The organism is Pseudomonas sp., from assembly GCF_033723075.1.
In the GTDB taxonomy this organism is placed as follows: domain Bacteria; phylum Pseudomonadota; class Gammaproteobacteria; order Pseudomonadales; family Pseudomonadaceae; genus Aquipseudomonas.
The window spans coordinates 395,807-508,933 of record NZ_JAWVXU010000001.1 but is presented as its reverse complement, the minus strand read 5'-3'; the positions used below and the strand labels follow the sequence as shown (position 1 = coordinate 508,933).

The window sequence follows — 113,127 nt, the reverse complement described above, 5'->3', positions numbered from 1 at the left end:
CCGTTGACCGGCTTGTCGAACAGCAGGTTGCTCGGCTGGCGGGCGCTGAACTGCTGGTAGGCGCGGGTCTGCTCGGCCAGCTCGCGCCGGATGCGCTTGAGGTTGGCGGCGTTGGGATTGACCTGCTGCTGGTTCTTGATGGTGATGCGCTGCTCGACATAGTGCTTACTGGCGACCTGGAAACTCAGGGTCTGACTGCCGTTGACCTGGATCTGCTGGCTGCCGGGTTTGCTGCTCAGGGGCAGGCCGACGATGGCGATCCAGCGCTGGCCGTCCTCGTGGATCACCAGCAGCGGTTTGCCCTGGTAGCTGGCGCTGGGTGCAGTGGTGCCGGCGCCGAGATCGACCACGGCGACGCCGCCGGGCACCGGTTTGTGCAGCAGGCGGCTGATAAAGCCTTCGGCGTGAGCGGGCAGGGCGAGGCAGAGGGCGACTAGCAAGACAATTAAACGCATGGGCTATCCAGGGGGGGCGTGGAACTGTTCCACCGGTTAACGGTGATACGGCATTCAGGTTAATCCAGCAACGACAGGGTCGTCGGTTGTATATGGTTGTCCTCGACCCGCACATCCAGCTCGCCCTCGGCCAGCCGCGCTTTCAGGCGCTGGCCGGTGTGGGTGTCGGCGGCGCGGCGCACGGCCCTGCCGTGCTCGTCGAGGAGGATGCTGTAGCCGCGGCCGAGGGTGGCCAGCGGGCTGACCGCCTGCAGGGTCTGCACCTGGCTTTGCAGCAGCAGGCGGCGTTGCTTCAGGCCTTCACGCATGGCTCGGGGCAGGCGTTCGGCGAGGCTGCCGAGGCGCTGGCGCAACAGCTGCAACATGCGTTCGGGATGCTGGCCGGTCAGGCGGGTTTGCAGGCGTGCCAGGCGCTCGCGGCGGGTGTTCAGTTGGCGTTCGAAGGCGCGCGCCAGACGCATTTCCAGATCATCCAGGCGCTGGGCGTGCTGGCGCAGGCGTTCGCCGGGGTGACGCAGGCGCCGGGTCAGGCCGTCCAGGCGCAGGCGTTCGCGCTCCAGGCGGTTGTGCATGCGCATGACCAGGCGGCGCTGCAGGCTGTGCAGGCGCTGCACCAGCTCGCTGGCGTCGGGGGCCAGCAGTTCGGCGGCGGCCGAGGGGGTTGGCGCGCGTACGTCGGCGACGAAATCGCAGATGGACACGTCGGTTTCGTGGCCCACGGCGCAGACGATCGGCGTGAGGCAGGCCGCCACCGCGCGGGCCACGGCTTCTTCGTTGAAGCACCAGAGGTCTTCCAGGGAGCCACCACCGCGGGCCAGGATCAGCGCATCGAAGCCCTGGCGATCGGCCAGTTGCAGGGCACGGATGATCTGGCCGCTGGCCTCGCGGCCTTGCACGGCGGTGGGGATCAGGGTCAGGGCGACTTGCGGGGCGCGGCGGCGGAACACGCTGATGATGTCGCGAATCACCGCGCCGGTCGGCGAACTGACGATGCCGATGCGCCTGGGGTGGGCCGGCAGAGCGACTTTGCGTTCGGTGGCGAACAGGCCCTCGGCGCCGAGTTTTTCCTTCAGGGCTTCGAAGGCCAGGCGCAGGGCGCCGTCGCCGGCCGGTTCGACGCTGTCGAGAATCAACTGGTAATCGCCGCGCCCTTCGAACAGCGAGACCTTGCCGCGCACCTTGACCGCCAGGCCGTCGCGCAGCGCCTGACGCACCCGCGCGGCGTTTTGTCGGAACAGTGCGCAGCGCACCTGGGCCTGACTATCTTTAAGGGTGAAGTAGATATGCCCGGAAGCCGGCTTGGCCAGGTTGGAAATTTCCCCCTCGACCCAGATGCTGGAAAATACATCCTCCAGCAGCAGGCGCGCGCGGTTGTTGAGCTGGCTGACGCTGAGCACTTCACGGTCGAGGTTCAGGCGTTGGAACGGGTCTTTGATCATGTGCGGCATGATAAAGGCTTTGCCGGGTCCACCATAGGGTGAGAGTCGCGTAGCGCGGATGAGGGCTATTTGCCTTGACCGCTGGGCAACGGTCATTAAGCTGCGCGGCTTTCAGTCAGTTCGAGGGGGCGCCATGCGCGAACAGCAAGCCATCATAGTGCCGAAAATCTCCAGCTTCCCCGGGCATGAAGCCAGGGCGCGGGCGATTGTGCGCTGGCTGGTGCAGCAGGATATTGTTGCCGAGCGGCAGACCACCTGCGGTCGCACGTTCAACAAGATGGCCTATGGCATTGCCCCGGGCGCCCGGCAGGTGGTCGAGCAGCCGCAGTTATTACCTTTCGGTCAGCCGGTCAATGGCCTGGAAATCGTCTACAAACGCTGCATCTTTACCCCGCTGCACGACTTCCTTGAGGAGGCCGGTTGTCCGCAATGCCGTAAGGAAGTTGGCGTGGAACTGTTCGATCGCCTGGAGGAATGGATGCCCGGCCATACCGACACCTTCGTCTGCCCGCTATGCGGACACGAAGACGACATCAATGGCTTTCTGTTTCTCCAGCCCTGCGGCTTTTCCAATCTGGGCTTCATCTTCAACAACTGGGCCGAGGCGGTTTTCAAGCAGAGCTTTCTCGATGAATTCGCCGAGCGTCTGGGCTATCCCGCTTCGTTGGTGCGCGTCGATCTTTGAGGGGACTCGTCCTTGAGCCAAGGTGGTGCTGGGGGCGGTTAGAAATCGACGCTGGCCGACAGGCGCAGTTCGCGTGGCTCGCCGACGGCAATGCGCAGGCTGCCGCCGCTGGATGGGTAGTACTGTTTGTCGAACAGGTTGTTGGCGTTGAGTTGCAGCCTGGTTTTCTCGCCGAGCAGTTGCGTGGTTTCCCAGGAGACGAAGGCGTCGGCCACGGTGTAGCTGTCCAGCCAGGCCTGGTTGCTGTTATCCACCGCACGTTTGCCCACGTAGCGGGCGCCGGCACCGGCACGCCAGGCGCCGAACCGGGCGGGGATGGCGAGGTCGTGGGTGAGGTAGAGGCTGCCGATATGGCGAGCGGCATTGACCAGCTGGTTGCCCCGGTTGTCCGGGTCGTCGAGGATTTCCGTGTCGGTGTAGGCATAGCTGGCGATCATGTTCCAGCGCTCGGCGATGCGCCCGCCGAAATCCACTTCGACACCGTGTGAACCAACCGTGCCGGCAGCCTGATCCTCACCGTTGAGGGTCACCACTACGTTGTTTTTCTCGATGTCGAAGAGCGCGATGTTGGCGCTGAGGTTCGGCGTGAAGTCGATCTTCGCGCCGATTTCGCGGCTGACGCCTTCCTCCGGCTTATAGGCTGCGGCGTCGGCCAGGCTGTCCGACTGGTTGGGCCTGAAGGACTTGCTGTAGTTGGCGTAGAGCGAGACGTGCTGGTTGAGGGCATAGACCAGGCCGGCAAAGGGCAGGAATTTCTCGCCATTGTCGTCCAGTCCCCGCGTGTAGTCGCTGTCGCGGCCTTGGTCGAGGAATTGCTCGTAGTGCTGATAGCGCCCGCCCAGTACCAGAATCCACTGCTGGTTCAGGTGCCAGTTGTCCTTGGCATAGAGCGAGGTGGAATGCACCTCGTCGCGGCGGTCGCTCTGGGTGGTGCTCAGTTGGCTGGGTTCGGCAAGGCTGCCATAGACCGGGTTGTAGATATTCAGGCTGTCGTTGTTGCTGGTGCCACGCAAGGTGTCGCCACGGAAGTTGTCGACGCGCTCGTTGTCGATGCCCACCAGCAGGTCGTGCCGCTGGCTGAACAGGCGGGTATTGCCGAGCCAGTCCCAGGCCAGGTACTGCACGTCGTTGTCGTATTCGGCGCCGTTGGCGCGGCGGCGCAGGGTGCCCGTGGTGGCGAGGTTGGGCTGGCCGGCGGTGGGTATGGCTTCGGCGAAGTCATATTTTTCCTGATTCCAGCTATAGCTCAAACGGGTTTTCCAGTCCGGGTTCAACTGGTATTCCATGCGCGCGTTGAATAGCTGGTCGATGCCGCTGCTCTTCGCCCAGGGTTCGCCGAACTGCTGGTGGTACCTGGTATCGGCTATGCGGTTGTCGATCAGCACGGTGCCGCGATCCACCGGGGCGGAAAATTCCTTGTACTGGTAGCTCAGGTCGATCCGCAGGTCGGCGCCGGTCCAGCTCAAGGACGGAGCGATCAGGCTATGTTCGTCGCTGCCGTAGTTGCGCCAGTAGTCTGCATGTTGGCGCTCGGCGATCAGTCGATAGGCGAAACCGTTGTCGCCCAGCGGGCCGGTGCTGTCGAACGAGAGGTTGCCGCCGCCGAAACTGGTGTGTTCGCCCGCCACTGTGGTGTGGCTCCTGTATTCGGGTTTCCTGCTGATCACATTGATCAGTCCGCCCGGTTCCAGGGCGCCGTAGAGCAGCGAGGCCGGGCCCTTGAGCACTTCGACGCGCTCGCTGGTGGCGTCGAAGTTGCGCGACATATTGCTGCGCACGCCATCGCGCAGAATCGAACCGTCGGTGTTATTGCCGAAGCCACGTTTGACGAACCCGTCCTGGGTGCCGGCCAGGGTGTTGCTCTGGGTCATACCGCTGACGAACTTCATGGCGTCGTCCAGCGAGCGAACCTGGTAGTCCTCGATCGTCTGGGGCGTTACCACTTGCACCGATTGGGCCTCCTCCCTGAGCGGCACCGAAGATTTACTGGCGGTGCTGGCGGTTCTCGCCTGGTAGCCCTGTTCGCTGGTGCGAGGCGCGACGATTTCCTGGCTGGGCAGTTGCAATTGCGCCGCGGCCTGTTCCGCCAGCGATTGGCCGGCGGGCAAGAGGCTGAGGACAAACAGGGCGGTTTTTCGGCCGAATAAGGCGGGGTTTTGGCGGGAGGAGGGCATTGGTGTCTCGAATGCGGATGTTTTTGAGAATCATTATTCTATGCGTATTGTTCCTCTTACGGATAGCGAGCTGAAATGCCTGTGCACGCAAGGCATTCTTTGCATTGAGTGGGATAGCTCTGCTGGGTATAATGGCGCGCTTCCAATTTCCCGTCCGGGAGCCCCCGCCATGCTGCGTATCAGTCAAGAAGCTCTTACCTTCGACGACGTTCTACTTATTCCAGGTTATTCCGAAGTTCTGCCGAAGGATGTCAGCCTCAAAACGCGCCTGACCCGTGGCATCGAACTGAATATTCCGTTGCTCTCTGCTGCCATGGATACCGTGACTGAAGCCCGTCTGGCGATTGCTATGGCTCAGGAAGGCGGCATCGGTATCATCCACAAGAACATGACCGTCGAGCAGCAGGCGCTCGAGGTGCGCAAGGTCAAGCGTTACGAATCCGGCGTGGTCAAGGACCCGATCACCATCGAGGCCGATGCCACTGTGGGTGACCTGTTCGACCTGACCCGGCAGAACAACATTTCCGGCGTGCCGGTGCTGCACCACGGTGATCTGGTCGGCATCGTCACCTCGCGTGACGTGCGTTTCGAGACCAACATGAGCGCCAAGGTGCGCGACGTGATGACGCCCAAAGAGCGTCTGGTCACGGTCAAGGAAGGCGAAGACACCCAGGTGGTGCGCAAGCTGCTGCACAAGCACCGCATCGAGCGCGTGCTGATCGTCGATGATCAGTTCCGCCTCAGGGGCATGATGACTGTCAACGACATCGAGAAAGCCAAGGCCTACCCGTTGGCCAGCAAGGACGACCAGGGTCGTCTGCGTGTCGGCGCTGCGGTCGGCACCGGTGCCGATACCGAAGACCGGGTTGCCGCGCTGGCGGCGGCAGGTGTCGATGTGATCATCGTCGACACCGCCCACGGTCACTCCAAAGGCGTGATCGACCGTGTGCGCTGGGTCAAGCAGAACTTCCCTGATGTGCAGGTGATCGGCGGCAACATCGCCACCGGCGATGCCGCCAGGGCCCTGGTCGAGGCTGGCGCCGATGCGGTCAAGGTCGGTATCGGCCCGGGTTCGATCTGCACCACCCGCATCGTCGCCGGGGTGGGTGTGCCGCAGATTTCCGCCGTGGCCAATGTCGCCGCCGCGCTGGAAGGCACCGGCGTTCCGCTGATCGCCGATGGTGGTATCCGCTTCTCCGGTGACCTGTCCAAGGCCGTCGTTGCGGGTGCCTCCTGCGTCATGATCGGTTCGATGCTGGCCGGTACCGAAGAGGCGCCGGGCGAGGTCGAGTTGTTCCAGGGGCGTTCCTACAAGGCATATCGTGGCATGGGTTCGCTGGGCGCCATGTCCCAGGCCCAGGGCTCCTCGGATCGTTACTTTCAGGACTCCTCCGCCGGTGCCGAGAAGCTGGTGCCCGAAGGCATCGAAGGTCGCGTGCCCTACAAGGGTTCCATGGGCGCCATCGTCCATCAGTTGATGGGTGGCCTGCGCGCCTCCATGGGCTACACGGGTTGCGCCAACATTGAGGAAATGCGCACCAAACCGCAGTTCGTGCGCATCACCGGTGCCGGCATGGCCGAGTCCCATGTGCACGATGTGCAGATCACCAAGGAGGCGCCGAACTACCGGGTCGGCTGAAAAATCGATTTGCCGCTGCTGCGCTTGTGCCAGCGTTGTTGGAGAGAAACTTGACACTGGCTTGCCAGTGAACGTCCGAAGGACGGCCCGAAAGGGCGAATGGAGTGAGTAAATGCTCATTTGCTACAGCAAACTCCGCTTTCTCGTCTCTCTCCGCCGAGCTGGCCCTGCGCTCGCGACGTGGCAAATCGATTTTTGAAAAATATCTAGTCACGGGGCTGTTCGATTCAGCCCCGTGTCATTTGTGAATTCCGCTACGAGAGACGGCCATGGCTCATCCTGACATTCACGCCCACCGCATCCTGATCCTGGATTTCGGTTCGCAGTACACCCAACTGATCGCCCGCCGTGTGCGCGAGATTGGCGTGTATTGCGAGTTGCACCCCTTCGACATGAGCGACGAAGACATCCGCGCCTTCGCCCCGCGCGGGATTATTCTCGCCGGCGGTCCGGAGTCGGTGCACGAGCTCGATAGCCCGCGCGCACCGCATGCGGTGTTCGACCTCGGCGTGCCGGTACTGGGTATCTGCTACGGCATGCAGACCATGGCCGAGCAGCTCGGCGGCAAGGTGCAGGGCTCGGATGTGCGCGAGTTCGGCTATGCCCGCGTCGACGTGGTCGGCAAGGCCCGTCTGCTCGACGGCATCGAAGACCATATCGATGACGACGGCGTGTTCGGCCTGGACGTGTGGATGAGCCACGGTGACAAGGTCACCGAGCTGCCGGAAGGTTTCCATATTCTCGCCAGCACCCCGAGTTGCCCGATCGCCGGCATGTGCGACGACAAGCGCGGCTACTACGGCGTGCAGTTCCACCCGGAAGTGACCCACACCAAGCAGGGCGGGCGCATCCTCTCGCGTTTCGTCCTGGACATCGCCGGCTGCGAAGCGTTATGGACTGCGTCCAATATCGTTGAAGACGCCATCGCCAGTGTGCGCGCCCAGGTTGGCAGCGCCAATGTCCTGCTGGGTTTGTCCGGCGGGGTCGACTCCTCGGTGGTCGCGGCTTTGCTGCACAAGGCCATCGGCGATCAGCTGACCTGCGTGTTCGTCGACAACGGCCTGTTGCGCTTGCATGAAGGCGAGCAGGTCATGGCCATGTTCGCCGAGAACATGGGGGTCAAGGTGATCCGCGCCAACGCCGAAGAGCAGTTCCTCGGTAATCTGGCCGGCGAAGCCGACCCGGAGAAGAAGCGCAAGATCATCGGTCGTACCTTTATCGATGTATTCGATGCGCAAGCCAGCAAGCTGGACAGCATCAAGTTCCTCGCCCAGGGCACCATCTACCCGGACGTGATCGAGTCGGCCGGTGCCAAGACCGGCAAGGCCCACGTGATCAAGTCGCACCACAACGTCGGCGGCCTGCCCGAGGAAATGAACCTCAAACTGGTCGAGCCATTGCGCGAACTGTTCAAGGACGAAGTGCGGCGTATCGGCCTGGAACTGGGCCTGCCCTACGACATGGTCTACCGCCACCCGTTCCCGGGCCCGGGCCTGGGCGTGCGCATCCTCGGCGAAGTGAAGAAGGAGTACGCGGATATCCTGCGCCGCGCCGACCACATCTTCATCGAAGAGCTGCGCAACTTCGACTGGTACCACAAGACCAGTCAGGCCTTCGTGGTGTTCCAGCCGGTCAAGTCGGTCGGCGTGGTCGGTGACGGCCGCCGTTACGCCTGGGTCGTGGCCCTGCGCGCAGTGGAAACCATCGACTTCATGACCGCGCGCTGGGCGCACCTGCCCTACGAGCTGCTTGAGAAGGTCAGCAACCGCATCATCAACGAGATCGAAGGCATCTCCCGCGTCACCTACGACGTGTCGAGCAAGCCGCCAGCGACTATCGAGTGGGAGTGATCCTGCAGGGTTGAATGAAAAAACCGGCTTCGGCCGGTTTTTTCATGCCTGCGCTAATGGCTTATTCACGTTGGTGAAAAAGCCGCATTGCGTTGGTGGCAGCTACCTGTAGGTAGCTGAAGATCGTCAAACACGGAAGACCTGAATGAAAGCCCTCACAGATGATGAGATTAATGCTGCATATGCTCAAGTCGAAGCTGTGGACGAGGGGCGTGTCGGGCCGGATAGGGCAAATTATCTTGCGCTAACAGATGCTGATTTTGAACTCCTTCTGCACAGCATCTACAAGGAGCGTAAGCCTCCGTCTGCTTGGTATATCAATGTTCGTTTGATGGTCACAGGAGCTGATCAAGGGCGGGATGTTTGGCTCACGAAGGATGAGCAGCCGGTAGGGCTTATTCAGTGCAAGAGGGTCAAGTCCGGTTTCACCTTGCCCGATACTGTTCGTGAGGTGATCAAGTTCCTCCTCAATGCTGTACTTGAGCCGGAGCTTCTGCCTGACGAGAACAACTTCTGTTTTACGCTTGCCCTCGCGTCGGATCCTGCCGGCACAACTACCTGCTTTTTTGAGGCACCGCAGTCCTGGTTTGATGCCAATGAAGCGGAGCTTCCCGGCTTAGTTGCTGATGTCATTAAGAGGTATGACGCATTCTCTGAACTACAGGTCGAGGCTGTCATGCCAGGCATCCGCACGGCCCTGAAGAGCCTGAAATATGAGCTTCTTAGGCCAGTCGACCTCGACGCGTTACTGGAGCGCATCCCTGCTGTCCGTCAGCGGTTTTTCAAAGTCCAACTTGTCGTTGCTGTGGAGGATGCGGGGGCCATGATTGAGGCTCAGTTCGCTGCAGTCGGCTTGGTTTCAAAGAGCATAAAGATATACACCAGAGCTGATATTGAGGACGACATTACCCGCGGGTCACGTGGCCTGGCTGACTGGCCCCAAATGATTTGGGGGCAGCATATAGAACGACCAGAGTTTGACGAACTGATCCAGCGGATCAATCGGCAGCCTGCAGGCTCCACACTGGTAATCGGAGGGGCAGGGACTGGAAAGTCAGCACTTCTCGCTGAAATCTACTGCGTACTCAAAGCTCGCGGCCAGACTGTGCTGGCGATAAAGGCCGACATGCTTAGCCCAGATATTGTGGATTTCGCCGATCTCGCTCGCGATCTTGGTATGTCAGGTGATATCGAGCAGGAGCTTCTCTCGCTGGCGGTTGAAGCCCCGGTTGTACTGATCATCGATCAGCTTGACGCTGTCAGTGAAGTGATGGATCAGAGTTCACAACGCATGCAGGTCTTATTGCGCCTTGCGTCTCGGCTGCAGGAGGCAAAGGGTCAAGAGGGCAATAATCCCCCCATTCATGTCATCGTTTCCTCGCGACCATTTGAGGCGAAGTTCGACGCTCGATTTAGGCTGCTTGATGCGGATGAGTTACTACTATCCCTGCCTCCGTTCGAGCGGATATCCGCACTGCTCGGTGAGCTCGGTATCGACGCAACGGTGGTGCCGGATAGTCTCAAAGAGACTCTTCGTACACCTTTTGCTCTCGGTATATACGTTTATCTTGCCAAATCCGGCTTGAATCCTGCTGATCTGACAGCAGCAAACCTACTTGATCGATGGCTCGACAAGAAACTACCCGCAGGGGTAGGGCGGGCTTCGTGTATGGCGTTTTTGCGCCAGCTTGCAGCTGACATGACACAGCATGAGAGCCTCTGGCGGCCGGCGGCTCACTATGACCCTGACTACAGTGAGATGCTGCGTTGGGCCGAGTCGATTGGCATCGTCATCCGCGAGGATGCCAGCATCGGCTTCAGCCATCAGTCGTGGCTCGATGATTTTCAGGCAAAGACGCTCCGAACCGGAGAAGGGCTGGCTGATTACGCCTGGAGTCGCCAGGAAGGGTTGTTTGCGCGGGGAACAATCTTGCGCGGTCTGGAGCACATGCGCCGGGTTGATGTGGCTTCTTATGAGGTGGCTATTCGCTTGTTGCTGCCAAACCCGAAGACACGCAGACATTTGCGTCATCTTGTGGCGGATTATTTGGCGAGTGCTGATGACCCGAGTGCAGGCGAAATTGCTTGGGTCGATTGGATGGCGCGTAACGATCATGCACTTGCGAATCGGGCATTTAGGCAGGTAGCGATAAGATGGCCGTGCTGGAGATTAGGGTTACTGCCGCTGTTACCTTTCCTTCTGCAGGACGAAAAGCATCGCTGGAATGCGACCATGCTTCTCGTTCGAGAAGTTGCTGAGGACTCGAGCCAAGTTATGGATTTGGTCGAGCGCTATTGGTCGGATGCTTCACATGACGGAGACGTGTTTAGTCTCTGTGAGCGTTCTGGTATTGCGACCGATCGTGCAATCGCCCATGTCCGTAAGATCTTTAGTCGAACGGCGTTGGCAGATTGGGCGATATCCCATTACGCCAAGACTTTGCATGAGAACGGTAATACCCACGTCGCTTTGGATCTCATCTCATTTTGGGCTGAGTCACAGACCGGGGATCGGCACAACGGCATCAAGGTTTATGGTGTTGAAAAGATTGCGGCAGCTGCACCGCTCTACTGTGCCGAACGGCTCCTACCTTGGTTTGTTGGGGTGGCGTCGCGAGAGGTTGGCGATGGGCGGCCAGGGCATCGATATCCGCAATCGATATCTATTCCCTACGATTGGAAATATGACTCTGGCGAGGGGCATTTGACGCTGCTTCTGCGGAGTGTGCTTGAAGAAGCAGCGGTTTCTGATCCGGTAGGAGTGCGCACCTTGCTTGCTACTGTTGTTTCTGTAGAAATTGACGAGGTTCAATCGCTGGTTGCGGATACCCTGGCGGCGAATCCGGTGCTTTTTACTGAGCGTGCGCTCGCGTTTCTCCTCGCCGATCAGCGGCACCTTCATCTAGGTAGTGACATGTTCGACGATGAAAGAGGTGTCGGCCAGATGATCTGTGGCTGGTCGTCAAGTAATCTGATCACCCAGATTATGCCCTACCTTTCTCTCGCTGACATTGAGCGGATTCGCGACTATATCGAGGTCTGGGAGCCTTGGAAGGAGGAGTTACAGGAAGAGCGGGATCCTGCCCTGCGGAGAAAGTTTCTGCGCTGGTCCGAGGAGCGGCGACTGCGTTTGCTCGCCGAGCTACCGGCGCAGAGTTTGACCGCACGTCGTCGTAGGCAGGTTGAGGAGTGGATGGTCAATCAGCCCAAGCTCCAAACAACGCGCAGAGGTCGGACGATGGCGCAGCTCGTTGGGTCACCCATGAGCCACGATCAGATGGCGAAAGCCAGTGACGATGCGATCTTTACCATGCTCGACGAGGTACACGATCATGCTGGCCACCACAGTCACCCGAAAGATTGGATGAAAGGCGGTGTCATTGAGTTGTCTCGGGCTTTTGCCTCGTTCGCAAAATCGTCCTCGGATCGTGCGCTTCGCATCATTCAGCGGTTCCAGCCCGGTCGACACGAACAGGCAGCGGGCGCAGCTATTCGGGAATTGTCAGTGATCGAAGCGGTCAACGCCCCGACGCTTAAGGCGTTGATTTGGGATCTTCATGTCCGCGGTTTCTCTTCGAGCGATTTCTGCCACGATGCTGCCAGTGCTATGGCGGAACTCGCAAAGCGCATGAAAGGGCTTGAAGACCGTGACATCGAACTGCTTCGGAATTGGCTACAGCGTGACCCAAATATGTTGGCCGGAGAGGCAGTACGCCATTCGGAGCTGAACAAATCCAATCGAGAACGAAATGAGAAGCCGGATCAGCGCCCCGAGGCCATATTGTTTGGCCGCGGTGGCGGTATGCACATCCTCCCTCAGCGCAATTTCACGCTGCTGTCAGCGATCGCGGCAGGATATGTCCAACGTGACGGCGTGGATTGTGATGGTTGGCTCGCGGAGTTGGAACTACACATTACTCATCCTGAGGATCCGGAAGTTTGGAGCGCGATCCTTATGTTTCGGTCGCATGAGCTTTGGTGGGCGGACGCTGTCAGAGTCAGCGAACTGATTGAAGCGATTTGGCGAAAATTCCCTGCAGCGTTTGAAGATGCTGCCGTAGTCCAGTCGTTGTGGCGCCTACGTGTTCGCATGCATTTGAGCCTTCAGCAGGAGATAGTTAATTTTTGGCTCGGCCATAACGACCAGAAGCTTAGACAGGTCGGCGGTGAGTTTGCTGCTGCGTGCCAGGTTGTTGACGATTCAGATGTCTGTAATGAGATGGGTGAGATCGTCAAGGCTGTGATGGCTGGGAGTGACATCTATGCCAGGGTTGGCGTTTTGTTCGCGGCTGCAGCGGGATGGCGCGAACCTGATCTCGATATCCGAAGCCGCTCGCACGCCTACCTCATTGCTGTCGCCAGCATTGTCAGTGGATTCGAGGCTCATGCTCTATCTACAGCTGTCGATCGTGGCGAGCGATTGCCTCCCGACGAGATGACGCGAGCCCTGCTGGCTTCTGTTGCAGTAAATATTGATCTGCTCAAAGAGTCGATGGGGCTGCTGTTTGTACGCTCGCTTCAGCACCTGCTGCTTTATCCAGGCTTTGAGATGCTGGTGCTTGAAATCGCAGAGGCTGCAACTGAACTTGCACGTACATCGCCAGAAAGGACCGTTGGAGGGTTGTACGACGGCGAATTTATAGGGCTTGTGATTGCACTTCAGCGCTCACCAATAGAGATAAAAACTCGTGCGATGACGATCTATGAGCGCCTGCTTGACGCTGAGGTTCACGGTGCTGAGGACGCTGCAGCATTTGCCTTACGCCGTTGAGCTGCCCTTGTCGTTTCCGCTGCGGCATCCTGTCCGCTTTTCGGGGTCGTCAGTCCCGTTGTTTAAATGAGAAGATATTGCAATTGGTAGTCCGGCTTAAGTCCGGATTGATATCTTCCCGGATTGCATCCGGGCTACGGGAATCCCTATGTCCTTTACCCGCAGACAAATGCTGGTCGGCCTGGCTGGTCTTGGCGTCGTTGGTCTTGGCGCTGGCGGCGTGCGCTACTGGCTGGGTCGCCCGGAAAACGTGACGACCCACGACTACGAGCTGATCGCCGCACCGCTGGATCTCGAGCTGGTGCCGGGCCATCTCACCCCGGCCTGGGCCTACGGCGGCCAGGCGCCGGGCCTGGAGATTCGCGCCAGGCAGGGCGAGCGTTTGCGCGTGCGCTTTATCAACCGGCTAGAGGTGCCGACCACCATCCACTGGCACGGCATCCGTCTGCCGCTGGCCATGGACGGCGTGCCCTATGTGTCGCAGCTGCCGGTGCTGCCGGGCGAATACTTCGACTACGACTTCATCACCCCCGATGCCGGCAGCTTCTGGTATCACCCGCATACCGCCAGCGGTGAGCAGTTGGGCCGCGGCCTGGTTGGGCCGCTGATTGTCGAGGAGCGTGAACCGAGCGGTTTCCGGTACGAGCGCACCTTGAGCCTGAAAAGCTGGCATATCGACGAGCAGGGCGCATTTACCGAATTCAGCGTGCCGCGCGAAGCGGCGCGTGGCGGCACGCCGGGGCGGCTGAGTACGGTCAATGGCGTGCACGCGCCAACCCTGGAGCTGCCCGCCGGGCAGGTGGTACGCCTGCGCTTGATCAATCTGGATAACACCCTTACCTATCGACTCAATTTGCCGGATAGCGATGCGCGGATTTATGCGCTGGATGGCAACCCGGTCGAGCCGCGGCCGCTGGGCAAGGAGTACTGGCTGGGGCCAGGCATGCGCATCGAGCTGGGACTGAAAGTGCCGAAGGCTGGCGCAGAGATGTCGCTGCGCAACGGCCCATTCCGCCTCGCCACCTTGCGCGCGCAGGCCAATGCCGAGGTTGCGGGTGAGTGGCCGCCGGCACTGCCGGCCAACCCGATTGCCGAGCCGGATCTGGCTTCTGCCGAAACCCTGAGCTTCAACTTCGAATGGGCCGGGGCCGTTTCCGTGGGACTGGCTCAGGGGGCGGCGCACAGCTTCTGGCAGATCAATGGCCAGGCCTGGGATATCAATGACAAGACCTGCGCCGATCGGCCGATTGCCCGCCTGCAGCTGGGCAAGAGCTATGTCTTCGAGCTGCGCAACCTCAGCCAGTATCAGCACCCGATCCACCTGCACGGCATGACCTTCAAGGTGCTGGCCTCGAACCGCAAGCAGATCATTCCCTACTTCACCGACACCTACCTGCTGGGCAAGAACGAGCGCGCGCGGGTGGCGCTGGTCGCCGATAATCCCGGGGTATGGATGTTCCACTGCCATGTGATCGACCATATGGAAACCGGCCTGATGGCCTCCATCGAGGTGGTGTGAATTTTCCGGTAGGCTGCGTCCTGCGCACCATGGCAAGGGTTGACTTGGCGAGACTATGAAAAGAGTACAAATCATCGACCGCAGCCGCGACGCGCATTTCATGCGCGAGGCCCTGGCCCTGGCCGCCGAAGGGGCGGCTCTGGGCGAGGTGCCGGTCGGCGCCGTGCTGGTGCAGGACGGCGCGGTCATCGGTCGCGGCTTCAATTGCCCGATCTCCAGCCACGACCCCAGCGCGCATGCCGAGATGGTGGCGATCCGTGCGGCGGCGCAGGCAGTCGACAACTACCGTCTGCCGGGCAGCACCCTGTATGTGACCCTGGAGCCGTGCAGCATGTGCGCCGGGCTGATTGTGCATGCGCGGATTCAGCGGGTGGTGTATGGCGCCACCGAACCCAAGGCCGGCGTGGCCCTGAGTCGTGGCGAGTTCTTCAATCAGGCGTTTCTCAATCATCGGGTGTCGATCGAGGGCGGGGTGTTGGCGGATGAGTGCAGTGCACTGCTCAGCGAGTTTTTCAGGGCGCGGCGCGCAACGCGGTAGAGGCTTTCTCCACCTTGGCTAGCCAGCCTGTAGCCCGAATTAGCCTAAGCGCAATCCGGGGATGGGGGGCAGCGCTCCCCGGATTGCATCCGGGCTACCAAGTCGATGCGATTCGCGGTGATGGATATCGCTGCGCTCAGCGCCATCTACCGGACTGGTAGAGCCTGCGGGCAGGTCCAGCGGGGAGAGTCTGCTCGCGCTACAACGGCGGCAGTTCTTCCGGTGGTGGCTTCTTGTTCACCCCTGGCGTGTGCAGGTTGCTGGCGGCCATCTGGCTGCCTTCCAGCTGCGGCTGGGTGACCCAGGTGAGGATGTCGTAATAGCGACGGATGTTGCGCACGAAGTGCACCGGCTCACCACCGCGGGCGTAACCGTAGCGGGTCTTGCTGTACCACTGTTTCTGCGCCAGACGCGGCAGTATCTTCTGCACATCCAGCCACTTGTTCGGGTTCAGTCCCTCGGCTTCGGTGAGCTTGCGCGCATCTTCCAGGTGCCCGCCGCCGACATTGTAGGCGGCCAGGGCGAACCAGGTGCGATCCGGCTCCTCGATGCTCTTGGGCAGCTGATTCTTGACGTGGACAATGTACTTGGCGCCGCCCTTGATGCTCTGTTTGGGGTCGAGGCGGTTGGATACGCCCATGGCCTGGGCAGTGCGCAGGGTCAGCATCATCAGGCCGCGTACCCCGGTTTTCGAGGTGGCGGTCGGTTGCCAGAGTGATTCCTGATAGCCCATGGCGGCCAGCAGGCGCCAGTCGACCTGATTGGTCTGCGCCGCCTGGCGGAAGTCCTTCTCGTAACGGGGCAGGCGTTGCTGCAGGTGCTTGGCGAAGGTGTAGGCACCGACGTAACCCAGTACGTCGACGTGGCCGTAGTAGCGTTCCTTCAAGCGTTGCAGACTGCCGTTCTGCTGGGCGCGCTCGAGAAAACGGTTGATCTCGTCGAGCAGGCTGCTGTCTTCGCCGGGGGCGACGGCCCAGGCCAGGCTTTGCGAGTCACCGAGGTCGAAAGCCACCCGCACATTGGGGAAGTACACCTGGTTCATCGCCAGTTCGTTGGAGTCGACCAGGGTCAGGTCGATTTGCCCCTCGTCGACCATGCGCAGCAGGTCGACCACTTCCACTTCTGCCGACTCTTCGTAGTTCAGCTCAGGCAGTTTGACCTTCAGCTCGGCCAGTTGCTCGGCATGGCTGCTGCCCTTGAGCACCAGGATGCGCTTGCCGAGCAGATCGTTCGGGCGAGTGGGGCGGCGCTGGCCATTGCGGTAGATGATTTGCGGGGTGACCTGCAGGTACGGCAGGGAGAAGCGGGCGACCTGCTGCCGTCCGTCGCTTTCTACCAGGCCGGCGGCAGCCAGCACCGGACCATTTTCCTTGCCGAGGCTGGCAAACAGTTCGTCGAGGTTGTCGGCGGTTTCGATTTGCAGTTCCAGGCCCAGGTCGTCGGCAAAGCGTTTGACCAGTTCGTACTCGAAGCCGGTTTCGCCGTTGCGATCCTGGAAATAGGTGGCCGGGCTGTTACGGGTGATCACCCGCAGTACACCCTCCGCCTTGACGCGCTCGAGGGCGCTGGGTTCTTCAGCGCAGCTGGCGAGCAGCAGGAGGATTCCGGTCGCCAGCAGCCAGTGGGCGCAGCGTGTGCGGAACGCAGATTGAGCAAACATTGGCGCAGTATACGCAAAGCTTGTTGCTCGCCATATCTTGACAGTGCAGATGATAGTTCTGACGCCGCCACGGGTGCCGCGGCGAGCGCTTTAGGCTAGAATGCACGGCCTCAAAGTACACCCCCTTCCCAGAGGCTGTCCCCGATGTTGATCCTGCGCGGCGCTCCCGCCCTTTCTGCTTTCCGCCACGGTAAATTGCTCGAGCAACTGACCAGCAAGGTACCCGCTGTGACTGGGCTGTATGCCGAGTTCGCGCATTTTGCCGATGTCACCGGGGTGCTCAGCGCCGATGAAGAGCAGGTGCTGGCCCGTCTGCTCAAGTACGGCCCGAGCGTGCCGGTGCAGGAGCCCAGCGGCCGCCTGCTGCTGACCATTCCGCGTTTCGGCACCATCTCGCCCTGGTCGAGCAAGGCCAGCGATATTGCGCGCAACTGCGGCCTGGCGAAGATCCAGCGCATCGAGCGCGGCATCGCCTACTACGTCGCCGGCGAGTTGAGCGAAGCCGAGCTGCAACTGGCCGCGGGCTTGCTGCATGACCGCATGACCCAGCTGGTGTTGACCGATGTGCAAGACGCCGCGGCGCTGTTCAGTCACGCCGAGCCCAAGCCGCTGACCGCCGTGGATGTGCTCGGCGGTGGTCGCGCCGCCCTGGAGCAGGCCAACGTCGAGCTGGGCCTGGCCCTGGCCGAAGACGAAATCGATTACCTGGTCAGCAGTTTCAATGATCTGGGGCGCAATCCCCACGACATCGAATTGATGATGTTCGCCCAGGCCAACTCCGAGCATTGCCGGCACAAGATCTTCAATGCCAGCTGGGACCTCGACGGCGAGAGCCAGGAAAAGTCGCTGTTCGGCATGATCAAGAACACCCACGAGCTGCACAGCGAAGGCGTGCTCTCGGCCTATAAAGACAATGCCGCGGTGATCGTCGGTCATACGGCCGGACGTTTCTACCCGAACGCCGAAACCCGTCAGTACGGCGCCCATCAGGAGCCGGTGCACATCCTGATGAAGGTGGAAACCCACAACCACCCGACCGCCATCGCACCCTTCCCCGGTGCGGCCACTGGCTCCGGCGGCGAGATTCGTGACGAAGGCGCAACCGGCCGTGGCGCCAAGCCCAAGGCCGGGCTGACCGGTTTCAGCGTATCCAACCTGCAGATCCCGGGCTTCGCACAGCCGTGGGAAGTGCCCTATGGCAAGCCGGAGCGCATCGTCACCGCACTGGACATCATGCTTGAAGGCCCGCTCGGCGGCGCGGCGTTCAACAATGAATTCGGTCGTCCGGCGCTGACCGGTTATTTCCGCACCTTCGAGCAGGCGGTCGAGACCCCCCGCGGCTTCGAGGTGCGTGGCTACCACAAGCCGATCATGCTCGCGGGCGGCATGGGCAACATCCGCGCCGATCACGTGCAGAAAGGTGAAATCACCATCGGCTCCAAGCTGATCGTGCTCGGTGGTCCGGCCATGTTGATCGGTCTGGGCGGCGGCGCCGCCTCGTCGATGGCCACGGGCACCAGCTCGGCCGACCTGGACTTCGCCTCGGTGCAGCGCGAAAACCCGGAAATGGAGCGACGCTGTCAGGAAGTGATCGACCGCTGCTGGCAGCTGGGCGAGCAGAACCCGATCAGCTTTATCCATGACGTCGGTGCCGGCGGCTTGTCCAATGCCTTCCCCGAACTGGTCAACGATGGCAATCGCGGTGGGCGTTTCGAGCTGCGCAATGTGCCCAATGACGAACCGGGCATGGCGCCCCATGAGATCTGGAGCAATGAATCCCAGGAACGCTACGTGCTGGCGGTCGATGCCGCCGACTTCGAGCGCTTCAAGGCGATCTGCGAGCGCGAGCGTTGCCCGTTCGCGGTGGTCGGCGAGGCTACCGAAGAGCCGCACCTGACCGTTGCCGACAGCCATTTCGGTAACAAGCCGGTGGACATGCCGCTCAATGTGCTGCTCGGCAAGGCGCCGCGCATGCACCGTTCGGCCAGTCACGAAGCCGAGTTGGGTGATGATTTCGATGCCAGCGGCCTGGCCATCGACGACGCCCTGACCCGTGTGCTGCATCACCCGGCGGTGGCCAGCAAGAGCTTCCTGATCACCATCGGCGACCGCACCATCACCGGCCTGGTCGCGCGTGATCAGATGGTCGGCCCGTGGCAGGTGCCGGTGGCCGATTGTGCGGTCACCGCCACCAGCTTCGACGTCTATACCGGCGAAGCCATGGCCATGGGCGAGCGCACTCCGCTGGCCTTGCTGGATGCGGCCGCCTCGGGGCGTATCGCCATTGGCGAGACCCTGACCAACCTGGCCGCGGCCCGGATCGAGAAACTTTCCGACATCAAACTGTCCGCCAACTGGATGGCCGCCGCTGGCCACCCGGGCGAAGACGCACGCCTGTACGACACGGTCAAAGCCGTCGGCATGCAGCTGTGTCCGGAACTGGGGATCACCATCCCGGTGGGCAAGGATTCGATGTCGATGAAAACCCGCTGGCAGGATGACTGCGCGGAGAAGAGTGTGACCTCGCCGCTGTCGCTGATCGTGACCGGCTTTGCCCCGGTCAGCGATATCCGCAAGACCCTGACGCCGCAACTGCGCATGGACAAGGGCGAAACCGACCTGATCCTGATCGACCTCGGACGCGGGCAGAACCGCATGGGTGCCTCGATTCTGGCCCAGGTGTACGGGCAGATCGGCAGGCAGGCTCCCGACGTCGACGACGCCGAGGACCTCAAGGCGTTCTTCGCGGTGATCCAGGGGCTGAATGCCGATGGTCACCTGCTGGCCTACCACGACCGCTCCGACGGCGGCCTGCTGGTCAGCGCGCTGGAAATGGCCTTCGCCGGCCATTGCGGTCTGGATCTGTCGCTCGACTCGCTGGCCGGTAGCCCAGACGAATTGGCTGCCGTGCTGTTCAACGAAGAGCTGGGTGCGCTGATCCAGGTGCACCAGGACGTTACGCCGCAGGTGCTGACCCAGTTCAGTGCGGCGGGGCTCGATTGCGTGGCCGTGATCGGCCAGCCGGTCAACAATGGCGAGGTGCGGATCAACTTCGCCGGCCAGCCGGTATTCGCCGGCCAGCGGCGCTTGTTGCAGCGCCAGTGGAGCGAGACCAGCTACCAGATCCAGCGCCTGCGCGACAACGCCCAGTGTGCCGAGCAGGAGTTCGATGCGCTGCTCGAGGAAGACAATCCGGGCCTGAGCGTCAAGCTGGCTTTCGACGTCAACCAGGACATTGCCGCGCCCTACATCAAGAAGGGCCTGCGTCCGCAGATCGCGGTGCTGCGCGAGCAGGGCGTCAACGGCCAGGTGGAAATGGCTGCGGCCTTCGACCGTGCCGGTTTCAGTGCGATCGACGTGCACATGAGCGACATTCTCGCCGGTCGTGTCAGCCTCGACGAGTTCAAGGGGCTGGTCGCCTGCGGCGGCTTCTCCTATGGCGACGTGCTCGGCGCCGGTGAGGGCTGGGCCAAATCGATCCTGTTCAACAGCCGTGCCCGTGATGGCTTCCAGGCGTTCTTCGAACGCAAGGACAGCTTCGCCCTGGGCGTGTGCAACGGTTGCCAGATGATGAGCAACCTGCACGAATTGATCCCCGGCAGCGAGTTCTGGCCGCACTTCGTGCGCAACCGTTCCGAGCAGTTCGAGGCGCGGGTGGCCATGGTCCAGGTGCAGGAGTCGGCCTCGATCTTCCTCCAGGGCATGGCCGGCTCGCGCATGCCGATCGCCATCGCCCATGGCGAGGGTCATGCCGAGTTCGAGAGCGAGGAAGCCCTGCTCGAAGCCGACCTGTCCGGTTGCGTGGCCATGCGCTTTATCGATAACCACGGCAAGGTCACCGAGACTTATCCGGCCAACCCCAACGGTTCGCCGCGCGGGATTACCGGCCTGACCAGCCGCGACGGTCGGGTGACCATCATGATGCCGCACCCGGAACGGGTATTCCGCGGCGTGCAGAACTCCTGGCAGCCGGACGAGTGGCAGGAAGATGCCGGTTGGCTGCGCATGTTCCGCAACGCCCGGGTCTGGGTGGATTGATGCCAGGGGCGCAGGCTTATGGCCCATGAGTCTGTGCCTGTTTTACCCGAGGTACGCCAGGTCAAGCCTGGCGATACCTTGTTGCTCTGTCGTTGCGGGCGTTCGTCCGCGCTTCCCGATTGTCCTTGCGCCTGCCCGGCGGGGCTGCGGCTTGAGCCTGTCCGCGCGCAACTATTGTTACTCTGCCGTTGTGGCCAGTCGCGGCGCTTGCCCTATTGTGATGGCAGCCACCAGCCACGGGTGCCTGGTTTGAAAGCCAAGTGGCGGCGTTTCTGGAGTGGTGCTTGCGACTGATCTGCTGGCGGCAAAAGGTGTATTGCCGCGATCGAACGCCAAGGCGGTTCGGCAGTCATACGCAAAGTGTGTGGTTGGCGCCACGTATCCGGTTAAGGCAAAATGCCATTATCTCGTGATGTCATTGTCCGGTCGTTCTCAATCTGCCCAGCCTGCGGAGCCTTTGATGTACAAGTTGTGTTTTTATGTCCCGGAAACCCACCTGGATGAGGTGAAAGAAGCAGTGTTTGCCGCGGGTGGCGGGCGCATTGGTCGCTACGACAGCTGCTGCTGGCAGGTGATGGGGCGTGGGCAGTTTCGCCCGCTGGAAGGCAGTCAGGCGTTTGTCGGCCAGGTCGGTCAGGTCGAGCTGGTGGTGGAGTGGAAAGTGGAGTTGGTGGTGGCCGACGAACTGATCCATGATGCGGTCAAGGCCCTGAAGCAGAGCCATCCCTATGAGACGCCGGCTTTCGATGTCTGGCGGTTGTCGGATATTCAGTTTTAAGCCATAAGCTGCAAGAGAAACGCTTGATGGTGGCGGGTGTGGTGCAGGCTTGCAGTCGTCAGGGTCTTATTTCGATCAGGGTACCGTCCTTGACCAGGTTCCAGATCTCGCGCATGTCGTCGTTCTTCAGGGCGATGCAGCCTTCGGTCCAGTCCAGGGTGTGGAAGAACCACTCCGGATATTCCTCATCCAGCGGCGTGCCGTGAATCATGATCATGCCACCGGGGGGAACGCCTTGCTCGCGGGCGCGGGCCTGGTCGCGGGCATTGGGGTAGGAGATGTGCAGGGACAGTTGGTATTTTTCGCTGGTTTTGCGCCAGTCGATCCAATAGATGCCTTCCGGTGTGCGCAGGTCGCCCTCGCGCCGTTTAGCGCCGTTGGCCTGTTTGCCGAGGGACACCCGGTAGGATTTGAGTGTTTCGCCGCGGCTGATCAGGTGCAGTTGGCGTTCCGATTTGACCAGCAGCACCTTGTCGACCGGTGGGGCCTCCGGCATGGGCGCGGTAGTAGCGTACGCATTAGCGGTAAGGGTCAAACAGAGCAGAATGAACAACCAGCGCATCGGAACGGTATCCCAGGGATCAATGGACTTTCTTGTGGTGCGCGCGCAAGGCTTCCAGCGGCTCGTTGCGTACCGGGTAAACGTGCTGCTGCCGGTCCGCGAAGTAGCATTCTAAGGTACGCCCGACAGTCGGGAAAGCCAGCTCTGACCATGGGATCTGGGATTCCTCGAATAGCTGCACTTCGAGGCTTTCTTCGCCGACGGCAAAGTTCAGGTCGACCAGTTCGGCGCGGAAGAACAGATAAACCTGATTGATATGCGGCAGGTCGAACAGGGTATAGAGGTTCAGGTCGCGTACTCGGGCGCAGGCTTCCTCATGGGTTTCGCGCGCAGCGGCCTGCTCCAGGGTTTCACCGTTTTCCATGAAACCGGCCGGCAGGGTCCAGTAACCGCGGCGCGGCTCGATGGCGCGTCGGCACAACAACACGCGCTGGCCCCACACCGGCAGGCAGCCGGCGACTATTCGCGGGTTCTGGTAATGAATGGTGTGGCAGTGCTCGCACACATGGCGCAAGCGGTTGTCACCCGCGGGAATCCTCAGGGTGACAGGGCTGCCGCACTGGCTGCAGAACTTCATGGCGAATCCTCTTTGCTGCCCATATCTTGGCGCGTGATGGTGTTGGGCGGCAAGCGCGATCAGGCACTACATCGACAGCCGGAATGATCGTTGTGAGCGTTGCAGGACTTGGGACGCGGGTGGCTTTCGTGCAATCATCGGCGCAAGAACAAAGACTGAGAATCTCCATGCTGGACGAACTGCTCCAACGCGTGCGTGACTATAACCCGCGTCTTCTGGAGACCGACCACAACTTCCCCGAGGCGGCGGTGCTGGTTCCGCTTACCCGCAGCGACCAGCCGGAAGTGGTGCTGACTTTGCGCGCCAGTGGCCTGTCCACTCATGGCGGCGAGGTGGCTTTCCCCGGTGGTCGACGGGATCCGGAAGATGCCGATCTGATTCGTACCGCGCTGCGTGAGGCCGAAGAGGAAATCGGCCTGGCACCGGGACTGGTCGAGGTGGTCGGGCCGCTCAGTACCCTGGTTTCGCGTCACGGTATTCAGGTCACGCCCTATGTCGGGCTGGTGCCGGATTACGTCGAATACCTGGCCAACGATGACGAGATTGCCTCGGTGTTCTCGGTGCCCCTGGCGTTCTTTCGCGGCGATCCGCGCGAGATGACCCACCGCATCGACTACCTCGGGCAGAGTTGGTACGTACCGAGTTACCGTTATGGCGAATACAAGATATGGGGGCTTACTGCGATCATGCTGGTGGAGCTGGTCAATCTGGTTTACGACGCCGGCATCGAACTGCACCAGGCGCCTGAGCATTTCATCACGCTGCGCTAATTGCGCGAAAGCGCAGATCAATCGCGAGACGAGGGTCAACCAATGAAATATCGCCTGGGGCAGTCCTGTGTCGACGCCCATCCCGATAGCTGGGTGGCGCCGAACGCCACGCTGGTCGGCAAGGTCAAGCTGGAGCAGGGTGCCAGCGTCTGGTTTGGCGCGGTGTTGCGTGGCGACAACGAGCTGATCCATATCGGCGAGCAGAGTAACGTGCAGGACGGCACCGTGATGCATACCGACATGGGCTCTCCGCTGACGATCGGCAAGGGCGTGACCATCGGCCATAACGCCATGCTGCATGGTTGCACGGTCGGCGATTACAGTCTGATCGGCATCAATGCGGTGGTACTCAACGGCGCGAAAATCGGCAAGTACTGCATCATCGGCGCCAATACCCTGATTGGTGAAGGCAAGGAAATTCCCGACGGTTCGCTGGTGGTCGGTTCGCCGGGCAAGGTGGTGCGCGAGCTGAGCGAGGCGCAGAAGAGCATGCTCGAAGCCAGCGCTGCGCACTATGTGCACAACGCCCAGCGTTACGCCCGCGACCTGGCCCCGCAGGACGACTGATGGAGCAAGAGCGCCCCGTTGCCTCGCCCTGTGTGCAGGTCTGTGCGCTGGACGATGACGACATCTGTATCGGTTGCCAGCGTAACGTTGCCGAAATCACCCGCTGGGGGCGCATGGACAATACCGAGCGTCGTCAGGTGCTGATGTTGTGCCATGAGCGCGCCAAAGCCCAAGGCGTGTTGCTGTAACGCTGCGCCGTATTTATCAGCCTGAGGAAACCCCATGCCCCGTATCGGAACCCCATTATCGCCGAGTGCGACCCGTGTCCTGCTTTGCGGCTCTGGTGAGTTGGGCAAGGAGGTGGTGATCGAGCTGCAACGCCTCGGCGTCGAGGTGATCGCCGTGGATCGCTACGCCAATGCCCCGGCGATGCAGGTGGCGCACCGCAGCCATGTGCTCGATATGCTCGATGGCGCGGCGTTGCGTGCGGTGATCGAATTGGAGCAACCGCATTACATCGTGCCCGAGATCGAGGCGATTGCCACGGCGACGCTGGTCGAGCTGGAGAACGAAGGTTTTACCGTGATCCCCAGCGCGCGTGCCGCGCAGTTGACCATGAACCGCGAGGGCATTCGCCGCCTGGCGGCCGAAGAGTTGGGTCTGCCGACTTCGCCTTACCAGTTCGCCGACTCGCTCGATGCGTGCCGGGCGGCGGTGCAGCAGATCGGCTTTCCCTGTCTGGTCAAGCCGATCATGAGCTCCTCCGGCAAGGGCCAGTCGCTGCTGAAAACCATCGATGACCTGCCGGCAGCCTGGGAGTATGCCCAGGCGGGTGGTCGTGCCGGCAAGGGGCGGGTCATTGTCGAGGGGTTTATCGATTTCGACTACGAAATTGCCCTGCTGACGGTGCGGCATGCCGGCGGGACCAGCTTCTGTGCGCCGGTCGGTCATCGTCAGGTCAAGGGCGACTATCAGGAGTCCTGGCAGCCCCAGCCGATGAGTGCGAAGGCCCAGGCCGAGGCCGAGCGCATTGCCCTGGCCGTCACGGACTCGCTGGGCGGTCGCGGTCTGTTTGGTGTCGAGTTGTTCGTCAAGGGCGACCAGGTCTGGTTCTGCGAAGTTTCGCCGCGGCCCCATGACACTGGCCTGGTCACTCTGATTTCCCAGGATCTGTCCGAGTTTGCCCTGCATGCGCGGGCCATTCTCGGCCTGCCGATTCCGCTTATTCGTCAGCTCGGCCCCTCCGCTTCGGCGGTAGTGCTGGTGCAGGGCGATTCACGGCAGGTCAGTTTCGCCAATCTCGGTGCGGCGCTGGCCGAACCGGACACGGCGCTGCGGTTGTTCGGCAAGCCCGAAGTCAGCGGTCAGCGGCGCATGGGGGTGGCCTTGGCGCGCGATGAGTCGCTGCAGACGGCGCGGGCCAAGGCCACGCGCGCGGCGCAGGCGGTCAGCGCCGAGTTGTGAGCCCTCTGCGCGCCTATGCCTGGTGGCTGACTGTGCTGGTGCTGTCGCCTGTGCTGGTGCCACTGGTCATGCGCACGCGCAGGCGGGCGCTCAGGCTGCCGCCCGCCGAGGGGCCGCGGCGCGGGCTGGCTGGTGCTGACCTCGCGGGTGAGCCATTGCGCTTGCTGGTGCTGGGTGAGTCCACGGTGGTGGGTGTTGGCGTGAGCTGTTTGCAGGCGGCGCTGGTGGGGCAGTTGGCCGAGGCGCTGGCCGCTCGGCAAGGCAGGCCGGTGGCCTGGCGTGCCTGTGGTGAGAATGGCATCACCGCCGCGCAGGCCTGTGAGCGGTTGTTGCCGCAGGTGCTGGACGAGTCGTTCGATCTGGCGCTGTTGGTCTTCGGCGTCAACGACACCACCCATCTCACTGCGCTACGGCGCTGGCGCGTCTCGCTCGGCAGCATGGCCGAAGTCCTGGTGGCGCGCGGTACCCGGGTGGCATTCAGCGCCGTGCCGCCGTTGCAGCATTTCGGCGCCTTGCCCTGGTTGTTGCGGCATCTGCTCGGCATGCGGGCTGCCTTGCTGGATGCCTGCTTGCGCCGGCTCGCCGAGCGCCTCGGGGTGGGGCATCATCCGCTGAGCCTGGCGTTTTCCGCAGATTACCTGGCGCTCGACGGCTACCACCCATCGAGCCTCGGTTATCGGGTCTGGGCCGAGGAGCTGGCAGATAGTGGCCTGTTTAGTCCGTTCGATTAGTCAATTCCGGCGGCTGAGACCCAGCTACTGCGTTGCTGCTCCTGGCCATGGCGGGCTAGGACTGGTCGCGGGAACCTCGGGAATCCGCACTTGAGTTAACCCGTTAAACGCACCGGTCACTGGTCTGCTGGTGTTTCGCTCGGCTCAGTGGTGCTGGTCTTCCATGCTCGTACGCTTTTCACCCGGCTCTCCGACGATTGCAGGATTTCCAGGCGGTAAGGGCCTATTTTCAGGCATACGGCGCTATCAGGGATGCTTTCCAGGGCTTCGGTGATCAGGCCGTTGAGGGTCTTGGGGCCGTCGCACGGCAGGTTCCAGCCAAGCGACTTGTTCACTTCGCGAATGTACGCGGCGCCATCGATGACCTGGGTGCCATCTTCTTGCGGATGAATGTCCGGGCTGCGCAGGGTGCTCTGGTTGCTGAAGTCGCCGACGATTTCTTCGAGGATGTCTTCCAGGGTCACGATACCGATCACATCGCCGTACTCGTCGACGACGATGCCTATCCGGTGTTTCTGTTTCTGGAAATTGATCAGCTGAGTCGAAAGCGGCGTGTTCTCCGGCACGAAATAGGGTTCGTTGCAGGCGGCGAGCAAGTCTTCCTTGGTCAGTTGATTGTGGCTCATCAGGCGCGCGATCTGACGCATGTGCACGATGCCCTCGATCTGGTTGATGTCGTGGCGAAACACCGGCAGTCGCGTGTGGGTGGTGGTGGTGAGCAGGTTGATGATGGTTTCGATGTCGTCTTCCAGGTTGATGCCGGTGACTTCGTTGCGCGGGATCATGATGTCGTCGACCGTGACATTCTCCAGGTCGAGGATGCCGAGCAGCATGTTCTGGCGGTTTTTCGGCAGTTCATGGCCGGACTCGCGCACCACGCTGCGTAGCTCCTCGGTGGTCAGGCTGTCGTTGCTTTTACTGGCCGGGTCGACTCCCAGCAGCCTGAGCAGGCCGTTGCTGATCCAGCCGAGCAGGATGACCAGCGGGTAGAACAGTTTGAGCAGTATCAGCAGCGGCAGGCTGAACGGGTAGGCGACTTTTTCCGGGTGCAGGGCGGCCAGGGTTTTCGGGGTGATTTCACCGAAAATCAGCAGCGCCAGGGTCAGGCCTATGGTGGCGATCGCAATCCCGGCTTCGCCCCAGAGCTGAATGGCCAGCACGGTGGCGATGGCCGAGGCGAGGATGTTGACGAAGTTGTTGCCGATCAGGATGGTGCCGAGCAGGCGGTCCGGACGACTGAGCAGGTCGCTGACCCGCTTGGCGCCGCGGTGTCCTTCTTTGGCGCGATGGCGCAGGCGGTAGCGATTGAGGCTGAGGATGCCGGTTTCCGAACTGGAGAAAAACGCCGAGCAGGCCAGCAGGAAGACCAGCAGACCAAACAGGAAGCCAGGGTGAGCGTTGTCCACGGAAATTGGCCTAGATATGCAGAATGAATTCGCGAACCAGCTTGCTGCCGAAGTAAGCCAGCATCAGCAGGCAGAAGCCGACCAGGGTCCAGCGGATCGCCTTGTGCCCGCGCCAGCCAAGCTGGTGCCGGCCCCAGAGCAGTACGGCGAAGACAATCCAGGCGAAGCTGGAGAGGATGGTCTTGTGTACGAGGTGCTGGGCCAGCAGGTCGTCGATGAAGAGTGCGCCCGACAGCAGTGACAGTGACAGCAGCACCCAGCCGGCCCAGAGGAAGCCGAACAGCAGGCTTTCCATGGTTTGCAGTGGCGGGAAGTTCTTGATCAGCCCGGACGGGTGCTTGTGTTTGAGCTGATGATCCTGCAGCAATAGCAGCAGCGCCTGGAACACGGCGATGGTCAGCATGCCGTAGGCCATGATCGACAGCAGGATGTGAGCGAGGATACCCGGTGCTTCATTGATTGACTGCAGGGTGCCGGACGGCATGAACTGCGCCAGCAATACTGTCAGGCCGCCCAGCGGAAATAGCAGCAGGAGGAGGTTTTCCACCGGGATACGCATGCAGGCGAGCAGGGTCAGTGCAATCACGGCATAGGCGATCAGGCTGGCGGCATTGAAGAAGTCGAGTGACAGGCCGGATGCCTGGCTCATCTGCAAAAACAGGCTGCCACCATGGAAGAGCAGGGCGAGCACGCCGAGTAGCGCCAGCAGGCGTTTGTCGGGTGCGCTGCGCTGACTGAGACGCAGGCCCTGGTAGAAGGTGGCGCCGGCATAAAGGCTGGCAGCAGCGAGGCTGGGAAGCAGAGGGTGCATAAATCCTTGTTAGGCAAGCCCGAAAGGCGCTGAGTGTGGCATACAACGAGTATTTCACGAAAGACCGCTGACAGTGTCGGTAGCTGGGAGTCTCCGATATAATCGCCGGTCTGTTGCAAGCCCACCCTCGGCTCTATCGGGCCCGAAAGGAACGTGCATGTTCGAAAATCTTACCGACCGTCTCTCGCAGACGCTGCGCAATGTCACTGGCAAGGCCAGGCTGACCGAAGACAATATCAAGGACACCTTGCGCGAAGTGCGCATGGCGTTGCTCGAAGCTGACGTCGCGTTGCCGGTGGTCAAGGACTTCGTCAATAAGGTCAAGGACCGTGCGGTCGGTACCGAGGTGTCGAAAAGTCTGACGCCGGGTCAGGCCTTCGTGAAGGTCGTGCGGGCCGAGCTGGAAGCGCTGATGGGGGCGGCCAACGAAGACCTGGTGCTGAATGTCACGCCGCCGGCCGTGGTGCTGATGGCGGGTCTGCAGGGTGCGGGTAAAACCACCACGGTCGGCAAGCTGGCGCGCTTCCTCACGGAACGCAAGAAGAAGACCGTGCTGGTGGTGTCGGCCGACGTTTACCGTCCGGCGGCGATCAAACAGCTGGAAACCCTGGCTGCCGATATCGGTGTGACCTTCTTCCCGTCCGATATCAGCCAGAAGCCGGTAGCGATTGCCGAGGCGGCGATCAAGGAAGCCAAGCTCAAATTCATCGATGTGGTGATCGTCGATACCGCCGGTCGTCTGGCCATCGATGCCGAAATGATGGCGGAAATCCAGGCGCTGCATGCCGCTATCAAGCCGGCCGAGACCCTGTTCGTGGTCGATGCGATGACCGGTCAGGATGCGGCCAACACCGCCAAGGCCTTCGGTGATGCATTGCCGCTGACCGGTGTGGTGTTGACCAAGGTCGATGGCGATGCGCGTGGCGGTGCGGCCTTGTCGGTGCGGCATATCACCGGCAAGCCGATCAAGTTCATCGGCATGGGCGAGAAGAGCGATGCACTGGAGCCGTTCCACCCCGAGCGGATCGCCTCGCGCATCCTCGGCATGGGCGATGTGCTCAGCCTGATCGAGCAGGCCGAGCAGACCCTCGATCGCGAGAAAGCCGACAAGCTGACCAAGAAGCTGAAGAAGGGCAAGGGCTTCGATCTCGAAGACTTCCGCGACCAGCTGCAGCAGATGAAGAACATGGGTGGCCTTGGCGGCCTGATGGACAAAATGCCGCAGATGGGCGGCGTCAACCTGGCGCAGATGGGCAATGCCCAGGGCGCGGCCGAGAAGCAGTTCAAGCAGATGGAGGCCATCATCAATTCGATGACCCCGGGCGAGCGCCGTGACCCCGAGATCATCAGCGGTTCGCGCAAGCGCCGCATCGCCATGGGCTCCGGGACTCAGGTGCAGGACATCGGTCGCCTGATCAAGCAGCACAAACAGATGCAGAAGATGATGAAGAAATTCACGGCCAAGGGCGGTATGGCCAAGATGATGCGTGGCATGGGCGGTATGATGCCGGGCGGTATGCCGAAGATGTAAGCGTGAGTAGCAAGGCTGCAAAACTCCCGCCTGCTGCGGTCGCCTCCAGGCGCCCACTGCTGGCGTAGCACGCCTGTCGCGAGCGCCTGGAGACAGCCTCGCGACGGCGCTTGATATTTTCACGGCCTCTGAGCGGTGAGTTTGCCGCTTGTTAGCTTGAGGCTTGCAGTTTGTCGCGCCTTTTCCGGTCTTCGGAAAAAGGCTTTGCAAAAGTAGTGATAATCCTTAGAATATGCGGCCTTTCGGGCCTAGTGCCCTATGCATGCATTTTCTAGTTTGCAGCACCGACTACAGGAAAGAAGTTCAATGGTAACCATCCGTCTTGCCCGTGGCGGCTCCAAAAAGCGCCCGTTCTACCACCTCACCGTGACCAACAGCCGCAACCCGCGCGATGGTCGTTTCGTTGAGCGTATCGGTTTCTTCAACCCGGTTGCTTCGGGTGCCGAAATCAAGCTGTCCATCGACCAGGAACGTGCCACTTACTGGCTTGGTCAGGGCGCGCAGCCGTCTGAGCGTGTTGCTCAGCTGCTCAAGGAAGCTGCCAAGGCTGCTGCCTAAGCAACCTTATGAGCATGATGCCAGCTCCCGCCGAGGACTTAGTGGTCCTTGGCAAGATAGTCTCGGTGCATGGCATAAAAGGCGAGGTAAAGGTGTTTTCCTTTACTGACCCTTTGACCAACGTGCTCGATTACCCTCGCTGGACGCTCAGGCGTGACAACGAGGTGAAGCAAGTCGAAGTGGCCAGTGGACGCCTGCAAGGCAAGGTCCTGGTGGCAAGGCTCAAGGGTCTCGATGATCGCGAGGTAGCGCGTACCTTTGCCGGTTTCGAGATTTGTGTGCCGCGCAGCCAGTTGCCTGATCTGAGCGAAGGCGAGTTCTACTGGTATCAGTTGGAAGGTCTCAAGGTTATCGATCAGGCGGGGCAGTTGCTCGGCAAGATCGACCATTTGTTCGAGACCGGCGCCAACGATGTGATTGTGGTCAAACCCTGCACCGACAGCCTGGATGATCGTGAACGCCTGTTGCCCTATACGGAACAATGCGTGTTGTCGATTGACCTTGGTGCTGGCGAAATGCGGGTCGACTGGGATGCGGACTTCTAAGCCTGATGCCAAATCTGCGCGTTGAAGTCATTACGCTGTTCCCGGAAATGTTTACCGCAATCAGCGATTACGGCATCACCAGCCGTGCGGTGAAACAGGGCTTGCTGCAATTGACCTGTTGGAACCCGCGGAGCTACACCGCAGACCGTCATCACACTGTCGATGATCGGCCTTTCGGTGGCGGTCCGGGCATGGTGATGAAGATCAAGCCGCTTGAGGATGCCTTGCAGAGTGCCAGGCAGGCCGCAGGTGTAAACGCGAAGGTGATCTACCTATCGCCGCAGGGTCGTCAGCTGACGCAGTCAGCCGTACGCGAACTGGCGAACGAGGAAGCGTTGATCCTCATTGCCGGGCGCTACGAAGGCGTCGATGAGCGTTTCATTGAAGCGCATGTCGATGAAGAATGGTCGATTGGGGATTACGTCCTGTCTGGCGGTGAGCTGCCGGCCATGGTGCTGATCGATGCGGTAACGCGCCTTTTGCCTGGTGCATTGGGTCATGCAAGTTCGGCCGAGGAGGATTCCTTTACGGATGGCCTGCTCGACTGCCCGCATTACACCCGTCCGGAGGTGTATGCGGATAAACGTGTTCCTGAGGTGCTGCTTGGCGGCAACCACGAACACATCCGGCGCTGGCGTTTGCAGCAGTCCCTCGGTCGGACCTGGGAACGCCGTGTCGATCTTCTGGATAGCCGCTCGCTTTCTGGAGAAGAGAAAAAGCTGCTGGAGGAATACATCCGCCAGCGGGACGATAGTTAATGTATCGATGACCGGCCAGACGGCTGGTCTTAGGAGCGCAGCATGACCAACAAGATCATTCAGCAAATCGAAGCTGAGCAGATGGGCAAAGTAGTCCCTCCCTTCGCCCCGGGCGACACCATCATCGTTCAGGTGCGCGTGAAGGAAGGCGACCGTCAGCGTCTGCAGGCATTCGAAGGCGTGGTAATCGCCAAGCGTAACCGTGGTCTGAACAGTGCGTTCACTGTTCGCAAGATCTCCAACGGCGTTGGTGTAGAGCGTACTTTCCAGACCTACAGCCCGCTGGTCGACAGCCTGGCCGTCAAGCGTCGCGGTGACGTACGCAAAGCCAAGCTGTACTACCTGCGTGACCTGTCCGGTAAGGCAGCACGTATCAAGGAAAAACTGGGCTAAGCCTCAGCTTCCTTACAAAAAGCAGCCTTCGGGCTGCTTTTTTGCGTTTATGGGGTAAGCGCAAACCCTGGTCGCAACTGGTCGTGCTGTGGAAAACTGGCACCGGCCACTCTGGTGCCACCAACCAATAGGTGCTGTCGATGCCTGCTATCGATCATCCGCTGATTGACCGTTTTCTCGATGCCCTATGGCTGGAGAAAGGTTTGTCCGTGCACACTCGGGCGGCTTATCGCAGCGATCTGGCGTTGTTCAATGGTTGGTTGCAGGCGCGCGATCTGGAGCTGGCCAGCGCCGGTCGCGAGCTGATTCTCGATCATCTGGCCTGGCGCTTGAATGAGGGTTACAAGGCCCGCTCGACGGCGCGGCTGATTTCGGGGTTGCGCGGTTTTTATCGGTTTTTGTTGCGTGAAGGGGTGATTGGCACCGATCCGACCCTGCAGGTCGATTTGCCGCAGCTCGGCAGATCGCTGCCCAAATCCCTCTCGGAAACGGATGTCGAAGCGCTGTTGGCGGCGCCGGAACTGGACGATCCGATCGGTCTGCGCGATCGCGCCATGCTCGAGGTGCTCTATGCCTGTGGGTTGCGGGTCAGCGAGTTGATCGGTCTGACCCTGGAGCAGGTCAATCTGCGTCAGGGCGTGTTGCGCGTGTTCGGCAAGGGCAGCAAGGAGCGTCTGGTGCCGCTGGGTGAGGAAGCGATCCTGTGGATCGAGCGCTACAGCAAGGAGGCGCGGCCGTTATTGCTGGGCGGCAAACCCAGTGACGTACTGTTTCCCAGCTTGCGTGGCGAGCAGATGACCCGGCAGACCTTCTGGTATCGGATCAAACTGCAGGCCAGGGTTGCCGGTATCGCCAAGAGCCTGTCGCCGCACACCTTGCGCCATGCGTTTGCCACCCATCTGCTCAATCATGGTGCCGATCTGCGGGTGGTGCAGATGCTGTTGGGGCACAGCGATCTGTCGACCACACAGATCTATACCCATATCGCTCGAGCTCGTCTGCAAGAGTTGCATGCCCAGCATCACCCGCGGGGCTGAGAACCTGTTCATGATCTGCAGCGCATCGGTCATGTGGCGTTAAAAATACCTGCCCCGCGCTTGCGAGAGTGTGAACAGGTTCTGCAATGGCGTCCGACCTGCTGTGGTCTGCCTTTGCAGGCATCTATGGTAGGCTGTGGCAACCTTTGTTTGTCCGACGCTCGTTAGGAGTATGCATGCGTGTGACCCGCATTTTCGCAGCCGTGGCTCTCGGCTTTGTCAGCAGCTTGAGCTTGGCCGCCGACCCCGATCAGGTGATCCGCAAAAGCTTGCAGTCGATCCAGCCAGACCTGCCTATCGAAGCGATTGCCGAGAGTCAGATGCCCGGTCTGTATCAGATTCAGCTCAAGGGCGGCCGCCAGCTGTATGCCAGTGGCGATGGCCAGTTCCTCATGCAGGGCTATCTGTTCCAAATCAAGGACGGCAAGGCGATCAACCTGACCGAAGAGCATGAAACCAAAGAGATTGCCAAAGAGATCAACGGCATTCCGCACAAGGAAATGGTGATCTTCGCGGCGGAGCAGGCCAAGACCCATATCACCGTGTTCACCGATACCGATTGCGGTTATTGCCAGAAACTGCACAGCGAAGTCCCGGAACTCAATCGCCTGGGGGTCGAGGTGCGCTACGTGGCTTTCCCGCGTCAGGGATTGCAGAGCCCGGCCTATAAGGAGCTGGTCAGTGTCTGGTGCGCCAAGGATCCGCAGGCAGCGATGACGCTGGCCAAATCACGCCAGCCCGTTGCAGAGGCTCAGTGCGACAACCCGGTGGCCAAGCAATACGCCCTGGGGCAGATGATCGGGGTCAGTGGCACGCCGGCGATCGTCTTGGCCAATGGCAAGCTGATACCCGGTTACCAGCCAGCGCCGCAACTGGCCAAGCTCGCGCTCGAAGCCAAGTGATTCAGGGCCTCGGGTCGATTGACTAATAAACAGCCGCTTCGTAAGGTGCGGCTCTTTTTTCTTTTTTGCGGCCGGAGCTAGCTCCGGCCGTTTTATGCAGTGCAGATGGGGAGTTCAGTGTGAAACCGGTCAAAGTAGGCATCTGTGGGCTGGGTACCGTCGGTGGCGGTACCTTCAACGTGCTCAAGCGCAACGCCGAGGAAATCTCGCGGCGTGCCGGGCGTGACATTGAGGTGGCGCAGATTGCGCTGCGCTCGCAGAACCCGCAGTGCGACATTACCGGTACCGCCATTACCAGCGATGTCTTCGCGCTGGTCGACAACCCCGAGATCGATATCGTCATCGAGCTGATCGGCGGCTACACCCTGGCGCGCGAGTTGGTGCTCAGGGCCATCGACAATGGCAAGCATGTGGTGACCGCGAACAAGGCGCTGATCGCCGTGCACGGCAATGAAATTTTCGCCAGGGCGCGTGAGAAGGGCGTGATAGTGGCGTTCGAGGCCGCAGTGGCGGGTGGCATTCCGGTGATCAAGGCGATTCGCGAGGGCCTGGCCGCCAACCGCATCAACTGGTTGGCCGGGATCATCAACGGCACCGGCAACTTCATTCTCAGCGAGATGCGCGAAAAGGGCCGTACCTTCGACGACGTGCTGGCCGAGGCGCAGGCGCTGGGTTATGCCGAAGCCGATCCGACCTTCGACGTCGAAGGCATCGACGCGGCGCACAAGCTGACCATCCTCGCCTCCATCGCCTTCGGCATTCCGCTGCAGTTCGACAAGGCCTACACCGAAGGCATCACCAAGCTGACCACGGCTGACGTGGGCTACGCCGAGGCCCTGGGCTACCGGATCAAGCACCTCGGCGTCGCACGCCGCACCGACGCCGGTATCGAGTTGCGTGTGCACCCGACCTTGATCCCGGCCGATCGCCTGATCGCCAACGTCAACGGTGTGATGAACGCGGTGATGGTCAATGGCGACGCGGCAGGGTCGAGCCTGTATTACGGTGCTGGTGCCGGCATGGAGCCGACCGCTTCGGCGGTCATCGCCGATCTGGTCGATGTGGTGCGCGCCTTGACCACCGACCCGACCAATCGTGTGCCGCACCTGGCCTTCCAGCCGGATTCGCTGTCCGATCACCCGATTCTGCCCATAGCCGCGTGCGAGAGTGCCTACTACCTGCGCATTCAGGCCAAGGATCACCCCGGCGTGCTGGCTCAGGTGGCGAGCATCCTGTCGCAGCGTGGCATCAATATCGAGTCGATCATGCAGAAGGAAGTCGAAGAACACGACGGCCTGGTGCCGATGATTCTGGTCACCCATCGGGTGGTCGAGGCGCGCATCGACGAGGCCCTGGCCGCCCTGGAAGCGCTGGACGATGTCGTCGGCAAAGTCATGCGTATCCGCGTCGAACAGTTGAACTAACCAGCAGCAGGCCGCACGCGCAGCAGGCGCGTGCGGCTTACCGCTTGAAGCTTGCAGCTCAAACCGAAGGTTTGCCAACCATGCGCTATATCAGTACCCGCGGCCAGGCACCGGCCCTGAATTTCGAAGACGTCCTGCTGGCTGGCCTGGCCAGTGATGGCGGTCTCTACGTGCCGGAAAACCTGCCACGCTTTACCCAGGAAGAAATCGCCTCCTGGGCCGGCTTGCCCTACCACGAGCTAGCCTTTCGGGTGATGCGCCCGTTCGTTAGCGGCAGCATTGCGGATGCCGATTTCAAGAAGATTCTCGAAGAGACCTACGCGGTGTTCGCCCACAGTGCGGTGGCGCCGTTGCGTCAGTTGAACGGCAACGAGTGGGTGCTCGAACTGTTCCACGGCCCGACCCTGGCGTTCAAGGATTTTGCCCTGCAGTTGCTCGGTCGTTTGCTCGACCATGTGCTGGCCAAGCGCAACGAGCGCGTGGTGATCATGGGGGCCACCTCGGGTGACACAGGTTCGGCCGCCATCGAAGGCTGCAAGGCTTGCGACAACGTCGACATCTTCATCCTCCATCCGCACAACCGGGTGTCCGAGGTGCAGCGCCGGCAGATGACCACCATTCTCGGCGAGAACATCCACAACATTGCCGTCGAAGGCAACTTCGACGACTGCCAGGAGATGGTCAAGGACAGTTTCGCCGACCAGAGTTTCCTCAAGGGTACGCGGCTGGTGGCGGTCAACTCGATCAACTGGGCGCGGATCATGGCCCAGATCGTCTACTACTTCCATGCGGCCCTGCAGCTTGGCGGCCCGGCGCGCTCCATCGCGTTCTCGGTGCCGACCGGCAACTTCGGCGACATCTTCGCCGGCTACCTGGCGCGCAACATGGGCCTGCCGATCAGCCAGCTGATAGTCGCGACCAATCGCAACGACATCCTCCATCGCTTCATGAGCGGCAATCGCTACGACAAGGGCGATCTGCACCCGACCCTGTCACCGTCCATGGACATCATGGTCTCGTCCAACTTCGAGCGCCTGCTGTTCGACCTGCATGGGCGCAACGGCGCGGCTGTCGCCGGCCTGATGGACAGCTTCAAGCAGGGTGGCGGTTTCAGCGTGGAAGAAGACCGCTGGACCGAGGCGCGCAAGTTGTTCGATTCGCTGGCGGTCGACGACCAGGCGACCTGCGAAACCATTGCCGAAGTGTTCGCCGAGTGCGGCGAGCTGCTCGATCCGCACACCGCCATCGGCGTGCGTGCTGCCCGTGAGTGCCGGCGCAGCCTGGCCACGCCCATGGTCATCCTGGGGACTGCACACCCGGTGAAGTTCCCCGAGGCAGTGGAGAAGGCCGGTGTTGGCCAGGCCCCGGCGTTGCCGCCGCACCTGGCTGATCTGTTCGAGCGTAAAGAACGCTGTACGGTATTGGCCAATGACCTGAAGACCGTTCAGGCTTTCGTCAGTCAGCACGGCAACCGCGGCAAGCCGTTGTAACGCTCAGCGCGGCTCCCTGCAACCCGGTGTCGCCTCTGGCGGCCCCGGGTTTTCTTTTGGCTATGGTCTGGGTTGCATCGGGGTCGCGCTGTTGTGGGCGCGCATGGTCTTTATCCGCGGATTTTGCAACTGGGCCGCCGCTGTCGCGTGCGAGCTTGATGCCTGTGTGCTCGCGTAGCCCCGGTGCAATCCGGGATCGTCCCCGGATCGCACCGCGTTGCGCCGTTGGTCCGGCTACAAAGCCGGCCCAGCCTACGAGGCCTGCTCTTCGCTCAGTGCCTTGCTGCGCCAGCCCTTGCCGCCCGGCAGCAACAGGTTGAGCGCGATGGCGATGATGCCGCACAGCGAGATGCCCTTGAGGCTGATGTCGCCGGCACCAATGACCATGCCGCCGATGCCAAACACCAGGGTCACCGCGACTATTACCAGATTGCGCGCCTCGGACAGATCGACCTGATGGCGGATCAGGGTATTCAGGCCGACCACCGCGATGGAGCCGAACAGCAGGCAGAGAATGCCGCCCATCACCGGCACCGGAATGCTCTGCAGCACGGCGCCGAATTTGCCGATGAAGGCCAGGATCATGGCGATCACCGCCGCCCAGAGCATTACCTTGGGGTTGAAGTTCTTGGTCAGCATCACCGCACCGGTGACTTCCGAGTAGGTGGTGTTGGGCGGGCCGCCGAGCAGGCCGGCGGCCGAGGTGGCCAGGCCGTCGCCGAGCAGGGTGCGGTGCAGGCCGGGCTCTTTCAGGTAGTTCTTGCCGGTCACGGTGCCGATCGCCAGCACGTCGCCGATATGCTCGATGGCCGGCGCTATGGCCACCGGCAGGATGAACAGGATCGCCCCCCAGTGCAGTTCCGGGGCGACGAAATTCGGCAGCGCCAGCCAGGGCGCGGCGGTCACCGCGGCGAAATCGACCACGCCAAACAGCCAGGCCAGCGTATAGCCCACGGCAATGCCGCAGAGAATCGGGATCAGGCGGAAGATCCCGCGGCCGACCACGGCGACGATCAGGGTGGTGAGCAGCGCCGGCAGGGAAATCATCAGGGCGATGTCATAGGGCACCAGTTGTGCGCTGGCGTCACCGGCCTTGCCCATCGCCATATTGGCCGCCACCGGGGCCAGGCCCAGGCCGATGGCCATGATCACCGGACCGATCACCACCGGCGGCAGCAGGCGGTCGATAAAACCGGTGCCCTTGAGCTTCACCGCGCCGGCCAGCAACATGTAGGCGACGCCGGCGGCAACCAGGCCGCCGAGGGTGGCCGGCAGGCCGAAATCGGCTTTGGCGGCGAGAATCGGCGCGATAAAGGCGAAGCTCGAAGCGAGAAACACCGGTACCTGGTTCTTGGTCACCAACTGGAAGATCAGGGTGCCGAGACCGGCGGTGAACAGTGCCACGTTGGGATCCATGCCGGTGATCAGCGGCATCAACACCAGGGCGCCGAAGGCCACGAAGAGCATCTGCGAGCCGGCCAGGGCCTGGCGCCAGAGAGCGTCCTGCATGTGGTCCTGCATGCTCAGGCGTCCTTCTGCTTGGTGCCGAAGATCTTGTCGCCGGCGTCGCCCAGGCCGGGAATGATGTAGCCGTGCTCGTTCAGGCGTTCGTCGATCGAGGCGGTGAAGATCATCACGTCGGGGTGGGCATCGGCCACCGCCTTGATCCCTTCAGGCGCAGCGACCAGCACCATGGCGCGGATTTCCTTGCAGCCAGCCTTCTTCAGCAGGTCGATGGTGGCGACCATGGAACCGCCGGTGGCGAGCATCGGGTCGATGATCATCGCCAGGCGCTCGTCGATTTCCGGCACCAGTTTTTCCAGGTAGGTGTGCGCCTGCAGGGTCTGCTCGTTGCGCGCCACGCCCACGGCGCTGACCTTGGCCCCGGGGATCAGGCTGAGCACGCCGTCGAGCATGCCGATGCCGGCGCGCAGGATCGGCACCACGGTGATCTTCTTGCCGGAGATTTTTTCCACCTGCACGGTGCCGGCCCAGCCCTGGATCTCGCAGTTCTCCAGGGGCAGATCCTTGGTCGCTTCGTAGGTCAGCAGGGCGCCGACTTCCTGGGCCAGTTCGCGGAAGTTCTTCGTGCTGATATCGGCGCGACGCATCAGGCCGAGTTTGTGGCGGATCAGCGGGTGGCGGATCTCGAGGACGGGCATGGCGGGGTCTCCGGCAGGACGGGTAGAAAACTGGCCTAGATTAAAGCATTGGCTTTGTCATGTGGTGGGCTGGCAAGCGAGCCTTGCTGGAGATTCGCGTTTAATATTGGCGATTCCACGCAGTTGTAGACTATTTGTCCGCAAGGGCTTGCTCAGCCGCGGGCAGGTGGGTACCTTGCCGGCTTTTATTTTGACGTGTCGATCAGCTTTCGTGCTTGTTCAGCGTTCGTTCACCCATAGAGGAAAGACCATGCCCGTCGATCTCGCGCACATCCGCCAAGTCATGCTGGATGCCGATTGCCTGTACACGGAAGCCGAAGTGGAAGCGGCCATCGACCGGGTCGCAGCAGCGATCAACGGCGAGTTGGCCGAGCGTAACCCGGTGGTGTTCTGTGTGATGAACGGTGGCCTGATCTTTTCCGGCAAGTTGCTGCCAAAACTCAACTTTCCCCTGGAGTTGTCCTACCTGCACGCTACCCGCTATCGCAACGAAACCAGCGGCGGCGAGCTGTTCTGGAAGGCCAAGCCGGAAATTTCCTTTATCGACCGCGACGTGCTGATCGTCGACGACATCCTCGACGAAGGGCACACCCTGGGCGCGATCATCGACTTCTGTCGCCACGCCGGTGCCAGCGCCGTACATACCGCGGTGCTGATCGACAAGGATCACCAGCGCAAGGCGCGGCCGGACCTGAAGGCCGATTATGTTGGCCTGCCTTGCATCGATCGCTACATCTTCGGCTACGGCATGGATTACAAGGGCTACTGGCGCAATGCCGCCGGGGTCTATGCGGTCAAGGGCATGTAGAGAGGCGCTAAGCGAACTGCGCGTTACGGGGTGGTCACCACCTCGCGCGATTCTTCCGCAGGCTGCAGCCAGCGCAGCGCCTTCGCCCGCGCCTGATCGAGGTCGCGCACATAGGCCAGTTGGCCCTCGACCCGCTGGATGCCGGCGCGGCGCAGTTGCAGGCGCACCTGCGGCGTCGGCCCGCTGAGCACCAGGCCCACGCCTTGCGCGCGGTAGTCGCGCAGTACATTGTCCAGCGCCGCCAGGGCGGTCATGTCGAGCAATGGCACGGCACTGATCTCGACGATCACCACCTTCACCCCGGGGGTGAAGCGGCGCAGTACGCTCAGGGCCTTTTCCGCCGCACCGAAGAACAGCGGACCGCGAATGGCATAGGCCAGGACGTGCTCGGGCAGGTCGCTCAACGCCTCGTGGAAGTGCCTGGGCAAGGCGGCGGTGTCGGTCAGGTCGCTCATGCGCTTGATGAACAACCCGGCGGCCAGCAGCAGGCCGACGCCGACCGCCAGCACCATGTCGAACAGTACCGTCAGCACCAGGCAGGTCAGCAGCACCAGCACATCGCTGCGCGGGGCGATGCGCAGGGTGTGCTGCACGTGACGCGCCTCGCTCATGTTCCAGGCGACCATCAGCAGCAGGGCGGCCATGGCGGCCATCGGCAGGTAGCTGAACAGCGGTGCGAGGAACAGGATGGCGATCAGCACCACGCCGGCATGGATGATCGCCGCCAGCGGTGAAAAGGCCCCGGCGCGCACATTGGCGGCGCTGCGGGCGATGGCCGCGGTGGCGGTGATGCCGCCGAACAGCGGCGCCACCAGGTTGCCGATGCCCTGGCCGAGCAACTCGCCATTGGGGTCGTGCTTGCTGCCGGTCATGCCGTCGGAGACCACCGCGCAGAGCAGCGATTCGATGGCGCCAAGCATGGCGATGGCGAAGGCCGGCGCGAGCAATTGGCGGATCAGTTCGAAGGAAATCGGCAGCGGCTGACCGTCCGCCCCGGGCAGTTGCCAGGGCCAGGCGAAACTCGGCAGGAACGGCGGGATGCCCGGGTGCTCGACGCCGTCCAGGTTGTAGCTGAAGCGCTCGCCGAGGGTCGCCAGCGGCAGGCCGTAGTGTTCCAGCAACAGCCCGAGCAGGGCACCGATGGCCAGGGCGGCCAGGTGCCCGGGGATCTTCGGTACCCAGCGCGGCCAGAGTATCAGCACGGCCAGGCAGACCAGGCCCACCAGGGTGTCGGCGAGTTGCAGGTCGGGCAGTGCCTGCAGCAGCAGGCTCAGCTGTTCCACGTAGTTGTTCGGCTGACCGAGCGGGCTCAAGCCGAACAGGTCCTTGAACTGCAGGGTGGCGATGACGATGCCGATGCCCGCGGTGAAGCCCAGGGTTACCGGATAGGGGATGAACTCGATCAGGCGGCCGGCGCGCAGCAGGCCCAGGGCGATCAGGATCAGCCCGGACATCAGGGTGCACAGCAGCAGGCCGCCGAGGCCGAATTGCTGGGTGATCGGCAGCAGGATCACCACGAAGGCCGCGGTGGGGCCGGAGACGTTGAAGCGCGAACCGCCGCACAGGGCGATCAGTGGTGCGGCGATCAGCACCGTATAGAGACCGTGCTGCGGCGCCACGCCCACCGCAATCGCCAGGGCCATGGCCAGCGGAATGGCGATGATGCCGACGGTGACGCCGGCGCTCAGGTCGCCGCGCAGGCTTTTCCAGCCATAGCCAGCCCGCAGACTCTGGCGCCAGGCGGCGAACAGCGGCGGTAAGGAAAACGACATGGGGCCTCCGGCATGGCTGCGCGGAGTATAGAGCCTGGCGCGCGGCCAGGCTGCCGACCTAAGTCGGCTGTTGGCGTAGCCGCGCCGCGTGCTACAACGTCCGGCTGTCTGGCATGTCCAGGCCGCCATCGCCATTGTCCACGCGGCTTGCGCGTTGAGCAGCGGCCTCCTGCAGAGGTACACTGCCGGCCCCGTGTGGCCTGCCGAGTTGGAGTGAACGATGCGTAAAGACAAGAAACAGGTGATTGGCGAAGAGATCGGTGACGAGCCGATCAAACTGTTCCTCGCCGTGGAGCCGGCTGACGCCACGCCGCCGTCGCTGCACAAGCTGATCAAGGCCTACCGCGGCCTGCGCATCGACGATTTCGCGCGTTTCGTCGGCTTCTTCGTCGAGGCCGGTTACGACCTCGACGCCAAGGATGCCCAGGGTCGCGACTTCATCGCCCTGATCCAGGATCAGCGCTTTGCCGAACCCTATATCGAGGTGATCAAGGCCGCCCGCGGCTGATCGAATCACGCCGTCCCGTAGGCCGGGTTAGCGGCGCCTGCCACTGAGCTGCGGACGTCGCCGTCTTCGGCCGCCACGTAACCCGGAGTGGCGCCAGGTTTGACACCGCAATGGGGGTTATGGCGCGCGGGGTTTTGTGGCCCGACCTCCGGGCCTGCATCCTGCGGCATTACAACACCCCGGCCTTCTTCCAGGCCAGGTAGCGGCTGACCAGTTGCGGGCCCAGTTCGCTGGGCCGGGCGTCGAGCACCGGCACGTTATGCGCGGCCAGGCGCTCGTGCAGACCGGCGCGGTCGTTGAGGTAATCGATCGTGCCGCAGTAGCTCAAGGCCGTGGCAAAATCCTCGACCGGCGTGTGGCGCAGGCTGTCGAGGACCTCTTCGCGCAGGCTGGCGATCAGCACGCGGTGCTGGCGGCCGATGCGTTTGACCGCGCTCAATAACTCCTCATCATCCTCGTCACGCAGATTGCTCACCAGCACCACCAGGGCGCGACGATGTTGGTGGGCGAGCAGGCTGTCGGCCGCGGCGGCGAAGTCGGCCGGTTGCAGGGTGCTGCGCAGGTCGTACACGGCGTTCAGCAGCACATTGAGCTGCGCCGGCCCTTTGACCGGTGCGAGGAAGCGCGGCTGCTCCCCGGCAAAGGTCGCCAGACCCACCGCATCGCCCTGGCGCAGGGCCACATAGCTGAGCAGCAGGCAGGCATTGAGGGCGTGGTCGAAGTGCGCCAGTTCGCCATCCTGGCTGCGCATGCGCCGGCCGCAGTCGAGCAGGAAGATGATCTGCTGGTCGCGCTCGTCCTGGTACTCCCGGGCAATCGGCGTGCGCTTGCGTGCGGTGGCCTTCCAGTCGATCTGGCGCAGGCTGTCGCCATCGCGGAATTCGCGCAGCTGATGAAACTCCAGGCCCAGGCCGCGGCGCGGGCGCTGGCGCACGCCAAGCTGGCTGAGCCAGTCGTCTACCGCCATCAGCTGCGCGCCATACAGACGGGCGAAGTCCGGGTAGACCCGGGTTTCCCCGGGCAAGGCCAGGTAGCGGCGCGCGCGCCACAGACGCAGCGGGCTGGGTAGGCTGATTTCACATTGAGCGAAGTGGAAGTGTCCGCGCACCAGCGGCCGTACCCGGTAGGTGAATAGGGTCTGCTCGCCCGGGTGCAGTTCGATGCATTGCGGCAGATGCTCGAACGCCATGCCGGCGGCTACGTGGTCGAACACCTCCAGTGCCAGGGGCTGGGCATAGGCGTGGTGCAGGCACAGGCGCACCTCGCTCCAGCGCCCCAGCGGCAGGTTGCCGGGCAGCTGGCGGTCGATCCGTGGCGACGGCCGGCGGCGCAGGCGCAGGGCATCGACCAGGGCCGCGCCGAGCAGCGCCAGCAGCGCTCCCCACCAGAGCGCGTGGAGGCTGCGTGGCACGCTCACCGCCAGGGCCTGCAAGGCGCCGAGCGCAATGGCCAGGCCGAGCAGGACGCCGAGCAGGATCAGCAGGGCGCGCGAGGGCTTCATGCGCCAGCCCCCTGGATCGACAGGTTCATAACCGCGGCGCCGGGACCTGATCGAGCAACTGCTGGAGCACCTGATCGACCGACAGGCCTTCGATATCCAGCTCCGGCGCCAGGCGCACGCGGTGGCGCAGCACGGCCAGGGCGCAGCCCTTGATGTCGTCCGGCAGGACGAAGTCGCCGCCGCGCAGCAGGGCGCGGGCGCGGCCGCCGCGGATCAGGGCGATCGAGGCCCGTGGCCCGGCGCCGAGAATCAGTCCCGGCCAGGTGCGGGTGGCGCGTGCCAGGCGCACGGCATAGTCGAGCACCTGTTCGTCGAGCGGCAGATCGCTGGCGATCTTCTGCAGGGCCAGCAGGTCCTTGGCTTGCAGCAGGGCGCGCAAGGGGCTGACGTCGAGCATGTCGGCGCGGGCCGAGCGGGTGACCTGGCGCACCATGCGCAGCTCCTCGGCCTGCTCGGGGTAGTCCATGCGCAGCTTGAGCATGAAACGGTCCAGCTCGGCTTCGGGCAGTGGATAGGTGCCCTCCTGCTCGATCGGGTTCTGCGTGGCCAGCACCATGAACGGCAACGGTACCGCCAGGGCGCGTCCTTCGAGGGTGACCTGGCGCTCCTGCATGACCTCCAGCAGCGCCGCCTGGGTCTTGGCCGGGGCGCGGTTGATCTCGTCGGCCAGCAGCAGGTTGGTGAATACCGGGCCCTTGCGCAGCTTGAACTGCTCGCTTTGCAAGTCGTACACGGCGTGGCCGGTGACGTCGCTGGGCATCAGGTCGGGGGTGAACTGGATGCGTGCGAACTCGCCACCGAAGCAGCGTGCCAGAGCGCGCACCAGCAGGGTCTTGCCGAGCCCGGGAACCCCCTCGATCAGCACGTGGCCGCCGGCGATCAGGGCGGTGAGCACATCGTCGACCACCGCGTTCTGGCCGATCAACGCCTTGTGCAGTTCCTGGCGCAGGGCCTGGGCTAGTTGGCTGGCGCGCTGGCGCTGCGACGTCGGGTTGCTCGGCGTCTGAGGCACGGCTGCGGCGGGTGGGCTCAGCGGTTCGGGCGTGTATTCGCTCATAGGGAATTCCTGAGTGTTTGCAGGTGGGCGACCTGACGGGTGAAGTCGACGGCAGACAGGCGCTGCCTGGGCAGCGGCCGCATGGCTTGGCTGATGGCGCGGCTGGGCAGGCGGGTCAGGCGTGCCAGCAGCTGCCATTGTTCGGCCACGCCGAGGCGTTCGAAACCGGGGTGACGGTGTTGCGCGCGACGCTGAATATCCTGTTGCAGGCCTTGTAGCAGACTGTGCTGGCCGCTGCGCCTGAGGAGGAAGTCGGCGCTGCCGCGCAGGTGCTCCTGCAATTGCCGGCGATTGGGGCCGGCCGGTGCTTGCAGCGGCCCCTGACGCATGCCAGCGCGCCACAGGCCGAGGCCGAGCAGCAGGGCCAGGGCCAGCAGGGCATGAGGGAAGTAGCGCAACAGCAGGCTGAACAGGCCGTCACGATCGGCATGGTAGAGCAGGGTCACGGCGCTGTCCTGACCGAGGTACCAGAGCAGCCAGGCATTGTCGTAATCGGCGATGGTCTCGTTCTGCCAGATCCAGCTGTCGCTCAGCACGCTGACCAGGCCGTCGCCATGATAGAGCTGCATCAGGTGGGTCGCCGCAGCGCTGTTGGCCCAGGCATGGGCGCGATTGTCGGCATCGTAGAGGTGAAAATCGGTATCGAAGCCGAAGTAGGCCGGGGCTTCTTCATTTTCCAGGTAGAGCCGGGTCAGTTCGGGGTAGGCGCTGGCTACGGCCCCGTCGTCGTCTTGCCGTGCGGGTTCCTCGGTCTCGCCGTCTGGCTCGTCGAGATCGTCGCTGCGGTACTGCTGAATGCCCAGGCTGTCGAGCAGCAGGTCGCCACTCTTGCCCTCATCTTCATTCCACAGGCGTTCGGCGACGAACACCAGGTGCCCGCCCGCAGCCGCCCAGGCCAGCAGGCGTTCGCTTTGCCGCGGACTCATGCGCTGGCGATCGCCGAGCAGCAACAGGGTCTGCCCGGCGCCGGGCAGGGTCGGCAGTACCTGCAGGTCAGTGGCGCGCTGCACCTGCAGGCCCTGCCGGCGCAGAAAGTGTTCGGCGGCCAGGTACGGGTTGGCCTGTACCTCGGGTGCCGGGCCGTGCTCGACAATTTCTGCATAGGGCTGGGCGCGGCTCAGCAGGTAGAGGCCGAGCAGGCCAAGGCCAAGCACAAACGCGGCGCCGAGGAGTAACTGGCGACGTCTGCTCATGGGTGCGCGCCGCCGTCGAACAGGCGCCGCCAGCCTTGGCACAGGGCCTGGCGCAGATCATCCGGTGGCAGGCGATGGCCGTAGGCGAGGTTCTGCCAGTGCAGGGTCAGGGCCTGGCTGAAGCTGCTCAGTTCGCTTTGCTCCAGACCCTGGACCAGGTTCAGCACTTCGCTCTCGGTGTGGGCGCTGTTCAGGGGCAGTCGATAGTCGTGTAGCAGGCGGCTGAGCAAGGCGCGATAGAGCAGGCCGAGGGCCGCACGCGGTTGTTCGGCCCAGAGCTGCTCGGCTGCGCCGGCGACATCCGCGGGCAGGCTTTGTGGTGCCACTTCCAGGCCGAACAGCTGGCTGCCGGGCGGCGTTGTGGCGCGCTGCGGCAGGCCCAGGCGGCCGGCGAAGGCGCCAAGCCATTGTCGATAGCGCCAGATCAGCAGGGCCACCAGTCCGAGCATGGCCGCCCAGAGCAGCGCCTCGAAAAACAGCGCAACGCCCTCGATGCTGTTCCAGAACTCGGCCAGCTTGAAGAGTTTCTCGATCAGTTCCAGCAGGCCCGTGAGTTGCTCTTCACTCAGCTCTGCGGCTTGTTCTTGTTCACCGAAGCGCCAGCGGGTAACAGTTTCGCGGTGTTCAAAGGGCGGTTGATCCAGCAGTTGTTCGATGCTGTGCTGAGCCGCCTGGCTGCTCAGTGGTTGTTTGAGCAACCGCGCGGCCTCGGGACCAATGGCATCCTCCACCGGCAGCGAGCGGCCGCCGATCTCGGCGGCCATGACGGCTGTCGGTGCCTGCAGCAGTAACAGGCCGCAACCGAGCAGCAAGGCGTAGGCCACGCCGGTCAGGCGTTGGCGCAGTTGGCGGAACACCAGTTCGATATCCCAGCCCTCCAGGGCGGTGCGCCGATTCAGGTAGAGGGTAAAGCCGCAGGCGACGTAGACCGGTTCCCAGACGATCAGCACCAGCACGTAGAGCAGATTGGACAGATGTTCCAGCCACAGCCATTCGCCAGCTGCCGCATTGACCAGGCTCTGCCAGTTCCAGTTCAGCTCGATCTGCGTCGGCAGCAACAGGTAGAACAGGCTGGCCAGACCCAGCCACAGGGCTATCTCCAGGTGCATGCCGACCACCGTCAACCAGCTCGCGGCGCCCGCTTCACGTTGACTCAGGACCACCAGGCGCTGGCTGCGCGCCTGGCCTGATAGGCCTTCCAGTTGCAGCACCGGCAGGTCGAAGCTGCGTGTGGGGCTGAGGCGGCGCCAGGTCAGGCTGGCCAGCAGTTGCGGTCTGAGCAGGCCGGGCAGGGCTTTGATGGCTTGCCTGAGGCTGGGTGTGTCGCCGAACAGGGCGCGGGCGAGGATATGCAGCGGCAGACGTTCATAGGCCGGCTTCAACCACCAGAAGGCGAATATCGCCCAGCCCGGGTAGTCCCACAGCAACAGGCAGAGCAGGGCGAACAGTGGCAGGGTAACCACGGCCCAGCTGGCCATCAGCAGGCCGGCGTGCTGGCGGGCCAGGAGCACGCCGAGATCCAGCGCTTCCCAGGGGCTGCGCGGGCGGATCGCTACGCTGGCGTCAGTCAGGCGCATGGGCACCTCGTCCGGCCAGCAGCAGATAGCCCAGCACCAGCAGCCAGAGTGTGGCGCCGACTGCATATTTGACGGTCGGCTCGGCGAAGGTCATCGACGACCAGTAGGCTTCGACGAATGCCGCCAGCAACAGCAGCACGATGACTCCGCCAACCAGACGCACGCTGCACCCGGCGGCCAGGCGCAGGGCGTCGCCGCGCGACCGGCGACCGGGCGCGAGCAGTGCCCAGCCGAGTTTGAGGCCGGCGCCGCCAGCCAGGGCGATGGCGGTCAATTCGAAGGCGCCGTGGCCGATGACGAACGACCAGAAGGTCTCGCCGTAGCCTATCTGGGTCAGGTGCCCGGCCACGGCGCCGATCATCAGGCCGTTGAACAGCAGGAAGAACAGGCTGCCCAGGCCCACTAGCAGGCCGCTGGCGAAGGTCTGAAAGGCGATGCCGATGTTGTTCATGATGTAGAAGCCGAACATCAGCCAGTCGTCGCCCGAGTGGCGTTCGCCGAAGCGCCCGAGGCGCCGGGCATCGGGGTCGTACATCTGCTCCATGCTCGCCACCTGGTCGGCATCGACCAGGCTGTAAATCAGTTCGGGGAACAGATAGACCAGCGCGCCCATGACCAGCAGGCTGCCGAAAAACACCAGGCTGGCGACCAGCACGCAGCGCCATTCGGCGCGCACCAGGCGGGGGAAGCCGGCCAGCAGGAAACCGAGCAACTGCGCGCCCAGCGGGCTGCGATGCCGATAGAACTGCTGGTGGCCGCGCAGTGCCAGTTGCTGCAACTGCTCGATCAGGTGGTTGCTGTAACCGCGGGCCTGGGCCAGGGCCAGTTGCTGGCACAGGCGCCGGTAAGCGGCGGCGAAGCCCTTGCATTGCTGGCTGTCGGCCTTGCCGCGTTCGAGCGCGTCGAGTTGTCCGGCGAAGGCTTGCCAGTCGGCCTGGTGGCGGTTTTCGAACAGGCTCTGTTTCATGTCGGCCCCAGCAGGCCGCGGGCGATGCCGTTGATCCGCTGTTCCGCCTGCTCGGCCGGGACTTGCAGCGGCTCGGCGAGAATCGCCGCCAGCTCGGCGCGGCGCTCACTGGACAGGCTGGCGCCACGCTCGGCAAAGCCGAACAGGGCGCGCTGCTCGAGCAGATCGAGGGCGAAGGGCGCAGGCAGCGGTTCGGCCTGCGGCAGGCTCGGCCGCGCGGGCAGGGTGTCGCGGTAGACCACCAGGGTGCCGGCGGCGATATCGCCGAGGCGCTTGAACGCCGGGTGATTGAGGCAGCTGAGAATGCCCAGGGTGTAGCCGAACGGCAGGATATCGACGAAGCGCAGCAGGTTGCGGGTCAGCGAGGCGGCCCAGCCGACCGGGGTGCCGTCATCGTGCACCACGCGCAGGCCGAGAATCTGCTTGCCGGGTGAGCGGCCCTGGTTGAATACCTCGAACAGCACCATGTACCACCAGGTCACCAGGAACAGCAGGATGGTCGCCAGGCCCATGCCGAACTTGCCGAGCAGACCGAGGAGGACGTACATCGCCAGCAACAGCAGGCCGCGAATCAGCAGATCGATGGTGAAGGCCAGGGCGCGCGGCACCAGGCCCGCCGGGCGCAGGAGCAGATCGATGCCTTCCGGGGTTTCCACCCGATAGCGGGTGTCCAGCAGCGCAGCTGGCGGCTGAACGGGCGGTCGAGGCGAGCGCGGAGATGGCGAGGTGGCGGAAGGCGGCATCGGCGGTCTGCGCTGGATAAACCCTGATGCTAGCCAGCGGCTGGCGGCGAAGCAACCGCTGTGCATGCAAACTGTGTTTGAGGGGGCAATCCGTGCCTGCCTCACCTCGGACTTCCCCTCGCTACGGACGGTCAAGTCCTACAGGCTGCTAGACTGGAGCCGCCCACTGCCTATAGGAAGCCGCCGTGACCTCCAGCCTGTTCTGGTACGACTACGAAACCACCGGTATCGATCCGCGCCGCGACCGGCCGCTGCAAGTCGCGGGGATTCGTACCGACGAAGACCTCAATGAAATCGGCGAACCGCTGAATATCTACTGTCAGCCCAGCGACGACATCCTGCCGCATCCGGCTGCCTGCCTGGTCACGGGCATCACGCCCAGCCAGTTGGCAGACAAAGGCTTGGGCGAGGCCGAGTTCATGGCCCGTGTGCATGCCGAAATGATCCAGCCGGGTACTTGCAGCGTGGGGTACAACAGCCTGCGTTTCGACGATGAAATCACCCGCTACAGCCTGTACCGCAATTTTTTCGACCCCTATGCCCGCGAGTGGCAAGGCGGTAACAGCCGCTGGGACCTGATCGACCTGGTGCGTGCGGCCTATGCCCTGCGTCCTGATGGCATCGTCTGGCCGGAAGAAGAGGGCCGCGTCAGCCTCAAGCTGGAGCGCCTGACCGCGGCCAACGGCATCGAGCACGGCCAGGCCCATGACGCGCTGGCCGATGTGCGTGCGACCATTGCGCTGGCGCGCCTGATTCGCAGTAAACAGCCGAAGCTGTACAACTATCTCTACCAATTGCGCAGTAAACAGCGGGTGCTCGATCAGGTTCGTTTGTTACAACCGTTGGTGCATGTTTCCGGGCGTTTCGCCGGGGCGCGGCATTACCTGGCACTGGTATTGCCGCTGGCCTGGCATCCGCGTAATCGCAATGCGCTTATTGTCTGCGACTTGCATGCCGATCCGGCACCATTGCTTGATGAAGATGGCGAGTCCCTGCGCCGCCGCCTGTATACCCGGCGCGAGCAACTGGGCGAGGGCGAGTTGCCGGTACCCTTGAAGCTGTTGCACATCAACCGTTGTCCGGTGGTGGCGCCGTTGAATGTACTGCGGGGCGAAGATATTCAGCGTTTGCAGTTGGACATGAGCGATCCCTTGTTGCAGGCCGATCGACTGGTGGCCACTCAAGCGCAATGGCGGGACAAACTCGCCCTGATATATGGCGAAGAAGGTTTTGCGCCCAGCGAGGACCCAGAGCAACAGCTATATGATGGTTTTATCGGTGACCGCGACCGGCGTTTGTGCGAGCAAGTGCGTAGCGCCGAACCCTTGCAGTTGGCTCAAGGTGTCTGGCCGTTCGATGACGCACGCTTGCCTGAGTTATTATTTCGTTACCGTGCGCGCAACTTTTCCTCGAGCCTGGACGCAGCAGAGCAGCAGCGCTGGATGATATTTTGTCAGCAGCGGTTAACTCGGCCCGAGTGCGGCGCACCTAATACCTTGGCAAATTTCGAGGCGGCAGTCGGCGAAATATTCAGTCAGTCAACGCCCAGGCAACAGGCGGTACTGACTGAATGGCGTGACTATGCTCAGCAGGTGCGCCTGCGCTATGCCCTTTAAATGAGCGTCTTGGCCATCCGGCGTTTCGCCATCAAGGCATAACGGTTACGGAACATAAAAAAACGCCAGCAAAGCTGGCGTTTTTTTTTATGCGCTGAACTCGCTGACTCAAGCGTAGAGCTTAGTCCAGCAGGGTTGCCCAGCTTTCAACAACATCGCCGCCCCACTTGGCTTTCCACTCTTTCAGGGTCTTGTGGTTGCCGCCTTTGGTTTCGATCACTTCGCCGGTGTTCGGGTTCTTGTATTGCTTAACTTTGCGAGCCCGCTTGGTCCCGGTGGTCTTGGTGCCAGCGCGCGGTGTCTTGCTGACTTTGGCGTCCGGATCGAGCATGGCAATGATGTCACGCAGGGACTTCTGGTATTCGCCCATCAGGGTGCGCAATTTGCCTTCGAATTCGAGTTCTTTTTTAAGCTTGTCGTCTTGCGACAGGTTTTTCAGGCGCTCTTGCAGCTCTTTGATGGCTTCTTCGGTGGCGCGGTATTCGTTGATCAGCGACATGTGACTTACCTTAATCTGTAGATGAGGTGATGGCGAAGTGTTAGTAATAATAGTCAGGCACTTTTGACAAGTAAACCGCTTTGCAAGAATTTGCCACGGTTTATCAAACAAAGTTTTAAATTTGCTGGCGCAATAACTCCATGAGTCAGTCTGGCGGTGTTTGTCAATTGTGCCTGGAGGTGCTCGCAAGGCCACTGTTTCCAACAAAGTCGTATAGCCATCGCCGCCGAATCGGGGGGCGGTTGGATGGCGTGGCTTGGCCGGGCCGGATGTCAGGAATACTGCAGTTTTCTCGCGCTGTGGCTAGAATGGCCGACTTTGCGATTTCTCTGGAGTGTTCCATGCGTACTTTTCGGCTGGTCATCGCCTGTCCGGACCGCGTTGGTATCGTGGCCAAGGTCAGTAACTTTCTGGCTACCTACAACGGCTGGATCACCGAGGCGAGTCATCACTCGGACAATCACAGCGGTTGGTTCTTCATGCGCCATGAGATTCGTGCCGATTCCTTGCCGTTCGATTTGCCGGGGTTTCATCAAGCCTTTGCGCCCATTGCCCGTGAGTTTTCCATGGAATGGCGGGTCACTGATTCGGCAGAGAAAAAACGCGTGGTGTTGATGGCCAGTCGCGAGTCGCATTGCCTGGTGGACTTGCTGCACCGTTGGCGCAGTGATGAATTGGACTGCGAAATTGCATGTGTGATTTCCAACCATGACGATTTGCGCAGCATGGTCGAATGGCACGGCATTCCTTATTTCCATGTGCCGGTCGAGCCACAGAACAAGCAGGTGGCCTTCGATGAAGTAGAGCGGCTGGTCAACGCGCATGCCACCGACGTCATAGTGCTGGCGCGTTATATGCAGATTCTGCCTGCGCAACTGTGTCGCGACTTCGCCCAGCGCGTGATCAACATCCACCACAGTTTCCTGCCGTCGTTCGTCGGTGCCAAGCCTTATCACCAGGCGTCCTTGCGCGGGGTCAAGCTGATCGGCGCGACCTCGCATTATGTTACCGAGGAGTTGGATGCCGGCCCGATCATCGATCAGGACGTAGTGCGCGTCAGTCATCGCGACAGCATCGAGGAAATGGTGCGTCTGGGTAAAGATGTGGAAAAAATGGTGCTCTCCCGTGGGCTACGCTATCACTTGGAGGATCGCGTATTGGTTCACGATAACAAGACGGTAGTGTTCGATTGATGGCCTGGTCGTACATTATTCAAGTGCAGGCTTAAGGAGTCCGCTGATGCTCAAATCAATCAAGGTTCGCGATTACATGACTCGCCACTTGGTGACCTTTCGCTCCGACACCGATCTGTTCACCGCCATCAATCGGCTGTTGGAACATCGGATTTCCGGCGCCCCTGTGGTCGACTCCCAAGGGCACCTGATCGGCCTGCTATCCGAGGGCGATTGCCTGCGCGGTATTCTGTCCGGGGCCTATTACGAGGCGATTGGCGGTGTGGTCAGCTCGTATATGAATACCGAGATCGAAACCATATCGCCGGAGACCGACGTGATCGAGGTGTCGGAACGCTTTTTGCGGGGACGTCTGGGGCGCCTTCCGGTGGTGGAGGGCGGGCGCCTGATCGGCCAGATCAGTCGCAGCGATGTGCTGCGTGCGGTCAAGGAGTTTGCCCAGCATGAACAGGGTAAAGTCCTTTCGCAATAAGGGCGCCAGGGAAGCTGACGGGCTTGGCCGGTTCAAGCCCGACATGCCGAACGCTTGGCCTGCCGGAAGCCGCAGGCTGTCCTGCTAGCATGACCTGCAGGCCGCCTGCGCGTTGCTCACGTTGGTCAGGTCGCGTTGATAAAGAGGCGCGGCGGAGAACATTTGGTTCTTCGCATTTTTGTGGGGAAAGTGGGCTAGACACCAGGCTGGCAAGTTTGTGTTTCGGATCACAGCGCTCTCTGCTTCTGGAGCAGGTTCATTAGCGTGTCGATCCAGGGTTCTGGTTTTGCCCCTCACGGGCGAGTCCGGTGTCAATCGGCACTGCCCCTAAATTCCGTGAAGAACCTAGCATTTGCCCCCAGCCGAGGACCACAGCATGCAGGACCCCCGCGATCGTGCCGCTTCGACGCCGCCGGCGACCCAGGGCGAAGGCTGTGTCAGGCGCTATGACCTGGATACCCTGAGCCCGGAGAGTGGCAGCGAATTTGCCGATGCCGCCGAACTCTGGCGGCAATTGCAGCAGGAAACTGGTGAGCAGCCGGCAACAGACCCCAGTACAAAACAGCTGAAATAAACAGGGCGCCGAATAGGCGCCCTGTTACTGCCGCAGGTTTCAGATGCGGAAACTGTCGACCAGTAGTTTCAGGCGCGAAGCCTGTTGTTCCAGGTCGCCGCAAGCCCGTAAGGTGGCCTGCAGGTTTTCCACGCCATCCTGGTTGAGGGTGTTGATCTCGGTGATGTCCATGTTCAGCGACTCGATCACCGAGGTCTGCTCTTCGGTGGCGGTGGCCACCGACTGGTTCATGCCGTCGATCTCGCCGATGCGCAGGGTCACGCTGCTCAGGCGCTCGCCGGCCTGGTTGGCAATCTGCACGCTTTCTTCGCTGTAGCGCTGACTCTCGGTCATGGTGGTGACCGACTCGCGCGAGCCGACCTGCAGTTCCTCGATCATCTTCTCGATTTCCTGTGCCGACTCCTGGGTGCGGTGTGCCAGGTTGCGTACCTCGTCGGCGACCACGGCAAACCCGCGACCCGCTTCACCGGCCCGGGCCGCTTCGATGGCGGCGTTGAGCGCGAGCAGGTTGGTTTGCTGGGAGATGCTCTTGATCACCTCGAGAATCTGGCCGATGTTCACCGTCTTGCCGTTCAGGGTTTCAATGTGGCCGCAGGAGGTGCGGATCTTGCTGGACAGGTCGTTCATCGCATGGATGGTTTTTTCCACCACCTGGCGGCCATCCTCGGCCTGTTCCCGGGCATCGGAGGCCTGGGTCGAGGCGTCCGCGGCGTTGCGCGCGATTTCCTGGGCGGCGGCGCCCAGTTGGTTGATCGCGGCGGCCACGCTATTGGTGCGGCTGGCCTGTTCGTCGGAGTTGATCATTGAGGAATTGGAGGCGTTGACCACCAGCTTGGCTACTTCGTTGACCAGGTGGGTGGCCGAAGACACTTCGCGGATCGAGCCGTGAATCCGTTCGACGAACTGGTTGAAGGCTTTGCCCAAAGCGCCGAATTCGTCATTGGACTGGATCGCCAGGCGTTGGGTCAGATCGCCGTCGCCCTGGGCGATGTCTTGCATGGTTTTGCTCATCAAGGTCAGCGGTTGTAGCAGCAGGCTGATCAGCATGCTCAGCAGGAGGATGATCAGCACCACCGCGATCAGCGTGGCGACCAAGGCCGAGGCACGGAAGTCACGCAGTGCTGCATAGGCCTTGGCCTTGTCGATGGACAGGCCGATGTACCAGTTGACCGAGGGCAGACCCTTGACCGGGGCGAAAGTGAGGATGCGGGTCTGGCCGTTGGCATCGGCCTCGCTGAGCTCGCTGCCAATGCGCGGGGTGTTTTCGGGGAAGACGTCGCCAAGGCTTTTCATCACCAGGCTTTGATCCGGGTGCACCAGGATTTTTCCATCGGCGCTGACCAGAAAGGCATAGCCGATGCCGTCGAAGTCCAGCGAGTTGATGATGTCGACCAGGGTCTTCAGGCTCAGGTCGCCGCCCACTACGCCCGCGGGTTTGGCCGGGGTGGCGATGGTGATGATCAGCGCGCCGGTAGCCGCATCCACGTAGGGTTCGGTGAGGGTGGTGGCGCCGGCAGCCATGGCGTCCTTGTACCAGGGCCGTACGCGCGGGTCATAGTCGTCCGGCATCTTCTCGTCCGGGCGCATGGTGAAGGCGCCGTCTGCGCTGCCCAGGTAGCTGAAGGCGAAGGTCGAGGTCAGGGCTTTCTGTTCCAGCAGGCTGACGACCTGCTCCGGGTCGCTGTTTCTGGCAATCGACTGGGCGGCGCTTTCCACCAGCAGGATGCGTCCCGACAGCCAGTTCTGGATATTGCTGGCGGTGACGTCGCCCATTTCCTGCAGGTAGTTTTCCAGGTTTGCACGGATCGCATTGCGTTGCAGGTAGTCGTTGTACAGGGTGAACAAGGAGAAGGCGGCGATCACCACCAGCGAGGCGGCCAGGAGAATCTTGTGACTGAATTTCAAATTATTATTCATGACTTCTTGCGTCCGGTAATGTCTGGAACCAGTCTTGGGCTGGTGCGCGGCACTGGTAGCGCCGGTAAATCGGCGTCAGCAATTATGTCGGCATGGTGCGAGCAAAGCTTTAACTCAGGAGACATATAAATGCCTGCAGCAAACCAGTTGGTTCTTGGCGCCGACCTCGGCGGTCAACCCGTCGGCCAGTTGTTGCGCCTGGCCAATCGTCATGGCCTGGTGGCCGGGGCGACCGGCACCGGCAAGACGGTGACTCTGCAGCGCCTGGTGGAAGAGTTCAGTGATGCCGGTGTGGCGGTGTTCGCCGCGGATGTGAAGGGCGATCTGTGCGGACTCGGCGCCGTCGGGGCGCCGCAAGGCAAGGTGGCCGAGCGCATCGCCAGCATGCCCTGGCTCGAGCACCGGCCGACGGCCTACCCGGTTACGCTATGGGATATCCACGGCCAGAGCGGTCATCCGCTACGGACCACCCTCAGCGAGATGGGGCCGCTGTTACTCGGGGCCTTGCTGGAGTTGACCGACAGTCAGCAGGCCGCCCTCTATGCGGCGTTCAAGGTGGCGGATCGCGAAGGCTTGCTGCTGCTCGACCTGAAGGATCTGAAAGCCCTGCTGGCCTACCTGAAGAGCAATCCGGCGGTGCTCGGCGAGGACAGTGCACTGTTCACCACTACTTCTGCCCAGGCCCTGCTGCGTCGCCTGTCGAGCCTCGAGCAACAGGGCGCCGAAGCCCTGTTCGGCGAGCCTGCGCTGCAGCTGGAGGACATTCTGCAGCCGGATCGCGACGGTCGCGGGCGCATTCATCTGCTCGATGCCAGCCGTCTGGTGCATGAGGCGCCGAAGGTCTACGCGACCTTCCTGCTGTGGCTGCTGGCCGAGTTGTTCGAGCAGTTGCCGGAGCGCGGCGATGCCGACAAACCGTTGCTGGCGCTGTTCTTCGATGAGGCGCACCTGCTGTTCGCCGACACCCCGAAAGCCCTGCAGGAGCGCCTGGAACAGGTGGTGCGGTTGATTCGTTCGAAAGGCGTCGGCGTCTACTTCGTCACCCAATCGCCCAGTGACCTGCCCGATGACGTGCTGGCCCAGCTTGGTCTGCGCATTCAGCACGGCCTGCGCGCCTTCACCACCCGGGAGCAGAAATCCCTGCGCGCAGTGGCCGACGGTTTTCGCCCCAATCCCTCGATCGATACCCTGGCAACCCTGACCGAACTGGGTATCGGCGAGGCCCTGGTCGGCACCCTGGAGGAGAAGGGGACGCCGGCGATGGTCCAGCGCGTGGCCATTGCGCCGCCACAGTCGCGCATCGGCCCGTTGAGCGAGAGCGAGCGGGCCGCACTGATTCGCCAGTCGCCGCTGGCCGGGCGCTACGACAAACCGGTCGACCGCGAGTCGGCCTACGAACTGCTCAGCGCCCGTGCCGCACAAGCCAGTGCCGAGGCGGCGGCGCAGCAGCAAACCAAAGCGAGTCCCGCAGGCGGCATCGGCGACATGCTGGGCGGCCTGGCCGGTCAGGTGATGAAAAGCGCCGTACGCCAAGCAGCCAACCAGCTTGGTCGGCAGTTGGTGCGCGGTCTGCTGGGCTCGTTGCTGGGCGGCAAGGGGCGATAACGCCACAAGCCTCGATTATCGACCGTTACGCCTGCAGAGCCGTTCTGCAGGATCGGTCAGCCGCTGTGCTCGTCGGGTTTGGCTTGCAGGTCTTTCTCGATCTTCTCGATTTCTTTTTCAAATGCTTGGTCAAGAAGGTTGGCCTTCTTGCGCCAGGGCTTGCGCTCGGGATCCGGTTGAGCGGCGTAAGTAATGATTTCTCCGCCTTGTACATCCATGTAACGCTGCGCCTGGCGCTCGAGCTCGGCGCGCAGTTCGTCTTTCGTCACGTGATTACCCATGGTTATGAAGAGTAGTGCGATGACAACGTAAGGCATTGGCCTTACTGCTACGGTCATCGATTTATTGGCTGTGGCAATGGCTGATACAGCTATCGAACACTCCTCAATGCATCATTTTGAGGAGTAATATTCGTTGAAAACAAAAGCTTGGAATAATTAAGCGAAGGCTTTCAACTGTGCCGTTGCATACAGCTGAATACAATTATGGTCAACGCCGTTTAAAAGTCTAGAGAGGGGTTGGATCGCCTTGGCTAGACGGGCGGCCACTATGAGTTTTGTCTGACACTGAATAAGACCGTTATGTTCAACTCAACACTCGATAGTGCCTCAGGCAGGCATTCAACTGTGGCCCAGTGGCCGGTACTGCAAGCCGAAGTTCAGGCTGGTGGATTGTCCGTGGCGCAGTAAACGCAGGCCAGGGCGGCCAGGCAGGTGATGGGCGTTGACCGGATGGCTGACCGGCTCGAAACAGAAGAAGTTCTGTTTGGTTGGGCTTTGCTCGGTTGGACAATAGAGCAAGTAATACGGGCTATCGCTGCAACAGTCGAGTTGGTAACCGGCATCTTCCTGAATGATCTGGAATTTACCATTCCAGCCGGCAAAGGCGTTATCGACCTGCTGCATGGGTAAGTGGCGAGCCTGCTCGAAGTTCCAGGCGGCTGGCAGGGTAGCGAGTTCCGTGGACAGGCGACTCTGGTCACACTGCCAGACTTGTTGTGCCGCGGCGCGCAGGCGGGTGTGTGCGGTGCGCGGGAAGTAGGGGTGCCAGCCCAGACCATGCCAGGCGGCGCGTTCGTCCAGATGGGTGACCTTTAGCTCAATGTCGAGCCGCCCGCCGTGCAGGCGAAAGCGCTGCACCGCGCGATAGGCAAAGGGCAGTTGGCTGTCCAGTTGCAGGACGATTTCAGTCGCGCTCTGTGCGCTCACCTGCCAGGGCTGTTGCCAGGCGCTGCCGTGGATCGGCAAGGGGTCGCTGGGGCTGTTGGCGGTCAGATCGAACCAGCCATCGGGGCCGGCAAAGCCACCGTCGGCGATGCGATTGGACCAGGGCACCAGCGGGTAGCAGGCCAGCCGCCGTGGCGTGGCGGCGTCGAGCGCCCGCTGGTCGCTGGGGCGCAACAGTGCCTGACCAGTGGTCGTGACCGACCAGTTGGCGATACTGCCGCCCAGCTCGGGGGCCAGGCTCAGACGGGTGATGCCGTCGTCGAGGCTGAGGAGTGTCGCTGTCATCGGGTTCCGCCTTGGCCAGTAGCGGCCTTGAAAGTGGGTGATGTCGTTGCCGCACACGGCCGATGCGTGACCGGGGGTGTCATCGTACAACTGCTGGGATATGATGGCAGCCTAGCCGTCAGCCGAGAAAGATCTCCGATATGGACACTCAGAACAGCCCACCGCGCGTACGCAGAAAGCATCGCAGCCTGGCCCAGGAACTGGTGACCGAGCTGTCCCAGCGGATTCGCGACGGTGTGATCAAGCGCGGCGACAAGTTGCCGACCGAGTCGGCGATCATGGAAGAGCAGGGCGTCAGCCGTACCGTGGTGCGCGAGGCGCTGTCGCGCTTGCAGGCGGCTGGCCTGGTGGAAACCCGCCACGGCATCGGCACCTTCGTGCTGGACACGCCGAGCCCCAGTGGTTTTCGCATCGACCCGGCGACCATCGTCACCCTGCGTGATGTGTTGGCGATTCTCGAGTTGCGCATCAGTCTCGAGGTCGAGTCGGCGGGGCTGGCCGCGCAACGGCGCAGTGCCGAGCAGCTGACGGCCATGCGCGAGGCCCTGGATGCCTTGAGCCAGAACGTCACCCACTCCGGCGATGCGGTGGCTTCCGACTTCCAGTTCCATCTGCTGATCGCCGAGGCCACCGGCAATCGCTACTTCACCGACATCATGAGCCACCTGGGCACCAGCATCATCCCGCGCACCCGCCTGAATTCGGCGCGCATTGCCCAGGACGATCAGGAACATTACATGGCGCGCCTGAGCCGCGAGCACGAACAGATCTTCGAAGCCATCGCCCGCCAGGATTCCGATGCGGCCCGCGCGGCCATGCGCCTGCACCTGACCAACAGCCGCGAACGCCTGCGTCAGGCCCATGAGGCGGCAGAGGCGCAGGCGCTGCAGGGTTGATGGCGGCCGATAGTTCAAGTGGGCCCTGCTAGGCCTGGCGCTTATAAGCCAGGAGGACGATACCGCTGACCACCAGCAGGCCGCCGAACATCTGCAGGCCATTGAGCAGTTGATCGAGAATCAGCCAGCCGAACAGCAGGCCGGCCACCGGTTCGATATTCATCACCGGGGCATTGCGCGCGATATCCAGGCGGGTGACCAGGATAAACAGCGCGGAAAACGCCACGCCATACAGCAGCACCAGGCAGCCCAGGGCGATCCAGCCGGCAGTGGCGTTGGGCAGGTTCATCCCGCCCGGTAGCAGGCCACCGGCCCCGGCCAGGGCCGATGCGGCGAACACCACCAGCATGGTCAGCATGCTGCGCACCGCGCCCGGCATGCCGCTGAGCCGGTTTCCGGTGATCCACAGGGCGCAGGCAAATGCCGCCGCTCCGGTCAGACCGAACAGCACCCCTTCGATCCAGCGCCGGTCGATTGCGGCCGGTCCGGACAGCTGCTGCGGCAGGTCGAGCACGAACACCAGCCCCAGCAGGATCAGCCCCATCAGCCAGGCCGCGCGGCGGGTCGGCCGCGGTCCGCCCAGGGCCCAGGTCAACAGCGCCAGCAGAATGGGCGCCAGGTTGACCACCAGCAGCGCCAGGGCCACCGGAATCCGCGCCACCGCCGAGTAGATGCAGAAACTCTGCACCGCGATCAGCAGGCCCAGCATCAACTGCCAGCCCCAGGTTTGGCGGCGCATCCTCAGCGATTCGCCGCGCCACAGCACCAGGGCGGCGAGCGCCAGCAGGGTCACCCCGGAACGGCAGAGCATCGCCAGCAGCAGGCCGGTGTCATGGTCGAAGGCGATCCGCGCGGAAATATGGTTGCCAGCGAAGGAGCAGGCCAGGGTGGCCAGGATCAGTGCGGCGATATGCCGGGGGAAGGGTGTGGCGGCAGGCATGGCGGAGGTTATGTCCTTATAAAGCAAGGAGCCGCCAGGTCGGCGGCTCCAGGTGATCGTGACGCATTGATACGGCCTAGAGCACTACACTCGGCAGCCACAACGAGATAGCCGGGATATAGGTCACGGCGATCAGCACCAGGAACAGCGCGGCATAGAAGGGCAGCAGCGCCTTGATGGTGCTTTCGATGCTGACCTTGCCGATGGCCGCGCCGACGAACAGCACCGCCCCCACCGGCGGGGTGATCAGGCCGATGCCCAGGTTGACCAGCATGATCATGCCGAAGTGTACCGGGTCGACGCCGATGGAGGTGATCACCGGCAGCAGGATCGGCGTCATGATCAGGATCAGCGGGGCCATGTCCATCAGGGTGCCCAGGCCCAGCAGCATGAAGTTAATGCACATCAGGATCACGTAGCGGTTATCCGACAGGGTCAGGAACAGCGTGGTGATCTTCGAGGGGATCTGCATCAGCGTCATGATGTAGCCGAAGCTGGCGGCGAAGGCGATCAGGATCATCACGATCGACAGGGTGCGCACGGTGCGGTGCAGCAGCTTGGGCAGTTCGCTCCACTGGTAGTCGCGGTAGATGAACATGGTGACGAAGAAGGCCCAGAGCACCGCGATGGCCGCCGACTCGGTGGCGGTGAAGATGCCCGAGAGGATGCCGCCGAGGATGATCACCATGGTCATCAGGCCCCAGATCGCGTCGGCGCAGATCTTCAGCGCCTGGCGCAGTGGAATCACTTCGCCCTTGGGGTAGTTGCGCTTTCTGGCGAAGATCAGGCACAGGCTCATCAGGCAGGCGCTCATCAACAGCCCGGGCATGATGCCGGCAATAAACAGCGAGGCGATCGACACCGTGCCGCCCGCCGCCAGCGAGTAGAGTACCGAGTTATGGCTGGGCGGGGTCAGCAGCGCCTGCACCGAGCCGCTGACGGTGACCGCGGTGGAGAATTCGCGCGGGTAGCCCCTCCTTTCCATTTCCGGGATCAGCACCGAACCGACCGAGGCGGTATCGGCCAGGGAGGAACCGGAAATCGCGCCGAAGAAGGTCGAGGCCATGATATTGACCAGCGACAGGCCGCCGCGCACGAAGCCCACCAGCACCCCGGCAAAGGCCACCAGGCGGCGGGACATGCCGCCTTCGGCCATGATCGCGCCGGCCAGGACGAAGAACGGAATGGCCAGCAGGGAAAACTTGTTCACCCCGCCGGCGATCTGGATCATCACGGCGTGGAAGGGGATGTCGATGTACCAGGCCCCGATCAGCGCCGAGAGGCCCAGGGAATAGGCCACCGGTACGCGCATCAGGATCAGCAGGATAAAGCTGCCGAGCAGTAGTAGTGCGTCCATTTACACGGCCTCCTTGCTGTCTTCGAGCAGCTCGAAGTTCACTGCCCGTCGATGGCTCTGGTCGCCGAAAAGCAGGCGTTCGAGGATAAAGATCAGGCTGAGGAAACCGCCGATCGGAATGGGCGCGTAGGTGACGCCCACACGCAGGGTCGGCAAGGTGCTCATGAACTGATTCCAGGTGGCGATGCACAGCTTGATGCCCCAGATGGTCATGAACAGGCAGATGACCGCCATGAGCAGCTGGACCAGCACGCTGATGGCAGGCTGCCAGTGGTGCGGCAGGCGGTCGGTGAAGGTGGTCACCGCCATGTGCGCGCCGGCGCGATAGCTGGCCGCGGCCCCAACGAAGGTGAACAGCACCATCAGCATGATGGAAACGGGCTCCGGCCAGCCGGCCCCGCTGCCCAGCACGTAGCGAGCGAAGATGCCCCAGGGGATGATCAGGGCCATGACCGTGATGGCCAGGCCGGCGACCCAGATGCAGGTCAGGTAGATCGCGTCGTTGACGCGCAGCAGCGTGTTTTTCATGAGACTTCACCACGTCCGCGGCGACGGACCAGCGTCCGTCGCCGCGACGTTCTTCAGAGAGACCGGATTACTGGACCGCTTCGATACGCTTGATCAGGGCGGCATAGGGCGCGCCGTACTTTTCACGTACCGGGGCGGTGGCGTCATAGAACGGCTTCTTGTCGATCTCGATGAATTCCACACCGGCTTCCTTGAGCTTGGCTTCGCTGCTGGCGGATTTCTCATCCCACAGCTGGCGCTCTTCCAGTTGCGCTTCCTTGGCGTACTTCTTCACCAGTTGCTGTTGCTCCGGGGTGAGCTTGTTCCAAGTGGTCTTGGACATCATCAGCGGTTCCGGCAGGATCAGGTGGCCGGTCAGGCTGTAGTACTTGGCGGACTTATAGTGGTTGTGCTCGAGCATGGTCGGCGGGTTGTTTTCCGCACCATCGACCACGCCGGTCTGCAGGGCGCTGAAGATTTCGCCGGTACCCATGGCGATGCCGTTGGCCCCCATGGCGTTGAGGGTGTCGATAAACAGCGGGTTGCCCATCACGCGGATCTTCATGCCCTTGAGGTCTTCGATCTTGCGCACCGGCTTCTTGGTGTAAAGGTTGCGCACGCCGCCATCCATCCAGGCCAGGCCGACCATGTTGAATTCCGAGTCGGTGATCTTGTCGAGGATCTCCTGGCCGATCTCGCCGTCGATGATCGCGCGCATGTGCGCGGTGTCGCGGAAGATAAACGGCATGTTGAACACGTTGACGTCCGGCACCACCGGGCCGACCGTGCCGAGGCTGACGCGGGTCATCTGCACCGCCCCGATCTGCACCTGCTCGACCACTTCCTTCTCGGAGCCGAGCACGCCACCGGCAAACATGGTGAACTTGAGTTCGCCATTGCTGGCGGCCTCGATTTTCTTGCCCATGTTTTCCTGGGCGACCACGGTCGGGTAGCCGGCGGGGTGGATCTCGGCGATCTTCAGGGTCATCCCGGCCTGGGCCAGGCCGGACAGGCAGAAGGCCAGGGGCAGGGCGGCGATAAGCAACTTGCGTTTGAAGTTCATGGTGAAGCTCCAGTCTTGTTGTTGTTGGATGTGCAGCGTTGCGAAAACCGAGCGCGCGACCAATCGCCAGGCGCCTCTCAGTCGTTGAAGAAGGTTTCCTCCAGGCCCTTGACGCCGGGTTGCAGGGCGAACACGCCACCGGCCAATGGCTGGTCGCCGAGGTCGCCGGCCGGGCGGATCGAGGTGACGAACAGGGTGTCCAGATCGCGCCCGCCGAAGGCGCACATGCTCGGCTTCTGCACCGGTACGGCGAGGGAGCGATCCAGACGGCCGTCGGGGCTGAAGCGGTGGATCAGCCCGGCGTCGTTGGCGCAGATCCAGTAGCCGCCTTCGCTGTCCACCGCCGCGCCATCGGGGCGACCGGGGTGCTGGCGCATGTCGACGAACAGCCGGCGGTTATGCGGCGTGCCGCTGTCGATGTCGTAATCGAAGGCCCAGATGGCCTGCACCGAAGGGTGCGAGTCGGACAGGTACATCGTCCGGCCGTCCGGGCTGAAGGCCAGGCCGTTGGGCACGATAAGGTCGCTGATTTGCGCGGCGAGCGGCTCGCTTTGCCCGCCGTTGTAGCGGTACATGGCACCGGCCGCGATGCCCGCGGCCATATCGAGCAGCATGCTGCCGGCCCAGAAACGGCCCTGGCGGTCGCAGCGGCCATCGTTAAAGCGCATAGCCGGGCGGGCATGCGTCACGGCGCTGAGTGGGCGGCTGAGCAGGCTGCCGTCCGCGCCGGGCTGCAGGTGAAACAGGCCGCTTTGCATGCCCGCGATCCAGCCGCCGTCGCGGCAGCGAGCAATGCAGGCGAGCATTTGCGGGGCAGTCCAATGCTGGGTGCGATTGTCCGCGGGGCTCCAGCGGTGCAGCTGGCCGGCCGGGATATCGACCCAGTACAGGGCCTGCTCCTCGGTGCTCCACACCGGGCTTTCGCCGGTGGCATTGCGGGCGTCGACAATCAGTTCGGCGTGCATGGCAGCTGGTTTCCCTTGGTGGTTCTGCAGCGCAGGGGCGTTTCAGGCGTCGCCGAATGGGCCGGCGGCGACGAAGGCACCGCCCTGGTAGACCATCGCCGGATCATCGGCGGCGGGCATGGGTTGGGCTTCGACCTGGCCGCGGAACTGCTCCGAGCTGTCCTTGGGCTGGTAGCCCAGGTGCGTGGCCAGGTGGTTGTCCCACCAGACGTTGTGGTTATCGGACATGCCGTAGACCACGGTGTGGCCGACGTTGGGGGTGTACAGGGCGCGTTCGAGCAGCTGGGTCAGGTCGCTGTAGCTCAACCAGGTGCTGAGCATTCGGCGGTTGTGCGGCTCGGGGAAGGAGGAGCCGATGCGGATGCTCACGGTCTCGATGCCGTAGCGGTCGAAGTAGAAGCTGGCCATGTCTTCGCCGTAGGACTTGGACAGGCCGTAGTAGCTGTCCGGGCGGCGCGGCGCGTTGGCGTCGATGAATTCGTTCTGCTTGTAAAAGCCGATCACATGGTTAGAGCTGGCAAAGATCACTCGCTTGACGCCATGCCGGCGCGCCGCTTCATAGATGTGGAACACGCCGCAGATATTGGCCCCGAGGATTTCCTCGAACGAGCGCTCGACCGACACCCCGCCGAAGTGCAGGATCGCGTCCACGCCCTCGACCAGCTGATGCACCGCGGCCTTGTCGGCCAGGTCGCAGACCCGGACTTCTTCATAGGTGCCAGCGGCGGGAGCCATCTCGGCGATATCGGAGACCCGCAGGATGGCGGCGTAAGGCCGCAGGCGTTCCCGCAGTACCTTACCCAGACCGCCAGCGGCACCGGTGAGCAGCAGGCGATTGAAGGGAGCTGGGGCGTTGGCTGTTGGGGTCATGGCAGGGCTCTGCTTTGTTGTTATTGGGTATGTCATCTGTTGTCGTATGACTTGCGTCGATTATCATCAGGCCAGTGGGTGGATGTCAACGCGCACGAGGGGGCAGTTATGATTATTCGCCTGTTCGCTGGCGGGATTTGTCAGGTGCTAAACCCCTGCTAGTGTGTGGTTTTATTCTGGCGTAAGGCCTCTATAACGCCATTTTCAGGGCGGCTTGGCAAGCGCCTGAGCGGCTCTCGCCAGGCTCAGGTCGGTTGTCCGGCAAATGTGCGTTCCGCCACTATCGACTAAAGTTGTATGACAACGTATCTCGCATGATTCGAGCGGAGACGCTGGCTAAGGTGTGTGGACTTTCGAGGGGCATGGCATGAGCAGAAAATCTCCCGACTTGCGCGCCGCTGCCGCGCCGACCCTGATCGACGTGGCCAAGGTGGCCGGCGTTTCCCCCATCACCGTATCCCGCGCCCTGGGCCGCCCCGAGGTGGTCAGCGCCGCCACGCGCAAGCGGGTGCAGGAGGCGGTACGCGCCACCGGTTACGTGCCCAACCTCGCCGCCGGTGCCCTGGCCTCCAGCCGCAGCCGCCTGGTGGCGATCTTCCTGCCGACCATCGCCAACTCGATCTTCGCCGATACCGTGCAGGCGCTCACCGACCGCCTGGCCGCCGCCGGTTACCAGACCCTGCTGGGCCTGACCGGCTACGACCCGCAGCAGGAAGAGGCGTTGCTCGAGGCGGTGCTGGGACGGCGGCCGGATGGCATCGTGCTGACCGGCACCGAACACACCCGGGCCAGCCGCCAGCGCCTGGCGCGCGTCGGCATCCCGCTGGTGGAGGCCTGGGACCTGTGCGAGCGCCCGCTGGACATGCTGGTGGGCTTCTCCCATGAGGCGGTTGGCCAGGCGCTGGCGAACTACCTACTGGGTAAGGGCTATCGACGTGTGTCGGTGCTCAGCCTCGACGACCCGCGTGGGCTACGGCGTTACCGTAGCCTGGCCCAGACCCTGGCACAGCAGGGTGTCGAGCCACTGGCAGCGCAGATCCTGCCAGCTCCGGCGACCCTGGCAGTAGGGCGCGAAGGTCTCGGCCGACTCTTGCAGGCGGGCCGCGCCGGCGAGGTGGTGGTGTGCAGCTCCGACACCCTCGCCCAGGGCGTGCTGGCCGAGGCCGCCAGTCGCGGCCTACGGGTTCCGCAGGACCTGGCGGTGATCGGCTTCGGCGACCTGTCCTGCGCGGCACATACCCATCCGCCGCTCTCTACCGTAAGGATCGACGGTCCACGCATCGGCCGCGCCATCGCCGAAGCACTGCTGGCGCGTATCGCCGAACCGGCGCTGGCGCGTGAGCCGTTGCGGTTAGATGTTGGGTTTGAAGTGATCGAGCGGGGGAGTGGGTGATTGTCGGGTCTATTGGCCGCTCCCTCCCCATCACCACTCGAAAACATCCTGCTCAACCCCTCCCGAAGATTTGCTGTGATCGCCCTTGAATGATTGCGCAATCATCGTAGCCTGACTCGGGCTGTCCCTTTTCCGGCGGCCTTTGGCCGAGCCTGGTTGCGTGATCAGGGCTGGGCCTTGTGGGCCGTCGGCTGTCTATCCCGAGGAGGTTCCATGAACGACCAACCTGCTATCACCTGCGCCGACGACGACCGCATCGCCTGGCTGCGCCTGCGCTCGGTGGCATTGCCGCTGGCCAATCCGATCAGCGATGCCAAGGTGCTCACCGGCCGGCAGAAGCCGATGACCGAGATCGCCATCCTGATCGCCGAGATCGAAACCCGCGACGGCCACCAGGGCCTGGGGTTCAGCTATTCCAAGCGCGCCGGCGGCGCCGGGCAGTTCGCCCATGCCCTGGAGGTGGCGCCCAACCTGATCGGCGAGAACCCCAGCGATATCGCCAAGCTGTGGGACAAACTGTGCTGGGCCGGCGCCTCGGTGGGGCGCAGCGGCCTGGCGACCCAGGCCATCGGCGCCTTCGACGTCGCCCTGTGGGACCTCAAGGCGCGCCGCGCCGGCCTGTCGCTGGCACGCCTGCTCGGCGCCCAGCGCGATTCGGTGCGTTGCTACAACACCTCCGGCGGCTTCTTGCACACGCCGCTCGATCAGTTGCTGAAGAACACCGAAAGCTCCCGCGAGAAGGGCATCGGCGGCATCAAACTCAAGGTCGGCCAGCCGGACTGGGCGCTGGATCTGCATCGGGTCAGTTCGGTGCGTAAGCATCTGGGCGATGCCTTTCCGCTGATGGTCGATGCCAACCAGCAGTGGGATCGGCCCACCGCGCGGCGCATGTGCCGGCGCCTGGAACCCTTCGACCTGATCTGGATCGAGGAGCCGCTGGACTGTCACGACGCCGAGGGCCACGCCGAGCTGGTGCGCCAGTTCGACACGCCGATCGCCACCGGCGAGATGCTTACCAGCGTCGCCGAGCACTGGGAATTCATTCGCCAGGGTGCCGCCGATTTCCTCATGCCGGATGCGCCGCGGGTCGGCGGCATCACGCCTTATCTGCGTATCCAGACGTTGGCTGAGCAGGCCGGCATGACCCTGGCGCCGCACTTCGCCATGGAGCTGCATGTGCATCTGGCGGCCACCCACACGCGCGAGCCCTGGGTCGAGCATTTCGAATGGCTTGAACCGCTGTTCGAGGAGCGCCTGGAGATTCGCGACGGGCGCATGCTGGTACCGAATCGCCCCGGCCTGGGCCTCAGCCTGAGCGAGCGGGTGGCCGGCTGGACGGTGCAGCAGGCCGAGGTCGGCCAGCGCGCCTAGCAGGTCGCAACCCTTAGGGAGGAAGCAAGCCACGCCGCAGGAATTGGTAGGGTGACGCGGGGCCGTCTAGGTCGTGCGCACCCGTTCTGGCGGCCGATGGCTGGTGCGCGCGGCGCACCCGGGGATGAGCGGCCAGGCGGCGAGCACTCGCAGCCTCAACCATGGTATTCGCGGATAAATCCGCTCCTACAAAAAGCATGTCCAGCAGCCTGTCCATCGATCTGTAGGAATGGCGGAGCGGCGAACCGCTGTGCGCATCAACGCCGGTGCCAATGGCTGGTGCCAATGGCTGGTGCCCACGGCGACCCTACGAGCCAGGCGTTAGCCAGGTTGTAGGGTGGACATGCCGAAGGCTGGTCCACCGCTGTGGTCTGTCCGGCGGCATGACGGCATGGCGTAGGGTTTTGCGGGGAGGGGCAGGAGGGAGACCCTCACCCCAGCCCTCTTCCGGAGGGAGAGGGGGAGGAGGGGCGAGCGGTCAGGTACGCAGGATTTCGTTGATCGCGCTCCTCTTCGGCCGCAGGGCGCTGTACACCTGCCACAGCACGAAGGCCAGGGCCAGGCCGAGGAAGGTGGCGGCGATGGGGTTGCCGAGGAAGGCGATGAAGTTGCCGTCCGACAGCATCAGGCCGCGGCGCAGGTTGGTTTCCGCCATGGGTCCGAGGATGAAGCCGATGATAAAGGGCGCTGCCGGCATGCCCGCTTTGACGAAGACGTAACCGAGCAGGCCGAACATCAGGATCGACCAGACGTCGAACAGGCGGCTGGACAGGCCGAAGGCACCGACCACGCAGAGCACCAGGATGATAGGCAGGAGGATGTGCTTGGGCACGTCGAGCAGCTTGATGAACATGCGCAGGCCGTAGAACTCCATAAACAGCATCAGCACGGTGGCCACGATCAGCGCAGCGAAGATGGTGTACACCAGCGGTCCCTGGCTGATGAACAGCAGCGGGCCGGGCTGGATGCCGTGGATCAGGAAGCCGCCGAGCAGGATCGCGGTGACGGTGTCGCCGGGAATGCCCAGGGTCATCAGCGGCAGCATGGCGCCGCCGATGCCGGCGTTGTTGGCCGTCTCGCTGGCGACGATGCCGCCGATATTGCCCTTGCCGTAGGTCTCCGGATTCTTCGCGCGCTTCTTCGAGATGATGTAGGCGACCAGGTTGGAGGTACCTGCGCCGATGCCCGGGAGGATGCCGATACCCAGACCGATCAGGCCGGAACGCCCGGCGTTGGGCAGCTGCTCGCGGAACTCCCTGAGCGAGAAACCGAAGCCCTTGATGTTCTTCATGCTCACCGACTTGGCCTTGCCTTGGTGGGCGTGGCGGCCGCTCTCGGCCACCTTGATGATCTCGGCGACGGCGAACATGCCGATCATCACGGTGAGCATGGCGAAGCCGCCGTTGAGCTCGGCGACGTCGAAGGTGAAGCGGCGGATCGCCTCCACCGGGGCGATGCCCACGGTGGATACGGCAAAGCCCAGGGCGCCGGCGAACAGGCCCTTGACCATGGAACCGGCAGACAGGGTGGCGATCAGGGTCAGGGAGAACACCGCGATGGCGAAGTACTCATGGGGGCCGAAACGCAGGGCGACCTTGGCCAGCTGCGGGGCGATAAACATCAGGGCCACGATGCTGAAAATGGTGCCGAGAAAGGAAAACACGATACCGACGCCGAGGGCCTTGACCCCATGGCCCTGCTCCATCAGCGGGCCGCCGTCGAAGACCGTGGCGATGGAGGAGGGCGTGCCGGGGATCTTCAGCAGGATGGCCGAGATCAGTCCGCCCGAGGTGGCCCCGATAAACAGCGCCACCAGCAGCGACAGGCCGGCTTGCGGGCCCATGGTAAAGGTCAGCGGCAGGCACAGGGCCACCGCCATGGTCGCCGACAGGCCGGGCACCGCGCCGAAGACGATGCCGACGGCGACGCCGATCACCATCAGTAGCATGATATGGAGCGAGAAGACGGCACCGAAGCCTTGCTGCAATAATTCGAGCATGGTCGATCCTCCTTAGAACGGCAGCAGCCCGGAAGGCAGCATCAGATCGAAGGCCTCGCGGAACAGTAGATAGGTGATGGCCGACGTGACTACGGCGATCAGGGCATAGACGAGGTGGTTGACCCGATGATCGAGCGGGGTCAGCACGATGAACTGCAGGTACAGGTAGATCGCGGTCATGATCGGAAACCCGATAGGGTTGAGCAGGGCGATATAGCCGACGATCAACGCCAGGGTCTTGACCACCGTCTTGATATCGCTGCCGCCCGTCAGCTCGGCTTCGCCATCGGGGTGGTACTCCGTCACGGCTTGAGTACGGTTGCGCACGCTCAGCAGTTGCAGCACGCCGAGCAGGCAGAGCATGGCCGACAGCAGGCTGGGCACGAAGGCCGCGTCGATGCCGTCGTGACGCGGTAACTGGATGGTCATTAACAGGTAGGCGAGACCGGCGCCGAGCATGGCGATGCCGATCAGCAGCTCCTTTTTCTTGGTGGTAGCCATCGGGGAACCTCAGGGGATGGGGCCGGGCACCGGCCAGCAGTCAAGCCGGCCGGCGCACAGAACCTTACTTGTTGCGCAGGACATCCTTGTACTGCATGAAATCGTCGCGGGTCTTGCTCAGTACGGCAATGGCTTCTTCGGTGCCATGGTAGGCCACCGGCTGCTTGAAGGACTTCTTCAGCTCCTCGGCGTACTCGGGCATCTCGGTGATCTGCTGCATGATGCCGGCCATCTTGGCCACGATGGCCGGATCGGTGCCTTTCGGGAATGCGACCACATAGGGTTTGTCGATGGTGAAGTCGACGCCCTGCTCCTTGAAGGTCGGTACGTCGCCGAGCAGTGCGTTGCGCTCGCTGTTGGGCTGACCGAGGGCGAACATCTGGCCGCCGGTGACGTAGTCCTGCACCGAACCGTAGCTGATCGCGCCCAGACCGATACGACCGCCCAGCAGGGCGACGACCTTCTCCGAGACGGTACCGGCGTCGACCATCTTCAGTTTCACCCCGGCCAGCTGTTCGAACATCAGCCCCTGGATATGCGAGAAGCTGCCCATTTCGGTGCCATAGCTGACGCTGTTGGGGTTGGCCTTGGCCTTGTCGATCAGCTCCTGCAGGGTCTTGATCCCGGCGTCCTGGCTGGCGACGAAGATGGCGCCCTTGTCCACGCCGGCGATGCAGGCAATGTCGAAGGCCTCGAAGCTGTCCTCGGACAGGCCGGCCACCTCGTTGACGATCAACTGGCCGGTGTGGGTGAAGAGGATGGTGTTGCCATCCGGAGCGGCGCCTTTGACCTGCTCGGCGGCCAGGGTGCCGCCGCCGCCGGCGACGTTGGTGACCACCATGTTCTTGCCGGTGATCTGGTTGAAGTACTTGGCCATCATGCGCGCGTTGAAGTCGGTGTCGCCACCGGGGTTGGCGATCACCACCACCTGCACCGGGCGGGTCGGCCAGTTGACGTCGGCGGCGACGGCGGCCGACAGGGCGCTGAGGGCGCCCATGCCGACCAGGGCAGAGAGCAGGGAGGCACGGATTGTTTTTTTCATTGGAGTTCTCCGGGGTTGAGGGCTGGGTGCTTCAGTTGTCGCGGTCGAGGCTGGGGCGTTTCGGGTGGTACTGCCAGCCTGGCATCAGGTATTGCATGGCCATGGCGTCGTCGCGCGCGCCGCCGGCCACCTTCTTGTACAGCTCGTGGGCGGCCATGATTCGCGGCATGTCGGGCTCGATGCCGAGGCCGGGTTTGTCCGGCACCTCGACCTGGCCGCCGACGATCTGCAGCGGCTCGCGGGTCAGGCGTTCCTCGCCTTCCTGCCAGATCCAGTGGGTGTCGATGGCGGTGATGCGGCCCGGCACGGCGGCGGCGGCGTGGGTGAACATGGCCAGGGAAATGTCGAAGTGGTTGTTCGAATGCGAGCCCCAGGTCAGGCCGAATTCCTCGCACACCTGACCGAGGCGCACGGCGCCCTGCATGGTCCAGAAGTGCGGGTCGGCCAGCGGGATGTCCACCGCCTCCAGGCGCAGCGAGTGGCCCATCTGCCGCCAGTCGGTGGCGACCATGTTGGTGGCGGTGGGGATGCCGGTGGCGCGCTTGAATTCGGCCATGATCTCGCGACCGGAATAGCCGTGCTCCGGGCCACAAGGATCTTCGGCGTAGGCCAGTACCTGGCTCTGGCCCTGGCACAGGGCGATGGCCTGGTCGAGCGACCAGGCGCCGTTGGGGTCGAGGGTGACGCGGGCGTCGGGGAAGCGGGCCTTGATCGCGCGGATCGCGTCCATCTCCTCTTCGCCGCGCATCACCCCGCCTTTCAGTTTGAAGTCGGCGAAGCCGTAGCGCGCGTGCGCCGCCTCGGCCAGGCGGGCGATGGCTGCGGGCGTCAGCGCGGCCTGGTGGCGCAGGTGGTACCAGTCGTCGGCCGAGCCCTGGCCGGCCAGGTAGGGCAGGTCGGTGCGTTGACGCTCGCCTATATAGAAGAGGTAGGCGAGCATCGGCACGCGCTCGCGCTGCTGGCCGCTGCCGAGCAGCTCGGCCACCGGCACCTCGAGGTGCTGGCCGAGCAGGTCGAGCAGGGCGGCTTCCACCGCGGTGATCACATTGTCCAGGCGCAGGTTGATCTCGTGCGGCTGCTTGAGCACCCGCGCCTCGGCTTCCGAGGTGACCTGGTGCTGGCTGGTCTGCGGCCCCTTGGCCGGCCCGGCAATGGCCTGGCGCAGGCTGTTGAGCACGCGGTTGTAGCGGCCGACCGGCTGGCCGATAACCAGGTCGCGGCAGCGCTCCAGGGCCTGGCGGATGCCTTCGCCGCCCGGCACTTCGCCGCAGCCGGTGCGTCCGGCGCTGTCCTTGAGGATGACCAGGTTGCGGGTGAAGTAGGGCGCATGGGCACCGCACAGGTTGAGCAGCATGCTGTCGTGGCCGGCGACCGGGATGACCTGCATGTCCAGCACAACCGGGGTTGTCGTAAGCCCTCGCTCAATCATTGCCATGATGCTCCTGTGACTGGGCGCTATGGCGTCGAGTTGCAGAGCTGATTGCGCTCAGGGGGCTGACGCAGGAGCGGTCGAAGGTCTGCGCGTTTGCAGGTCGCCGTGAGTGTGCCGGGGTGGCAGGATGACAGGCCCGTACCTTTGCTCGAGCGTGCAAGGCAGAAGGTTGCTGCGTTTCAGCAATACGCAGGGACAGCAGCGAATGCCGCAAGTGCGCGTACTGGCCACCGGTGATGGTGGCGGATAAACAGTGGGAAGGCATGCAAGCCTTGGTATTCGTAATCATGGCGGGGCCTGATTTTTTGTTTTTAGAGATGTCATACGTTGTCGTATGACTTGGGTGGATTATCAGCAGCGTCTGACAGGCTTGTCAACGAGACTTTTGCAGAAAATTGTTGGGAGCGACCGTCGGCATTGCGGTTAAAGCAGGCCGCAGCACTTTGCCCTGAGGCCGTCTTGTCGGTGCTGAAACCCTTATAGCGGTGCGCTTGTGCCTGGGTGGATAGGAGTGCGCGTGTTCGTGCCCTAATCTTCTGGCGTGGATGGCGGCAGAAGGTCAGGCGATAACCGGTCAAGGAAAAGTATGGCATTGCTTAGTGTTGTACGATAACGTAACTCTACAGTCTCGACTGATGCTCCTCTCCACCATTCGCTCTACAGGGTGTTCGCACAATGAATCCACAAGAACTGAAGTCCATCCTCTCTTCCGGTCTGCTGTCTTTCCCCGTGACCGATTTCGATGCTGCCGGCGATTTCCGCGCCGACACCTATGCGCGCCGCCTGGAATGGCTGGCGCCTTACGGTGCTTCAGCGCTGTTCGCCGCTGGCGGCACCGGTGAATTTTTCTCCCTGACCGGCAAAGAGTATTCCTCGGTGATCAAGACCGCGGTCGACACCTGCGCCGGCAGTGTGCCGATCCTCGCCGGTGTCGGTGGCCCGACCCGTCAGGCCATCGAGATGGCCCAGGAAGCCGAACGCCTGGGGGCCAAAGGTCTGCTGCTGCTGCCGCACTACCTGACCGAAGCCAGCCAGGAAGGCGTTGCGCTGCACGTCGAAGCGGTGTGCAAATCGGTAAAAATCGGCGTGGTGGTCTATAACCGCAACGTCTGCCGCCTGACTGCAGCGCTGCTCGAACAGTTGACCGAGCGCTGCCCGAACCTGATCGGCTACAAAGACGGCATTGGCGATATCGAGCTGATGGTGTCCATCCGTCGTCGTCTGGGTGATCGGCTCAGCTACCTGGGCGGCCTGCAAACGGCAGAAATATATGCCGCTGCCTACAAGGCCCTGGGCGTACCGGTGTACTCCTCGGCGGTGTTCAACTTCATCCCGAAAACCGCCATGTCCTTCTATAACGCCATGGCCCGCGACGATCACGCCAGCGTCGGCAAGATCATCGATGAGTTCTTCCTGCCGTACCTGGACATCCGCAATCGCTGCGCCGGTTATGGCGTCAGCATCATCAAGGCTGGTGCCAGGATTGTCGGCCATGACGCCGGCCCTGTGCGCACCCCGCTGACCGATCTGCAGCCGGAAGAGTACGCAATGCTCGCCGCATTGATCGAAGCCCAGGGCGCGCAGTAAACGCCGCTTGACCGATAGCGGCGCGATCACGCGCCGCGCACAGACAGGAGGCTATTCGTGGCCAATCCACAGCGTTACGACAACTACATCGGCGGCCAATGGCTCGCCGCTGCCAGCTATTCGAGCAATATCAACCCGTCCGATCTCTCCGATGTGGTCGGCGAATACGCCCAGGCCGATGCCGCTCAGGTTGACCAGGCCATTGCCGCCGCCTGCGCCGCTTTTCCGGCCTGGTCGACTTCCGGTATCCAGGCCCGCAGCGATGCGCTGGACAAGGTCGGCAGCGAAATCCTCGCCCGCCGCGAAGAACTCGGTGCGCTGCTGGCCCGGGAAGAGGGCAAGACCCTGCCCGAAGCCATTGGCGAAGCGACCCGTGCCGGCAATATCTTCAAGTTCTACGCTGGCGAATGCTTGCGTCAGGCCGGTGAAATGCTGGCCTCGGTGCGTCCCGGTGTGTCGGTGGAAGTCACCCGCGAACCGCTGGGGGTGATCGGCCTGATCACTCCGTGGAACTTTCCCATCGCCATCCCGGCCTGGAAAGTCGCTCCGGCCCTGGCCTACGGCAACTGCGTGGTGTTGAAACCGGCCGATCTGGTGCCGGGTTGCGCCTGGGCGATTGCCGAAATCATCTCCCGCGCCGGTTTCCCGGCCGGGGTGTTCAACCTGGTGATGGGCAGCGGCCGGGTGGTCGGTGAAACCATCGTCCAGCACCAGCAGGTCGACGGCATCAGTTTTACCGGTTCGGTCGGCGTCGGCCGTAGCATTGCCGCCAGTTGTGTGGCGCGCCAGGCCAAGGTGCAGCTGGAGATGGGCGGCAAGAACCCGCAGATCATCCTCGACGATGCCGATCTGAAAACCGCCGTCGAGTTGTCGGTGCAGAGTTGCTTCTACTCCACCGGCCAGCGTTGCACCGCCTCCAGCCGGCTGATCGTCACCGCCGGCATCTACGACCGGTTCGTCGCGGCCATGGCCGCGCGGATGCAGTCGATCACCGTCGGCCATGCCCTGGAGAAAGGCACCGATATCGGTCCCGTGGTATCCCAGGCCCAGCTGGAGCAGGACCTGCGTTATATCGAGATCGGCAAGGCCGAGGGCGCACGCCTGGTCTGCGGCGGCGAGCGCGTTTCCTGTGAGCAGGATGGCTACTACCTGGCCCCGACTCTGTTTGCCGACTGCACGGCGGACATGCGCATCAGCCGCGAAGAGATCTTCGGTCCGGTGGCCAATATCATCCGCGTGGCCGATTACGACGAGGCGCTGGCCATGGCCAACGACACCGAGTTCGGTCTGTCCGCCGGTATCTGCACCACCTCGTTGAAGCACGCCAACCACTTCAAGCGTCATGCCCAGGCCGGTATGGTCATGGTCAACCTGCCCACTGCCGGGGTGGATTACCACGTGCCGTTCGGTGGCCGCAAAGGTTCGTCTTACGGCAGCCGCGAGCAGGGTAAATACGCCCAGGAGTTCTATACCACGGTGAAGACCACTTACATCGGTTGAGACCGGCACCGGTCTCAACCGCGTAGGGTGGATCACGTTTCACCGATCCACCACAGCGTCGTTGTGGTGGATGAAAAAGCGTCATCCACCCTACGACCGCCACAAGAGCTTTATTCCGCCCAACAATAAAAAGGGAACGGTCATGAGTACAGCTAACACTGCCGGCACCTTCTCCGGTGCCCCGATCATTACCGAGCTGCAGGTCGTGCCGGTTGCCGGCCACGACAGCATGCTGCTCAATCTGAGTGGTGCCCACGGCCCATTCTTTACCCGCAATATCCTCATACTCAAGGACAACGCCGGGCGCATTGGCGTCGGCGAGGTTCCCGGTGGCGAAGCCATCCGTCAGACCCTGGAAGATGCCCGGCCCTTGCTGGTGGGCCAGTCCATCGGCAACTACAACGGCCTGCTCAACCAGGTGCGCAAGGCCTTCGCCGACCGCGACTCGGGCGGGCGTGGCCTGCAGACCTTCGACCTGCGCATCACCATCCATGCGGTCACCGCCCTGGAGGCGGCGCTGCTCGACCTGCTCGGTCAGCACCTCGGTGTGCCGGTAGCGGCGCTGCTCGGCGAGGGCCAGCAGCGTGACGCAGTGGAGATGCTTGGTTACCTGTTCTTTATCGGCGACCGCGAGAAGACCGATCTGGGCTACCGCAACGAAACCGAGGCCGATGACGCCTGGTTCCGCGTGCGCAACCAGGAGGCGCTGAGCCCCGAGACCATCGTCCGTCAGGCCGAAGCGGCCCATGCGCGCTATGGCTTCAACGATTTCAAACTCAAGGGCGGCGTGCTGCGTGGCGGCGAAGAGGTCGAGGCAATCCGCGCCCTGGCCGAGCGCTTCCCGGATGCGCGGGTGACCCTCGACCCCAATGGCGGCTGGTCCCTGGCCGAAGCCATCGAGCTGTGCCGCGACCTGCACGGTGTGCTGGCCTATGCCGAAGACCCCTGCGGTGCGGAAAACGGTTACTCCGGCCGCGAGGTGATGGCCGAATTCCGCCGCGCCACCGGCCTGCCGACCGCGACCAATATGATCGCCACCGACTGGCGGCAGATGGGTCACTGCATCCAGTTGCAGTCGGTGGACATTCCGTTGGCCGATCCGCACTTCTGGACCATGCAGGGTTCGGTGCGCGTGGCGCAGATGTGCAACGAGTGGGGCCTGACCTGGGGCTCGCATTCCAACAACCACTTCGACATCTCCCTGGCGATGTTCACCCATGTCGCGGCGGCCGCGCCGGGCAAGGTCACCGCCATCGACACCCACTGGATCTGGCAGGACGGCCAGCACCTGACCCGCAATCCGCTGCAGATCGAAGGCGGTCTGGTGCAGGTGCCCAAGACCCCTGGCCTGGGCGTGGAGCTGGATTGGGATGCTCTGGCCAAGGCCCACGAGCTGTACCAGGGCATGGGCCTGGGCGCGCGCAACGATGCCGTGGCCATGCAGTACCTGATCTCCGGCTGGCAGTTCGACAACAAGCGCCCCTGCCTGGTGCGCTAAAGCGCGGTCCGGCGGCCCGGTGTCCAACGACACCGGGGCCGCTTTACGCGAATTTCTCGATGAGTTGGCCAGATGCAAGCAGTCAAACCAGGCCGGGTGCGTTATTCCATCCTGCTGATGCTGTTCCTCGTCACCACGGTCACCTTTGCCGACCGCTCCAGCCTGTCGATTGCCGGTGCCGCGCTGCAGGCGGACCTGGGCATCGATGCGGTGATGCTCGGCTATATCTTTTCGGCGTTCGGCTGGGCCTATGTGATCGGGCAGATTCCCGGTGGCTGGCTGTTCGATCGTTTCGGGGCCAAGCGCGTGTATTTCATCACGCTGTTGTGCTGGTCGCTGTTTACCCTGTTGCAGGGTTTTGTCGACATGCTGTCGCTGGCCTGGGCCATCGTTACCCTGTTTGTGCTGCGCCTGACGGTAGGTTTTGCCGGGGCACCGTGTTTTCCCGGCAATGCACGGATCATCGCCGCCTGGTTCCCGACCCGCGAGCGGGCCACCGCCACCGCCATGTCCACGTCGGCGCAGTATGCCGCCACCGCGGTATTCGCCCCGCTGATGGGCTGGGTGGTGCAGGACCTGGGCTGGCAGTATGTGTTTTTCGTACTGGGCGGCCTGGGCCTGCTGCTCTGTGGCGTGTGGCTCAAACTGATGCACGGCCCGCGTGAACATCCACGTCTGGGCTCGGCCGAGTTCGCCCATATCGAAGACGGCGGCGCGCTGATCGATATGGCCCCGCGCCCTGCCGGTGCGGACGGCTCACAGTGGCGCTCTCTCAAACTGCTGCTGACCCAGCGCACGCTGATCGGCCTGTACCTGGGCCAGTACTGCAACAACGCCATCACCTATTTCTTCCTCACCTGGTTTCCCGTGTACCTGGTGCAGGCGCGCGGCATGAGCATTCTTACCGCCGGCTTTATGGCGGCGCTGCCGGCCATCAGCGGCTTCATCGGCGGCGTGCTCGGCGGCCTGGTGTCGGATGGCCTGCTGCGCAGCGGCTATTCCCTGACTCTGGCGCGCAAGCTGCCCATCGTCGTCGGCATGCTGCTGGCGAGCAGCATTGTGCTGTGTGTATATGCCGAGAGTGATACGGCGGTGATCGGCCTGATGGCCCTGGCGTTTTTCGGCAAGGGCTTCGGTTCCCTGGGTTGGACGCTGGTGGCCGACACCTCGCCCCGGCAGATCGTCGGCCTGTCCGGTGGGCTGTTCAATACCTTCGGCAACCTCGCGGCCATCACCACACCTATCGTGGTCGGTTACCTGGTCAGCCATACCGGTTCGTTCGATGCGGCGCTGATCTATGTCGGTGCCAACGCTGTGCTGGCGGTAATCAGTTATCTGTTTATCGTCGGTCGTATTCATCGGATCGAGCTGGACGAGCCGCCAAGCCGTGCGGCTGAAAGCGCCGTGGCGGCGTCCAACTTGAAATAGAGGAGAGCATGTCCATGCAGTTGATTTCCCATCAGGATTCGCCGCGCTATATCCGCTTGCACCCGGCCGACAACGTCGGTGTGGTGGTCAATGAGCAGGGCGTGGCCAAGGGCGGCCGCTTTGCCGATGGTTTGGAGGCTGTCGAGGGCATTCCACAGAGCCACAAGGTGGCGTTGCAGGACATCGCCTTGGACGGCGAAGTAGTGCGTTACGGCGAGGTCATCGGTTACGCCCTGGAACCCATCGCCGCCGGGCGCTGGGTGACCGAGGCGCAACTGCGTATGCCGGAGCCGCCCGCCCTGGACAACCTGCCCAAGGCGACCTTGCCGGCCGTGCCGGTCGAGCCGCTTACGGGTTATACCTTCGAGGGTTTCCGCAACCCGGACGGCAGCGTCGGCACGCGCAATATCCTCGGCGTGACCACCACCGTGCAGTGCGTGGTCGGGGTGCTCGGCTACTGCGTGGACCGGGTGCGCAAGGAGCTGCTGCCCAAGTATCCCAACGTCGACGACGTGGTGGCCCTGTCGCACAGCTATGGCTGCGGCGTGGCGATCAACGCACCGGATGCGGTGGTGCCGATCCGCACCCTCTATAACATCAGCCGTAACCCCAACCTCGGCGGTCAGGCGCTGGTGATCAGCCTCGGCTGCGAGAAGTTGCAGGCCAGCCAGTTGATGGATGGCGATCAGCTCACCAACGGCATGGACGAGGAGGAATGGCTGTTCCGCCTGCAGGACTCCAGCAAGGGCTTCGCCGGCATGGTCGAGCAGATCATGGCGATGATCGAGGCGCGCCTGCAGGTGCTTGATCGGCGTCGCCGTGAAAGCGTGCCGGCCAGCGAGCTGGTAGTCGGTATGCAGTGTGGTGGCAGCGATGCCTTCTCCGGTATTACCGCCAACCCGGCCCTCGGTGTGGCCGCCGATCTGCTGGTGCGCGCCGGTGCCACGGTGATGTTCTCCGAGAACACCGAGGTGCGCGACGGCATCCACCTGCTCACCCCGCGTGCGGCCACGGTGGAAGTGGCCGATGCGCTGATCCGCGAGATGGATTGGTACGACCGCTACCTGCAGCGCGGCATGGCCGACCGCAGCGCCAACACCACGCCGGGCAACAAGAAGGGCGGGCTGAACAATATCGTCGAAAAGGCCATGGGCTCGATTGCCAAGTCCGGCTCCAGCCCCATCGCCGGGGTGGTGTCACCGGGTGAGCGGGTGCGTGGCAAGGGTCTGTGGTTCTGCGCCACGCCGGCCAGCGACTTTATCTGCGGCACCCTGCAGATCGCCGCCGGGATGAACCTGCATATCTTCACCACCGGCCGCGGCACGCCCTATGGCCTGGCCATGGTGCCGGTGATCAAGGTCGCCACCCGTACCCAGCTGGCCGAGCGCTGGCCGGACCTGATCGACGTCGACGCCGGGCAGATCACCAGCGGGCGCAAGACCCTGGATGAGATGGGCTGGCATATCTTCCAGCTGTATCTGGACGTCGCCAGCGGCAAGCAGCAGACCTGGGCCGAGAAGCACAGGCTGCACAACGACCTGACCCTGTTCAACCCGGCTCCGGTGACCTGAGATGAGCGGAGTATCCGCAGCGCTGCTGCAGGCCCTGCACTCTGTGGTGGGCGACGCCGGGCTGATCACCGATGCCGAGCGCATGCACAGCTACCTGAGTGACTGGCGCAACGCCTACCGCGGGCAGGCCGCGCTGGTGCTGCGCCCGGCCAGCACCGAGCAGGTGGCCGAAGTGGTGCGCCTGTGTGCCGAGGCAGGTGTCGCCCTGGTACCGCAGGGTGGCAATACCGGCCTGTGTGGCGGCTCGATTCCCGATGACTCGGGCACCCAGGTAGTGCTGTCACTGACCCGCATGGCACGTATCCGTGCCGTCGATATTGGCAACGAAACCATTACCGTCGAGGCCGGAGTGATTCTCCAGCGCCTGCAGGAGGCGGCCGCCGAGGTGGGCCGGCTGTTTCCGCTATCGCTTGGCGCCGAGGGCAGTTGCACGGTCGGCGGTAACCTGGCGACCAACGCCGGCGGTACCGCCGTGCTGCGTTACGGCAATATGCGCGACCTGGTGCTGGGCCTTGAGGTGGTATTGCCCGACGGGCGCATCTGGAACGGCCTGCGTGGCCTGCGCAAGGACAACACCGGCTACGACCTCAAACAGCTGTTCATTGGTGCCGAGGGCACCCTGGGGATCATCACCGCTGCCGTGCTCAAGCTGTTTCCCGCCGTGCGTAGCCTGACCACTGCCTGGGTGGCGCTGCCCAGCCCGCAGGCCGCCGTTGAGCTGATCGGACGGATGCGCGGCCTGTGCGGCGACCGCTTGACCGGCTTCGAGCTGATGTCGCGGCAGAGCCTGGCGTTCGTCCTGCGGCATGTGGCCGGTTGCAGCGATCCTTGCGCCGAGGAGCATCCCTGGTACGTGCTGATCGAGCTGAGCGATACCCAGCTCGACGCGACCTTGAACGAGTTGCTGGAGCAGGGGCTTGGCGATGCCCTCGAACATGGGCTGATCCTCGATGCCGTGATTGCCGGCAGCGAGGCGCAAGTCGCCGCGCTCTGGGCTCTGCGTGAAGGTATCTCGGAGGCGCAGAACCATGAAGGGCCGAGCCTCAAGCACGATATCAGCGTGCCGGTCAGCAGCATTCCGGCCTTTATCGAGGCCACTGACCGGCGTTTGCTGGACGGTTTCCCCGGTGTGCGCATCGTCGCCTATGGCCATGTCGGTGACGGCAACCTGCATTACAACATCAGCAAACCGGTGGCCGCCGAAGATGCGCCATTCAAGGCGCAGCACGAGGCGATCATGCGGCTTATCTACGATTCGACCGTCGCCTTCGACGGCAGCATCAGCGCCGAGCATGGCCTGGGCCAGGCCAAGCGCGAGGGGGCCAGGCGCTACAAGGACCCGCTGGAACTGGAACTGATGCGCAGCATCAAGCAGACCCTAGACCCGAGCGGATTGATGAACCCCGGCAAGCTGCTGTGAACCAGGCAATCGAGGCAAGAGTCCCCATGGTTAATTCCAGAGTGTTACAGATCGGCCCGCTGAGCGAACGCTTCAACCGCACGTTGGCTGATCACTATCAGGTTACCGCGCTATGGCAGCAGGCCGATCCACTGCGCTTTCTCGAGGAGCAGGGCGGGCAGTTCGAACTGCTGGTCTCTTCGGCCCGCTTCGGCTGCAGCGCCGAGCAGCTGCAGTGCCTGCCGAACCTGCGCGCCATCTGCAGCTTTGGCGTGGGTTACGACCCCTATCCGCTGGAGCTGCTGCGTGATCGCGGCATCGTCCTCAGCACCACCCCGGATGTGCTCAACGACTGCGTGGCCGACCTGGCCATGGGCCTGATTATCGACACGGCACGGCAACTGGCCGCGGCCGACCGCTTCGTGCGGCAAGGACAGTGGCTCACGGGCAACTACCCGCTGACGCGTAAGGTCAGCGGCAAGAAGCTCGGCATTGTCGGCCTCGGCCGCATCGGCCAGGCCATCGCCCGCCGCGCCGAAGGCTTTGCCATGCCGGTGCGCTATCACAAGCGCTGTCAGGACTTGAGCAGCCCCTATGGCTTCGAGGCGGATTTGTTGGCGCTGGCGCGCTGGGCGGACTTCCTCGTGCTGGCCTGCCCAGGTGGCGCGGCTACTCATCACTTGATCGACGCCGACGTGCTGGCGGCGCTGGGGCCGCAGGGCGTTCTGGTGAACATCTCCCGCGGCAGCGTGGTCGATCAGACCGCGCTGGTTGCGGCGCTGCTCGATGGCAGCCTGGGCGGCGCGGGGTTGGATGTGTTCGAAAGTGAACCCGCCGTGCCAGCAGAGCTGTTCGTCCTGCCCAATGTGGTGTTGCTGCCTCACGTCGGCAGTGGCACCCACGAAACCCGCTTGCAGATGGAAGAGCTGGTGCTGGCCAATCTGCAGGCATTTTTCGACAAGGGGGAGCTGCTGACGCCGCTCTGAACCCACCTGAATATGAGGGTTCGCCGCACGGTGCACCGTCATATCCGGGTCGTTGCCACAAGCGCCGACCCGGTCTCTTACGTCTGTTTAACTGACACCTTTGCTGTAGCGGCGCACCACAAGTGCGCCTTTTAAAAATCACCCTACAACAACTATGCAATCACTCTCTGTAAAGAGGGGTAAGCCAACGGGGGCACCGAGGTTTTCATGCTGCTACGTAACTGGAATATCGCCCGCAGGGCCGCGTGTCTATTCGCCCTTCTTGCCCTGGTCGTGGCGTTACTCGGTATGTTTTCCTTGGGCGAAATGACCAGCATCCGCGAGCGCGCTGCCACCATTGAGAAGGACTGGGTGCCGAGCATCCGCATCGTCAACAGCATTCGCGAAAATATGCTGCGAATCCGCACCATTTCCCTGCACATGGCCCTGGATACCGAGATCGGTAGCCTGGACACTTATATCGACCAGTACGAAGTCCGCAACAAAGTGCTGAGCGATCACCTCAAGGACTTTGAAGCCTTTATCAACTCCCCGCACGAAGAGCGCCTGTACGGCCAATTCAAGCAAGGCCTCGCCAGTTACCAGCGCGGCATGGCCGACTCGTTTGTGTTGGCCCGTAGCGGTGATAGAGCCGCGCTGAACAAGCTGTTGTTGGTGGACATGAAACCAGTGGTGGATGGCACCGGCGCGCAGCTGGCATTGCTGGGTGAAATTTACGCCAAGGGCATCGAGCAGGAAGGCAAAGTCTCCGCCGAGCACTACGGGTATTCCCGCTACATCGTTATCGTCTTTATCGTGGTTGCAGCCTTCGCCACAGTGTTGCTGGCCTGGCTGCTGACCCAGAGTATCGTGCGTCCGCTGCGTGGCGCGGTGCAGGTGGCGCAATTTATCGCTGACGGCGATCTGACCAAACTGATTCAAGTGGATGGCAATGACGAGATCAGCCAGTTGCAGAGTGCCCTGGGCCGTATGCAACAAAAACTGCGGGAAATCCTGGCAGATATCTCTGGCTCCTCTACCCAATTGGCCGCCGCCGCCGAAGAGCTTAATGCGTTCACCGAAGATGCCAGCCGTAGCCTTCTGCAACAAAACAATGAGATCGAACAGGCCGCCACTGCGGTGAATGAAATGAGCGCGGCTGTGGATGAAGTGGCGCGTAATGCAGTGTCTACCTCCGATGCTGCAAAGGCGTCGAATCAAGCGGCGCAAGTGGGCAATAGTCGTGTTAGCGAGACCATCAGCGCTATCGGTGGTTTGTCTGCAGAAGTGGAGGCTACTGCCGGCCTGGTGCGTCAACTGGCGGGGCAGTCCCAGGATATTGGCAAGGTGCTGGACGTGATTCGCGCCATTGCCGAACAGACCAATTTGCTCGCCTTGAACGCTGCCATCGAAGCGGCCCGTGCTGGCGAGTCCGGGCGCGGTTTTGCGGTGGTGGCGGACGAAGTCAGAGCCCTGGCTCACCGCACGCAGAACTCCACCCAAGAAATCGAGCAGATGGTGTCCACCATGCGCACCGGTGCCACCCAGGCCCTGACCTCCATGCAATGCAGCAGCGCCTTGGCGCAATCCACGCGCAATCTGGCCGAGAGTGCAGGCGTGGCATTAGGGGAAATCACCAGCGCAATCGGTGAGATGTATGAGCGTAACCTGGTGATTGCCAGCGCGGCAGAAGAACAGGCGCAAGTGGCGCGCGAAGTGGACCGTAACCTGGTGAATATTCGCGACCTGTCTGTGCAGTCAGCTACCGGTGCCCAGCAAACCAGCGTCTCCAGCCATGAGCTGTCGCGCTTAGCGGTGGATCTGAATCGGCTGGTTAATCGGTTCAGTCTTTAAACGTGAAGATAGTCGAGGTGCAGAGTCGATTTACTTGTTTTCTGACGAGCCCATTTTGCTCAAGCAACTTCTGCTGTCCCTTATGGGCAGGTGGCTCCGGCAGTACTGTGGTTGCCTATGCCGAGCAGCATTAGCAGGCCGTTGAAAAAAGCCAGAGTCCGCTTGGCTCTGGCAAAATGGCGGCCATCCTTTTCTGCCGAAGCCAGCCCAAGCCGATGCGTGGACTCGACCTCAACCAAAACGAGCTGTTCAGCTACACGACGCTGGAACAGCGTATCCCGAACGATTACCCGCTGCGTCTATTGCGCGAGCTAGTCGATGCTGTCCTTACGTCGATGGACCAGGACTTCGACGGGCTGTATTCCACTCTGGGGCGCGCCTCGATTGCGCCGGAACGGTTGCTACGCGCCTCGTTGCTGCAGGTGATCTACACCATTCGCTCCGAGCGGCAGTTGGTCGAGCAGATTGATTTCAACCTGCTGTTTCGCTGGTTCGTCGGCTTGTCGATGGACGAGCGCATGTGGGATCACTCGACCTTCAGCCAGAACCGCGACCGGCTGTTCAATCAGGATGTCGCGCGCCTGTTCTTTCAGCGCATCAAGTCGCTGGATGAATGGTCCGAGTACGCCAGCGACGAGCATTTCAGCGTCGATGGCACGCTGATCGACGCCTGGGCCTCGCACAAGTCCTTCATCAAGAAGGACCGCGGCGAACCACCGGAGGATGGCACGCGCAACCCCGATGCCGACTTCAAGGGGGAGAAGCGCAGCAACGCGACCCACCAATCGACCACCGACCCCGAGGCCCGGCTGGCGCGCAAGAGCAATGGCGATGCCAGTCGCCTGGCGCATATGGCACATACGATGATGGAGCACCGCAACGGCCTGATCGTGGATGTGGAATGCACCTAGTTCAATGGACGTGCCGAAGTGGAGGCGGTCCTGGAGATGCTGGAGCGCACGGCCAAGCCGGGCAGCACGGTGGGTGCGGACAAGAATTACGACCAGAAGCGTTTTGTGCAGGGGGCGCGCGAGCTGAAGGTGACGCCGCATGTGGCGCAGAAGCGCAAGGGCAGCGCCATCGACGGGCGGACTACACGGCATCCGGGATATGCCACCAGCCAGAAGATCCGCAAGCGGATCGAAGATGGCTTTGGTTGGCTGAAGACGGTTGGCGGCCTGCGCAAGACCAAGCTGATCGGTCGCGCCAAGCTGAGTGCTCAGTTATTGCTGGGTTTCTCGGTCTACAACCTGATCCGCCTGGGCAGCCTGTCGGGCTGGTGGCGAGGCTCGCATGTATAGGGCGAGTTGCGCCCAAAAAACGCCGAAAGGCGTGAAACTGGTGCTGAAACCGGTCAAAAAGGCCTGAGGCCAGGCCTGTTGTGGACTCCGTTAGGCCCAATCGCTTGAAAAAGCGTCAATCCAAACGGGTTGGGGCAGTTAAAGCCGAATTTTTCAACGGCCTGCTAGTAAACACAAGACTGCAGGCTAGCCTGCAGTCGGGTCTGGGATATTCAAGCAAAGGTGGCGTCACGTGTATTGACGTAGAGGGCATAAAGCGAGTGGCTGCTAGCCATAAATAGGCGGTTGCCTTTATTGCCACCAAAGCACAGATTTCCACATCGTTCAGGCAGCTTGATGTGGCCGATTGCCTTGCCCTGGGTATTGAATATCATGACGCCATCAAGGCTCTCCAGCTTGGCGCCTTGTGCGCCGCTGCTGCCCCAGCCACACCAGAGATTGCCGTCCTCGTCACACTTGATGCCATCCAGCGCACCGTGCTCCTGAGCTTCGATATGCTTGTGGCGCTCTCCCAGGGAACCATCATCATTGACCTTGTAGGCCCAGATCAGCCGATTTGGCTTGGCCCGGCCTTCGACGACATACAGGACTTTTTCGTCAGGTGAAAAGCACAGGCCATTGGGGCCGGAAATGCTGTCGATGACACGGGTGACTTTGCCGCTGTTGCCATCGATGCGATATACCGCGTCGGGTAGGACGGGAGCAATTTTGTGGCCCTCATAGTAATTCCCGGTCTGGAAGGGCGGGTCGGTAAACCAGACCGAACCGTCGCGCTTGACCACGACGTCGTTGGGGGAATTGAAGCGCTTGCCGTCATAGCTATCGGCGAGGACTGTGATGCTGCCGTCGTATTCAGTGCGGGTGACCCGGCGGCCTTGATCGTTTGTGGTCGAGCCTTCGCAGGTAATCAATCTGCCCTGGCGATCACGGGTCAAGCCATTTGAATGGTTCGAGGCGTCCCGGAAGATGCTGAATGACTCGCTGATTTCGTCCCAGCGCATAATCCGGTTGTTGGGAATGTCGCTGACCAGGAGATAGCGGCCATCGCCAACCCACACCGGACCTTCGGCCCAGCGCATGCCGGTGGCAAGCTTCTCCACGCTGGCGTTGAACAGGCGGTATTTTGTGAAGCTCTCGTCAAGAATCTCGACGAGTGCATCCGGGTAGCGTTGCGTCAGCGGTTGCGCATCAACCAGTCGGGGCAGACCCAGGCTGCCAAGGGAGGCAACGCCGGCCGAGAGTACCAGTGATTTCCTGAGAAACTTCCGGCGGGAAGTTTCTGCGCTGCTGTCTTTTGAACATTCATTTTTTATTGTGCTCATTGAATTTCTCCAGTTTCCAGATGATTTTCAGGGGCTTGCAATGCTCGATCAGGTTTTTCTGTTGTAAAAAAGCCCGTCGCGAGGACGGGCCGAAGGTGCCGTAACACATGGAGTAATCAGACGCAGGTAAAGCCGTGAATCAGAGAATCGACAGTGGGTAGTTGAAGATCAGGCGGTTCTCGTCGAACTCGTTGCTGCTGAAATCGCGGCGGATGCTCGCGTTGCGCCATTTCATCGACAGGTTCTTCAAGGTGCCGCTCTGGATGACATAGGTCAGTTCGCTGTCGCGGCCCCACTCTTTACCGTCGGTAGTGGCGCCAACATGAATGTTGTCGCCACTGGTGTAGCGGTTCATCAGGGTCAAACCGGGAATGCCAATGCCGGCGAAGTTGTAGTCATGGCGCACTTGCCAGGAACGTTCCTGGGCGTTGTCGAAGCTGGAGTTGAAGCCATCGTTGGCCAGCATGCCGCCACTGGTGCCGTTAACGCGGATCCACTTGTCGTCGCCGCTGAGCTTTTGCAGGCCGACATAAAGAGCATGGGCGCCAGTCTTGGCGGAGAACAGGCCCGAGTAGGTCTTGTTGTCCAGTTTGCCGGCCAGTTCGCTGCCGTCTTCACTGCCGACGAAGTAACCGAGGTTTGCCCCCAGGGTCCAGTCGCCAACTGGCTGGTTATGCGTCAGTTGCAGGTATTGTTGGTTGTAGATGTCTTTCAGCTCGGCGTTCCACAGGCCGATCAGGGTACGATCCTGGTTGAATCGGTATTCGCCGCCGGCAAAGTTGAAGCGGTCGCTGGTAATGCCGGTGCGGCCGTTCATCGCCATGTCCTCCATGCTGGCGTCATTGCGCAGGCTGGTGGCGCGCATTTGTCCGCCATAGAGGGTTAGACCGTGGATTTCCTTGGAGGTGATTAGCCCTCCCTGGAAGGTCTGCGGCAGCGAGCGGCCGTCGTCGCTGCGCAAGATGGGTAGCACTGGCGCGTGCTCACCGACTTTCAGTTCGGTCTTGGACACTTTGGCTTTGGCGGCAATAGCCAGACGTCCGTAGTTGTCTGCTGCTTGGCCGTCATCATGAATCGGCAACAGCTGAGTACCGTTGGTGCCGCGACCACTATCCAGTTTGAACGCGCTCATGCCCAACACATCCAGGCCGAAGCCAACGCTGCCTTCGGTGAACCCCGAGCGGGCGTCGAGGATAAAGCTCTGGGTCCATTCCTCGGCCTTGCCCTGCGGATAGGCTGGGTCGACGAAATTGCGGTTGATATAGAAATTGCGCAGGCCGAGGGTGACCTTGGCGTCTTCGCTGAAGCCGGCGGCCTGGCTGCTGAGTGGCAAGGCGAGGGCCATGCTGCCTGCGGTGAGCAGGGCGAGCGAAAGGGCATTGCGTGCAGTCATTGTTGTTGTGCTCCCATTTTTGAACAAGCCGTCCCCTGCCTGCCTCGAGTAGCCAGCGGCGAGCGAAAGGAACGGGTGAGTTGCCCCATGCCAGGGCGACAGGCGTGTCCGAGGTCGGAACGCGCCCCTGCTTCGGGCTTAGCCGTCGGCGAATGCGGTGGGTATGTGCGGGTGTAGCCGGGGGCGTCCTGCTGGCGCGCGCGAAGCGGGGCCGGCCGGGAGGGGCGAGAAGCGAGCCGATGCGGCGGGGGCAACAGTCGTCATGGTAGGGCCTTGGGTTTTGTTTTTATAATTAGTTATATGTTGTCGTACAACGTTGGCTGGATTATCGGCAGCCTTAGCCGGCTTTGTCAACGCGTCCCTAGGCGAAAGTTCAATACGGAAAAGGCGCTAGCAGGCGACCAGCACTCATCGTTGAGTGCGCGTATTTTCAGGCTTTAAGGGGTTTCATGTGGATTTTTCGGTTGCCGCAGGCCTTACCAGGTACGCCCCACGGTGCCGACGGCTGGCCGCCTGCAGTGCATAGTGGGCTGCTATTGTTGGGTGTGTTGTGTGATAACGTATGACATGATTTGGCAGCTTGTTTCCGGCCGCACTATCGGAGACGCTGATGCCGCACCGCCTTATCGAGGGCTCGCAAAGCCTGACGCAACTGATTGCGCCAGCCGAGTTGCTGCGCCTGGTCGAGGCGGCAGCCGCTGCCACAAACGTGTTTCAGTCGGGCGAAGTGAGGCTGCACCTGAGTCTGTATGAGCACTTCAGCTTGGCGGTACACAGGAGGACTTCGTCCATCTGATTTTTTACATCCTGGCGGGGCGCACGGATGAGCAGAGGCGCTTGTTGTCCCGGCAGATCGTCCGCGCGGGACGTTGGCCGGTAGCGACCTTCCCGCTGGCGCGCAAGGTCAGCGGCAAGCGCCTGGGTATTGTCGGCCTCGGGCGCATCGGCGAGGCCGTGGTGCGGCGCGCGCCATGACCGGCCGGTGGGCTGTTAGGGGGATGACGAGCGACTCGTAGGGTGCACCATGCGCACCAAGTGCTCACCACGTATAACGCGCATAACCGCCGGTGCGCGCCGCACAACCTACGCCGGTCGGTCGATTGTTCCATCCCGTTGTCCTCGCCGACCAGGCGGCCTACGCTCACAGGCTCATCAGTCGAAGGGAGGGAAACCATGGACGCCGCCGACGAGCTGCACGAACTGCTGGCCGCTCTCTACCGTGACGAGTCGCGGCGGGTGCTGGCGACCCTGATCCGCCTGCTGGGCGATTTCGACTTGGCCGAAGAGGCGCTGCACGAGGCGTTTCGGGTGGCGATGGAGCAGTGGCCGCGCGATGGTGTACCGGCCAATCCGCGGGCCTGGCTAGTGTCGGCGGGGCGCTTCAAGGCCATCGATGGCCTGCGTCGTCAGGCGCGTTTCGAACCGCTGGATGCGCAGCTTGCCGATAGCATTGCCGCGCGCGATCAGCCGCCGTGGGACGGCGACAGCGTCGAGGACGACCGCCTGCGCCTGATCTTCACCTGCTGCCACCCGGCGCTCGCCGCCGATGCCCAGGTGGCGCTGACCCTGCGCGAGATCTGCGACCTCAGCACCGAGGACATCGCCCGCGCCTTTCTCACCAGCCCGAGCACCGTGGCCCAGCGCATCGTGCGGGCCAAGGCCAAGATTCGCGATGCGCGCATCCCCTACGAGGTGCCGGGGCGCGGCGAACTGGCCGAGCGTCTGGAGTCGGTGCTGCAGGTGATCTACCTGGTGTTCAACGAGGGCTACTTCGCCAGTTCCGGCGATGCGCTGACCCGCAGTCACCTGTCCAGCGAGGCCATTCGGCTGGGGCGGCTGCTCCTCGACCTGTTGCCCGAGCCGGAAGTCATGGGCCTGCTGGCCTTGATGCTGCTGCACGAGGCGCGTCGCCCGGCGCGGACCTCGGCGAACGGTGAGCCGGTGCTGCTGGACGAGCAGGATCGCTCGCTCTGGTCTGCCGAGCTGATCGCCGAAGGCGACATCCTGGTGCTGCAGGCGCTGCGCTCGCGACGGTTCGGCGCTTATGCGTTGCAGGCCGCCATCGCCGCCGTGCATGCAGAGGCGCCGAACGCCGCGGCCACCGACTGGGCGCAGATCGTCGGGCTCTACGACGCCCTGCTGCGCATCTCGCCCTCGCCGGTGATCGAGCTCAACCGCGCGGTGGCGCTGGCCATGCGCGACGGCCCGGCAGCCGGTCTGGCCCTGATCGAAGCCCTGCTCGAGCGTGGCGAACTGGCCGACTACCACCTGGCACATGCCGCCCAGGCCGATCTCTATCGCCGTCTGGGCCGCAGCGGCGAGGCCCGCGCCGCTTATCGGTGCGCCCTGCACTTGGCCCGGCAGGGACCGGATCGGCAGTTCCTGCAACGGCGCCTGGACCAGCTGGCCGACGGTTGAGGCGTGTTGCGGCCAAGCTTGTCGGTGCGTACGGCGCACCCTACGGGGTGGCCGTTGGTCGGGCGTAGAGATATTTTTCCTGGCGCTGTCGATTGCCGCGTCTGGCGCTCGACTATTGAATACCCAGCCCCATGTCATCCGGAGCACATCATGAAATACCTCTGCCTGGTCTACAGCAACGAACAGCTGCTGCACGACTCCCCCGACAGCCCGCGTGACGAGGAGTGCTTCGCCTACGCCGAATCGGTGCGCAACAGCGGCCGCATGCTCGCCGCCGAGGCCCTGCAGCCGGTGGAGACGGCGACCACGGTGCGCCTGCGCGGCGGCAAGTTGTCGATCACCGACGGCCCCTTCGCCGAGACCAAGGAGCAACTGGCCGGTTTCTACCTGGTCGATGCCCGCGACCTCAACGAAGCCATCCAGATCGCCGGCAAGATTCCGGCGGCGCGGGTCGGCAGCGTCGAAGTGCGGCCGGTGCGCCAGCTGGACGTGTGAGCGGGCCGCACCGCGAGACAATCCATCACCGGGAGTTCAGGCCATGAACCGCAATGACTACCCACTGCCCCGTATTGCCAGCCGCGAAGAGTGGCTGGTGGCGCGCAAGGCGCTGCTGGAGAAAGAGAAGGCCCTGACCCGCCAGCGCGATGCACTGAACGCCGAACGTCGGCAACTGCCGATGGTCGCGGTGACCCAGGATTACCGCTTCCAGGGGCCGCAGGGCGAACTGCGCCTGGTCGACCTGTTCGAGGGACGCAGCCAGTTGATCATCTACCACTTCATGTACCTCCGTGACCGCGGCGAGGGCTGCGACGGCTGTTCCAGCCTGGTCGACAACATCGGCCACCAGGCCCACCTGCACGCGCGCGACACCACCCTGGCGCTGGTTTCCCGCGCACCGCTGGCGGAGCTTGAGGCGTTCAGGCGGCGCATGGGCTGGGTCCTGCCCTGGTATTCCTCCTACGCCAGCGCCTTCAATTATGACTACCACGTCACCACCGACGAGGCGGTGGCGCCGGTGGAGTACAACTACCGCGACAAGGCCGCGCTGGAACGCTTGGGTCTGACCTATCACGTACAGGGCGAACAGCCCGGCGTCAGCGTGTTCCTGCGCGACGGCGAACGGGTCTATCACTGCTATTCCAGCTACGGCCGCGGCCTGGACATTCTCATGGGCACCTACAATTACCTCGACCTGACGCCGTTCGGCCGCGGCGAAGGCTGGGACGGCATGCCCGACCTCGACGGCAAGGGCATGCACTGGACCCGCCTGCATGACGAATACCAACAACCGGCGCCCGCCCACGCGTGTTGCGCGCCGAACGAAGCCTGAGAGGCTGGGGAAAAACTCTCGCCTAACGCGCCTTGCCGCGAACACCAGGAGACGGTCTCGCTACGGCGCTCGATATTTTCACAATCGCTGACCCCGCACCCTGCAAGAGGAGATAGAGCAATGATCATCGATACCCCACAAAGCCAGCTCAAACACGCCATCGACAGCTGGGCGAAGGCCGCACAGTCCAAGGATGTCGAGCGCATCATCAGCCACTACAGCGACGAAGTGGTGGCCTATGACGCCATCGGTCCGTTGCGTTTCGTCGGTCGCGAAGCCTATAAGGCGCACTGGCAAGCCTGCATGGAGATGTGTACGGGCGAGGGCGTGTTCGAGGTGCACGATCCGAGTTTCATGATCGACGACAACCTCGGCGTGGCCCATTACCTGTTGCATTGCGGCGGCACCGACGACAAGGGCCAGACGCAGACCTGCTGGATGCGTGTCACCCAGTGCTTTCGCAGACAGGGCGAGCGCTGGTTGATTGCCCACGAGCATTTTTCCGTGCCCAGCGATATGGAAAGCGGCAAGGCGCTGTTCGACCTGACGCCGTGATGGGGGCGACAGCCCTGCCCGCAACCACTGTGGCGTGGCGCGTGCCCGATCCGGGTAGGGTGCGCCGTGCGCGCCGCGGTCAGCGAACGATGCGCTCGGCGTGCCCGGTCTTTATCCGCGAGTTTGCTGACTGAAAGACAACGCCGCCCGACAGCTCTTATGCGGAGCACTCGCACCTGCAGTGCCTGCAGCTGCTTGGCGGCGCAGCGACAGGTTCAGGGCAGTGTGCTCAGCGCCGTGCAGCTGGCGGCATAGTTCTGTTTGCAGGCGCTCTGGAACAACCGGCGGGCCTGGCTGGCATCGCGCGGCACGCCTTGTTCTCCCCTGAGGTAGAGGTTGCCGAGAATGTGCTGGGCCATCGGGTTGCCACCGGCAGCCGACTGGTTGAGGTACTTGAGCATGCGCTGCGGGTTGGCGAAATCCGGATTGTCGCGACCGGTATACAGATAGGCCAGGCTGACCGCCGCCATGGCGTGGCCCTTGTCGGCGGCCTGTTGCCACCAGTATTCGGCCTGCTTGAGGTCTTTCGCCGGTTTGCCGACGAAGTAGAAACTGCCCAGCTGGAACTGGCTGTCGAGGTCGCCGCGATTGGCTTGGCTGCGCAACTTCGCCAGGGTGGCCTCTGTTTCATCAACCGGTGATTCGCCGGCCACGGCTGATCCCGTCTGCGGTGCACTGCCCGTGCTTGGTTGCTGGCTGGCGCAACCGCCCAGCAGCAAGAGTGTGCAGAGGAGTGCCGGGAGTGTCGGGCGTAGCCATTGCTGAGCGTTCATGGTCTGTCACTTCTGCTTGAGTGGATGCGGGGCTGCCCCCGTCTGTTTATGACCTGACTGCCGCCTGCGGCCTATGGCTGTTGCGGTGTCTGCCAGCGCTACGCTCTGGGGAAAGCCCGGTTGCTGCAGACTAGAAGACCGCTTTTATGCCTGCAAGTTGCTCGGCAGCGAACCAGCTGGCCGCTGATATACAACTGTGCGGATTGCGCATGCGCATGGGTGGTTGCCGCAGGACAGGCCTGCAGTCTGCTTGCGCCACCAGGCGTGGCCCACTCGGGGTAAGTGTCGCAAGCCGGTCAGCAACGGGCATGGTCTTCTGAGGGGGCTTGGCTTTTGATCAGAGGCGAGCCCCGGCGCGGTGCCGTTGGTTCTGTGCGATCCGGCGTAATTGCGCCCGCATCGCCGGGGGCATCTACTAAAGATGCCAGGGTTGCGGCAGCTTCTCAGGCTTGGCGCTTGAGTGGCGGTTGGTCGAAGCGCACGCCGGCGAGGCCCGTGGCCATCAGTGCGCGAATGTTGCCGTGGTCGTTGCCGTCCGGGTTGGCCAGTACGCTGCGGTAGTGTTCGCCGAAGCAGCGCAGGGTTTCTTCCAGGCTCAGGCCTTCGAGCAGGGCCAGGCCGAGGGTCTTGCAGGAGCCTTCATTCTGCCCGGCAGGATTGTCTACCGCGCCATTGCTGAAGGCGCTCGGCTGATAGTCATAGTGCTCGGCGATAAAGGCCAGGGTCTCGGCAAAGGCGAACTCGTCGCTATGCAGGTGGGCGCGGAAGTCGCTCAGGGCGCTCATGCCTTGTTGCCTTTGTCGCCGGTCTTGTTGAATGCGGCCTGCTGCTCGGCGCTGGCCTCTTTCTGGTATTGGCTTTTCCACTCGCTGTACGGCATGCCGTAGATTTCTTCGCGCGCCTGCTCCGGGGTGAGGGCAATGCCGATGTCATCGGCCGCGGCCTTGTACCATTTAGACAGGCAGTTACGGCAGAAACCGGTGAGGTTCATCATGTCGATGTTCTGCACATCGGGGCGGCTGCGCAGGTGTTGCAACAGGCTGCGGAAGGCGGCTGCTTCGAGTTCCAGGCGTTCTTGATCGGTCATGGTGATGTTCTCGGAGGCGGGCAGGGTTTCTGTCGGAGGCGGTGGATCGCTCCGACGGACGTGCTGGCTAAGATGGCGAGGATGATAAAAGCCCCGCCGGCTTGCGGCAATGCTTGGGCGGCTCGTTGGTCGAGCCTTTGCCGGATTAGCGGCGGTTCAGCGGTGCCCGGCCAGGGTGATCGAGACCGACTCGGCAAAGCGCAGGGCGTGGGGTTTGTCGACTTCCACTTCGGCGTAGCGCACGGCCGTCTGCTGCATCACCAGGTCGAGGATTTCCTGGGTCAGGCGTTCGAGCAGGGCGAAGCGATTGCCTTCGACGTGCTGGATGATCGCCTTGGTGATGGTGCGGTAGTTCAACGCGTGATCGATATCGTTGTCGCGCACTGCCTCGTTGGCCGGGTAGAGGATGGTCAGGTTGATCAGCACATCCTGCTTGTTGTTGATTTCCTCTTCCTTGATTCCGATGTAGGTGCGCAGGCGTAGATCCTTGACCCGAATTCGCGCCATTCCAGGCTCCAGTCGTGGCATAACTAGTTGCTCCGTCCAATCAGTTGCAGGAACTCGTGGCGGGTATTGTATGACTCGCGGAAGGCGCCGAGCATCACCGAAGTGGTCATGACCGAGTTCTGCTTCTCGACGCCACGCATCATCATGCACATGTGCTTGGCTTCGATCACCACGGCGACACCGGCGGCGTTGGTCACCTGCTGCACGGCTTCGGCGATCTGCCGGGTCAGGTTTTCCTGGATTTGCAGGCGGCGGGCATACATGTCGACGATCCGTGCGACTTTCGACAGCCCCAGCACCTTGCCGGTGGGAATGTAGGCCACATGCGCCTTGCCGATAAAGGGCAGCAGATGGTGCTCGCACAGGGAATAGAGTTCGACGTCCTTGACGATGACCATTTCGTCATTGTCGGAGGCGAACAGCGCGCCGTTGACCACTTCTTCCAGGCTTTTCTGGTAGCCGTGACACAGGTATTGCATGGCTTTGGCTGCGCGTTTCGGGGTGTCCAGCAGACCTTCGCGTTCGGGATCTTCGCCTATGCCGAGGAGGATGTCGCGGTAGTGATCGGGCAGTTGTTGGTTCATTGGTGCAGTCCTCGAGGCGCGCCTCATTTGAGATGGCGGCCGCCGTTTACGGTAAGGGTGGTGCCGGTGACGTACGGGTTATCCAGCAGGTAGCGCAAACTTTGGTAGATCACCCGGGGCCCGGGCTCGATGCCCAATGCCGATTTTCCCAGGGTTTTCGCCCGGTAGGCCGCGTCATCTTCGGGGTTGAACATGATCAGTGCCGGGGCGATGCCGTTGACCTTGATCCGGGGTGCGAATTTGGCGGCAAACGAGAGCGTGAGACTGTCCAGGCCGGCTTTGCTGGCGCAGTAGGCCGGGCGCTTGGCGCTGCCTTTGCGCGCGACATCGTCGCTGATATGGATGATGTCGGCGGCGGTTGAACGCCGCAGCAGATCTGCGCAATGCAGGTTGATCAGGTAGGGCGCCAGCATGTGCACGTTGAACAATTGCTGGAATACCGCGGCCTCTGCGCCGGGCGTTTCGACCAGCCACTCGGATGCATTGTGGACGATGGCGCGCAGACTGTCGGTATGGGTTTTCAACGCGTCGATAAAGGCGTGGATTCCCGTTTCACTGGAAAAATCGGCCTGGATGGTCAGCGCCCCGCGCGCGCGCAGGCGTTTGATGCCCTCGCGCTCGCTGCGGTAGGTGGCGATCAGTCGATGGCCGTCGTCGAGCAGGCGCTCGGCACAGTACAGGCCGATGCGTTGACTGGCGCCAGTGATCAGAATGGGTGATGCGCTAGCGCTCATGATGGACTCGGCAGATGAAAGAGTGGGTTCAGCGACGTTGCGTCGGGATACCTGACCAGTAAGGCGCTTCGCCGGCTGAACCAGTGGCAAAGTTATACCAGCTACAGGCTTTGTACAACCATGCGCCCTGCATGGTTACTGCCGGCTTGATCGGTTTCTACCTGTTCTGTTGGGCTGCGCCGCTGATGTACGCAATAGAATGGTTCGGAAAACTTGGTTTTATACTGTACAGGAGTTATTTATGTGTACAGTTTTTGCGCGGCGGCTATGAGTCTGTGGCAATTGCGTCTCGAGCTGCTGTGGCGGCGGGTCGAGGTGCTGCAGTGGCTATGCCGTGCCGGGGATTGCGGCGGATGGCCGCGTACAGGCCTTGTGGCGAGTTACCAGCGCCCTGGGCTCCGACCAATTACCTCGAGCAATCAGCGACCCGTAGGCCGTGCACCAGGTTTCATTGGCGCGGCACAAGGCTGGCGGGTTGTCGCTGCGCTGCGAACGGAACACCGCCCGGTTCCGCCCTACGGATCACGTGCGCTGCACGGTACTCATGCTTGGTCGCGAACGCCTGGAGGTGGTCTCGCTATGGCGCTCGCTATTTCCCCAGCCTTCTGAGATCCGCTTCAAGGCTGCCGGTCGCTGCTGCACTGCCCGCGCTGGCAGCGTTTGCCCGCCTCTGGATGGGGTAGCCAGGCCAGGTGCGGGCGCAAGCGGCAGAACAGGCGGTAGCCCAGTTCGAACACGGGACGCAGCGGTCGCCAGGTCAGGGGCGCCGCCCAGCGGCCAAGTCCCGCCGCGCGCCAGCTCCAGAGCGTGGCATCGAGGCCGGTCAGCCATTGGCCATCGGCGAAGCGCGCGTGCAGCCTGTTTGCCAGGGTGGCGGTATCGATGCCGACGCCGGTTGCCGGGAAGTCTGCGCTGCCGATATCGACCAGCTGCAGGCGCTGGGCGTTGGCATGCCGGCGGAGAAAGCGGATCTCCCGGGCGCACAGCGGGCAGTCGCCATCGTAATAAAGGGTCAGTGGCCAGTGGGGAGAGCGGGACATTGTCAGGTCATCTGTATAAGTCTTGTACAATGTAGGCCGGTGTCAGCTGAGTTACAATGCCGGCAACATTTCTGCGGTGATGCCTCTCCCATGTCCGATCTCGTTGGTGCCTTGTCCCTCGATTCGAGTGCCCTCAAGCAGGAAGAACTGTTCCCCATTCGCGAGGTATCGCGGCTGACCGGAGTCAATCCGGTGACTTTGCGGGCTTGGGAGCGACGTTACGGCTTGATCCGGCCGACGCGTACCGATAGCGGGCATCGTCTCTACTCGCAGGCGGACATCGAGTCGGTGCGCAGCATTCTGGCGTGGATCGAGCGTGGCGTGTCGGTCAGCAAGGTCGGCAAGATTCTGGCGAAAAACATTTCGACCCGGTCGGCCAGTACCCCGGTCTATGAAGAGGTCACCTGCGGCGAGTGGGCGGAATGGCAAGCGCAACTGCGCCGCGCGATCAGCGGGTTTGATGATGTCAGGCTCGATCGATTGTACGGCCAGGTCTTTTCCAGCTACCCGCTGCCGGTGGTGTTCCAGGACATTCTGATGCCGCTGTGGCAGGAATTGCTGTTGCGCCAGGACGAGTTTGGCCAGACCAGCGAATGGTTGTTCTTCGATACCTTTCTGCGCGCGCGCACTCTGCAACGCTTGCAGCTCTTCCGTACCCAGGTCGAGGAAAGGGTCTTGCTGGCGGCCTTGCCGGGCCACGGCCGTGAGTTGGAACTGCTGGTCACCGGCCTGCTGTTGAGCAGTTCGGAGGTGTCGGTCAGTGTGCTGGGGGTGGGGCAGCCGCTGGAAGAGCTGGCCCTGGTCTGTGAGCGCATGCAGCCGCAGGCGTTGGTGCTGTTCACCAATCTGCCGCCCAGTGACGACCTGCCACGCGTGCTGGCGCGCCTGGCGCTGGCGCTGGATTGTCCTCTGGTGCTGGCGGGGGATGGCGCCGAACTCGCCGAGGACAGCCTGAGCGGTTCGCCGATAGCCTGTCTGGGCAACGAGGGTCGCCTGATGCAGCGCCGTCTGCAGCAGTTCCTGGCCGGGCATCTGGATACCTGATTGGCCGCTGCACTCTTCACGCTTGTGGCTTGACGCGTGCCCGGTGGGTGCGTCGCTGGCGCACGGCGCACCTGCTTGCTCGCGACGTTGACTCGCAGCGGAACGGCCCGCTAGCCCTGGCTGGCCTGGGGGTGAAGGGCGCGGTGCTGCTGGAAAATGAACTGCTGCAGGCGCGCGCTGCCGCGTTTGTCGAGCGGGTCGAGTTGATAGGCCAGGAGCCCGCCAGAGGTTTTACGTACCAGGCTGCCTTCAATGGCAATCGGCTTCTGGCCGGCGAGCGGCAGAATCAGTTCGAAGTGCTCGGGTGCGCCACGTTTGCTGCGCAGCTCGACCAGCAACCCGTTGAGCGACAGTTCGTGTACCCGCAGGTTGCTGGGTTTGCCATTGCGCTGGCGCAGCTCAACGGGTGGATCCAGCGGCAGGCGCCAGGCGCGGCTGGCCGGGCCTTCATCGAAAATCTGCGGAGTGCCAAGCTCGAGGTGCTGAACCTGTTGCGCGTCTTCGACCAGGTGCGCCGTAAACGTCAGACGCTGATTGGCGACGTGTGCCTCGATGGTCAGTTGCTCGTTGGCGGCACAGTAGGCGAGCAACGCCTTGAGCTGAGCTCCGGCCTCGACCAGCAGGTCAGGCACAGGCACAGGCACAGGTACAGCTGTGGGCTTGCGTTTGCTTGCCGCAGATTTTTTATTCAGATGCTGGATAAAGTCCAGTTCAGCCTGGGTGAGTAATGGCTGTTCTTGCATGATCGAACTCTGCGCGAAAGGCTTGACCCTTTAAGACAGCGTAGTTCGTTATTGGTTTATGCCGATGGTCGGGTTTTCAACTGGGCCAGTTGTGCTCTCAGGGTCGCCAGTTCAGCTTCCAGTTGCTTGACCCGTTCCTGGGCTTGCACTTGCTCGGTGACGTTCTTCTGGATGCCGATGTAGTAGGTCAACTGATCGGCTTCGTTGAACACCGGGGTGATCGACAGTTCGTTCCAGAATGCGCTGCCGTCCTTGCGGTAGTTGCGGATGATCTGCCGGCATGGCTGGTTGGCCTTTATCGCTGCGCGAATGGCGGTCAGGCCAGACTGGTCGCGGTCGTCGGCCTGCAGGAAGCGGCAATCCTGGTAGAGAATGTCCTCGCGGGCATAGCCGGTGAGTTTTTCAAAGGCGGGGTTGGCATAGATGAGGATGTTGTCATCGCCTTCTTGTTCGGCAACCACTATGCCGTCGTTCGAAGCGTCGATCACCAGTTGCAGCAGTTTGGCGTTGATCATGAGGCGATTCCTGGGCTCTGTCGCTGCATTCTAAAACATCCGGGCACGCTGTCTACTTGCGGCATAATGCCCACCGTTTCAGACTGTGTTCTGCATGTTTCGGAGTTAGTTATGAAAGTCGCCATCCTTTCCGGTTCGGTCTATGGCACCGCCGAAGAAGTCGCCCGGCATGTCGAGCGGCTGATGAAAGAGGCCGGGTTCGACGCCTGGCACAACCCCCGCGCCAGCCTGGCCGATGTCCAGGCGTTTGCCCCCGAAGCCTTTCTGGCGGTGACCTCGACCACCGGTATGGGCGAGCTGCCGGATAACCTGCAGCCTTTGTACTTCGCCATCCGCGATCATCTGCCTGCATGGAGTGGTCTGCCCGGCGGGGTGATTGCCCTGGGTGACTCCAGCTACGGCGACACCTTCTGTGGTGGCGGCGAGTTGGTTCGCGAGCTGTATGCCGAACTGGGCATTCGCGAGGTGCAGCCGATGCTGCGTCTGGACAGCAGCGAAAGCGTCACCCCGGAAAGCGACGCCGAGCCCTGGCTGAGCGAGTTCATGGCCGCGCTGAAGGTCTGAGAGGGTTGATCGGCGCGACGCGGAGCGACGCAAAGGCTGGCGGGCTGTCGCAGTGCTCCGGACGGACCGCAGTCCCGATCACGCTGCAAGTAGACAAGGCCTGCTCGGTCACTAAGCTGGCTGCCAGGGCGACTCCTCTTTTGCCCACCCCTCGCTAGACTCCTAGGCACATAACAACAAGTGCCGAGGTGTCCCCCATGACCGCTGCCCATGCCCTGCCCAGTCTCAATCTCAAGGATCAGGTGTCCGCCGCCGAATGGCAGGCGCGGGTCGACCTGGCCGCCTGCTACCGACTGATCGCCCTGTATGGCTGGGATGACCTGATCTTCACCCACATCTCGGCCAAGGTGCCGGGCAGCGAAGAGTTCCTGATCAACCCCTACGGCCTGATGTTCCACGAGATCAGCGCCTCCAGCCTGGTGAAGATCGACCTCGCCGGCAACAAGCTGATGGACAGCCCCTTCGACATCAACCCGGCCGGCTACACCATTCACAGCGCGGTGCACGAGGTGCGCCACGATGTCGCCTGCGTACTGCACATCCACACCGCCGCCGGGATCGCCGTGTCGGCGCAGAAACAGGGTCTGCTGCCGCTGTCGCAGCAGTCGCTGTTCGTGCTCGCCAGCCTGGCCTATCACGGTTATGAAGGCGTCGCGCTGAACCACGACGAGAAGGCGCGTCTACAGCAGGATCTGGACGACAAGAACTTCATGATCCTGCCCAATCATGGCCTGCTGACCGCCGCCGGCAGCATCGCCGACGCCTTCCTGATGATGTTTATCCTGCAGCGCGCCTGCGAGATCCAGGTGATGGCGCAGGGCGGCGGGGCCGAGCTGATCCATATCCCGCAGCAGATTCTCGACGGTGCCAGGGCCATGGTCGCCGGGGTGATGAAAAGCCCGCAGGGCATGGGCGGCGCGTTGCCCTGGCCGGCGTTGCTGCGCAAACTCGACCAGCAGATGCCGGGTTACGCCGAGTGAGTGCGTTACCCGGGATTGCCCTAGGGGACTGGCGCGGCCAGGGCCGGGACTTCGATTTTCGCGGCCATGCCCTGCGCTACTGGACGGCGGGCGCGGCAAGCGCCGAGCCCCTGCTGCTGATCCACGGTTTTCCCACCGCCAGTTGGGATTGGCACTATCTGTGGGCGCCGCTGAGCCAGGATTACCGCCTGATCGCCTGCGACATGCTCGGCTTCGGCGATTCGGCCAAGCCGCGCGGGCATGACTATAGCCTGCTGGAGCAGGCCGATCTGCAGCAGGCGCTGCTCGCACACCTGGGCATTCAGGCGCCGGTGCATGTGCTGGCGCATGACTATGGCGACAGCGTCGCCCAGGAATTGCTCGCAAGGCACCATGAGAGTCGCCTGCAGCTGGCCAGCTGCGTGTTCCTCAATGGCGGCCTGTTCCCGGAGACCCATCACCCGGTGCTGGTGCAAAAGCTGCTGCTCAGCCCCATTGGGCCGCTGATCGGTAGGCTGTTCAACCGGCGGAAACTGGCGGCCAACTTTACCAAGGTATTCGGGCCGCAGACCCAGCCCAGCGAACAGGAACTGGACGATTTCTGGTGCCTGATCACACACAACGATGGGCCCGGGGTGATGCACCGGCTGATCCGCTATATCCCCGAGCGCCGGGTACAGCGCGAGCGCTGGTTGGCGGCGATGCAGCAGGGCGGGGTGCCACTGCGGCTGATCGATGGCGCCGTGGATCCGATCTCCGGTTCGCACATGCTGGCGCGCTACCGCGAGCTGATCCCGGCGCCCGACACCGTGTTGCTCGACGGCATCGGCCATTACCCGCAAACCGAGGCGCCGGAGCAAGTGCTGGAGCATTACCTGGCGTTTCGCCAAACACTATAAGCAAGGCGCATGATGGGGTGGCGCCATCATCCTGCTACCTTATCGAACACTATTCAGATGCCCGCGTCTTTATTGTGAGTGGTGCATGCCTGCTGGACACTGGAGCCATTGCCAACCTGCCAAGGAACCTAGCCCATGAGCGAAGCCATCCGTTTTCAAGACCAAGTCGTGATCGTCACCGGTGCCGGTGGAGGCCTGGGTCGCGCCCATGCCCTGCTGTTCGCCAAACATGGCGCCAAGGTGGTGGTCAACGATCTCGGCGGTAGCACCCATGGCGAAGGCGCCAATGCCTCGGCCGCCGCCAGGGTGGTCGAGGAAATCCGCGCCGCCGGCGGCACCGCGGTGGCCAACCATGACTCGGTGACCGACGGCGAGAAGATCGTCCAGCACGCCCTGGACGCCTTCGGCCGTATCGATGTGGTGGTCAACAACGCCGGTATCCTGCGCGACAAGACCTTCCACAAGATGGAAGACGCCGATTGGGACCTAGTCTACAAGGTCCATGTCGAAGGCGCCTACAAGGTCACCCGCGCCGCCTGGCCGCACATGCGCGAGCAGAACTACGGACGGGTGATCTTCACCGCCTCCACGTCCGGCATCTACGGCAACTTCGGCCAGTCCAACTACGGCATGGCCAAGCTCGGCCTCTACGGTCTGACCCGCACCCTGGCCATCGAGGGACGCAAGAACAACATCCTGGTCAACGCTATCGCTCCTACCGGCGGCACGCGCATGACCGAAGGCCTGATTCCGCCGCAGGTGTTCGAGCAGCTCAAGCCCGAGCTGGTCAGCCCGCTGGTGGTCTACCTGGCCAGCCAGGCCTGCGCAGAAACCTCCGGCCTGTTCGAGGTCGGCGGCGGCTGGATCGGCAAGACCCGCTGGGAGCGCAGCCTGGGCGCCGGTTTCGACCCGCGTGCCGGCTTCAGCCCGGAAGACGTGGCCGAGCACTGGCAGCAGATCTGCGACTTCGACGACGCGGTGCACCCGGCCGATAACCTCGAAGCGCTGAAGGAAATGATGGCCAACCTGCAGCAATACACGGTCTGATCGCGCCAGCCCGGCGGGGGAATCGGCCAGCGGGCTGATTCCCCTGACGCAGAGCTTCAAGGTGAAGGCCGGCTAAATGCCGGCCTTTTGCTTTTTAGCGATCAACCTTTTTGCGGGTGATCGTTATGTCGCGTAGGAGCGGGCCATGCCCGCGAAACGCATCGCGGGCATGGAACTAGGCGTCCCCCCCGCTCCTACAAGTACCCACAAGCCGAGAGACGCAATTGCCCCCAGTTTGCTGCGCGACAGCGCGGCGTCTGGACGACGGGGGATCTCTTAGCGGCACAGCAAAAGCTCTGCTTCAGCCGCGAAGGGCTTGCTCAACCCTTGCCGGAAATCCCGTACTTGCGCAGGCGCATGGCGATGGCGCTGTGCGAGGTGTGCAGGCGCGCGGCCAGTTGCCGGCTGGAGGGGTGGCTGAGGTAGAGCTTTTCCAGCAGGGCCTTCTCGAAACCGGCCACGGCGGCTTCCAGGCTGACGATCTCGCCTTCGAGCAGCTGGGGCGCTACGGCGGTGCTGGCAATGTCCAGGTCATCGGCCTGCACCAGGTTGCTTTCGCAGATGGCGGCGGCGCGGAAGATCACGTTCTGCAGCTGACGCACGTTGCCCGGCCAGCGGTTGCCGAGCAGCGCCGGGTAGGTGTCTGGCGCCAGGCGGCACTGTGGACGCTGGATCTGCGCGCAGGCTTGCTGCATGAAATGCCGGGCCAGCAGCAGGATGTCCTGGCCGCGCTCGCGCAACGGCGGCACTTCCAGGTTGAGCACGTTGAGGCGGTAGAACAGGTCTTCGCGGAAGGCGCCTTCGCCGACCATTTTCTCCAGATCGCGGTGGGTCGCGCTGAGGATGCGCACGTCGACCTTGACCTCGCGCTCGCCGCCGACCCGGCGGAAGGTGCCGTCACTGAGGAAACGCAGCAGCTTGGCCTGCAGATAAGGCGACATCTCGCCGATTTCGTCGAGAAACACCGTGCCCTGGTTGGCCAGTTCCAGCAGCCCCGGCTTGCCGCCGCGCTGGGCCCCGGTAAAGGCGCCCGGGGCGTAGCCGAACAGCTCGCTTTCGGCGAGGTTCTCCGGCAATGCCGCACAGTTCAGCGCGAGAAAGGGGGCGTTGTTACGTGCGCTGATGGCATGACAGCCGCGCGCGACCAGCTCCTTGCCGGTGCCGGTTTCGCCCTGGATCAACAGCGGCGCATCGAGGCTGGCGACGCGCAGGGCGCGGGTCTTCAGGGTGCGGATCGGCAGCGATTCGCCGAGCAGGGAATCGAAGCCATCGGCATGGTCGTGGTGCAGTGCCGCCAGGCGTTCGCCGATGCGGCTCGGCGCGTACAGGGTGAGCAGGCCACCGGCGAGCTGGCGCTGGCCGGCGTCGGCGGTTTCGCTGATCGGCATGGCATCGAGTAACAGCGCCTGGCCGTTGAGGGTGACTTCACGCAGTGGCAGGCGGAATTGCTGCTCCAGCAGCGCGCTGTGCAAGGCCGGGTCGGCGAACAGTTCACCGAGCGACAGCCCTTCCACTTCGCGTTCACACAGGGCGATCAAGGCCGGATTGGCCAGCAGTACGCGGCCCTCGCCATCCACCGCCAGCACCGGGTCGGTCATTGCCGCGAGCAGGGCATCGAGCTGCAGGCGCCGGCGCTGGCCGGGCAGGATGTCGACGATGGTCACCGCCTGCACGCCATGCACCTTGAACAGCGCCTCGCGCAGCTCGTCGAGCACCGCGGCACTCAGGGTTGGTGCGTCGATATAGACGTTGGGCGGCACCATCTCCACCGCGTCCAGGTTGAGATTGCGCCCGCCGAGCAGGGCCAGGACTTCCTGGGTAATACCAACGCGGTCGATAAAGCTGACGTGGATGCGCATACGGGCGAGAAACCGGCTCGATTACAGGTGCAGCAGTATGCCCGGTCTGGACCGCTTAGTTAACCGAACGACGGTTTTCACGGCCGCGCATGGGCTGCAGGCGTGGTACTAGGGCCATCGTTAACCTGAGCGTAATAGAACGGCCGTTCGCTTGATTGATGGCGCGCCGGCCGCGCTCCTAAGGTGCTTCCACGACAGCGGAACTCGTGGAGTCTTCAATGACAACAATATCCCCACCGCCGCAATGGTCGCGTCGTCGCGCTGAAAAAGCCCGACGTCTCGATCAGGTGCGCAGCCTCGCCGATGGCGTGGTCCTGCCCAGCGACAAGATAGTCGCGGCGCTCGAAGCCTTGATCGCCCCCGGCGATCGGGTGGTGCTCGAAGGCAACAACCAGAAGCAGGCGGACTTTCTCTCCCGCTCGTTGGCCAAGGTCGATCCCGGCCGTTTGCACGACCTGCACATGATCATGCCCAGCGTCAGCCGCGCCGAGCACCTGGATCTGTTCGAACGCGGCATCGCGCGCAAGCTCGATTTCTCCTTCGCCGGCCCGCAGAGCCTGCGCATCAGCCAGTTGCTGGAGGACGGCCTGCTCGAAGTCGGCGCCATCCACACCTACATCGAGCTGTATTCGCGGCTGCTGGTCGACCTGATCCCCAATGTCGCCCTGGTCGCCGGTTTCAAGGCCGACCGCGCCGGCAATATCTACACCGGGCCGAGCACCGAGGACACCCCGGCGCTGGTCGAGCCGACCGCCTTCAGCGACGGCATCGTCATCGTCCAGGTCAACGAGCTGGTGGACGACGTCAGCGAACTGCCTCGGGTGGACATCCCCGCTTCCTGGGTGGATTTCGTGGTGGTGGCGGACAAGCCGTTCTACATCGAGCCGCTGTTCACCCGCGATCCGCGCCACATCAAGCCGGTGCATGTGTTGATGGCGATGATGGCGATCCGCGGCATCTACGAGAAACACAAGGTGCAGTCGCTCAACCACGGCATCGGCTTCAACACCGCGGCCATCGAGCTGATCCTGCCGACCTACGGCGAGTCCCTCGGTCTCAAGGGCAAGATCTGCCGCAACTGGACGCTCAACCCGCACCCGACCCTGATCCCGGCGATCGAAACCGGCTGGGTCGAAAGCGTGCACTGCTTCGGCACCGAACTGGGCATGGAAAACTACATCGCCATGCGCCCGGACGTGTTCTTCACCGGCCGTGACGGCTCGATGCGCTCCAACCGCATGATGTGCCAACTGGCCGGGCAGTACGCGGTCGACCTGTTTATCGGCGCCACCCTGCAAGTGGATGGCGACGGTCATTCCTCTACCGTCACCCGCGGGCGCCTGGCCGGTTTCGGCGGCGCACCGAACATGGGGCACGACCCGCGCGGTCGTCGGCATGCCACGCCGGCCTGGCTGGACATGCGCCAGGACCAGAGCGGTAGCCCCGAAGCCATGCTCGAACGCGGCAAGAAGCTGGTGGTGCAGATGGTCGAGACCTTCCAGGAGGGCGGCAAACCGACCTTCGTCGATCAGCTTGATGCCATCGACGTGGCGAAGAAAAGCGGCATGCCGCTGGCGCCGATCATGATCTACGGCGACGACGTCACCCATCTGCTCACCGAAGAGGGCATCGCCTATCTGTACAAGGCGCGTTCGCTGGAGGAGCGCCAGGCGATGATCGCCGCCGTCGCCGGAGTGACCGCCATCGGCCTGCGCCATGACCCGAAAGACAGCGTGCGGATGCGCCGCGCAGGGCTGATCGCGCTGCCGGAAGACCTCGGCATCCGCCGCGCCGATGCCAGCCGCGAGTTGCTCGCGGCCAAGAGCATCGCCGAGCTGGTCGACTGGTCCGGTGGCCTGTACAACCCACCCGCCAAATTCAGGAGCTGGTGATGAGCGCAGTCAATGCACGACAGCCGCAGCTGTCCCTGAGCGAGAGCCTGGCCGACCTGGCGGTGGAAGCGCTGATCGACGAGGCCGACCTGTCGCCCAAGCCGGGCCTGGTCGACCGCCGTGGCAGTGGCGCGCATACCGACCTGCACCTGGGCCTGATGCACGCCTCGGCCCTGGCGCTGTGGCCGATGTTCAATCAAATGGCCCAAGCCGCCCTCGAACTGGGCGACATCGGCCAGCCGCTGCGCGAAGCGCTGGGGCGCATAGGCCGTGAGGGTGAAGTGGAGATGCTGCGCGTCACCTGCGGGGTGAATACCCACCGCGGGGCGATCTGGTCCCTCGGCTTGCTGACGGCTGCTGCCGCGCTGGATAAGCAGGCACTCAAGCCCGCCAGCGTGGCGCTGCGGGCGGCGCGTATCGCGCTGCTCAGCGACCGTGGCGCGCCGGCCAATGGCGACAGCCACGGTGCCCAGGTCTGCCGCTTGTACGGCGTGCGCGGCGCGCGCGAAGAGGCGCAACTGGGCTTTCCGGCGGTGATCCAGCAGGCCCTGCCGCAATTGCAGCGCAGCCGCGCCGCCGCCGCCGGTGAGCAGAACGCCCGGCTGGATGCCTTGCTGGCGATCATGGCCAGCCTGACGGACACCTGCGTGCTCTATCGCGCCGGCCTGGCCGGCCTGAGCAGCATGCAGGGCGGCGCCCGAGCGGTGCTCATGGCCGGCGGTTGCGCCAGCCTGGATGGACGCCGGCGCCTGCGAGAACTCGATTACGACATGTTGAGGCTGCGTGCCTCACCCGGCGGTGCAGCCGATTTGCTCGCCGCGTCTTTATTCCTCGACCGCCTGCAGCCTGCGCTGCAGGCGCAGATTGGGAGTGTCTAAGCATGGAAACCCTGTCTTTTGAATTTCCCGCCGGACAACCGGCCCAGGGCCGCGCACAGGTCGGTTGTGTCGGTTCCGGCGACCTGGAAGTGCTGTTCGAGCCCGGTACGCCCGGCAGCCTGACGATCCAGGTGGTGACCTCGGTCAACGGCAGCGCGCCGCGCTGGCAGCAGCTGTTCGAGCGCATGTTCCGTGAGCAGAGCCTGCCGGCGCTGAGCATCTCGATCCACGATTTCGGCGCGACCCCCGGTGTGGTGCGCCTGCGCCTGGAGCAAGGCCTGGAGGAGTTAGCCCATGCATGACGCCAATATCCAACGCCTGCTGCAGCAGCGCAGCTTCACCGAACTCGGTGCCCGTCAGCGCGCCCGCGCCTTGCTCGATGCCGGCAGCTTTCGCGAACTGCTCGATCCCTTTGCCAAGGTGATTTCGCCCTGGCTGCCCAAACAGGGCATCGTGCCCCAGGCCGATGACGGCGTGGTGGTCGGCAAGGGCCTGCTCGCCGCTCAGCCGACGGTGATCATCGCCATCGAAGGAGCGTTCCAGGGCGGCAGCCTCGGCGAAGTGGGCGGGGCGAAAATCGCCGGCGCGCTGGAGCTGGCCGCCGAGGACAACCGCAACGGCACCCCGACCCGCGCCGTGCTGCTGCTGGAAACCGGCGGCGTGCGCCTGCAGGAGGCCAACCTCGGCCTGGCCGCCATCGCCGAGATCCAGGCGGCCATCGTCGAGTTGCGCCAGTACCAGCCGGTGATCGCCCTGATCGCCGGCCCGGTCGGCTGCTTCGGCGGCATGTCCATCGCCGCCGGGCTGTGCAGCTACCTGCTGGTGACCCGCGAGGCGCGCCTGGGCCTGAACGGCCCGCAGGTGATCGAGCAGGAAGCCGGCATCGACGAATACGACTCGCGCGACCGGCCTTTCATCTGGAGCCTGACCGGCGGCGAGCAGCGCCATGCCAGCGGCCTGGTGGATGCTTACGTGGCCGACGATGTCGAGCCGATTCGCCAGCAACTGATCGCCCTGTTCCGTCAGGGCAAGCCGGCGCTGCAGCGCAGCCGCCGGCATGCCTGGTTCCTCGAACGCCTGCAGGGCGTCGACACCGCCATCCAGGCCGATGCCGCTGCCGTGCGCCGCACCTATCAAGGAGAACAGTCATGAGCACTGTCCGCGAACAACGTGGCCGCAACTGGTTTCACGCCCTGGCTGGCGCGGCGACCCCCATCGGCGGACTGCCGGCGTCACTGCTGGTGGCTGACACCGAACTGGCCGGCCAGTCGTTGCGTTACCTCTCGGTGGTGGTCGACGCCGCCAATCCCTTCCCCCGTGCCCGCAACGGCGAGGTCGGCCTGCTCGAAGGCTGGGGCCTGGCCAAGGCGGTGGATGAGGCGATCGAGGCCGATGCCGGAAGTCCGCACAAACGCGCCTTGGTCGCCATCGTCGACGTGCCGAGCCAGGCCTATGGCCGCCGCGAGGAAGCCTATGGCATCCACCAGGCCCTGGCCGGCGCGGTGGACAGCTACGCCCGCGCCCGCCTGGCCGGGCATGCGGTGATCGGCCTGCTGGTGGGCAAGGCCATGTCCGGAGCCTTTCTCGCCCATGGCTATCAGGCGCAGCGGCTGATTGCCCTGCGCGACCCCGGCGTGATGGTGCATGCCATGGGCAAGGCCGCCGCCGCGCGCATCACCTTGCGCAGCGTCGAGGAACTGGAAGCCCTGGCTGCCAGCGTGCCGCCCATGGCCTATGACCTGGACAGCTACGCCTCGCTGGGCCTGCTCTGGGAAACCCTGGACGTGGTCGAGGTCGCTAACCCGAGCGCTGCGGATATCGCCCGGGTGGAGGATTGCCTTGGCCAGGCCCTGGCGGATATCGCCAGCGGCGCCAAGGACTTGCGCGGCCGTCTGGGCGCCGCCAATCGCGCGGCGTCCTCGCAGGTGCGCGAGTTGCTGCGCGCCCAGTGGTAAGCGCAGACAGCGCCCGGAGCTAGCCATGACGATCAATCGAGTGAATTTGCCACGCCCCCACGACCTGCTCTGGGGCCTGCGCCCGCAGCACCTGGCGCAGGACGCGCCGGCCTGGGCGCGCACCGCACTGGCTGCTTATGCGCCGGTAGTGGTGCGTCGCGCCACGGCCGAGCCGGGCTGGGTTGCGGTGGGTATCCGCGGTCAGGCCCGTGAACAGCGCTTCGCCACCTGGATGCGCCTGGCCGATATCCGCCGCCGGGTCAGTCCCGAGGCCATCGTCCGCGCCGGCCGTTGGCGCAGCCATGCCCAGCCGCTGTGGCCAGCCTTGCGTGCCCTGGCGCAGGTAGCGCCACGTCTGGCTGGGTGCGGCCTGGCCTGGGGCGTGACCGGCAGCCTGGGGTTCGAACTGGCCAGCGGTTTGCCCGCGGTGCATCCGGCCAGCGACCTGGATCTGTTGTTGCGCACGCCGCAGCCGGTGTCGCGGGCCTGGGCCCAGGCGCTGTGCGTGCAGCTCGATGGCGCGTCGGGGCGGGTCGATATGCAGCTGGAAACGCCCTGCGGGGCCCTGGCCCTGCGCGAATGGGCCAAGGGTTCAGCGCGGGTGTTGCTCAAGACCAGTGGCGGGCCGCTGCTGGTCGGCACCCCCTGGGCGGCTGTCGAGCGGTCGGTGGCATGAGCACGCTCTGGGCATTCCCCGGCCAGGGCGCGCAGCAGCCCGGCATGCTGCATGGCCTGCCGGATGCTCCGGTGGTGCGCGCCTGCCTGGCTGAAGCCGGCGCGGTGCTGGGCGAAGAGGTGCTGGCGCTGGATTCGGCCGAAGCCCTGCGCAATACCCGCGCCGTACAACTCTGTCTGCTGATCGCCGGGGTGGCCTGCGCCCGTCTGCTGGTCCGGCGTGGCCATCGTCCGGACTATGTCGCCGGTCTGTCCATCGGCGCCTATGCGGCAGCGGTGATCGCCGAGGCCCTGGATTTTGCCGACGCGTTGCGCCTGGTCGCATTGCGCGGTGAGTTGATGCAAAGCGCCTATCCTGGCGGTTATGGCATGACTGCGATTCTCGGCCTGGATCTAACCAGCATCGAGCGCCTGCTCGAGCAGGTGAACAGTGCAGAGATGCCGGTCTACCTGGCCAATATCAACGCCGACAATCAATTGGTGATCGCCGGTAGCAGCGCCGCCATGGCGGCCGTGGCCGAGCGGGCGAGGGCGCTGGGGGCTGGCGCGGTCAAGCCGTTGGCGGTCAGCGTACCTTCGCATTGCGCGCTGCTCGCTGAACCGGCTGCCGAGTTGGCGGCGGCTTTTGCCGCGGTCAGCCTGCAACGTCCACGGGCGCGTTATCTCAGCAGCAGTTCGGCGCGTCTGATTAGCGATCCAGACATGCTGCGCGACGACCTCGCCCACAACATGTGCCGTGTCGTCGATTGGCACGCCACCCTGCAAACCGCCGTTGAACGCGGCGTGCGCCTGCACCTCGAACTGCCGCCGGGCACTGTCTTGAGCGGCCTGGCGCGGCGGCTGTTCGAGCCGGGCATGGCCATCGCCTTTCAAGGTTCGCGCCTGGATACACTGGACGCCATGCTGCGCCAGGAGGTGAGTCGGAGCCGATAAGCCGTGCCGATTTGCGAAGGACAAAAACAACAACTTCGACCCGAACATGAGGATAAAAACAATGATCATCTACGGTGTAGCCTTTCTGGCGTTCTGTACCCTGGCAGGCATCTTTATCGGTGAACTGCTGGGCAAACTCATCGGCGTACCCGCCAACGTCGGCGGTGTCGGCATCGCCATGATGCTGTTGATTTTTCTGGGCAGTTACCTGCACAAGCGCGGGGTGCTCGACGCTGCGTCCGAGAAGGGCGTGGCGTTCTGGAGTGCCATCTACATCCCCATCGTGGTCGCCATGGCCGCCCAGCAAAACGTCTACGGCGCCCTCAGTGGCGGCCCTATGGCGATTATCGCGGGCACCGTTGCGGTGGTCGTGGCGTTTGCCCTGGTGCCAGTGCTGAGTCGTATCGGGCAAAAAAAGCCTGAAGCGCTCGACACTACTCCCCTGACCAAACTGCCACGGTGATCGCCATGTACGAATCCTTGATGAAAGTAATCACCAGCTACAGCCTGATCAGCGGCTTCGCCATCGTCGGCCTCACCATGTGGGTGTCCTACTGGATCTCCGCTACCTTCACCAAAGGCCGTCTGCATGGTTCGGCGATTGCCATCCTGCTTGGCCTGCTGCTGTCCTATATCGGCGGTGCCTACACCGGCGGGACCAAGGGCCTGGTGGATATCCCGCTGTTTGCCGGGATAGGGCTGCTCGGGGGCTCCATGCTGCGCGACTTCGCGATTGTCGCCACCGGCTTTGGCGTCAGCGTCGAAGAGTTGAAACGCGCGGGCTTAGCTGGGGTACTGGCACTGTTCGTCGGCGTGGGTACCTCCTTTATTGCCGGGGTCGGCGTGGCCATGGCCTTCGGCTACACCGATGCGGTCAGCCTGACCACCATCGGCACCGGCGCGGTGACCTATATCGTCGGCCCGGTGACCGGTGCGGCAATTGGCGCCAGTTCGGAAGTGATGGCGCTGTCGATCGCCGCCGGCCTGGTCAAGGCCATCCTGGTGATGATCGCGACGCCCTTCGTGGCGCCCTATATCGGCTTGAACAACCCGCGCAGTGCGGTGATCTTCGGCGGCCTGATCGGCACTTCCAGCGGCGTCGCTGGCGGCCTGGCGGCGACCGATCCGAAGCTGGTGCCCTACGGCTGCCTGACCGCGGCGTTCTACACCGCCCTGGGTTGCCTGCTCGGGCCGTCGCTGCTGTTCTTCATCATGCGCGGGCTGATGGGCTGATCAATCGAGGCTGTAGACGGAATCTCGCGTAGGAGCGGGCCATGCCCGCGAATGGCCTGAAA

At 63.0% G+C, this 113,127-nt stretch carries 103 protein-coding genes and 3 pseudogenes (1 of these 106 running past the window's edge); 62 read left to right on the top strand and 44 right to left on the bottom strand.

From position 1 onward, the window contains the following. Together R3355_RS02415 and xseA are read right to left on the bottom strand one after the other, a co-directional pair. Positions 1-455 carry the 5' portion of a peptidoglycan DD-metalloendopeptidase family protein gene (locus tag R3355_RS02415; RefSeq protein WP_318959898.1) on the bottom strand. Its footprint begins 370 nt before the window's first position, so 455 of the gene's 825 nt are visible here — the first part of the coding sequence; its start codon is at positions 453-455; the stop codon falls past the left edge of the window. A 59-nt stretch (positions 456-514) separates the two neighbouring features. After that, a complete protein-coding gene (gene xseA / locus R3355_RS02410) occupies positions 515-1,894 on the bottom strand; it encodes an exodeoxyribonuclease VII large subunit (protein ID WP_318959936.1) in 1,380 nt (459 codons plus the stop codon). A 133-nt stretch (positions 1,895-2,027) separates the two neighbouring features. On the opposite strand from xseA, the gene R3355_RS02405 reads away from it, so the two are divergent. Further along, entirely contained in the window at positions 2,028-2,579 is a 552-nt protein-coding gene (locus R3355_RS02405; protein ID WP_318959897.1) for a sugar ABC transporter ATPase, read from the top strand. A gap of 38 nt (positions 2,580-2,617) precedes the next feature. Here the strand turns inward: R3355_RS02405 and R3355_RS02400 are convergent, their stop codons facing one another. Next, a complete protein-coding gene (locus R3355_RS02400; RefSeq protein WP_318959896.1) occupies positions 2,618-4,753 on the bottom strand; it encodes a TonB-dependent siderophore receptor in 2,136 nt (711 codons plus the stop codon). 169 nt (positions 4,754-4,922) lie between these two features. Here R3355_RS02400 and guaB point away from each other — a divergent pair, with 169 nt between their 5' ends. The 5 genes from guaB (at position 4,923) to tadA (ending at position 15,070) form a co-directional block, all read left to right on the top strand. After that, a complete protein-coding gene (guaB, locus tag R3355_RS02395; RefSeq protein WP_318947719.1) occupies positions 4,923-6,392 on the top strand; it encodes an IMP dehydrogenase in 1,470 nt (489 codons plus the stop codon). A 269-nt stretch (positions 6,393-6,661) separates the two neighbouring features. After that, positions 6,662-8,242, top strand: a complete 1,581-nt coding sequence (guaA, locus tag R3355_RS02390) for a glutamine-hydrolyzing GMP synthase (protein WP_318959895.1) — start codon at positions 6,662-6,664, stop codon at positions 8,240-8,242. Positions 8,243-8,387: 145 nt separating this feature from the next. Then, positions 8,388-13,013 carry an ATP-binding protein gene (locus R3355_RS02385; RefSeq protein ID WP_318959894.1) on the top strand — a complete coding sequence of 1,542 codons (4,626 nt, stop codon included), beginning with the start codon at positions 8,388-8,390 and terminating at the stop codon, positions 13,011-13,013. A gap of 148 nt (positions 13,014-13,161) precedes the next feature. Continuing rightward, on the top strand, positions 13,162-14,532 hold the full coding sequence (locus tag R3355_RS02380; RefSeq protein ID WP_318959893.1) for a multicopper oxidase family protein: 1,371 nt from the start codon (positions 13,162-13,164) through the stop codon (positions 14,530-14,532). A 55-nt stretch (positions 14,533-14,587) separates the two neighbouring features. Then, positions 14,588-15,070 (top strand): tRNA adenosine(34) deaminase TadA, encoded by a 483-nt coding sequence (gene tadA, locus R3355_RS02375; RefSeq protein WP_318959892.1) that lies wholly within the window; start codon positions 14,588-14,590, stop codon positions 15,068-15,070. A gap of 199 nt (positions 15,071-15,269) precedes the next feature. On the opposite strand, the gene mltF is transcribed toward tadA, so the two are convergent. Beyond that, positions 15,270-16,730, bottom strand: coding sequence for a membrane-bound lytic murein transglycosylase MltF (gene mltF, locus R3355_RS02370; protein WP_318949760.1), 1,461 nt, complete (start codon positions 16,728-16,730; stop codon positions 15,270-15,272). Between the two features lie 144 nt (positions 16,731-16,874). On the opposite strand from mltF, the gene purL reads away from it, so the two are divergent. The 3 genes from purL (at position 16,875) to R3355_RS02355 (ending at position 21,546) form a co-directional block, all read left to right on the top strand. Continuing rightward, positions 16,875-20,768: a phosphoribosylformylglycinamidine synthase gene (gene purL / locus R3355_RS02365; protein ID WP_318959891.1), complete on the top strand. Its 3,894-nt coding sequence runs from the start codon at positions 16,875-16,877 to the stop codon at positions 20,766-20,768. A gap of 18 nt (positions 20,769-20,786) precedes the next feature. Further along, positions 20,787-21,062 carry a CDGSH iron-sulfur domain-containing protein gene (locus R3355_RS02360; RefSeq protein WP_318959890.1) on the top strand — a complete coding sequence of 92 codons (276 nt, stop codon included), beginning with the start codon at positions 20,787-20,789 and terminating at the stop codon, positions 21,060-21,062. Between the two features lie 166 nt (positions 21,063-21,228). Continuing rightward, positions 21,229-21,546: a YqfO family protein gene (locus R3355_RS02355; protein ID WP_318949762.1), complete on the top strand. Its 318-nt coding sequence runs from the start codon at positions 21,229-21,231 to the stop codon at positions 21,544-21,546. Positions 21,547-21,604: 58 nt separating this feature from the next. Here the strand turns inward: R3355_RS02355 and R3355_RS02350 are convergent, their stop codons facing one another. After that, positions 21,605-22,108, bottom strand: a complete 504-nt coding sequence (locus R3355_RS02350; RefSeq protein ID WP_318949763.1) for a L,D-transpeptidase family protein — start codon at positions 22,106-22,108, stop codon at positions 21,605-21,607. A 19-nt stretch (positions 22,109-22,127) separates the two neighbouring features. Continuing rightward, positions 22,128-22,685 carry an NUDIX hydrolase gene (locus R3355_RS02345; protein WP_318959889.1) on the bottom strand — a complete coding sequence of 186 codons (558 nt, stop codon included), beginning with the start codon at positions 22,683-22,685 and terminating at the stop codon, positions 22,128-22,130. 167 nt (positions 22,686-22,852) lie between these two features. Between R3355_RS02345 and R3355_RS02340 the strand changes: the two genes are divergently transcribed. From R3355_RS02340 to R3355_RS02320, 5 genes are read left to right on the top strand one after another with little or no spacing between them, the layout of a single operon-like run. Beyond that, entirely contained in the window at positions 22,853-23,455 is a 603-nt protein-coding gene (locus tag R3355_RS02340; protein WP_318949765.1) for a CoA pyrophosphatase, read from the top strand. A gap of 42 nt (positions 23,456-23,497) precedes the next feature. Next, on the top strand, positions 23,498-24,022 hold the full coding sequence (locus R3355_RS02335; protein ID WP_318959888.1) for a gamma carbonic anhydrase family protein: 525 nt from the start codon (positions 23,498-23,500) through the stop codon (positions 24,020-24,022). After that, positions 24,022-24,210 (top strand): DUF1289 domain-containing protein, encoded by a 189-nt coding sequence (locus R3355_RS02330; protein WP_318949767.1) that lies wholly within the window; start codon positions 24,022-24,024, stop codon positions 24,208-24,210. The genes R3355_RS02335 and R3355_RS02330 overlap by 1 nt, the downstream gene beginning before the upstream one ends. 34 nt (positions 24,211-24,244) lie before the next feature. Further along, positions 24,245-25,426 (top strand): formate-dependent phosphoribosylglycinamide formyltransferase, encoded by a 1,182-nt coding sequence (gene purT, locus R3355_RS02325; protein ID WP_318959887.1) that lies wholly within the window; start codon positions 24,245-24,247, stop codon positions 25,424-25,426. Continuing rightward, a complete protein-coding gene (locus R3355_RS02320; protein WP_413243473.1) occupies positions 25,423-26,157 on the top strand; it encodes an SGNH/GDSL hydrolase family protein in 735 nt (244 codons plus the stop codon). The genes purT and R3355_RS02320 overlap by 4 nt, the downstream gene beginning before the upstream one ends. Positions 26,158-26,273: 116 nt before the next feature. Here the strand turns inward: R3355_RS02320 and R3355_RS02315 are convergent, their stop codons facing one another. Together R3355_RS02315 and R3355_RS02310 are read right to left on the bottom strand one after the other, a co-directional pair. Beyond that, a complete protein-coding gene (locus tag R3355_RS02315) occupies positions 26,274-27,563 on the bottom strand; it encodes an HlyC/CorC family transporter (protein ID WP_318959886.1) in 1,290 nt (429 codons plus the stop codon). A 10-nt stretch (positions 27,564-27,573) separates the two neighbouring features. Beyond that, positions 27,574-28,374 (bottom strand): inner membrane protein YpjD, encoded by an 801-nt coding sequence (locus R3355_RS02310; RefSeq protein WP_318959885.1) that lies wholly within the window; start codon positions 28,372-28,374, stop codon positions 27,574-27,576. Positions 28,375-28,531: 157 nt separating this feature from the next. Between R3355_RS02310 and ffh the strand changes: the two genes are divergently transcribed. The 9 genes from ffh to thrC all read left to right on the top strand — a co-directional run bounded on the left by ffh (position 28,532) and on the right by thrC (position 37,012). Then, the gene (ffh, locus tag R3355_RS02305) at positions 28,532-29,905 is read left to right on the top strand and encodes a signal recognition particle protein (RefSeq protein ID WP_318959884.1); all 1,374 of its coding nucleotides are present in this window, start codon (positions 28,532-28,534) and stop codon (positions 29,903-29,905) included. A 306-nt stretch (positions 29,906-30,211) separates the two neighbouring features. Beyond that, positions 30,212-30,463, top strand: a complete 252-nt coding sequence (gene rpsP, locus R3355_RS02300; protein WP_079202959.1) for a 30S ribosomal protein S16 — start codon at positions 30,212-30,214, stop codon at positions 30,461-30,463. 17 nt (positions 30,464-30,480) lie between these two features. Beyond that, positions 30,481-31,008, top strand: a complete 528-nt coding sequence (rimM, locus tag R3355_RS02295; RefSeq protein WP_318949370.1) for a ribosome maturation factor RimM — start codon at positions 30,481-30,483, stop codon at positions 31,006-31,008. Between the two features lie 5 nt (positions 31,009-31,013). Continuing rightward, positions 31,014-31,766: a tRNA (guanosine(37)-N1)-methyltransferase TrmD gene (trmD, locus tag R3355_RS02290; protein ID WP_318959883.1), complete on the top strand. Its 753-nt coding sequence runs from the start codon at positions 31,014-31,016 to the stop codon at positions 31,764-31,766. A 42-nt stretch (positions 31,767-31,808) separates the two neighbouring features. Further along, on the top strand, positions 31,809-32,159 hold the full coding sequence (gene rplS / locus R3355_RS02285; RefSeq protein WP_318949355.1) for a 50S ribosomal protein L19: 351 nt from the start codon (positions 31,809-31,811) through the stop codon (positions 32,157-32,159). A gap of 140 nt (positions 32,160-32,299) precedes the next feature. Next, positions 32,300-33,196 carry a site-specific tyrosine recombinase XerD gene (xerD, locus tag R3355_RS02280; protein ID WP_318959882.1) on the top strand — a complete coding sequence of 299 codons (897 nt, stop codon included), beginning with the start codon at positions 32,300-32,302 and terminating at the stop codon, positions 33,194-33,196. 176 nt (positions 33,197-33,372) lie between these two features. Then, positions 33,373-34,098: a DsbC family protein gene (locus R3355_RS02275; RefSeq protein ID WP_318959881.1), complete on the top strand. Its 726-nt coding sequence runs from the start codon at positions 33,373-33,375 to the stop codon at positions 34,096-34,098. 119 nt (positions 34,099-34,217) lie between these two features. Then, complete coding sequence (locus R3355_RS02270; protein WP_318959880.1) at positions 34,218-35,522, top strand: homoserine dehydrogenase; 1,305 nt, start codon at positions 34,218-34,220, stop codon at positions 35,520-35,522. An 80-nt stretch (positions 35,523-35,602) separates the two neighbouring features. Next, positions 35,603-37,012: a threonine synthase gene (thrC, locus tag R3355_RS02265; RefSeq protein WP_318959879.1), complete on the top strand. Its 1,410-nt coding sequence runs from the start codon at positions 35,603-35,605 to the stop codon at positions 37,010-37,012. Between the two features lie 252 nt (positions 37,013-37,264). On the opposite strand, the gene R3355_RS02260 is transcribed toward thrC, so the two are convergent. After that, positions 37,265-38,533 (bottom strand): uracil-xanthine permease family protein, encoded by a 1,269-nt coding sequence (locus R3355_RS02260; protein WP_318949360.1) that lies wholly within the window; start codon positions 38,531-38,533, stop codon positions 37,265-37,267. A gap of 2 nt (positions 38,534-38,535) precedes the next feature. Beyond that, entirely contained in the window at positions 38,536-39,174 is a 639-nt protein-coding gene (gene upp / locus R3355_RS02255) for a uracil phosphoribosyltransferase (RefSeq protein WP_318949361.1), read from the bottom strand. Between the two features lie 250 nt (positions 39,175-39,424). Here upp and R3355_RS02250 point away from each other — a divergent pair, with 250 nt between their 5' ends. Further along, entirely contained in the window at positions 39,425-39,982 is a 558-nt protein-coding gene (locus tag R3355_RS02250) for a hypoxanthine-guanine phosphoribosyltransferase (protein ID WP_318949362.1), read from the top strand. 23 nt (positions 39,983-40,005) lie between these two features. Here R3355_RS02250 and dauA read toward each other — a convergent pair whose 3' ends face one another. Continuing rightward, entirely contained in the window at positions 40,006-41,754 is a 1,749-nt protein-coding gene (gene dauA, locus R3355_RS02245; RefSeq protein ID WP_318959878.1) for a C4-dicarboxylic acid transporter DauA, read from the bottom strand. Positions 41,755-41,974: 220 nt separating this feature from the next. Here dauA and R3355_RS02240 point away from each other — a divergent pair, with 220 nt between their 5' ends. Next, positions 41,975-42,262, top strand: a complete 288-nt coding sequence (locus R3355_RS02240; protein ID WP_318959877.1) for a PA4642 family protein — start codon at positions 41,975-41,977, stop codon at positions 42,260-42,262. A gap of 169 nt (positions 42,263-42,431) precedes the next feature. On the opposite strand, the gene R3355_RS02235 is transcribed toward R3355_RS02240, so the two are convergent. The 6 genes from R3355_RS02235 to R3355_RS02210 are packed head-to-tail and all read right to left on the bottom strand — an operon-like array spanning position 42,432 to position 49,300. Then, a complete protein-coding gene (locus R3355_RS02235; RefSeq protein WP_318959876.1) occupies positions 42,432-43,763 on the bottom strand; it encodes a DUF58 domain-containing protein in 1,332 nt (443 codons plus the stop codon). A gap of 25 nt (positions 43,764-43,788) precedes the next feature. Further along, entirely contained in the window at positions 43,789-44,820 is a 1,032-nt protein-coding gene (locus tag R3355_RS02230; protein ID WP_318959875.1) for a MoxR family ATPase, read from the bottom strand. Continuing rightward, positions 44,817-46,013, bottom strand: a complete 1,197-nt coding sequence (locus R3355_RS02225; protein WP_318959874.1) for a DUF4350 domain-containing protein — start codon at positions 46,011-46,013, stop codon at positions 44,817-44,819. Before R3355_RS02225 ends, R3355_RS02230 begins: the two co-directional genes overlap by 4 nt. Then, positions 46,010-47,590 (bottom strand): DUF4129 domain-containing protein, encoded by a 1,581-nt coding sequence (locus tag R3355_RS02220; protein ID WP_318959873.1) that lies wholly within the window; start codon positions 47,588-47,590, stop codon positions 46,010-46,012. The genes R3355_RS02225 and R3355_RS02220 overlap by 4 nt, the downstream gene beginning before the upstream one ends. Continuing rightward, positions 47,577-48,557 carry a stage II sporulation protein M gene (locus R3355_RS02215; RefSeq protein WP_318959872.1) on the bottom strand — a complete coding sequence of 327 codons (981 nt, stop codon included), beginning with the start codon at positions 48,555-48,557 and terminating at the stop codon, positions 47,577-47,579. The genes R3355_RS02220 and R3355_RS02215 overlap by 14 nt, the downstream gene beginning before the upstream one ends. Continuing rightward, entirely contained in the window at positions 48,554-49,300 is a 747-nt protein-coding gene (locus R3355_RS02210) for an RDD family protein (RefSeq protein ID WP_318959871.1), read from the bottom strand. Before R3355_RS02210 ends, R3355_RS02215 begins: the two co-directional genes overlap by 4 nt. 185 nt (positions 49,301-49,485) lie before the next feature. Here R3355_RS02210 and sbcB point away from each other — a divergent pair, with 185 nt between their 5' ends. Next, entirely contained in the window at positions 49,486-50,916 is a 1,431-nt protein-coding gene (sbcB, locus tag R3355_RS02205; RefSeq protein WP_318959870.1) for an exodeoxyribonuclease I, read from the top strand. Between the two features lie 121 nt (positions 50,917-51,037). On the opposite strand, the gene mvaT is transcribed toward sbcB, so the two are convergent. After that, entirely contained in the window at positions 51,038-51,415 is a 378-nt protein-coding gene (gene mvaT / locus R3355_RS02200; protein ID WP_318948259.1) for a histone-like nucleoid-structuring protein MvaT, read from the bottom strand. 341 nt (positions 51,416-51,756) lie between these two features. On the opposite strand from mvaT, the gene purU reads away from it, so the two are divergent. The 3 genes from purU to R3355_RS02185 all read left to right on the top strand — a co-directional run bounded on the left by purU (position 51,757) and on the right by R3355_RS02185 (position 53,654). Next, positions 51,757-52,608, top strand: coding sequence for a formyltetrahydrofolate deformylase (gene purU / locus R3355_RS02195; RefSeq protein ID WP_318948257.1), 852 nt, complete (start codon positions 51,757-51,759; stop codon positions 52,606-52,608). Between the two features lie 46 nt (positions 52,609-52,654). Then, positions 52,655-53,080 (top strand): CBS domain-containing protein, encoded by a 426-nt coding sequence (locus R3355_RS02190; RefSeq protein WP_318948255.1) that lies wholly within the window; start codon positions 52,655-52,657, stop codon positions 53,078-53,080. A 376-nt stretch (positions 53,081-53,456) separates the two neighbouring features. Then, the gene (locus R3355_RS02185; RefSeq protein ID WP_318959869.1) at positions 53,457-53,654 is read left to right on the top strand and encodes a hypothetical protein; all 198 of its coding nucleotides are present in this window, start codon (positions 53,457-53,459) and stop codon (positions 53,652-53,654) included. Between the two features lie 39 nt (positions 53,655-53,693). On the opposite strand, the gene R3355_RS24270 is transcribed toward R3355_RS02185, so the two are convergent. Together R3355_RS24270 and R3355_RS24265 are read right to left on the bottom strand one after the other, a co-directional pair. Further along, positions 53,694-54,458: a methyl-accepting chemotaxis protein gene (locus R3355_RS24270; RefSeq protein WP_413243476.1), complete on the bottom strand. Its 765-nt coding sequence runs from the start codon at positions 54,456-54,458 to the stop codon at positions 53,694-53,696. A 93-nt stretch (positions 54,459-54,551) separates the two neighbouring features. Further along, positions 54,552-55,571: pseudogene (locus R3355_RS24265) on the bottom strand (cache domain-containing protein); the annotation flags it as partial. A gap of 129 nt (positions 55,572-55,700) precedes the next feature. On the opposite strand from R3355_RS24265, the gene R3355_RS02175 reads away from it, so the two are divergent. Continuing rightward, positions 55,701-57,176, top strand: coding sequence for a helicase HerA-like domain-containing protein (locus tag R3355_RS02175; protein ID WP_318959867.1), 1,476 nt, complete (start codon positions 55,701-55,703; stop codon positions 57,174-57,176). 56 nt (positions 57,177-57,232) lie between these two features. On the opposite strand, the gene R3355_RS02170 is transcribed toward R3355_RS02175, so the two are convergent. Then, a complete protein-coding gene (locus R3355_RS02170; protein ID WP_238042327.1) occupies positions 57,233-57,445 on the bottom strand; it encodes a hypothetical protein in 213 nt (70 codons plus the stop codon). A gap of 351 nt (positions 57,446-57,796) precedes the next feature. Beyond that, positions 57,797-58,687, bottom strand: coding sequence for an aldose 1-epimerase (locus R3355_RS02165; protein WP_318959866.1), 891 nt, complete (start codon positions 58,685-58,687; stop codon positions 57,797-57,799). Between the two features lie 140 nt (positions 58,688-58,827). Here R3355_RS02165 and R3355_RS02160 point away from each other — a divergent pair, with 140 nt between their 5' ends. Continuing rightward, positions 58,828-59,583 carry a FadR/GntR family transcriptional regulator gene (locus R3355_RS02160; protein WP_318959865.1) on the top strand — a complete coding sequence of 252 codons (756 nt, stop codon included), beginning with the start codon at positions 58,828-58,830 and terminating at the stop codon, positions 59,581-59,583. 28 nt (positions 59,584-59,611) lie between these two features. Here R3355_RS02160 and R3355_RS02155 read toward each other — a convergent pair whose 3' ends face one another. The 6 genes from R3355_RS02155 to R3355_RS02130 all read right to left on the bottom strand — a co-directional run bounded on the left by R3355_RS02155 (position 59,612) and on the right by R3355_RS02130 (position 65,285). After that, positions 59,612-60,523 (bottom strand): DMT family transporter, encoded by a 912-nt coding sequence (locus R3355_RS02155; protein WP_318959864.1) that lies wholly within the window; start codon positions 60,521-60,523, stop codon positions 59,612-59,614. A 76-nt stretch (positions 60,524-60,599) separates the two neighbouring features. After that, positions 60,600-61,880, bottom strand: a complete 1,281-nt coding sequence (locus R3355_RS02150) for a TRAP transporter large permease (RefSeq protein WP_318959863.1) — start codon at positions 61,878-61,880, stop codon at positions 60,600-60,602. Then, positions 61,881-62,408: a TRAP transporter small permease gene (locus R3355_RS02145; protein WP_318959862.1), complete on the bottom strand. Its 528-nt coding sequence runs from the start codon at positions 62,406-62,408 to the stop codon at positions 61,881-61,883. A 67-nt stretch (positions 62,409-62,475) separates the two neighbouring features. Beyond that, the gene (locus tag R3355_RS02140) at positions 62,476-63,450 is read right to left on the bottom strand and encodes a TRAP transporter substrate-binding protein (RefSeq protein WP_318959861.1); all 975 of its coding nucleotides are present in this window, start codon (positions 63,448-63,450) and stop codon (positions 62,476-62,478) included. A 77-nt stretch (positions 63,451-63,527) separates the two neighbouring features. After that, a complete protein-coding gene (locus R3355_RS02135; protein WP_318959860.1) occupies positions 63,528-64,415 on the bottom strand; it encodes an SMP-30/gluconolactonase/LRE family protein in 888 nt (295 codons plus the stop codon). Positions 64,416-64,457: 42 nt separating this feature from the next. Next, positions 64,458-65,285, bottom strand: a complete 828-nt coding sequence (locus tag R3355_RS02130; RefSeq protein ID WP_318959859.1) for an NAD(P)-dependent oxidoreductase — start codon at positions 65,283-65,285, stop codon at positions 64,458-64,460. 367 nt (positions 65,286-65,652) lie between these two features. On the opposite strand from R3355_RS02130, the gene R3355_RS02125 reads away from it, so the two are divergent. Then, complete coding sequence (locus R3355_RS02125) at positions 65,653-66,678, top strand: LacI family DNA-binding transcriptional regulator (protein WP_318959858.1); 1,026 nt, start codon at positions 65,653-65,655, stop codon at positions 66,676-66,678. Between the two features lie 213 nt (positions 66,679-66,891). After that, positions 66,892-68,049, top strand: a complete 1,158-nt coding sequence (locus R3355_RS02120; protein WP_318959857.1) for an L-talarate/galactarate dehydratase — start codon at positions 66,892-66,894, stop codon at positions 68,047-68,049. A gap of 478 nt (positions 68,050-68,527) precedes the next feature. On the opposite strand, the gene R3355_RS02115 is transcribed toward R3355_RS02120, so the two are convergent. The 4 genes from R3355_RS02115 to R3355_RS02100 all read right to left on the bottom strand — a co-directional run bounded on the left by R3355_RS02115 (position 68,528) and on the right by R3355_RS02100 (position 73,020). After that, positions 68,528-70,048: a tripartite tricarboxylate transporter permease gene (locus R3355_RS02115; RefSeq protein ID WP_318959856.1), complete on the bottom strand. Its 1,521-nt coding sequence runs from the start codon at positions 70,046-70,048 to the stop codon at positions 68,528-68,530. Between the two features lie 12 nt (positions 70,049-70,060). Then, positions 70,061-70,549, bottom strand: coding sequence for a tripartite tricarboxylate transporter TctB family protein (locus R3355_RS02110; protein ID WP_318959855.1), 489 nt, complete (start codon positions 70,547-70,549; stop codon positions 70,061-70,063). 64 nt (positions 70,550-70,613) lie between these two features. Beyond that, entirely contained in the window at positions 70,614-71,591 is a 978-nt protein-coding gene (locus R3355_RS02105) for a tripartite tricarboxylate transporter substrate binding protein (protein ID WP_318959854.1), read from the bottom strand. Between the two features lie 31 nt (positions 71,592-71,622). Continuing rightward, the gene (locus R3355_RS02100; RefSeq protein ID WP_318959934.1) at positions 71,623-73,020 is read right to left on the bottom strand and encodes an enolase C-terminal domain-like protein; all 1,398 of its coding nucleotides are present in this window, start codon (positions 73,018-73,020) and stop codon (positions 71,623-71,625) included. Positions 73,021-73,698: 678 nt separating this feature from the next. Here R3355_RS02100 and kdgD point away from each other — a divergent pair. The 9 genes and pseudogenes from kdgD (at position 73,699) to R3355_RS02055 (ending at position 86,126) form a co-directional block, all read left to right on the top strand. Next, entirely contained in the window at positions 73,699-74,610 is a 912-nt protein-coding gene (kdgD, locus tag R3355_RS02095; protein ID WP_318959853.1) for a 5-dehydro-4-deoxyglucarate dehydratase, read from the top strand. A gap of 57 nt (positions 74,611-74,667) precedes the next feature. Then, positions 74,668-76,110, top strand: coding sequence for an aldehyde dehydrogenase family protein (locus tag R3355_RS02090; protein WP_318959852.1), 1,443 nt, complete (start codon positions 74,668-74,670; stop codon positions 76,108-76,110). A 142-nt stretch (positions 76,111-76,252) separates the two neighbouring features. Beyond that, positions 76,253-77,608 carry a glucarate dehydratase gene (gudD, locus tag R3355_RS02085; protein WP_318959851.1) on the top strand — a complete coding sequence of 452 codons (1,356 nt, stop codon included), beginning with the start codon at positions 76,253-76,255 and terminating at the stop codon, positions 77,606-77,608. A gap of 72 nt (positions 77,609-77,680) precedes the next feature. After that, complete coding sequence (locus tag R3355_RS02080) at positions 77,681-79,036, top strand: MFS transporter (RefSeq protein WP_318959850.1); 1,356 nt, start codon at positions 77,681-77,683, stop codon at positions 79,034-79,036. A 14-nt stretch (positions 79,037-79,050) separates the two neighbouring features. Beyond that, positions 79,051-80,607: a galactarate dehydratase gene (garD, locus tag R3355_RS02075; protein WP_318959849.1), complete on the top strand. Its 1,557-nt coding sequence runs from the start codon at positions 79,051-79,053 to the stop codon at positions 80,605-80,607. 1 nt (position 80,608) lies between these two features. Beyond that, a complete protein-coding gene (locus R3355_RS02070; protein ID WP_318959848.1) occupies positions 80,609-82,027 on the top strand; it encodes an FAD-binding oxidoreductase in 1,419 nt (472 codons plus the stop codon). A 26-nt stretch (positions 82,028-82,053) separates the two neighbouring features. Next, positions 82,054-82,992 carry a 2-hydroxyacid dehydrogenase gene (locus R3355_RS02065; RefSeq protein ID WP_318959847.1) on the top strand — a complete coding sequence of 313 codons (939 nt, stop codon included), beginning with the start codon at positions 82,054-82,056 and terminating at the stop codon, positions 82,990-82,992. A 207-nt stretch (positions 82,993-83,199) separates the two neighbouring features. Next, entirely contained in the window at positions 83,200-84,825 is a 1,626-nt protein-coding gene (locus R3355_RS02060) for a methyl-accepting chemotaxis protein (RefSeq protein ID WP_318959846.1), read from the top strand. 215 nt (positions 84,826-85,040) lie between these two features. Next, a pseudogene (locus tag R3355_RS02055) lies at positions 85,041-86,126 on the top strand (IS5 family transposase). A gap of 212 nt (positions 86,127-86,338) precedes the next feature. On the opposite strand, the gene R3355_RS02050 reads toward R3355_RS02055, so the two are convergent. Further along, positions 86,339-87,448 (bottom strand): SMP-30/gluconolactonase/LRE family protein, encoded by a 1,110-nt coding sequence (locus R3355_RS02050; RefSeq protein ID WP_318959845.1) that lies wholly within the window; start codon positions 87,446-87,448, stop codon positions 86,339-86,341. A 139-nt stretch (positions 87,449-87,587) separates the two neighbouring features. Beyond that, entirely contained in the window at positions 87,588-88,841 is a 1,254-nt protein-coding gene (locus R3355_RS02045) for an OprD family porin (protein WP_318959844.1), read from the bottom strand. A gap of 610 nt (positions 88,842-89,451) precedes the next feature. Here R3355_RS02045 and R3355_RS02040 point away from each other — a divergent pair. The 6 genes and pseudogenes from R3355_RS02040 to R3355_RS02015 all read left to right on the top strand — a co-directional run bounded on the left by R3355_RS02040 (position 89,452) and on the right by R3355_RS02015 (position 93,144). Continuing rightward, positions 89,452-89,637 carry a hypothetical protein gene (locus R3355_RS02040; protein WP_318959843.1) on the top strand — a complete coding sequence of 62 codons (186 nt, stop codon included), beginning with the start codon at positions 89,452-89,454 and terminating at the stop codon, positions 89,635-89,637. A 26-nt stretch (positions 89,638-89,663) separates the two neighbouring features. Further along, positions 89,664-89,810 (top strand): annotated as a pseudogene (locus R3355_RS02035) (NAD(P)-dependent oxidoreductase); the annotation flags it as partial. A gap of 204 nt (positions 89,811-90,014) precedes the next feature. Beyond that, on the top strand, positions 90,015-91,259 hold the full coding sequence (locus tag R3355_RS02030; protein ID WP_318959842.1) for an RNA polymerase sigma factor: 1,245 nt from the start codon (positions 90,015-90,017) through the stop codon (positions 91,257-91,259). A 150-nt stretch (positions 91,260-91,409) separates the two neighbouring features. Next, positions 91,410-91,754 (top strand): YciI family protein, encoded by a 345-nt coding sequence (locus tag R3355_RS02025; protein WP_318959841.1) that lies wholly within the window; start codon positions 91,410-91,412, stop codon positions 91,752-91,754. 43 nt (positions 91,755-91,797) lie between these two features. Then, positions 91,798-92,589 carry a DUF899 domain-containing protein gene (locus R3355_RS02020; protein WP_318959840.1) on the top strand — a complete coding sequence of 264 codons (792 nt, stop codon included), beginning with the start codon at positions 91,798-91,800 and terminating at the stop codon, positions 92,587-92,589. A 120-nt stretch (positions 92,590-92,709) separates the two neighbouring features. After that, the gene (locus R3355_RS02015) at positions 92,710-93,144 is read left to right on the top strand and encodes a YybH family protein (protein WP_318959839.1); all 435 of its coding nucleotides are present in this window, start codon (positions 92,710-92,712) and stop codon (positions 93,142-93,144) included. Positions 93,145-93,359: 215 nt separating this feature from the next. Here the strand turns inward: R3355_RS02015 and R3355_RS02010 are convergent, their stop codons facing one another. From R3355_RS02010 to R3355_RS01980, 7 genes are all read right to left on the bottom strand, one after another. After that, positions 93,360-93,917: a tetratricopeptide repeat protein gene (locus R3355_RS02010; RefSeq protein ID WP_318959838.1), complete on the bottom strand. Its 558-nt coding sequence runs from the start codon at positions 93,915-93,917 to the stop codon at positions 93,360-93,362. Positions 93,918-94,360: 443 nt separating this feature from the next. Then, complete coding sequence (locus R3355_RS02005; protein WP_318959837.1) at positions 94,361-94,702, bottom strand: HopJ type III effector protein; 342 nt, start codon at positions 94,700-94,702, stop codon at positions 94,361-94,363. Further along, positions 94,699-95,004, bottom strand: a complete 306-nt coding sequence (locus tag R3355_RS02000; protein WP_318959836.1) for a DUF1244 domain-containing protein — start codon at positions 95,002-95,004, stop codon at positions 94,699-94,701. The genes R3355_RS02005 and R3355_RS02000 overlap by 4 nt, the downstream gene beginning before the upstream one ends. A gap of 156 nt (positions 95,005-95,160) precedes the next feature. Beyond that, a complete protein-coding gene (gene folX / locus R3355_RS01995; protein WP_318948232.1) occupies positions 95,161-95,532 on the bottom strand; it encodes a dihydroneopterin triphosphate 2'-epimerase in 372 nt (123 codons plus the stop codon). A gap of 2 nt (positions 95,533-95,534) precedes the next feature. Further along, positions 95,535-96,095: a GTP cyclohydrolase I FolE gene (gene folE, locus R3355_RS01990; RefSeq protein ID WP_318948230.1), complete on the bottom strand. Its 561-nt coding sequence runs from the start codon at positions 96,093-96,095 to the stop codon at positions 95,535-95,537. A gap of 23 nt (positions 96,096-96,118) precedes the next feature. Beyond that, positions 96,119-96,829 carry a dihydromonapterin reductase gene (gene folM / locus R3355_RS01985; RefSeq protein WP_318959835.1) on the bottom strand — a complete coding sequence of 237 codons (711 nt, stop codon included), beginning with the start codon at positions 96,827-96,829 and terminating at the stop codon, positions 96,119-96,121. 617 nt (positions 96,830-97,446) lie between these two features. Beyond that, on the bottom strand, positions 97,447-97,869 hold the full coding sequence (locus tag R3355_RS01980) for a DUF393 domain-containing protein (RefSeq protein WP_318959834.1): 423 nt from the start codon (positions 97,867-97,869) through the stop codon (positions 97,447-97,449). Positions 97,870-97,959: 90 nt separating this feature from the next. Between R3355_RS01980 and R3355_RS01975 the strand changes: the two genes are divergently transcribed. Next, positions 97,960-98,913, top strand: a complete 954-nt coding sequence (locus tag R3355_RS01975; protein ID WP_318959833.1) for a MerR family transcriptional regulator — start codon at positions 97,960-97,962, stop codon at positions 98,911-98,913. Between the two features lie 110 nt (positions 98,914-99,023). Here the strand turns inward: R3355_RS01975 and R3355_RS01970 are convergent, their stop codons facing one another. After that, on the bottom strand, positions 99,024-99,656 hold the full coding sequence (locus R3355_RS01970; RefSeq protein ID WP_318959832.1) for a PilZ domain-containing protein: 633 nt from the start codon (positions 99,654-99,656) through the stop codon (positions 99,024-99,026). Positions 99,657-99,712: 56 nt separating this feature from the next. Beyond that, positions 99,713-100,171 carry a PAS domain-containing protein gene (locus tag R3355_RS01965; protein WP_318959831.1) on the bottom strand — a complete coding sequence of 153 codons (459 nt, stop codon included), beginning with the start codon at positions 100,169-100,171 and terminating at the stop codon, positions 99,713-99,715. A 111-nt stretch (positions 100,172-100,282) separates the two neighbouring features. Between R3355_RS01965 and R3355_RS01960 the strand changes: the two genes are divergently transcribed. From R3355_RS01960 to R3355_RS01945, 4 genes are all read left to right on the top strand, one after another. Further along, positions 100,283-100,735 carry a flavodoxin gene (locus R3355_RS01960; protein ID WP_318959830.1) on the top strand — a complete coding sequence of 151 codons (453 nt, stop codon included), beginning with the start codon at positions 100,283-100,285 and terminating at the stop codon, positions 100,733-100,735. A 197-nt stretch (positions 100,736-100,932) separates the two neighbouring features. After that, entirely contained in the window at positions 100,933-101,715 is a 783-nt protein-coding gene (locus R3355_RS01955) for a class II aldolase/adducin family protein (protein ID WP_318959829.1), read from the top strand. Continuing rightward, the gene (locus R3355_RS01950; RefSeq protein ID WP_318959828.1) at positions 101,712-102,593 is read left to right on the top strand and encodes an alpha/beta fold hydrolase; all 882 of its coding nucleotides are present in this window, start codon (positions 101,712-101,714) and stop codon (positions 102,591-102,593) included. The genes R3355_RS01955 and R3355_RS01950 overlap by 4 nt, the downstream gene beginning before the upstream one ends. Before the next feature lie 135 nt (positions 102,594-102,728). Next, complete coding sequence (locus R3355_RS01945; protein ID WP_318948214.1) at positions 102,729-103,640, top strand: SDR family oxidoreductase; 912 nt, start codon at positions 102,729-102,731, stop codon at positions 103,638-103,640. 320 nt (positions 103,641-103,960) lie between these two features. Here R3355_RS01945 and R3355_RS01940 read toward each other — a convergent pair whose 3' ends face one another. Then, positions 103,961-105,499 carry a sigma-54-dependent transcriptional regulator gene (locus R3355_RS01940; RefSeq protein ID WP_318948213.1) on the bottom strand — a complete coding sequence of 513 codons (1,539 nt, stop codon included), beginning with the start codon at positions 105,497-105,499 and terminating at the stop codon, positions 103,961-103,963. 218 nt (positions 105,500-105,717) lie between these two features. Between R3355_RS01940 and mdcA the strand changes: the two genes are divergently transcribed. From mdcA to madM, 9 genes are all read left to right on the top strand, one after another. Further along, positions 105,718-107,391, top strand: coding sequence for a malonate decarboxylase subunit alpha (mdcA, locus tag R3355_RS01935; protein WP_318959827.1), 1,674 nt, complete (start codon positions 105,718-105,720; stop codon positions 107,389-107,391). Continuing rightward, positions 107,391-108,269: a triphosphoribosyl-dephospho-CoA synthase gene (locus tag R3355_RS01930; protein WP_318959826.1), complete on the top strand. Its 879-nt coding sequence runs from the start codon at positions 107,391-107,393 to the stop codon at positions 108,267-108,269. Before mdcA ends, R3355_RS01930 begins: the two co-directional genes overlap by 1 nt. A 2-nt stretch (positions 108,270-108,271) precedes the next feature. Next, positions 108,272-108,571 (top strand): malonate decarboxylase subunit delta, encoded by a 300-nt coding sequence (locus R3355_RS01925; protein ID WP_318959825.1) that lies wholly within the window; start codon positions 108,272-108,274, stop codon positions 108,569-108,571. Continuing rightward, positions 108,564-109,421 (top strand): biotin-independent malonate decarboxylase subunit beta, encoded by an 858-nt coding sequence (locus R3355_RS01920; RefSeq protein ID WP_318959824.1) that lies wholly within the window; start codon positions 108,564-108,566, stop codon positions 109,419-109,421. The genes R3355_RS01925 and R3355_RS01920 overlap by 8 nt, the downstream gene beginning before the upstream one ends. Further along, a complete protein-coding gene (mdcE, locus tag R3355_RS01915; protein WP_318959823.1) occupies positions 109,418-110,224 on the top strand; it encodes a biotin-independent malonate decarboxylase subunit gamma in 807 nt (268 codons plus the stop codon). The genes R3355_RS01920 and mdcE overlap by 4 nt, the downstream gene beginning before the upstream one ends. Before the next feature lie 25 nt (positions 110,225-110,249). Then, positions 110,250-110,900, top strand: coding sequence for a malonate decarboxylase holo-ACP synthase (locus tag R3355_RS01910; RefSeq protein WP_413243472.1), 651 nt, complete (start codon positions 110,250-110,252; stop codon positions 110,898-110,900). Next, positions 110,897-111,832, top strand: coding sequence for a malonate decarboxylase subunit epsilon (gene mdcH / locus R3355_RS01905; RefSeq protein ID WP_318959822.1), 936 nt, complete (start codon positions 110,897-110,899; stop codon positions 111,830-111,832). Before R3355_RS01910 ends, mdcH begins: the two co-directional genes overlap by 4 nt. Positions 111,833-111,893: 61 nt before the next feature. Further along, entirely contained in the window at positions 111,894-112,295 is a 402-nt protein-coding gene (gene madL / locus R3355_RS01900) for a malonate transporter subunit MadL (protein WP_318959821.1), read from the top strand. Positions 112,296-112,300: 5 nt separating this feature from the next. Next, the gene (madM, locus tag R3355_RS01895) at positions 112,301-113,065 is read left to right on the top strand and encodes a malonate transporter subunit MadM (protein ID WP_318959820.1); all 765 of its coding nucleotides are present in this window, start codon (positions 112,301-112,303) and stop codon (positions 113,063-113,065) included. The last annotated feature ends 62 nt before the right edge of the window (positions 113,066-113,127 follow it).

Excerpts from the sequence above, each read along its gene's own strand:
- R3355_RS02010 (WP_318959838.1), bottom strand. The coding sequence starts at position 93,917 with ATGAACGCTCAGCAATGGCTACGCCCGACACTCCCGGCACTCCTCTGC.
- guaA (WP_318959895.1), top strand. The coding sequence starts at position 6,662 with ATGGCTCATCCTGACATTCACGCCCACCGCATCCTGATCCTGGATTTC.
- R3355_RS02045 (WP_318959844.1), bottom strand. The coding sequence starts at position 88,841 with ATGACTGCACGCAATGCCCTTTCGCTCGCCCTGCTCACCGCAGGCAGC.
- R3355_RS02030 (WP_318959842.1), top strand. The coding sequence starts at position 90,015 with ATGGACGCCGCCGACGAGCTGCACGAACTGCTGGCCGCTCTCTACCGT.
- R3355_RS24270 (WP_413243476.1), bottom strand. The coding sequence starts at position 54,458 with ATGATCAACTCCGACGAACAGGCCAGCCGCACCAATAGCGTGGCCGCC.
- R3355_RS02115 (WP_318959856.1), bottom strand. The coding sequence starts at position 70,048 with ATGCTCGAATTATTGCAGCAAGGCTTCGGTGCCGTCTTCTCGCTCCAT.
- R3355_RS02105 (WP_318959854.1), bottom strand. The coding sequence starts at position 71,591 with ATGAAAAAAACAATCCGTGCCTCCCTGCTCTCTGCCCTGGTCGGCATG.
- R3355_RS02040 (WP_318959843.1), top strand. The coding sequence starts at position 89,452 with ATGCCGCACCGCCTTATCGAGGGCTCGCAAAGCCTGACGCAACTGATT.
- R3355_RS02340 (WP_318949765.1), top strand. The coding sequence starts at position 22,853 with ATGCTGGACGAACTGCTCCAACGCGTGCGTGACTATAACCCGCGTCTT.
- R3355_RS01955 (WP_318959829.1), top strand. The coding sequence starts at position 100,933 with ATGACCGCTGCCCATGCCCTGCCCAGTCTCAATCTCAAGGATCAGGTG.
- R3355_RS02025 (WP_318959841.1), top strand. The coding sequence starts at position 91,410 with ATGAAATACCTCTGCCTGGTCTACAGCAACGAACAGCTGCTGCACGAC.
- kdgD (WP_318959853.1), top strand. The coding sequence starts at position 73,699 with ATGAATCCACAAGAACTGAAGTCCATCCTCTCTTCCGGTCTGCTGTCT.
- R3355_RS02060 (WP_318959846.1), top strand. The coding sequence starts at position 83,200 with ATGCTGCTACGTAACTGGAATATCGCCCGCAGGGCCGCGTGTCTATTC.
- upp (WP_318949361.1), bottom strand. The coding sequence starts at position 39,174 with ATGCCCGTCCTCGAGATCCGCCACCCGCTGATCCGCCACAAACTCGGC.
- R3355_RS02145 (WP_318959862.1), bottom strand. The coding sequence starts at position 62,408 with ATGAAAAACACGCTGCTGCGCGTCAACGACGCGATCTACCTGACCTGC.
- madL (WP_318959821.1), top strand. The coding sequence starts at position 111,894 with ATGATCATCTACGGTGTAGCCTTTCTGGCGTTCTGTACCCTGGCAGGC.
- rplS (WP_318949355.1), top strand. The coding sequence starts at position 31,809 with ATGACCAACAAGATCATTCAGCAAATCGAAGCTGAGCAGATGGGCAAA.
- R3355_RS01910 (WP_413243472.1), top strand. The coding sequence starts at position 110,250 with ATGACGATCAATCGAGTGAATTTGCCACGCCCCCACGACCTGCTCTGG.
- madM (WP_318959820.1), top strand. The coding sequence starts at position 112,301 with ATGTACGAATCCTTGATGAAAGTAATCACCAGCTACAGCCTGATCAGC.
- gudD (WP_318959851.1), top strand. The coding sequence starts at position 76,253 with ATGAGTACAGCTAACACTGCCGGCACCTTCTCCGGTGCCCCGATCATT.
- R3355_RS02070 (WP_318959848.1), top strand. The coding sequence starts at position 80,609 with ATGAGCGGAGTATCCGCAGCGCTGCTGCAGGCCCTGCACTCTGTGGTG.
- R3355_RS02215 (WP_318959872.1), bottom strand. The coding sequence starts at position 48,557 with ATGAAACAGAGCCTGTTCGAAAACCGCCACCAGGCCGACTGGCAAGCC.
- R3355_RS02385 (WP_318959894.1), top strand. The coding sequence starts at position 8,388 with ATGAAAGCCCTCACAGATGATGAGATTAATGCTGCATATGCTCAAGTC.
- R3355_RS02175 (WP_318959867.1), top strand. The coding sequence starts at position 55,701 with ATGCCTGCAGCAAACCAGTTGGTTCTTGGCGCCGACCTCGGCGGTCAA.
- mdcE (WP_318959823.1), top strand. The coding sequence starts at position 109,418 with ATGAGCACTGTCCGCGAACAACGTGGCCGCAACTGGTTTCACGCCCTG.
- xseA (WP_318959936.1), bottom strand. The coding sequence starts at position 1,894 with ATGATCAAAGACCCGTTCCAACGCCTGAACCTCGACCGTGAAGTGCTC.
- R3355_RS02125 (WP_318959858.1), top strand. The coding sequence starts at position 65,653 with ATGAGCAGAAAATCTCCCGACTTGCGCGCCGCTGCCGCGCCGACCCTG.
- thrC (WP_318959879.1), top strand. The coding sequence starts at position 35,603 with ATGCGCTATATCAGTACCCGCGGCCAGGCACCGGCCCTGAATTTCGAA.
- R3355_RS01980 (WP_318959834.1), bottom strand. The coding sequence starts at position 97,869 with ATGTCCCGCTCTCCCCACTGGCCACTGACCCTTTATTACGATGGCGAC.
- R3355_RS02335 (WP_318959888.1), top strand. The coding sequence starts at position 23,498 with ATGAAATATCGCCTGGGGCAGTCCTGTGTCGACGCCCATCCCGATAGC.
- R3355_RS02405 (WP_318959897.1), top strand. The coding sequence starts at position 2,028 with ATGCGCGAACAGCAAGCCATCATAGTGCCGAAAATCTCCAGCTTCCCC.
- R3355_RS01945 (WP_318948214.1), top strand. The coding sequence starts at position 102,729 with ATGAGCGAAGCCATCCGTTTTCAAGACCAAGTCGTGATCGTCACCGGT.
- xerD (WP_318959882.1), top strand. The coding sequence starts at position 32,300 with ATGCCTGCTATCGATCATCCGCTGATTGACCGTTTTCTCGATGCCCTA.
- mvaT (WP_318948259.1), bottom strand. The coding sequence starts at position 51,415 with ATGTCGCTGATCAACGAATACCGCGCCACCGAAGAAGCCATCAAAGAG.
- purU (WP_318948257.1), top strand. The coding sequence starts at position 51,757 with ATGCGTACTTTTCGGCTGGTCATCGCCTGTCCGGACCGCGTTGGTATC.
- mltF (WP_318949760.1), bottom strand. The coding sequence starts at position 16,730 with ATGTTTGCTCAATCTGCGTTCCGCACACGCTGCGCCCACTGGCTGCTG.
- R3355_RS01975 (WP_318959833.1), top strand. The coding sequence starts at position 97,960 with ATGTCCGATCTCGTTGGTGCCTTGTCCCTCGATTCGAGTGCCCTCAAG.
- R3355_RS02020 (WP_318959840.1), top strand. The coding sequence starts at position 91,798 with ATGAACCGCAATGACTACCCACTGCCCCGTATTGCCAGCCGCGAAGAG.
- R3355_RS02350 (WP_318949763.1), bottom strand. The coding sequence starts at position 22,108 with ATGCGCTGGTTGTTCATTCTGCTCTGTTTGACCCTTACCGCTAATGCG.
- R3355_RS02240 (WP_318959877.1), top strand. The coding sequence starts at position 41,975 with ATGCGTAAAGACAAGAAACAGGTGATTGGCGAAGAGATCGGTGACGAG.
- R3355_RS02220 (WP_318959873.1), bottom strand. The coding sequence starts at position 47,590 with ATGCGCCTGACTGACGCCAGCGTAGCGATCCGCCCGCGCAGCCCCTGG.
- R3355_RS02120 (WP_318959857.1), top strand. The coding sequence starts at position 66,892 with ATGAACGACCAACCTGCTATCACCTGCGCCGACGACGACCGCATCGCC.
- R3355_RS02135 (WP_318959860.1), bottom strand. The coding sequence starts at position 64,415 with ATGCACGCCGAACTGATTGTCGACGCCCGCAATGCCACCGGCGAAAGC.
- R3355_RS02140 (WP_318959861.1), bottom strand. The coding sequence starts at position 63,450 with ATGAACTTCAAACGCAAGTTGCTTATCGCCGCCCTGCCCCTGGCCTTC.
- R3355_RS02080 (WP_318959850.1), top strand. The coding sequence starts at position 77,681 with ATGCAAGCAGTCAAACCAGGCCGGGTGCGTTATTCCATCCTGCTGATG.
- R3355_RS01925 (WP_318959825.1), top strand. The coding sequence starts at position 108,272 with ATGGAAACCCTGTCTTTTGAATTTCCCGCCGGACAACCGGCCCAGGGC.
- R3355_RS02355 (WP_318949762.1), top strand. The coding sequence starts at position 21,229 with ATGTACAAGTTGTGTTTTTATGTCCCGGAAACCCACCTGGATGAGGTG.
- R3355_RS01965 (WP_318959831.1), bottom strand. The coding sequence starts at position 100,171 with ATGATCAACGCCAAACTGCTGCAACTGGTGATCGACGCTTCGAACGAC.
- R3355_RS02400 (WP_318959896.1), bottom strand. The coding sequence starts at position 4,753 with ATGCCCTCCTCCCGCCAAAACCCCGCCTTATTCGGCCGAAAAACCGCC.
- R3355_RS02165 (WP_318959866.1), bottom strand. The coding sequence starts at position 58,687 with ATGACAGCGACACTCCTCAGCCTCGACGACGGCATCACCCGTCTGAGC.
- R3355_RS01970 (WP_318959832.1), bottom strand. The coding sequence starts at position 99,656 with ATGCAAGAACAGCCATTACTCACCCAGGCTGAACTGGACTTTATCCAG.
- R3355_RS02015 (WP_318959839.1), top strand. The coding sequence starts at position 92,710 with ATGATCATCGATACCCCACAAAGCCAGCTCAAACACGCCATCGACAGC.
- R3355_RS02130 (WP_318959859.1), bottom strand. The coding sequence starts at position 65,285 with ATGACCCCAACAGCCAACGCCCCAGCTCCCTTCAATCGCCTGCTGCTC.
- R3355_RS02260 (WP_318949360.1), bottom strand. The coding sequence starts at position 38,533 with ATGCAGGACCACATGCAGGACGCTCTCTGGCGCCAGGCCCTGGCCGGC.
- folE (WP_318948230.1), bottom strand. The coding sequence starts at position 96,095 with ATGAACCAACAACTGCCCGATCACTACCGCGACATCCTCCTCGGCATA.
- R3355_RS02065 (WP_318959847.1), top strand. The coding sequence starts at position 82,054 with ATGGTTAATTCCAGAGTGTTACAGATCGGCCCGCTGAGCGAACGCTTC.
- R3355_RS02330 (WP_318949767.1), top strand. The coding sequence starts at position 24,022 with ATGGAGCAAGAGCGCCCCGTTGCCTCGCCCTGTGTGCAGGTCTGTGCG.
- R3355_RS02345 (WP_318959889.1), bottom strand. The coding sequence starts at position 22,685 with ATGAAGTTCTGCAGCCAGTGCGGCAGCCCTGTCACCCTGAGGATTCCC.
- R3355_RS02190 (WP_318948255.1), top strand. The coding sequence starts at position 52,655 with ATGCTCAAATCAATCAAGGTTCGCGATTACATGACTCGCCACTTGGTG.
- mdcH (WP_318959822.1), top strand. The coding sequence starts at position 110,897 with ATGAGCACGCTCTGGGCATTCCCCGGCCAGGGCGCGCAGCAGCCCGGC.
- R3355_RS02110 (WP_318959855.1), bottom strand. The coding sequence starts at position 70,549 with ATGGCTACCACCAAGAAAAAGGAGCTGCTGATCGGCATCGCCATGCTC.
- R3355_RS01960 (WP_318959830.1), top strand. The coding sequence starts at position 100,283 with ATGAAAGTCGCCATCCTTTCCGGTTCGGTCTATGGCACCGCCGAAGAA.
- tadA (WP_318959892.1), top strand. The coding sequence starts at position 14,588 with ATGAAAAGAGTACAAATCATCGACCGCAGCCGCGACGCGCATTTCATG.
- R3355_RS02150 (WP_318959863.1), bottom strand. The coding sequence starts at position 61,880 with ATGGACGCACTACTACTGCTCGGCAGCTTTATCCTGCTGATCCTGATG.
- R3355_RS02185 (WP_318959869.1), top strand. The coding sequence starts at position 53,457 with ATGCAGGACCCCCGCGATCGTGCCGCTTCGACGCCGCCGGCGACCCAG.
- R3355_RS01940 (WP_318948213.1), bottom strand. The coding sequence starts at position 105,499 with ATGCGCATCCACGTCAGCTTTATCGACCGCGTTGGTATTACCCAGGAA.
- R3355_RS01920 (WP_318959824.1), top strand. The coding sequence starts at position 108,564 with ATGCATGACGCCAATATCCAACGCCTGCTGCAGCAGCGCAGCTTCACC.
- trmD (WP_318959883.1), top strand. The coding sequence starts at position 31,014 with ATGCCAAATCTGCGCGTTGAAGTCATTACGCTGTTCCCGGAAATGTTT.
- R3355_RS02050 (WP_318959845.1), bottom strand. The coding sequence starts at position 87,448 with ATGAGCACAATAAAAAATGAATGTTCAAAAGACAGCAGCGCAGAAACT.
- R3355_RS02155 (WP_318959864.1), bottom strand. The coding sequence starts at position 60,523 with ATGCCTGCCGCCACACCCTTCCCCCGGCATATCGCCGCACTGATCCTG.
- mdcA (WP_318959827.1), top strand. The coding sequence starts at position 105,718 with ATGACAACAATATCCCCACCGCCGCAATGGTCGCGTCGTCGCGCTGAA.
- R3355_RS02000 (WP_318959836.1), bottom strand. The coding sequence starts at position 95,004 with ATGACCGATCAAGAACGCCTGGAACTCGAAGCAGCCGCCTTCCGCAGC.
- R3355_RS01930 (WP_318959826.1), top strand. The coding sequence starts at position 107,391 with ATGAGCGCAGTCAATGCACGACAGCCGCAGCTGTCCCTGAGCGAGAGC.
- guaB (WP_318947719.1), top strand. The coding sequence starts at position 4,923 with ATGCTGCGTATCAGTCAAGAAGCTCTTACCTTCGACGACGTTCTACTT.
- R3355_RS02380 (WP_318959893.1), top strand. The coding sequence starts at position 13,162 with ATGTCCTTTACCCGCAGACAAATGCTGGTCGGCCTGGCTGGTCTTGGC.
- R3355_RS02230 (WP_318959875.1), bottom strand. The coding sequence starts at position 44,820 with ATGAGCGAATACACGCCCGAACCGCTGAGCCCACCCGCCGCAGCCGTG.
- purT (WP_318959887.1), top strand. The coding sequence starts at position 24,245 with ATGCCCCGTATCGGAACCCCATTATCGCCGAGTGCGACCCGTGTCCTG.
- rimM (WP_318949370.1), top strand. The coding sequence starts at position 30,481 with ATGCCAGCTCCCGCCGAGGACTTAGTGGTCCTTGGCAAGATAGTCTCG.
- R3355_RS02360 (WP_318959890.1), top strand. The coding sequence starts at position 20,787 with ATGGCCCATGAGTCTGTGCCTGTTTTACCCGAGGTACGCCAGGTCAAG.
- dauA (WP_318959878.1), bottom strand. The coding sequence starts at position 41,754 with ATGTCGTTTTCCTTACCGCCGCTGTTCGCCGCCTGGCGCCAGAGTCTG.
- R3355_RS02250 (WP_318949362.1), top strand. The coding sequence starts at position 39,425 with ATGCCCGTCGATCTCGCGCACATCCGCCAAGTCATGCTGGATGCCGAT.
- ffh (WP_318959884.1), top strand. The coding sequence starts at position 28,532 with ATGTTCGAAAATCTTACCGACCGTCTCTCGCAGACGCTGCGCAATGTC.
- garD (WP_318959849.1), top strand. The coding sequence starts at position 79,051 with ATGCAGTTGATTTCCCATCAGGATTCGCCGCGCTATATCCGCTTGCAC.
- R3355_RS02310 (WP_318959885.1), bottom strand. The coding sequence starts at position 28,374 with ATGCACCCTCTGCTTCCCAGCCTCGCTGCTGCCAGCCTTTATGCCGGC.
- R3355_RS02275 (WP_318959881.1), top strand. The coding sequence starts at position 33,373 with ATGCGTGTGACCCGCATTTTCGCAGCCGTGGCTCTCGGCTTTGTCAGC.
- folM (WP_318959835.1), bottom strand. The coding sequence starts at position 96,829 with ATGAGCGCTAGCGCATCACCCATTCTGATCACTGGCGCCAGTCAACGC.
- R3355_RS02235 (WP_318959876.1), bottom strand. The coding sequence starts at position 43,763 with ATGAAGCCCTCGCGCGCCCTGCTGATCCTGCTCGGCGTCCTGCTCGGC.
- R3355_RS02005 (WP_318959837.1), bottom strand. The coding sequence starts at position 94,702 with ATGAGCGCCCTGAGCGACTTCCGCGCCCACCTGCATAGCGACGAGTTC.
- R3355_RS02225 (WP_318959874.1), bottom strand. The coding sequence starts at position 46,013 with ATGAGCAGACGTCGCCAGTTACTCCTCGGCGCCGCGTTTGTGCTTGGC.
- R3355_RS02210 (WP_318959871.1), bottom strand. The coding sequence starts at position 49,300 with ATGCCGCCTTCCGCCACCTCGCCATCTCCGCGCTCGCCTCGACCGCCC.
- R3355_RS02100 (WP_318959934.1), bottom strand. The coding sequence starts at position 73,020 with ATGATTGAGCGAGGGCTTACGACAACCCCGGTTGTGCTGGACATGCAG.
- folX (WP_318948232.1), bottom strand. The coding sequence starts at position 95,532 with ATGCCACGACTGGAGCCTGGAATGGCGCGAATTCGGGTCAAGGATCTA.
- purL (WP_318959891.1), top strand. The coding sequence starts at position 16,875 with ATGTTGATCCTGCGCGGCGCTCCCGCCCTTTCTGCTTTCCGCCACGGT.
- rpsP (WP_079202959.1), top strand. The coding sequence starts at position 30,212 with ATGGTAACCATCCGTCTTGCCCGTGGCGGCTCCAAAAAGCGCCCGTTC.
- R3355_RS02160 (WP_318959865.1), top strand. The coding sequence starts at position 58,828 with ATGGACACTCAGAACAGCCCACCGCGCGTACGCAGAAAGCATCGCAGC.